The following is a 113245-nucleotide window of genomic DNA, read 5'->3' as shown; positions in this document are numbered from 1 at the left end:
CCCGGGCCGACCGGTCGCTGGCGGTCCGTGGCGCGTGGGGCAGGGTGAATTGTAACGCCGTCTGCGGGGATCATCCTGCGCCGCACGGTGGACCGGCCGTACGGACCGCCGATTAGACGCAGTTGTGGACTTTGTAAGGATGATACCCGCGCACGAACCGGCCGGTCCGGGTCGTGCCGGAAGGGGACGAACATGACCGCCTCGGCACCTACGCCGCAGGAACTGCTCACGATCGCCGTCGAGGTGGCCCGGGACGCCGCGGCCACCGCGCACCGGATGCGGGCCGAGGGGGTCTCCGTCGCCGCGACCAAGAGCACCGTCACCGACGTGGTGACCGCCGCCGACCGGGCGGTGGAGCGGCAGGTGCTGGCAGCGCTGGGGACGCTGCGCCCCGGCGACGCGGTGCTGGGCGAGGAGTACGGCGCGGGGGAGGTCGGCCCGGCCGCCGAGGACGGGGTGCGCTGGATCGTCGACCCCATCGACGGCACGGTCAACTATCTCTACGGGCTGCCGTACTGCGCGGTCTCCCTGGCCGCCGAGGTGGCCGGCGAGGTGGTCGCCGGGGTGGTGCGCAACGTGGCCACCGGGGAGGAGTGGACGGCCACCGCGGGCGGCGGCGCCTGGCGGGACGGGCAGCGGCTGCGCTGCTCCGCCGAGACCGACCTCGGGCAGGCGCTCGTCGCCACCGGGTTCGGCTACGACCCCGGGCGCCGGGCGCACCAGGCCCGGGTGGTCGCCGAACTGATCCCGCAGGTGCGCGACATCCGCCGGATGGGCGCCGCCGCGCTCGACCTCTGCCTGGCCGCCGAGGGCCGGGTGGACGCGTACTACGAGAAGGGGCTGGCCGCCTGGGACCTCGCCGCGGGCGGGCTGGTCGCCCGGGAGGCCGGGCTGCTGGTGACCGGGCTGTCGGGCCGGCCGGCCGGCCCGGACCTGGTGCTCGCCGCGCCGCCCGCGCTGTACGAGCCGCTGCACACCCGACTCGCCGCGCTGGACGCCTCCGGCGGCCCGTGACCGGCCCCGCCCGGCCCCGAACGCGGAAAGAGTGGCCACCCCGTCGGGGAGGCCACTCTTTCCGGAAGTACGACCGCTACCTGACCGGGCCCGCGCAGGTGCCGGCCGGCGCGTCCGGCGAGCCGAGGTCGCCGAGGGACTGGTTGACCTCGGTGGTGGTGGCCAACTGCTGGAAACCGTTGCCGAGGATCACGTCGACGGTGTCGTCCTTGCGCTTCAGGTCGGGTTCCAGCTTGGCCTGGTTGAGGAAGTAGGCCCGCAGCAGGTGCGCGGAGCCGACACCCTTGGGGCCGTAGCGCAGCACCGCCACCGTGTCCACGGGCTTGGCGTTGCCCACCTTCTTCACCTGGAACTTGCGGTTGCGGAAGTCGTCCGCGACGCTGCCGGCCAGGCCGACCTCGTCCGGGTTGCCGTTGTAGACGTTGATCTTTACGTCCTTCTGCTCCCGCAGGCGCAGGTCGGCGACCGGCCAGCCCTCCGGGCAGTCCTCCGCGGAGCTGGCCGTGCCCTGAGTGTCGCGGACCACCGCGATGACGACGAAGACCAGGGCGGTGACCGCCAGCAGTCCGACGACAACGAGTGCCCGCACTCGCGCAAAACTCATTCTGGGCGCTCCCCGGACGGTGTTTGGGTGGCGGCGGCCGCCGGCGGTCGGTCCGCACCGCCGGCCGTCGAGTACGCCGCTGAGGTTAACGCTTGTCCGGCCGTCGCGTGGAAACAGCCCGACATGCCGGCGCGCCACCGGGGGAACGGGTACTACTACCCCTATCTTCGTGTCGCCTGAGTCACATTGGGAACAACTTCGGGCGCAGGGGCGTACATCTCTGCCACGAGGGCGGTATACATGCCTCGCCCAAAGGGGGGGTAAGGTTCCGCGCTCGCTGGGGGAGTTCCCTCCTGGCGGCCCGGCTCCCGACGGCCGGGTCGGGTGACCGACACATTTGGTGGCCGGCCAGCGGAACCGAAACAGCGTCGTCCGGCGTTACAACCGGAAGCGACCATATCGATATGGGAGAGTGAAACCGATGGCCACCGACTACGACGCCCCGCGTCGCGACGAGGTCGACCTCGGCGAGGACAGCCTGGAAGAGCTCAAGGCCCGGCGCGTCGACACACAGTCGGGCGCCGTCGACGTCGACGAGGCCGAGGTGGCCGAGAGCTTCGAGCTGCCCGGCGCCGACCTGGCCGACGAGGAGCTCACGGTCAAGGTGCTACCGATGCAGCAGGACGAGTTCCGATGCGCCCGCTGCTTCCTGGTCCACCACCGCAGCCAGCTGGCGGTCGAGCGCAACGGCGAGCTGATCTGCCGCGAGTGCGTCTGACCTCGACGCGAGACACCGGCGGCGGCCTCCTCGACGGGGCCGCCGCTTATCGAGCCGCCGTGCGCCGGTGGCGGGAAGCTGCTTGACTCGTACCGGCGGCTGTCACGCCGCGCGGAGCAGGAGGGCGGACGGGTGAGCGAGCGCAGCGAGCGGGCCGACGGGCCGTACGCCGACGGGGGCGGCGCCGACCGGTCGACCGGAAGGACACCACCCGCGGAAGCCTCTGCCGAGCCGGCGCCGCCCACAACGGACGCCCATCAGCCCGGCGCGGACGCCGACCAGCTCGGCGCGACCGTCGCCGAGCTGACCGCGGACGACCTGCCCGTGGCCCGCCGCCGGCAGTTGCTCACCCGGCTGGTCGGCCAGGCCCGCGCCCGCGGCATCACCGACCTGTACAAGCCGAAGGCCGCGATCCGCTGGATGGCCGACACCGTCGCCGAGATCGCCCCGCGCGTGCCGATCCGCGACCGGGCCACGCTCCGCAAGCACTTCCCCGACCTGGACGACGACGCCCTCGCCGACCGGCTCATCCGCAACGCGGCCCGGGCCACCGCCGGTGTCGGCGCGGCGGGCGGCGGGGTCGCCGCGGTCGAGTGGGCGGTCACCCCGACCCTGCTCTCCGCCCCGGTGCTGCTGGCCGCCGAGACGGTCGCCGTGGTGGCGATCGAGCTGAAGCTGATCGGCGAGCTGCACGAGGTGCACCGGGTGCCGCTGCCCGCCGGGGGCGCGCAGCGGGCCGTGTCGCTGGTGCAGTCCTGGGCCACGCAGCGCGGGGTCAACCCGATGATGCCGGGCGTGGGGGTCAGCGCGGTGCTGGGCACCGCCGCCCGCCGCGAGCTGCGCGACAGCCTGCTGCGCCGCTTCGGCCGTAACCTGACCACGCTCGGCCCGTTCCTGACCGGCGCCGCCGTGGCCGGCTACCTCAACCGGCGGGCCACCCGCACCCTCGGCGACCAGCTCCGCAAGGACCTCCGCCACCAGGCCCGGGCGCTGCCCGGCAAGCACCCCTGAACCGGGGGACCTTCCGGCGGGTCAGCCGGCGTCGCGGGCGGCGAGCAGGGCGGTCGCCAGCTCGACCGGGTGGCGGGTGCTGACCACCCAGAACGGGGTCGGGTCGTCGGGATCGTTCAGCACCACCTGCACCGCGCCGCCGACCCAGGGGCGCTGCACCACGAAGGCGAGCGGGTCGGAGCCGACGCCGAGCACCTCGCGCCGGCCGGCCGCGTCCAGCGGCACCGCGTCGGCGACGAAGCGCACCGGGAGGCGGGCGTCGTCGACCCGCAGCTCGCCGTCCTGGACGGTGACCCGGATCCGGCCCAGCCACCACAGCGTGGCCGCCGCCGCGGGAAGCAGCAGCACGAACGGCAGCCAGGCCCGGACACCGCTCGCGCCCATCCACAGCTCGGCGGCGAGCAGCCCGGCGACGGCCAGGCCGACCGGCCAGGCCCACCAGGGCAGCCCGAGGCGCTCCGCGTATCCGGCGGTGGCGGCCACGGGGGCGGTCGAGGATGACGACTGACGCACAGTCCGAGGGTACGGCGCGCCGGCGGCCGGCGAACCGGCAGGATGGCAGGGTCACCCCCGCAAGGACCGGACGGAAGAGGATGACCGTGACAGACGTCGTACCCGTGCCCGTACGGCAGCTCGACCCGGAGCTGCCGCTCCCGGCGTACGCCCATCCCGGCGACGCCGGCGCGGACCTGGTGGCCGCCGCGGACGTGGAGCTGCCGCCCGGCGGGCGGGCCCTGGTGCCGACCGGCGTGGCGGTGGCGCTGCCGGAGGGGTACGTCGGCCTGGTGCACCCCCGATCGGGGCTGGCGGCCAGGCTCGGCGTGACGGTGCTCAACGCGCCCGGTACGGTCGACGCCGGCTACCGGGGTGAGATCCTGGTCAACCTGATCAATCATGATCGGGAGACGCCGGCGAAGATCAGCCGCGGCGACCGGATCGCGCAGCTCGTGGTCCAGCGGGTCGCCCGGGCCGAGTTCCAGCCGGCGGTCGAGCTGCCCGCGTCCCGGCGCGGGACCGGCGGGCACGGCTCCACCGGCGGGCACGCCGGGCTGGTCCCCGTTCCGGCGGGCGGGCAGACGGAAGAGATGGCAGGGTGAGTGCGAACAGCGGAGGGTGGGCGCAGTGATCTTCTCCCGTAAGCGGGCCGAGGGCGCGCGGCACGCGCGTGACGAGCGGGACGCCGGGGTCCTCGACACCGAGGAGACCCCGCAGCCGCCGGCCCGCGGCCCGTACGACGTGTCCGAGGCGCCCGACGCGCCCCGGCTCGACCTGGGCAGCCTGCAGATCCCGGCGGTGCCGGAGGTCGAGGTGCGGGTGCAGGCCGACCCGCAGGGCGTGATCCAGCAGGTCGTCCTGGTGCACGGCCAGAACGCCCTCCAGCTCGGCGTCTTCGCCGCGCCCCGCTCCGAGGGCATCTGGGACGAGGTGCGCGAGGAGATCCGGCAGTCGCTGTTCAACGACGGCGCCGCGGCCCAGGAGGTCGAGGGGGAGTACGGCACCGAGCTGCGCGCCCGCGTCCGCACCCCGGACGGCATCACCGACCTGCGTTTCGTCGGCATCGACGGGCCGCGCTGGATGGTGCGCGGGGTCTACCAGGGCGAGGCGGCCACCAACCCGGTCGCCGCCGGCCCCCTCGCGGCCTGCCTCGACGGCCTGGTCGTCGACCGCGGCCACGAGGCCAAGCCGGTCCGCGAGCCGCTGCCGCTGCGGCTGCCCCGCGAGATGGCCGAGCAGCAGGCCGGCCAGGAGGGCGCGCCGCAGCAGCGCGAGGTCTGAGGTCTGAGCACCGCGATCCGGGGCCCGGTCGGAGTCGGCGTGACGTCGACGACGCCGGGCCCGTCGCGTGTCCGGCCCCGGGGGTACGCCCTCCGACGCCGGTCCCGCCGCCGGGCCGGTTCGGCGTACGCTGGCGGGACGGTTCCGGCAATCCGGGGCCTACCCAGAGCCGGCGGGAGCCGGCCGGCGTGGAGAGGGTGACGCGGAGGTCATGACGACCGACGAGAGCCGGGTGTCGCTGCGGCGGTTCCTGCAACGGCTCACCGCGAGCGAGGCCGAGATCGAGGCGCAGGAGCTGCAACGGGAGAGCGCCGAGTGCGGCGGCATGCCGGCCCGCCAGTGCACGCGGGGCCAGGTGGTCTCGGTCACCGGCCGGCTGCGCACGGTGGTCTACACGCCCCGGACCAACCTGCCCACGCTGGAGGCCGACCTCTACGACGGCAGCGACGTGGTCACCCTGGTCTGGCTGGGCCGTCGGCACATCGCGGGCATCGAGCCGGGCCGGCACCTCACCGCCCGCGGCCGGGTGGCCGTACGGGACGACCGCAAGGTGATCTACAACCCGTACTACGAGCTGGAGTCGCCGAAGTGACGACGGGACAGCACACCGAGCCGGAACTCGGGCCGGAGGACGAGCGGCTGCCCAGCATGGCCGAGCAGATGGCCGACCAGCTCGGCGGCTGGCGCGGCCTGGTCGAGTCGAGCATCCCCGTGGTGGTCTTCGTGATCGCCAACGTGGTGGGCGACCTGCGTCCCGCCGTGATCGCCTCGGTGGCGGTGGCGCTGCTGATCGCCGGGCTGCGGCTGGCCCAGCGCCGGCCGGTGCGGCACGCCGTCAACGGCCTGGTCGGCATCGCCATCGGCGCGGCAATCGCCTGGCGCACCGGCGACGAGCGCGACTTCTACCTCCCCGGCATCCTCTACGGCATCGGCTACGGCCTGGCCCTGCTGCTCTCGGCCGCGATCAAGCAGCCGCTGGTCGGCTGGATCTGGTCGGTGCTGGTGGCCAAGGGCCGCTCCGAGTGGCGCGACGACCCGAAGCTGGTGCGCACCTTCACCCAGCTCACCGTGCTCTGGGGTGTGGTGTGGCTGGCGAAGGTCGGCGTGCAGGCCGGGCTCTACCTGGCCCACCAGGACACCGCGCTGGGCGTGGCCCGGCTCGCCCTGGGCTACCCGCCGTACGCCCTCCTGCTGCTGATCACCGTCTGGGTGGTGCGCCGGGTCACCCGGGAGCCCGCGCCGACGCCGCTGCCGGGGGCCTGAGCCCCCGGCGCCATCCCGGTCAGGACCGTTCGCGGTTGCGCCCGACGCTGTCCGGGCCGAGGATCACCGCCCGGACCTCGTCCTCCACGGCAGCGGTGCACACGAAGATCAGCTCGTCGCCGGCCTCGATCGGGTCGTCCGGGCTGGGCACCAGCACGCGCTTGCCGCGCAGGATCGCCACGAGCGCGGCGTCGCGGGGCAGCGGCACGGCGTGGATCGGCTGACCCACGTAGGGCGCGGTGGGCGGCAGGGTGATCTCGACGAGGTTCGCCTCACCCTGCCGGAAGGTCATGAGCCGGACCAGGTCGCCGACCGTGACCGCCTCCTCGACCAGCGCGGCCATGACCCGCGGCTTGCTCACCGCGACGTCCACGCCCCACTGCTCGGTGAAGAGCCACTCGTTCTCGGCCCGGTTGACCCGGGCCACCACCCGGGGCACCGCGAACTCGGTCTTGGCGAGCAGCGACACCACCAGGTTGACCTTGTCGTCACCGGTGGCCGCGACGACCACCTCGCAGCCGGCCACATTGGCCTCCTCGAGGCTGGCCAGCTCGCAGGCGTCGGCGAGCACCCAGTCGGCGGCCGGCACCCGGTCGGGCCGAAGCATCTTGGGCTGCCGCTCGATCAGCATCACCTGGTGGCCGTTGTCGATCAGCTCCTGGGCGATCGACCGGCCCACGTTGCCCGCGCCGGCGATGGCGATGCGCATGCTCACTGACCCCCTTCCGGCGGCGTCGCCGCCACCGAGGTGACCGAACCGGCGATGTCGTCGGTCACCAGCATGAAGACCTGGTCGCCCTCCTGCACCACGGTGGAGGCGGTGGGCAGCGTGCCGATGCCGAACCGGATCAGGTAGGCCACCCGGGCGCCGGTGGACTCCTCCAGCTGCCGCAGCGACCGGCCGATCCAGTCCTTGTGCACCGGCACCTCGATGATCGAGACGGTGCTGGTCGGGTCGCGGAAGATCTCCACGTTGCCCTCGGGGACCAGGTGGCGCAGCATCCGCTCGGCCGTCCACCGCACCGTGGCCACGGTGGGGATGCCGAGGCGCTCGTAGACCTGGGCGCGGCGCTGGTCGTAGATCCGGGCGGCCACCCGGGACACGCCGAAGGTCTCCCGGGCCAGCCGGGCGGAGATGATGTTGGAGTTGTCGCCGCTGGAGACCGCGGCGAAGGCGTCGGCGCGCTCGATGCCGGCCTGGCGCAGCACCTCGCCGTCGAAGCCGGCGCCGGTGACCGTGATGCCGGCGAAGTCCGGCCCGAGACGGCGGAACGCGTCCGCGTCCTGGTCGATCACCGCCACCGAGTGCCCCCGGGACTCCAGGCTTTGCGCCAGGGTCGACCCGACCCGGCCGCAGCCCATGATCACGACATGCACGGTGTCCGCTCCTCCCACGGTGCCGCCCGCTGACCCGTCGCCTGCGAGCCTGCCACGTCCCCGCGCCCGGCGGGGGACCGACCGTACCGCGCGGTCGCGAGCGGGGTGATCAGGCACCCCCACCACCCGCGCGGGGGTGGTCGTACTCTTGGCGGTTGTGGCCAGACCCACCTCGCTGCTGAAGCGACTCCTCGTCGGTCGACCGTTCCGGTCCGACCGCCTCCAGCACACCCTCCTGCCGAAGCGCATCGCGCTGCCGGTCTTCGCCTCCGACGCGCTCTCCAGCGTCGCCTACGCCCCGGACGAGATCCTCCTGACGCTGTCCATCGCGGGCGCGTCGGCCTTCCTGTTCTCCCCGTGGATCGCGCTCGCGGTCGTCGTGGTGATGCTGACCGTGGTGGCCAGCTACCGGCAGAACGTGCACGCCTACCCCTCCGGCGGCGGCGACTACGAGGTGGCCACGGTCAACCTCGGGCCGCGGGCCGGGCTCGCGGTGGCCAGCGCGCTGCTGGTCGACTACGTGCTCACCGTGGCGGTGTCGGTCTCCTCGGGCGTGGCGAACCTCGGCTCGGTGGTGCCGTTCGTGGCCACCCACAAGGTGCTCATCGCGGTGAGCGCGGTGGTGCTGCTCACCGCCATGAACCTGCGCGGCCTGCGCGAGTCGGGCACCGCGTTCGCCATCCCCACCTACGGCTTCGTGATCGTCATCGGCGGCATGCTGCTGACCGGCCTGTTCCGGATCTTCATCCTCGGCGACGACCTGCGGGCGCCGAGCGCCGGCCTCCAGATCGAGGCCGAGCACAGCGTCACCGGTTTCGCGTTGATCTTCCTGCTGCTGCGCACCTTCTCCTCCGGCTGCGCGGCGCTCACCGGCGTCGAGGCGATCTCCAACGGCGTGCCCGCGTTCAAGACCCCGAAGTCGAAGAACGCGGCGACCACGCTGCTGCTGCTCGGCACCATCGCGGTCACCATGCTGGTCGGCATCATCTGGCTGGCCAAGCTGACCGGCCTCCAGTTCGTCGAGGACCCGTCGCAGATCATCTCCGGGCCCGACGGCTACGTGCAGAAGACCGTCACCACCCAGCTCGGCCAGACCGTGTTCGGCGACGGCTCGGTGCTGCTCTACGTGGTGGCCGGCATGACCGCGCTGATCCTGTTCCTGGCCGCGAACACCGCCTTCAACGGCTTCCCGGTGCTCGGCTCGATCCTGGCCCAGGACCGCTACCTGCCCCGCCAGCTGCACACCCGGGGCGACCGGCTGGCCTTCTCCAACGGCATCGTCTTCCTGGCCGTCTTCGCGGTGGTGCTGATCATCGGCTTCCAGGCCGAGGTGACCCGGCTCATCCAGCTCTACATCGTCGGGGTGTTCGTCTCGTTCACGCTCTCCCAGGCCGGCATGATCCGGCACTGGAACCGGCACCTGCGCACCGAGCGGGACCCGGAGGCGCGCGCCCGGATGGTCCGCTCCCGGGCGATCAACGCGTTCGGCATGGCGATGACCGGCGTGGTGCTCGTCATCGTGCTGATCACCAAGTTCCTGCTGGGCGCCTGGATCGCGATCGCCGCCATGGCGGTGATCTACCTGCTCATGCTGGCCATCCGCCGGCACTACGACCGGATCGCCGCCGAGCTGGAGCCGACCGAGCAGCGGGCCGTGCTGCCCGCCCGCAACCACGCCATCGTGCTGGTCAGCAAGCTGCACCAGCCCACCCTCCGGGCCATCGCCTACGCCCGGGCGACCCGGCCGGACACGCTCACCGCCGTCACGGTCAACGTCGACGACAAGGACACCCGGGACCTCCAGGCCGACTGGGAGCGCCGGGAGCTGCCGGTGCCGCTGACCGTGATCGACTCGCCGTACCGGGAGATCACCCGGCCGATCCTCAACTTCGTGGCGTCGACCCGCCGGGAGTCGCCCCGCGACGTGGTCACGGTCTTCATCCCCGAGTACGTCGTGGGCCGCTGGTGGGAGAACCTGCTGCACAACCAGAGCGCCCTGCGGCTCAAGGGGCGGCTGCTGTTCGAGCCGGGCGTGATGGTCACCAGCGTGCCCTGGCAGCTCGCCTCGACCGCCAGCAAGAACCTGGACCGGCTGGACGCCACGCTCACCCGCGGCCCGGCGCGCGGCCCCCGGGTGGCGCCGCGCAGCACCCTGCCGCCCACCGTCCCGCCGGTGGTCTCCGCGCCGCCCGGCGAGAGCGGCGCGGGGGAGCGCGCGTGACCGGCTCCGCCCGCACCGGGCTGGAGGAGGCGCAGCGCGTCGAGCTGACCGTGGACGCGGTCGCCCCGGGCGGGCACTGCGTGGCCCGGGTCGACGGCCAGGTGGTCTTCGTCCGGCACGCGCTGCCCGGCGAGCGGGTGGTGGCCGAGGTGACCGAGCTGCACCGGGGCTTCGCCCGCGCCGACGCCGTGGAGATCCTCACCGCGTCGGCGGACCGGGTCGAGCCGCCCTGCCCGTACGCGAAGCCGGGCCGGTGCGGCGGCTGCGACCTCCAGCACGTCACCCCGGCCGCCCAGCTCGACTGGAAGGCCGCCGTGGTGCGCGAGCAGCTCACCCGGCTGGGCGGGCTCACCGACGACCAGATCGACGCGCTCGGCGTCCGGGTCGAGCCGCTGCCCGGCGGGCCGCTGGGCTGGCGCTCCCGGGTCCGCTACGCGGTCGACGCCGCCGGCCGGGCCGGCCTGCTCAAGCACCGCTCGCACGAGGTCGTGCCGATCGACCGCTGCCTCATCGCCCACCCGGCCATCCAGGACCTGCCGGTGCTCACCCCCAGCGGGGCCCGCTGGCCCGAGGCGGACGCCGTCGAGACGGTCGCCTCCACCGGCGGCGACGTCAGCGTGGTCGCCTTCGCCGAGGGCGCGCCCACCCCGGTGAGCGGCCCGGCCGAGGTCCGCGAGGTGGCCGCCGGCCGCGACTGGACGCTGCCCGCGTCCGGCTTCTGGCAGGTGCACCCGGCCGCCGCGGACACCCTGGTCGGGGCGGTCCTCGACCTGCTCGACCCGCGGCCCGGCGAGACCGCGTGGGACCTCTACGGCGGCGCCGGCCTGTTCGCCGCGGCCCTGGCCGGCCGGGTCGGCGACGCCCGGGTCACGCTCGTCGAGTCGAGCCAGGACGGGGTGGACGCGGCCCGGGCCAACCTGGCCGACCTGCCCCGGGTCGAGGTGGTCGCCGCCCGGGTGGAGACCGCGCTGGCCCGCCGCCGGGTCACCGGCCCCGTCGACGTGGTGGTGCTCGACCCGCCGCGCTCCGGCGCGGGCGCCCCGGTGGTGCGGGACATCGTCGCCGCCGGTCCGCGCGCGGTCGCGTACGTGGCCTGCGACCCGGCCGCCTTCGCCCGGGACGTGCGCACCTTCACGGGGGCCGGCTGGCGGCTCGCCGCGCTGCGCGGCTTCGACCTGTTCCCGATGACCCAGCACGTCGAGCTGGTCGGGCTGTTCCTGCCCACTGCGAGGTGACTAGCCTGGCCCGATGAAGATCGTCGGGCTGATGTCGGGCACCTCGTACGACGGGGTGGACGTGGTGGCTGCCGAGTTCACCCGGGACGGGGAGACGCTGCGGCTGCGGCCGCTCGGGCACCGCAGCCTCGACTACCCCGACGACCTGCGGGCCGAGATCGGCGCGCTGCTGCCCCCGGCGGCCACCACCATCGAGGCGGTCTGCCGGCTGGACAACCGCCTCGGGGAGGTCTTCGCCGAGGCGGCGGCGGCCGGCGTCGAGCTGGCCGGTGGGGCGGCCGATGCCGTGGTCTCGCCCGGGCAGACGGTCTTCCACTGGGTCGAGGCGGGCCGGGTGCAGGGCACCCTCCAGCTCGGCGCGCCGGCGCGGGTGGCCGCCCGGGTGGGCGTACCCGTGTTGCACGACCTTCGGTCGGCGGACGTGGCGGCCGGCGGCCAGGGCGCGCCGCTGGTCCCGGCCTTCGACGCGCTGCTGCTCGACGCGGCCGCCGGGCCGCGGGCGGCGCTCAACCTCGGCGGCATCGCGAACCTCACCGTGGTCGCGCCCGGGGCGCCGGTCCTCGGGTACGACGTGGGCCCCGCCAACGCCCTCCTGGACGCGGCGGCCCGGCGCTTCCTGGACCGCCCGTGCGACCTGGACGGGGCACGGGCGGCGGCCGGCCGGGTGCATTCGCGGCTGCTGGGGTTGCTGCTCGACGAGCCGTACTATGCCGCGGCGGCCCCGAAGTCGACCGGCAAGGAGCTGTTCCACGCCGGCTACCTGGACGCGAAACTGGCCGCCCTGGGGGAGCCGGTGGGCGCCGACGACGTGCTCGCCACGCTGACCGTGCTGACCGCCGCCACCGTGGCCGCCGAGTGCGCCCGACACGGGGTGACCGAGGTCATCGCGGCCGGTGGGGGAGTGCGCAATCCCACACTGATGTTCCGGCTGGTCGAACTCGCCGAGGGGCGCTGGCGGCTGCGGACCACCGACGAGCTGGGGGTGCCGGCCCAGGCCAAGGAGGCGTACGCGTTCGCCCTGCTGGGGTGGCTCTCCTGGCACGGGCTGCCCGGGGCCGTCCCCTCGGTCACCGGGGCGTCCCGGGCCGCCGTGCTCGGCTCCTGGACCCCCTCCGGCCCCTCCTTCGCCGCGACCCCGGCGGAACCGCCCCGACGGCTGGTCGTCGTCCCCTGATCGGGGCCCTGACCTGGGAAGATCCACGGCCGCGCTGCGGGGTGTCGGGTGGCCGATAGACTCTTCGGTCATGAGTGTTGAAGAGGGCACGGCCAACCACGGTCGGCTGCTGGGCACCGTCCGCGGGCCGCAGGACGTGAAGCGGATGACGGCCGAGCAACTGGACATCCTCGCCGCCGAGATCCGGGACTTCCTGATCGCCAAGGTCTCCCGCACCGGCGGGCACGTCGGCCCCAACCTGGGCGTGGTCGAGCTGACCCTGGCCATGCACCGGGTCTTCGACTCGCCGCGCGACCGGCTCCTGTTCGACACCGGCCACCAGGCCTACGTACACAAGATCGTCACCGGCCGGCAGGAGGGCTTCGACAAGCTCCGCCAGCGCGGTGGCCTCTCCGGCTACCCCAGCCAGGCGGAGAGCGAGCACGACCTCATCGAGAACTCGCACGCCTCCACGGCCCTCTCCTACGCCGACGGCCTCGCCAAGGCGTACGCGCTGCGCGGCGAGAAGCGCAGCGTCGTCGCCGTGGTCGGCGACGGCGCCCTGACCGGCGGCATGTGCTGGGAGGCGCTGAACAACATCGCCACCGCCGGCAACCCGCTCGTGATCGTGGTCAACGACAACGGCCGGTCCTACTCGCCGACCATCGGCGGCCTCGCCGACCACCTGTCGTCGCTGCGGCTCAACCCGAGCTACGAGAAGGTGCTCGACACCGTCAAGGACGCCCTCGGCTCGACCCCGCTGGTCGGCCGGCCCATGTACGAGGTGCTGCACGCCGTCAAGAAGGGCATCAAGGACGCGGTCGCCCCGCAGGCCATGTTCGAGGACCTGGGCATCAAGTACGTCGGCCCGGTCGACGGCCACGACGTCCCCGCGATCGAGTCGGCGCTGCGCGCCGCCAAGAACTTCGGCGGCCCGGTGATAGTCCACGCGGTCACCCGCAAGGGCTACGGCTACCGCGCCGCCGAGGAGGACGAGGCGGACCGCCTGCACGGCCCGGGCGGCGCGTTCGACATCGAGACCGGCAAGCTGCTCGCCGCGCCGTCGGTGAAGTGGACCCACGTCTTCGCCGACGAGCTGGTCAGCATCGCCGACGAGCGCCCCGACGTGGTCGGCATCACCGCCGCCATGGCCGAGCCCACCGGCATCGCCACCCTGGCCCGCAAGTACCCCAACCGGGTCTACGACGTGGGCATCGCCGAGCAGCACGCCGCCACCTCGGCGGCGGGCCTCGCCATGGGGGGCCTGCACCCGGTCGTGGCCGTCTACGCCACCTTCCTCAACCGTGCCTTCGACCAGGTCCTGCTCGACGTGGCCATGCACAAGCTGCCGGTCACCTTCGTGCTCGACCGGGCCGGCATCACCGGCCCCGACGGGCCCAGCCACTACGGCATCTGGGACATGTCGGTGTTCGGCACGGTGCCCGGCCTGCGGATCGCCGCGCCGCGCGACTCGGCCACCCTCCGGGAGGAACTGCGCGAGGCGATCGCCGTCGACGACGGCCCGACCATCCTGCGCTTCCCGACCGGCACCGTGGCCGCCGACCTGCCGGCCGTGCGCCGGGTCGGCCCGGTCGACGTACTGGCCGAGTCGGCGCGTACCGACGTGCTGCTCGTCGCGGTCGGCTCCTTCGCCGGCCTCGGCATGGAGGTCGCCACCCGGGTCGCCGAACAGGGCTACGGGGTGACCGTGGTCGACCCGCGGTGGGTCCGGCCGGTGCCGGCCGAGCTCGTCGAGCTGGCGGCTGGACACCGGCTCGTCGTCACCGTCGAGGACGGGGTCCGGGTGGGTGGCGTGGGGTCTGCCCTCGCTCAGGCCATGCGGGACGCGGACGTTCGGGTGCCCGTCAAGGACCTGGGGGTGCCGGCAGACTGGCACCCGCACGGGACTCGGGCGCAGATCCTCGCGGATCTCGGGCTGACGGCGCAGGACGTGGCGCGGGACGTCACCGGGTGGATCTCTGGGCTGGACGCGCAGTCGGTTGACCCGGCCGCCGACGAGGCCACCGCGAAGAACTGATCTCAACTACGCCGATCGGGCGGTCCTGCCTTGCGCGGGGCCGCCCGTTCGACGTCTGCTGCATTACCTATCGTGGATCATCAGGTGACACGGCCCGCCGATGAAGGGGAGGCATTGTGCTTGAGCTGAGGACGGCGTGGTGAGGAACCTGGAGGACGTGGACCATGCACACCGGCTTCTCCTCGGTGCTGTGCTGCCGTTGCTGCTGCCTCCTCTAGGTTCCGCCGCTGTTCCCCGACCCCGGCTCAGAGGAGTCGTCCGAGTTGACGAGAAACGATCGCGAGTCGTTCTCACCGACGACTCGGCGATGGCGTCCGGTGTGGCTTTCGAGGTGTCGCACGAGGCCCTGCACCCCGACGCCGGAAGTTCTTTCGAGGTCGACCAGGTTCTCGCCCATCTGCGATCTATTTCCATCGAGGACATCGACCGGCTGAAGCGAGACGAGGCCCTACCGCGGGACGTGCACGGCAACCGAGTGGTTACGCTTGCGGGCGAAGGACTCGCCGCCCCCGCGAGCCGAATCTCATCCGAGCAGGAGCTGTTGACGGTTTTCCAGCTCATGCAGCGCGGCCCGATCCTCCCCTCGGTCAAAGACGTCTTCTGGTTCACCGGTTTCATGCTCCGAGCCGATGAAAGCTGTCGAATCTACGTCAGCCTGGCCGACAACGGCACCTCGTACGGACTCGACGTTCCACTGCAGCGCGCTGGTGGCCGTTCCATCGCAGGAATGGCCGCGAGCTTCGAGCTTGAGCTGACGATGAAGCTGGGTAACGACGGCGAGCTGTATGAGCCCATCACCGACCGCGACGACGAGTACTGCGCAGTCGCCTACGACCTCGAAAGCTGGCTGAATCCGCCGGAGAGCTGAACAACGTACCAAGATCTCCAGGGGTGGCGAACGGAAGCCGCCACCCACGGGCGAACCCCACCACCGCAACCACCGGCGGATTCAGCGGCCGCCCACGGACCGGTACCAGGTCTTCTCGGTCCCCGCCAGGCTGAACGTCTGCTTCCGGTCCGGCTGCGCCACGACCACGAGTCCAGGCCGGTCCACAAGACGAGTAGTCCCCGGGGGCGCGGCGAACGACGCATCCCGCCCTCGCCAACTCAGCACCGCAAGCGGCTGTCCCGGCACCGGCAGGTAGTACGCCTGCAAGGTCGTGGACCGGTCGGCGGGAGAGGCAACCGGAGCGCCGCCACCCGCAGGCCGGTAGACCACCGCGGTCATCGTCCCGGTAGCGCTCTCCCAGGTCAGCTGCTCCAGCTCACCCGGCTCCCCGCCAGCAAGCGAAATCGACCCCAGCGACCGCACCGCGATCTTCGCCATCGGCCACGACTCCGGCACCGACAGGGGCGCATGCCGGTCCCCGATGCGCCGCGGCACGCTCCCGAACGGTCCCCGCTCCCCGGCCAGCACGCAGGTGTCCAGCCCGGTCAGCGCCCGCTTCCCCGACCCCGTCTCGTCCCGCACGAGCGGATAGCGGGGCGCGGCGGTCGCCGTACCCAGGTCGAGGACGCGGTCCGCGGCCCGGCCGCGCGGCAGCGAGCGGGTGGGCCGCAGCGTCGCGGTCACCGCCACGGCCTGGCAGGCCGGCACGGCGACCGGCTCGGTGATGCCGTCGACCGCGGGGAGCGCCTTGCCGTCGGGGCCGAGCAGCCGTTCCACCCGGGCGGAGGTGAGGTAGCGACGGCCGGTCCAGGTCTGGACCGGCAGCACGTCGGAGTAGATCAGGTAGCCGGGGTCGGTGTACTCGGTGGCGTGCGACACCTGCCAGCGATCCCCGGCGCGGTGAAGTTGTAGCAGCCAGGACGCGCCCTCACCGGGCACGTCGGCGGCGACCAGAGCCAGCGGACTTCCGCCCACCTCACCGGAGTAGAGGATGCCGGAGGAGGGCAGATGCGCCCGGTCGTCGTCCGGCGAGCGCCAGTCCCGGACGGCCCGGCTGATCTCGCCGGTGGCGGCGGCGTCGCGGGTCAGGCTGCCCCGCGCCGGCCAGACCTTCAGGGTGCCGTCCAGGCTGTCGTAGCCGACGGGCAGCGCCGCCGGCTGCCGCCCGGCGACGGGGCCGCAGCCGGTCAGCAGCAGGGCCAGCAGCGCGGTGGCCGTCGTGCCGCGTCGACGGACTGAAACCACCCTGTACGCCCCCTGAATCCCGTCTTCACCGGTCGTGTCCGGAAGCACACATGGTACGAGATGTCCGGCCGGCCGGCCGCGCCCACCTCGACCCGGCCGGGCACCGGCCAGAAAGGACGATGAGCGGCGATTCGGCCGCCGATGACCTGCTCCGGTAGACTCCGCCGACTGTGACGCCTGCCGAGCCCCGTGGTGACTCGACGCCGGACGCCGACGCCCCGGGCGGACCGCTCTCCGTCATGGTGGACGAGCCCCCGGTCACCGCGGGCGACCCGGAGCCGGCCGCGCCGGTCGCGCGGCGGCGGTGGCGGTGGACGCCGCGCCGGCAGGACCTGGCGGTGTACGGGGTCTTCCTGCTCGCCGCGCTCTGGGTGACCAGCGGGATCTGGGCCGATCCGGCCGGCCGGGTGGCGGCGCTCTACAGCAGCGATCCGGCGCAGGTGCAGTTCTTCCTGGCCCACTCGGTGCGGGTGGTGCTGCACGGCGAGTACCCGTTCTACACCGACCAGTTCAACTATCCGGATGGCGTGAACCTGATGGCGAACACCGCCATCCTGGCCCTCGGCATCCCCATGGTGCCGGTGACCCTCCTGTTCGGACCGGCGGTCTCCTTCGTCACCCTGGTGACGCTGGGCCTCGCCGGGACGGCCGCCGCCTGGTACCGGGTGCTCTCCCGGCACCTGGTCCGCCACCGCCTTGCTGCTGCGGTGGGCGCCTGGTTCTGCGGGTTCTCGCCGGCGATGCTGTCGCACGCCAACTGGCATCCGAACATCATCAGCCAGTTCCTGCTGCCGTTCATCGTGTGGCGGGTGCTGGTGCTGACCCGCTCGACCCGGCCGGTCCGCGACGGCGTGCTGCTCGCCCTGCTGGTCACCGCGCAGGCGTTCGTCAATGAGGAGATCCTGCTCTTCACGGCGCTGGCCTGCGGGGCGTTCCTGTTCGCCGTGGTGGTGCAGCAGCGGGAGCGGTGGGCCGCCGCGTGGCGGCCGCTGGGCGTCGGGCTGGGCGTCTGCGCGGTGCTCGCCGGGGCGCTGCTGGCGTACCCGCTGTGGGTGCAGTTCGCGGGGCCCATGGCGTACCACGGGCTCAGCGACACGGTCCGCGACTACGGCAACGACATCGCCGCGTTCTTCACCCCGGGCTCGACCACGCTGGGCGGCAACGAGCGGGCCAACGTCAACCTGGCCCCGAACTACTCGGAGGAGAACGCCTTCTTCGGCTGGAGCCTGTCGCTGCTGGCCGTCGGCATCGTGGTCTGGCTGCGCCGGGAGGTGGTGGTCCGGGCGCTCGGGGCGACCGGGCTGTTCTTCGCCGTGCTCTCCCTCGGCGAGCGGATCTCCTGGTGGGACCGGGACCTGACCACCGGCCCGTGGGAGCTGCTGGTGAGGCTGCCGCTGCTGGACGCCGTGGTGCCGACCCGGTTCGGCCTCATCACCACCGTGGTCATCGGGGTGCTGCTGGCCCTGGCCGTCGAGCGGGCGGCGGCGCTGCGGGTCGTGGAGCGGCGCACCGTGCGTACCCTGACCGCCGCCGGCCTGGTGTTCGCGCTGCTGCCCATCGCGCCCATGCCGTTGCGGGTCACCACCCGCCCGGCCGTGCCGAAGTTCATCACGGCCGACCGGTGGCGGCAGTACGTCGGGCCGGACCAGACGCTGGTGTCCGTGCCGGTGCCGGCCATGGGCAACACCGACCCGATGCGCTGGGCGGCCAGCACCGACCTGGCCTTCAAGATCCCCGGGGGCTACTTCCTGGCCCCGCGCAACGGCGTCACCGGCGACCCGGGCCGCTTCGGTGGCCGGCCCAGCGGCATCGGCGAGCTGCTCGCCGAGGTCGAGGCCACCGGGCGTACGCCGAAGCTCGACGACCGGCAGCGCCGGCGCTTCCTCGACGAGTTGCGGCACTGGCGGGCCGCGATCGTGGTGTTGCCGCTGAACGAGCAGAACGCCGAGCCGCTGCGCCGCACCGTGGAGCAGCTGGTCGGGCCCGCCCGGCAGGAGCTGGACGTGTGGTTGTGGGACGTCCGGACACTGACCAGCCCGTCCGCCTGACCGGCCCGGACCGCCCCGCGCCCGCGCCCCGGCGCCGGTGGTGGCCGCGCCCGGTCGACGCGCTCGTGGCCGCCGGCTACCTGGGCCTGGCCGTGCTGCTCACCGCCGGCCAGTGGGGCCGGCCGGACCGGCTGTTCCACCAGGCCGGCGACCAGATGCTCTTCGAGTGGATGCTGGCCCGGGCCGCCCGGGCGGTGACCGGCGGGGAGAACCCGCTGCACAGCACGGCCCTGAACGTGCCGGACGGGGTCAACCTCATGGCCAACACGTCGGTGCTCGGGCTGGGCGTGCCGCTCACCCCGGTCACCGCGCTGTTCGGCTCCCAGGTGGCGTTCCTCGTGGCGGTGGTGCTCTGCCTCGCCGGCACGGCCACCGCCTGGTACGCGCTGCTCGCCCGCCGGCTGGTCCGGTACCGGGCCGCCGCGGCGGTGGGCGGGCTGTTCTGCGGCTTCGCCCCGGGCCTGGTGTCGCAGGCCGGGGCGCACCTGCACATGGCCGCCCAGTTCCTGGTCCCGGTGATCCTCGGGCTGGTGTTCCGCCCCGCCGCCGACCGGGTCCGCCGGGACGGGGTGCTGCTCGGGCTGGCCGTCGCGTACCAGGTCTTCCTCGGCGAGGAGGTGCTGGTCTTCCTGGCCCTCGCGGCCGGGGTGTTCGCCGGGGCGTACGCCCTCGCGGACCGGGGCGCCGCACGCCGGCTGGCGCCCGTGGTGGCGCGTCGACTCGGGATCGGGGCGCTGGTCGCCGGGGTGCTGCTGGCGTACCCGCTCTGGGTCCAGTTCCACGGCCCCGGCCACTACCGCGGGATGCCGTTCTACGCCCGGGGCTACCGGCTGGACCTGGCCTCCTACGCCACCGCCGCCCGGCAGACCGTCGCCGGGGACGCCCACCACGCCGGGCTGCTCTCCCCGAACGCCACCGAGGAGAACTCGTTCTTCGGCCCGTTCCTGCCGCTGCTGGCCGTGCTGATCGTGGTCCGGCTGTGGCGGCGGCCCATCGTCCGGGCCCTCGCCGCCTGCGGGCTGCTGTTCGCGCTGCTGTCGCTGGGCACCACGATCGTCGTGAACCGGCACGACACCGGGGTGCCCGGGCCGTACCGGCTGCTCGCCGGGGTGCCGCTGCTCGACCTCGTGGTGCCGGCCCGGTTCGCGCTGGTCTGCGTGCCGGTGCTCGGGGTGCTGCTGGCCCTCGCCCTCGACCGGGTCCGGCGCCGCGCGGCCCGGACCTGGGCGCCCTGGGCGGGCGCCGTCGCCGCCGCGCTGCTGCCGCTCACCCCGACCCCGATCCGCACCGTGCCGGCCATGCCGGTGCCGGCGTTCGTGGCCGACGGCGGCTGGCGGGCGTACGTGCCGCCGGGGCGGACGCTCGTGCCGGTGCCGCCGGTCACCGGGTCCGGCGTCAGCCCGGCCAGCTTCTGGTCGGCGCGCAGCGGGCTGGCCTTCGACGCGCCGGGCGGCTACTTCATCGGCCCCCGCTCGGCCGCCGACCCGGCCGCGCACTGGGGGGCGCCGGACCTGCCCACGTCACTGCTGCTGCGCCGGGCCGCCGAGACCGGTCAGGTGCCGCCGATCGGCGACGCGGAACGCCGCCAGGCCGTCGCCGACCTGCGGCACTGGCGGGCGGCGCTGCTGGTGCAGGCCGACTCGACACCGGGCGACCCGGTCCGCGCCACGGTGGACGCGCTGGTCGGCCCCGGCCGCGACGTCCCCGGCGGGCACCTCTGGGACGTCCGCCCCCTCGTCGGCTGACCCGGCCCTCCTGCTGCGTCGGCGGTAGGGCTGGCGGGGCTTGGTCGTCGCGCTGACCAACGGCCTTCGTGGTGACGACCGGCTGCCGGCGTCGGTTGCCCTTCCGCGGCAGGCCGGCCGTCACGGTCGCTCGCGGGCGGTCGGGGCGGTCGGGGTCATCGTGGTCCGCAGGACGCTGGGAACTTGATGTCGTGGGCGATTCACGCCTGGTGCCTCACCCGACTGGGTGTGTCGAGTCGTCGCGCACTGCTCTGCCGTCCGATGGGCCCGGCGGTGAGTCGTCTGCGACATCAAGTTCGTAGGCAGCGCGACGTTATCTCCGACCCCCCGCGGCGGGCCGCCGCCCCGATCGCCCGCGGACCCAACGGAGGACGCCCGGCCGGGTCAGACGCGGTCGCGGACGTCCCAGAGCCAGACGTCGTCGACGCGCCGCGGCTCGCCGAGCAACTGGGTCATCAGCTCCCGGAGGACCGCCTCGCGGGGGTTCGCGCCGAGCACCACCACCGACGCCTTCCAGAAGCGCAGGTCGTCGAGGGCCTGGCGGCGGTTCTCGTCGGTGAGCGGCGGGACCTTGTTCGCGTCCATGGTGGAGTAGATCAGGCTGCTGGTCGGCCGGTTCGGCGCGCCGAAGACCCCCTCGCCCACCTCGTTCGGCCCGATGAAGTAGCCGCCCGGGATCGGGAACTCCTGCCGGGTCAGCGCGCTCCAGCGCAGCGTGGGCAGGCCGTGCACGTTGCTCGGGATCGGCACCGGCACCAGGGTCCGGCCGTCCGGCACGTACGGCCGCCAGCCGCCAGCCGCGATGAAGTGCGGCGGCGGGTCGATCTGCTGCGCCGGCAGCGGGCGGGGGAACAGCGGGAGCAGGGCGGCCACGACGGCGGCGTATCCGACGGGGCGCAGCCAGCGCCGGCGTGACCCGGTGGGGGCCGACCCGGTGCGCTGGGCGGGCACCGGCGGGCGGCCGCGCCCCGACAGGGCGTCCCAGGCCAGCGCGAGCAGCACGCCGACCGCGGCGGCCACCACCAGGCTCAGCCGGGTCGGCATCATCATCTCCACCAGCGGCAGGTCGTCCGGCACGTACGCCCAGGGGCCGTCGACGCCGGTCTCCACCCCGTCGAACCGCACCTTCGGGCCGATCGCGGCGACCGAGAAGACCACCACGAGCACGGCCACGATCCGGGCCGGCAGCGAGCGGCGTACCAGCAGCACCAGGGCGACCAGCGCGACCAGCACCAGCGGCCAGCCGAACCAGGTGTTCTGCTCGGTCAGCCCGATGGTCTTCTCCACCGCCTCGTCGCCGGCCACGGTGTCCCGGGCGAAGGTGACGAAGGCCATGAGGTCCTCGCCCCAGTTGTGGAAGACCCCGCCCTGCAGGCCCCGGTAGGACTGCGGCCCGTTGAACTGGAACCAGATCGGGTAGGCGGCCAGCAGCAGGGCCAACCCGCCGCCCACGCCGACGGCGGCGAGGAACGTGCCGGCCCGCTCGCGCGCCGCGCGCGGCCGCTGCACCGCCCACGCCACCACGACGACCAGGCAGGCCAGCGCCGTGAGCAGCAGCATCTCCTCGTTGATGAAGATCTGGTACGCCACCAGCAGGCCCAGCACGATGCCGTTGCGCCGCCACCGGCCCGGTTCGCCGAGCCGCAGCACCCGCGCCACGATCAGCGGGAGCAGGAAGTTGGAGACGAAGTTCGGCTGCCCGTTGGCGTGGTGCACGATGCCCGGCGCGAAGCCGAGGAACGCGCCACCCACGAAGGCCGCCCCGCGCGAGCGGACCAGGTGCCGGGACAGCACCCGGTAGGCGGTGGCGGCGGTCGCCGAGAGGGCCGCGCCGAGGTAGAGCGCGTACATCACCTGCGGGCCGAGCAGCATGGTGAGCGGCGCCAGCGGCAGGGTGACCCCGAGCAGCGAGGTGTTCGCCATCATGTTCACCCCGTCCGGCGCGTTCTGCCGGGCGGTGAACAGGGGGTTCTCCAGGTGACGCACCGAGTACGCGCCGTGCGCGAAGAGCCACTCGAACCAGCTGTGGTCGGTCGGCAGGTGCGAGGAGACGCGGTGTTGCACGTCGCCCCAATAGTTGAGGCAGACGAGAACGCCGAGCACCACATAGGCTCCGATGGCCAGCACGTCGGCCCGGGCCGGCCGGCGTCGGGGCCGGCGCGGCGGGTCCGCCACGACGGGCTCGGCCTCGACGGGCGAGGAAGTCAGCGAGGGGTCCACCACCGGCACGGCCACGACGCGCCATCGTACAGGCGGCACGTCTCGTGCCGGTTTCGGCGCAGACCGCCGGGGCGCGGCGTGGGGAGGGGGTGGTCGTGACCGTCATCGATCTGGGTGAGCTGCGCGACGAGGCCCCGCCGGACCCGCCGCGGCGTCGTCCGCGGGCCGCCGGCCGTCCGTTCCGGAGCGTCGTGGTGCTGCTGGTGGCGTTGGTCACGCTCGCCGCCGGGGCGCCGCCGGCACGGCCCGCCGGGCGCACCCTGGCCGGCAGCCCCGGGGCCGTCGCGTTCGTCTCCGGCGACCGGGTGTACGTGGTCGAGCCGGCCGACCCGCAGGGCGGTGTGAACCGCCAGCTCGTCGCGTACCGGGCCGGCTCCGGTCCACCCCGGACACTGTGGCGGACCCCGCTGCCGGGGGCGGGCGCGGCCACCGCGGTGTGGGAGCAGGGCGGCAGCGTCCTGCTCGTCGGGCGGACCGACAGCGACTCCGTGTACGAGACGGTCGGCCTCGACGCCCGCACCGGCCGAATGAACTGGGTCCAGCCCGGGGTGGGCTTCCCGGCCGGCGAGGCCCTGCTCATGCAGGTGCCCGAGGTGACGGCCCGGCAGCCGATCCGCCGGGTGGCGGTGAGCGACGGCCGGACCCTCTGGTCGGCGCCCGGCACGCCGGACGACGTCGAACTCAGCTTCGGCCCGTCCGGCGTGGACCGGCTGGTCTATCTGCCGGCCGCCGGTGAGACCGCCGTCTACGACGCGGTCAGCGGCGCCCGGCTGGTCGCCCGCGACCTGCGCCCCGGCGACCTGCCCACCCGGGAGCGCACCCTGCTCGCCGCCGGGATGCTGCTGGTGATCGGGGACGCCGGAGACACCGTGACCGCCTACGACCTGGACACCCTTCAGCGGCGGTGGACGGCCTCGCTCCCGCTGGTCGGCTACGCGGAGCGGTGCGGCAGCCTGCTCTGCGCGAGCAAACAGACCGGCGGGATGTGGGCGCTCGACCCGGCCACCGGCGCGGTGCGGTGGACCGACGACCGGTGGGCGGGGACGTTGGCGGTCGCCGGGGGCCGGCTCCTGGTGGCGGGGGCGCCCAGGGGCACCGGAACCGCCCTGGCCGTGGTCGAGGAGGCCACCGGCTGGCTGGTGGCCGACCTCGGCGTCTGGGAGATGGTGCAGCAGGACGAGTTCGACGGCCGGCTGTTCGGCGTCCGGCGGATCCGGAACAGCCGCCAGCTCCTCGTCGAGCTGGACCCCGCCGCTGGCCGCCCCGAGGTGCGCGAGGTGCTGGTCGGCGCCGTCGGCGACTGCCGGATGGGCGCGAAGCTGGTCGTCTGCCGGCACACCAACGGCGGGTTCGGGCTGTGGCGGCTGCCGTGAGTCCGGTCATCGAGCTGGGGGAGATGCGGCACGACGAGGGCGCCGACGGCCCGGCTCCCGCGCCGGTCCGGCCACCGGGCCGGGTGGCCCGGGTGGTGGCGGCCGGGTGCCTCGCGCTGCTGACCCTGGCCGGCGCGGCCCCGCCGGCCCGGCAGCCGGCGGGAGTCCGGGTGCCCGCCCCGCAGGGTGCCGCCTTCCTGATCGTGGGGACCCGGCTCGTGGTGGCCGACGGGCCGGGCCTGGTCGGCCGGGGCGGCCGCGTGGTGACCGGGCACCGGCTGCCCGGCGGGGAGCCGCTGTGGCGGTTCACCCTCCCGGCCGGCGACCACGTGCTCCACGTGAGCGCCCTGGCCGGTGGGCTGCTGGTGACGAGCAGCCCGGCCGGCGCCGGCGACACCGTCTCGACCCTGCTCGACCCGGACACCGGCGCGGTGCGCTGGCGGCAGTCGGGCTACCCGGTGTCGACCGGGTCCGGCGGGGTGCTGTTCGAGACGCCGCGCGCCGTCGGCACCGGCACCGTGCTGGCCGCCGACCCGGTCTCGGGCGCGGTGCGCTGGTCGCTGCCGCTGCCCGCGAACGGGGTGGCGTACCGGACGGGGGAGCGGGGGGTCACCCAGATCGTGCTGATCACCGCCGACGGCCGGGTGGCGGTGCACGACGCGGAGTCCGGCGCACTGGTGCACGCCGGCCGGGTGCCGCCCGCCGTTGACGGGGTGTCCTACCGGTTCGCCCAGGTCGTGGGCGAGCTGCTGCTGGTCGACGGCGCGCCGGACACCGTCACGGCGTACGGTCTGGACCGGCTGGACCGGCGCTGGACCGTGCCGGTGGAGTCGCGGGCGGGCACCTGGTTCGTCGAGTGCGCCGGCATGGTCTGCATCCGCGACCAGACCGGCGGGGTACGCGCCCTCGACCCGGCCACCGGCGACCCGACCTGGGTGGACGACCGCTGGGTCGGCATGGCGCCCGTCGGCGGCCGGCTGCTGGGCGCCGAGCCCGGCGTCGGGCTGGAACTGGAGCTGTCGGTGCTCGACCCGGCGACCGGCCGGGCCCTCGCCCGGCTGGGCCGCTGGCGGACCACGGGGTTCGAGGGCAACCCGAACGGCCTGCTCGGCCTGCGCCGCCTGCCCGGCGACCGGACGCTGGTCGGCGCGCTGGACGTGGCGGCCGGGGAGGCCCGGATCCGGGCCGTGCTGCCCGGCTCGTGGGACGACTGCGCCGACTCGGGCACCGCGCTGGTCTGCCTGCGCCCGTCCGGCGGGCTGATGATCTGGCCGGTGGGCCCCTGACCTACCCGGTGGCCCGCGGCGGAGTCACCAGTTGGGCTGCGCGGGCGCCGGGGGCAGCGGCACCGACTCCGGCCGCACCACGTAGACGACCCCGCCGCTGCCGCCCTGCCAGGCCGCCTCGAACGCCGCCCGGGGCACGGTCCGGCGGACCCCGTCGTCGTCCGGGGCGTACGGGTCGTTGAGCACCGGATCGCCGTCGGCCGTGAACCCGACCAGCACGATGAGGTGCCCGCGGGTGTCGTAGTCCAGCCCGGGCACCTGTCCCCGGCTGAAGGCCGCCGAGACGATCAGCGGGATGCCGGCGGCCACGAACCGCTCCGCCTCGGCCAGCGAACGCAGCCGGGTGACGAAGGCGTCCACCCCGTGCAGCCCCGCGTACGCGGTGTTGAACGCCCAGTTCCCGGCCCCCGCGTACGCGTGGTCGTAGCAGTGCCGGGCGGCGTGCACCACCACGGGCCGGGGACCGGGCGGGGCGACCCAGGCGTACCGGTCCGGGGTGGGGCCGGCGCCCCAGAAGTCGAGCACCATCGAGACGCAGGTGGGGCTGCACCAGGAGTCACCGCCGCCGCCCCAGCGGGTCTCCCCGCCGGCGTGCAGCCGCTGCGCGTAGCGGGGCACGTCCAGCACCCGGCCCCGCGCGTCACCGGTCGCCCCGGAACGCGGGGCCGGCGGGGTCGCCGGACCGCCGGTCGCGCCCGTCCGGGTGGCCGGCGTGCCGGGGGTGTGGCCGGCCGAGGCGACCACCCCGAGCGTGCGCAGCACCGGGCCGGTCGGGGCGTCGGGGCGGCGCAGCAGGGTGACCCGGACCTGCCAGCCGGTGACCGTCGCGCCGGTCACGAGCAGCGTGTCGGCCGCGACCCGGGCGGCTCCGTCCGCCTGACCGGGCACCGAGGAGCGGTGGATCGTGGTGTCGTCGGCGGCCCACCGGCCCAGCTCGTACCAGCCGGTGGTGGCGGCGTCCCCGGACCAGCCGCGCAGCTCCACCCGCAGCCAGCAGCCGGGTGGGGCGTCGGCGGTCCACGAGGGGACCAGTTCGGCGGCGGCGAAGCCGACCGGCACGACGGGGGAGGTCCAGGTCGCCGCGTCGTACCCGGACGTGTCGCCGGAGTGCGGGTCGGTGTGCTCCACCCGGTCGGCCGGCGCCGCCAGCACCAGCCCGTCCGGGCCGGCGGCCACCCCGTCGGCGCTGCCCAGGTGCAGGTCCGCCGGGAAGCGGAAGCGGTGGTAGGTGACGTCCCGGCCGGGGTCGACAGCGGTCATGCGGGCTCCCGTCGGCTCGGACCCGGGCCGGTGGCCGGGCGGTTGTCGCTCACTGCCGGCGAGCATCGCGTACCCGAAGATTTTTTGCAACGACGGCGGGCGCGGGAGGCTTGGCGGGCCGCACTAGGTTGTGGGAGGTCACGAGGCGGGAGGCCGGGATGCGGGTACTGGTGGTCGAGGACGAGCGCAACCTCGCCGACGCGATCGCGCGCGGGCTGCGCAAGCGCGGGATGGCGGTCGACGTCGCCTACGACGGCGACGCCGGGCACCAGGCCGCCTTCGTCACCCGCTACGACGTGGTGATCCTGGACCGGGACCTGCCCGGCGTGCACGGCGACCGGATCTGCGCCGACCTGGTCGCCTCCGGGGCGCTCACCCGGGTGCTGATGCTGACGGCCAGCGGCACGGTCGCCGACCGGGTGGAGGGGTTGCAGCTCGGCGCCGACGACTACCTGCCCAAGCCGTTCGCCTTCGACGAGCTGGTCGCCCGGGTGCAGGCGCTGGGCCGGCGGGCCACGCCCGCCGCCCCGCCGGTGCTGGCGGTGGCCGACCTGGTGCTCGACCCGGCCCGCCGGGTGGTCAGCCGCCGCGGCGAGCCCGTCGACCTCACCAACAAGGAGTTCGGTGTGCTGGCCGAGCTGATCAAGGCGCGCGGCGCGGTGGTCTCCAGCGAGGAGCTGCTGGAGCGGGTCTGGGACGCCAACACCGACCCGTTCACCACCATCGTCCGGGTCACCGTGATGACGCTGCGCAAGAAGATCGGCGACCCGCCGCTCATCGAGACGGTGGTCGGCGCGGGCTACCGGATCGGCGAGGTTCCCGCATGAGCGGGCGTAGCCGGTTGCGGCCCACCCTGCGGCTGCGGCTCACCCTGCTCAACGGGGTGCTGCTCGTCGGGGCCGGAGCGGTCCTGGTGCTGCTGGCCTGGCTGCTGGTCCGGGACGCGCTGCGCCCCACCGACGAGCGGGAACTGCTGGTCAAGGGCCTCGTGGCGCTCGTGGCGATCAGCATGGTCGGGGTCGCCGGCGCGTACGCGGTGGCCGGCCGGGCGCTGCGCCCGCTGCACCAGGTCACCGCCACCGCCCGCCGGCTCGGCGAGACCACCCTGGACGAGCGGATCGGCTGGTCCGGCGCGAACGACGAGGTGGCCGAGCTGGCCGAGACCTTCGACGCCATGCTGGACCGGATCAGCGCCGCGTTCGAGGCGCAGAAGCGGTTCGTGGCCAACGCCTCGCACGAGCTGCGGACGCCGCTCGCGGTGATGCGCACCGAGATCGACGTGACGCTCAGCGACGACGAGGCGGACCTCGCCGAGTACCGCCGGATGGCCAGCGTGGTCCGGGAGGCCTCGGAGCGGGCCAACGGGCTGGTCGACGCGCTGCTGGTGCTGGCCCGCAGCGAGGCGCAGACGGGCGGCCGGCTGGCCCGCCGCACCGAGTTCGACCTGGCCGTGGGCACCGCCAACGCGCTCTCCGCGATGGCCCGCGAGGTCGAGCGGATCGGCCTCAAGGTGCACACCTCGCTGCGGCCCGCCCCGGTGGTCGGTGACCCGGGGCTGCTCGACCGGCTCGCCGGCAACCTGGTGGAGAACGCGGTCCGCTACAACCACCTGCACGGCCGGCTCTGGGTGCGGACCGGCGCCGACGGGCAGCGGTCCTGGCTGGTGGTCGGCAACACCGGCTTCGAGGTCGCCCCCGCTGACGTGCCGGGGTTGTTCGAGCCGTTCCGGCGCGGCGGGCAGGAACGCACCGGCGCCCGCGGCTCCGGCCTCGGACTGTCCATCGTGCGCGCGGTGTGCGACGCGCACGGCGGCACCGTGAAGGCGGTCGCCCAGCCGGGCGGCGGCCTGGAGGTGACCGTCACCCTGCCGTCGGCCGACGCCCCCACGGCCACCTGACGGCCCGATCGGCGTCCGCGCGGCCGCCCGACGGTACGCGCCGCGCCGCCGAACCACCATGGGCGGCCACCTGTTCGTGCGGCCGGCCCGGCTGTCCCGTCCACGCGCCCCGGGTGGTCGGGCGGGAGCGGCGCGGTGGTCGGGCAGAAAGCGTGGTCGGTGCTGGACGGCGCGTGACCGGTGGCCCAGGGTGAGTGCGGCGACACACCTGTCCGCACCATCCTCCGGAGCTGCCAGTGACAAACCCCTCGGCCCTCAAGCGCCGTGTCCTCGTGGCCCTCGCCACCGTCGCGCTCACCGCCGCCGGGCTGGCCCCGGCCGGTCCCGCCGGCGCCGCGCCCGACCACAGCACGCTGGTCAGAGCGACGCCCTCCACCGCCTCGCCGGACATCATGGACGGCACGGTCGACGCGATCCACGACGCCGGCACGAAGATCATCGTGGCCGGCTCGTTCACCCGGGTGCAGAACCGTGGGTCCGATGTCGACATCACCCGCAACTACCTGCTCGCCTTCGACAAGGCCACCGGCACGGTGGACACCGCCTTCGCGCCGACCGTCGACAACGAGGTGTACGCGGTGGTCGCCGGGCCCACCGCCGGGACGGTCTTCGTGGCCGGCAAGTTCAACACCGTGAACGGGGTCACCCGGCGCAAGGTGGCCCTGCTCAACGTCGCCACCGGCGCGGTGGTCACCAGCTTCGCCGGCCCGGCGTTCAACGGGCTGGTCAACGACCTCGCCCTGGTCGGCGGCCGGCTGCTGGTCGGCGGCATCTTCACCACGGCCGGCAACCCCAACCCGCGCGGCGGCCTCGCCTCGCTGAACGCGAGCACCGGGGCGGTGGACAACTACCTCACCACCGCGCTCACCGAGCACCACAACTACGACGGGGTCAGCGGCGCGAACGCCGGCGTCGGGGCCGGCAAGCTGGCCGTCTCCCCGGACGGCACGAAGCTCGTCGTGATCGGCAACTTCAAGAAGGCCGACGGGGTGCTGCACGACCAGATCGTCAAGCTGGACCTGGGCGCCACCGCCGCCACCGTGGCCGACTGGAACACCAACCGGTACACCCCGCGCTGCGCCTGGTGGGCGTTCGACTCGTACATGCGGGACATCGCCTTCGCCCCGGACGGCAGCTACTTCGTGGTGGTGACCACCGGCGCGCCGAACGGCGGCACGCTCTGCGACGCCGCCGCCCGCTGGGAGGCCGGCGCCACCGGGGCGGACCTCCAGCCGACCTGGGTCGACTACACCGGCGGCGACACCTACCTGTCCGTCGGCATCAGCGAGCAGGCGGTCTACGTGGGCGGCCACTTCCGCTGGCTGAACAACAGCTTCGGCGGCGACTCCGCCCAGGCCGGCGCGGTCGGCCGGGCCAGCATCGCGGCCCTCGACCCGCGCACCGGCCTGCCGCTGTCCTGGAACCCGGGCCGGCACCCGCGCGGCATCGGCGCCTCCGAGATGCTGGTCACCCCGGCCGGCCTCTGGGTCGGCTCGGACACCTCGTGGATCGGCAACTTCCAGTACCGGCGGGAGCGGATCGCGTTCTTCCCGCTGACCGGCGGCGCGGCCCCGCACCCGGCCACCACGGCCACCCTTCCGGGGAACGTCTACCGGGCCGGTGTCCCGGCCCCCACGAACGTGCTGTACCGGGTCAACGCCGGCGGCCCGCTGGTCGCCGCGACGGACAGCGGGCCGGACTGGGCGGCCGACGACGGCGGCAGCCCCAGCCCGTACCACAACGCCGGCAGCAGCACCGCCGGCTTCGCGCCGGTGGGCTCCGTGGACGCCACCGTGCCGGCCGGCACGCCGGCCGCTCTCTACAGCGACGAGCGCTGGGACCCCGCCGGCGACCCGGAGATGAGCTGGCAGTTCCCGGTGCCCGCGGGCACCGAGGTGCAGGTCCGGCTCTACCTGGCCAACCGGTACGACGGCACCGCCGCCGCCGGCTCCCGGATCTTCGACGTGGCCCTGGAGGGCACGACCGTCCTGGACGACCTCGACCTCTCCGCCGGCGTCGGGCACAACGTGGGCACCATGCGGTCGTTCACCGTGGTCAGCGACGGCTCCATCGACCTGGACTTCCGGCACGTGGTGGAGAACCCGCTGGTCGACGGCATCGAGATCGTCAAGACCGGCGCCCCGCCCGCGGGCACCGGGAACGAGGTGCAGGTCCGGTCGTACGACGGGGTCGCCACGGTCGGCGCGGCCAGCCCGGTGGCGGTCCCGGACGGCACCGCGTGGTCCACCGCGCGGGGCGCGTTCTGGGTCGGCGGCACGCTCTTCTACGGGATGAACGGGTCGCTGTGGCGGCGCACCTTCGACGGGTCCACCTTCGGCCCCGCGTCGGCGGTCGACCCGTACCACGACGCCTACTGGGACGCGGTGGAGACGGACTCCGGCCCGGCCGGCCAGACGTACGCCGGCGTGACGAACAACTTCTATCCCGAGATCCCCAACGTCAGCGGCATGTTCTACAGCGGCGGCCGGCTCTACTACACGCTCGCCGGGCAGGGCGGCCTGTTCTGGCGCTGGTTCACCCCCGACAGCGGCGTGGTGGGCGCGGAGAAGTTCACCGTCGCCGGGGCGAGCGGCTTCGCCGACGCCGGGTCGGTCTTCCTGGCGGGAAGCACCCTCTACAAGGTCAACCGCAGCACCGGCGAGCTGTCGGCCACGGACTGGGCGGGCGGTGCGCCCGTCGCGGCGTTCACCGTGCGCAGCGGCCCGGCGGTCGACGGCGTCGACTGGCGGGCGAAGGCGGTCTTCGTCGGCCCGTGACCCGGGTTCCTGCCGGCCCGGTCCCGCCTCGCGGGGCCGGGCCGGCTTGTCCCCGCCCCCGGGGTGGTGACATGATCAGGTCCGTCAGCCCGACGTGTGGAAGGGGGTGTGGTCGATGTTCACCGTGAACCGTCCCGCGCCCCGCGACCCCCGCTGACCTTCTCCACTCCCGCGGGGCGCACTCCGATCCAGGAGGAAAGCACCGTGAGTGCACACATCCACTGCGTCACCGTCGAGACCGACGACCCGTACGCCCTGGCCAGCTGGTGGGCCCGGGTGCTCGACCGGAAGCTGAACGACGACGACCACCCGGGCGACCCCGAGGCCGTCCTCGCCGCCCCCGGCGGCCACGGCCCCGACCTGCTCTTCGTCTCGGTGGGGGAGCGGCACGGCAAGGGCGCGTTCCACCTCGACCTGCACGCGGCCGAGGGGACCCGGGACGAGGAGGTGGCGCGCCTGCGCGACCTCGGAGCCAGCCTCGTCGCCGACCGCCGCCGGCCGGACGGCACCGGCTGGGTGGTGCTCGCCGACCCCGAGGGCAACGAGTTCTGCGTCTGCCGCAGCCCGGCCGAGCGGGCCGCGTCGGCCTGACCGCTGAAACGGGACCGGGCCCCCGCCGCACGGCGGGGGCCCGGTCCTCCGGGTCTGCGGGGGCTCAGCCCTGCTTCTCGATCTCGCCACGCATGGTGACGAACTCCGACTGGATCTCGGCCGCGGACTTGAAGTAGACGACCACCATGCCCAGGCTGCCCTTGTCGGCCCAGATGCAGACGGCCACCGGGATGTCCTCGGTCTTGCCGTCGCCGCACTTGGCGTCGCCGCCGAGCGGGCCGGCGTTGACCGTCTTGAACTCCTTGGCGCCCAGCTCGGGGGTGATCGCCGTGATGGCGTCCGCCATCTCCTTCTTCGGGTCGGCGATGACACCGGAGGCACCGGCGATCATCACCAGGTCCTTCTTCTCCGGCTCGCCGTAGAAGGCGCCGACCGTGCTGGTGGCGTTCGGGACGTCCTTGGCGATCTCCGACTTCATCTGCGTGGCGGCCTGCTGGAGCTGCGGCTCGGTCACCTTCGGCCGGCCGGCCAGCGTGGCGGGCTCGTTGAGGCGGGTCTTGGTGGCCGTGACCACCTCGCCGACCTTGTCCTTGGTGGCGAAGAAGGCGATGGCGCCACCGCCCACGCAGAGCACCAGCACGACGGCCAGCACGATCAGCAGGATCTTGCCGGCGCTTGACTTCTTCTTCGGCGGCAGCGGGGCCGGGGCGCCGTAGCCGGGCTGGCCGGTCTCGACATAACCGCCGCCGTACTGCTGGCCGGGCTGCTGGCCGTACTGCTGGCCGCTCTCCGGGTAGCCCCCGCCGTACTGCTGGCCGGACTGACCGGACTGCGGGTAGCCGCCGCCGTACTGCGGCTGCTGCTGGGGAGCCGGCGGGTAGCCGCCGCCGTACGAGGGCTGCTGCGGCGGCTGGTAGCCGCCGGGCTGCTGGTGCGGCGGGGGGTAGGAACCGGGGTAGGGACTGGACGGCGGCTGGGACATGGTGTCAGCTCCTGTAAGAAATCCGGACGCGTGATCGTAGCGAGCGACACCGACACGGCATCGTCCGACCAGTGCCGACGTGACGAAACCGGAACCGGGTCGTGACCGGGCCGATCGGGCGGTGAGCGCAGGGTGTCCGGTCGGTGACGACCCGGCGGCCCGTCGTGACCGGGCCGGAAACGCCGATCGCGGTGGCCGGACCGTCCGGGAGGGACGACCGGCCACCGCGCTCAGGGTGGAACGGCAGAGGGTCAGCCTGACGGCTCCAGGTCGCGGCGCGGCGTCAGACGCGCCGAGCTGGAGGCGTCACCGCAGGCTGGCGACCCCGCGGGGCAGGAACCGCTTGCCGGTGACCCGCTCGGAGGTGCCGGTCCGGTCCAGGTACGGCGTGACGCCGCCCAGGTGGAACGGCCAGCCGGCGCCGAGGATCATGCACAGGTCGATGTCCTGCGCCTCGGCGACGACGCCCTCGTCGAGCATGAGCCGGATCTCCTCGGCCAGCGCGTCCAGCGCGTTCTGCCGGACCTGCTCGGCCGTGAGCGGCTGGTCGCCGACCACGAGCAGCTTGGCGACGTCCTCGTTGACCTGGTCGTCGACCACGATCGGCTGGCCCGAGTCGGCGATCCGCTTGAGGTTCTCGCTGACGCCGAACCGCTCCGGGAAGGCGGCGTGCAGGGTGCCGCCCACGTGGTACGCCACGGCCGGGCCGACCAGCTGGAGCAGGGCGAGCGGGCGCATCGGCAGGCCCAGCGGGTCCAGCGCGCTGTTCGCCACGTCCAGCGGGGTGCCCTGGTCCACGGCGGCGAAGACGGTGCCGAGGAAGCGGGTCAGCAGCCGGTTGACCACGAACGCCGGGGCGTCCTTGACCAGCACGCTGGACTTCTTGAGCTGCTTGCCGACCGCGAAGGCGGTCGCCAGGGTGGCGTCGTCGGTCCGCTCGCCGCGGACGATCTCCAGCAGCGGCAGCACGGCGACCGGGTTGAAGAAGTGGAAGCCCACCACCCGCTCGGGGTGCTCCAGGTCGGCGGCCATCTCGGTGATCGACAGCGAGCTGGTGTTGGTGGCGAGCACCGCCTCCGGCTTGACGATCTTCTCCAGCTCGGCCCAGACCTGCTTCTTGACGCCGAGGTCCTCGAAGACGGCCTCGATGACGAAGTCGGCGTCGGCGAACACGGACTTGTCGACCGAGCCGCTGACCAGGCCGTACAGCTTGGCCGCGGTGCCCTTGTCCATCCGGCCCTTGCTGACGGCCTTCTCGATCTGGGCGTGCACGTAGCCGACGCCCTTGTCCACCCGGGACTGGTCCAGGTCGGTCATGACGACCGGCACCTGGAGGCGGCGGGCGAAGAGCAGGGCGAGCTGGCTGGCCATCAGGCCGGCGCCCACGATGCCCACCTTGGTGACCGGGCGGGCCAGGCCCTTGTCCGGCGCGCCGGCCGGCCGCTTGGCCCGCCGCTGCACCAGGTCGAAGGCGTACAGGCCGCTGCGCAGCTCCTCGGAGAAGACCAGGTCGGCCAGCGCCTCGTCCTCGGCCGCGGTGCCGGCCGCGAAGTCGGCGTCCTTCGCGGTCTCCAGCAGGTCCAGCGCCTTGTACGCGGCCGGGACCGCCCCGTGCAGCCGCTGGTCGAGGGTCTGCCGGGCGAAGTAGAGCACGCCCGCCCACATGTCCTTGTCGACCTCGGGCCGGGTCACGGTGACCTCGCCCTTGACGACGCCGGCGGCCCACTCCAGGGACCGCTCCAGGAAGTCGGCCGGCTCCAGCAGCACGTCCGCGATGCCCATCTCGGCCGCCTGCTTCGGCTTGAGCATCTTGTTCTGCATGAGCGGGTTCTGCAGGATCACCTGGGTCGCCGCCGGGATGCCGATGAGGTTCGGCAGCAGCTGGGTGCCGCCCCAGCCGGGCACCAGGCCGAGCGAGACCTCGGGCAGCGCCAGGGCCGCCGCGCCCGCCGACAGGGTCCGGTAGTGGCAGTGCAGGGCCAGCTCCAGGCCGCCGCCCATGGCCGCGCCGTTGACGAACGCGAAGGTCGGGACCTCGCTGTCCTTGAGCCGGGCGAAGACCCGGTGGCCGAGCCGGCCGACCTCCAGCGCCTGCTCGCGGTTCTCCAGCTGGGGAAGGCTGGTGATGTCCGCGCCGACGCAGAAGATGTACGGCTTGCCGGTGACCGCGACGAACGCCGGGTTCGCCGCCAGGGCGGCGGTGATCGCCTCGTCCAGGCTGGTCAGGCCGCCCGGGCCGAAGCTGTTCGGCTTGGTGTGGTCGAAACCGTTGTCCAGGGTGATGAGGGCGGCGGGACGGTCCAGCCCCGGTACGTTCACCTGGCGCAGCAGCGCCTTGGTGACGACCTCGTTCGGTGCGGCGAGCGCGCTCACTTGTTGCCACCCTCCCAGTGCGGGTTCTCCCAGATCACGGTGCCGCCCATGCCGATGCCGATGCACATGGCGGTGAGGCCGTAGCGGACCTCGGGGTGCTCGGCGAACTGCCGGGCGAGCTGGGTCATCAGCCGGACGCCGGAGGAGGCGAGCGGGTGACCGATGGCGATCGCGCCACCCCACGGGTTGACCCGCGGGTCGTCGTCGGCGATGCCGAAGTGGTCGAGGAAGGCCAGCACCTGCACGGCGAACGCCTCGTTCAGCTCGAACAGGCCGATGTCGTCGATGCTCAGGCCGGCGATGCGCAGCGCCTTCTCGGTCGACGGGATCGGGCCGACACCCATCACCTCGGGCTCGACGCCCACGAAGCCGTACGACACCAGCCGCATGCCGATCGGCAGGCCCAGCTCGCGGGCGGTCTCCTCGGCGACCACCAGCGCCGCGGTGGCGCCGTCGTTCAGGCCGGCCGCGTTGCCCGCGGTGACCTTGCCGTGCGGGCGGAACGGGGTCTTCAGGGTGGCGAGCTTCTCCAGCGAGGTCTCCCGGGGAGCCTCGTCGGTGGTGGCCAGGCCCCAGCCGGCCTCCGGGTCGCGGATCGCCACCGGCACCAGGTCGCCCTGGAGCTTGCCGTTGGCGTACGCCTTGGCGGTCTTCTGCTGCGAGGCGAGCGCGAACGCGTCGGTGCGCTCCTTGGTGATGTGCGGGACCCGATCGTGCAGGTTCTCCGCGGTCGCGCCCATGACCAGCGCGGACGGGTCGACCAGCTTCTCCGCGATGATCCGCGGGTTGGGGTCCACGCCCTCGCCCATCGGGTGACGGCCCATGTGCTCGACGCCGCCGGCGATGGCCACGTCGTAGGCGCCCATGGCGATGCCGCTGGCGACGGTCGTGACGGCGGTCATCGCGCCGGCGCACATCCGGTCGATGGCGAAGCCGGGCACCGTCTTGGGCAGGCCGGCCAGGAGCGCGGCGGTGCGGCCGATGGTCAGGCCCTGGTCGCCGATCTGGGTGGTGGCCGCGATGGCGACCTCCTCCACCTTCTCCGGCGGGAGCTGCGGGTTGCGCCGCATCAGCTCGCGGATGCAGCGGATCACCAGGTCGTCGGCGCGGGTGTTGGCGTACATGCCACCCGCCTTGCCGAACGGGGTGCGGACGCCGTCAACAAAGACGACATCCCGAACTTCACGGGGCACTGAGAGCCTCCCTAGCCGGCACTGGCGTTTCCCCGGATGCTACTCGTCAGTAACCAACGCCGACACCACCCCCCGTGTGGCCAACCCCACACCGGAGGGCGGGGTCAGGACGCGGGGAGGTGGAGCGCCCGGGTCAGCGCGGGCAGGAGGAGGCCCAGTTGCCACTCCCGCGCGCCGAAGGTGCGCAGGGTCTCCGCGACCGTGTCGTCGGTGATCTCCTCGGGGGGCTGCCAGGCCAGACGGCGGATGTAGTCCGGCGCGATCAGGTTCTCGGCGGGGAGGTTGTGGGCGGCGGCGGTGCCGACGACCACCTCCCGGCAGCGGGCCAGCCGGCCGGCGGCCACCGGGTCCCGCTCCGCCCACCGGTGCGGCGGGGGCGGCCCCTCCACCACCGGCGTCACCGGCAGTGCGTCGTCCGGCAGTTCGCGCGCCTCGTCCAGGGCCGCCAACCAGGTACGCGCCAGCCGGCGCACCGAACGGCCACCGAAACCGGGAAGGGTGAGCAGGGTCTTCTCGTCCTTCGGGTCCAGCTCGGCGGCGGCCACGATGGCCGAGTCCGGCAGCACCCGCCCCGGGGCGGCGTCCCGCCGCGCGGCGATCTGGTCCCGCGCGTACCACAGCGAACGGACCCGGGCCTGCGCCCGCGCGCCGCGGACCCGGTGGATGCCCGAGGTGCGGCGCCACGGCTCGGCGCGCACCCGGGGCGGGCGGGCGCCGTTGCGCACCAGCGCGGCGAACTCCTCCGCGGCCCACGCCGACTTGCCCTGCTTGTCCAGCTCCTCGTCGAGGGCGTCGCGCAGGTCCACCAGCAGCTCCACGTCCAGCGCCGCGTACGTCAGCCAGGACTCCGGCAGCGGCCGGCTCGACCAGTCCGCCGCCGAGTGGTGCTTCTCCAGGCTGTAGCCGAGCAGTTGCTCGGTCAGCGCGGCCAGGCCCACCCGCTCGAAGCCGGCCAGCCGGGCGGCCAGCTCGGTGTCGAACAGCCGGCGCGGGCGCAGACCCAACTCGGCCAGGCAGGCGAGATCCTGGCTGGCGGCGTGCAGCACCCACTCGGCCTCGGCGATCGCCTCGTCGAGAGCCGAGAGGTCGGGCAGCGGCAGCGGGTCGATCAGCGCCGTGCCGGAGCCCTCCCGGCGCAGCTGGACGAGGTAGGCGCGCTGGCTGTAGCGGTAGCCCGAGGCGCGCTCGGCGTCCAGGGCCACCGGGCCGGTGCCGGCCGAGAAGCGCGCCACGACCTCGTCGAGCGCGCTCGGAGCGGCCACCGGCGCGGGCGTGCCCTCGCGCGGCGCGGTCAGCGGGACAGGGCCGCCCACGGTGGGTTCGGTCCCCGCGTCCGCCGGCTCCGGCGCGGCCGACGACGGATGCGGTGAGGCCTCTTCCGTGCGGCTTTCGGCGGCCCGACGGCGCAGGGGTGGTTCGTCGGTCACCTGACAACCCTAGTGCGCCGGGCGATCCGGTGTGCGCAGCCGGTCGGGTGCGTGTCGGCCGGATGTCCGGGAGATGGCGTGACAGGGTCGGGTTGCACCGGGATGGCAGGGTCGGACATCGGGGAAGACAAACCCCGTTCACGCAGGTACGGTCCATCGAGCCGCGGACGGCCTCGATGGCTGTCGGCGCGCGTCGGTGGGGCGGTCACGGGGGAGGACAAGGCGATCATGACGGGCTCTTACGGAGCCGGTGACGGCGTGCCGGGGCAGGGCGGCGACGAGACGGCCGACCAGGCGCGGGCCGGGACCGACCGGCCGGGGCCCCTGCCGCCGCGCATCGTCCCGCCGACCGGCCACCCCGCGGTTCCCGGCCAGCCGGGCGGCTATCCCGCTCCGAACCTCCCGGGCGCCCCCGCCGCCAACCTCCCGCCGACCGGGTCCGGCGCGGGCTACGGCTCCGCGCCCGCCGCGCACGGCGGCGCGCCGAGCGCCGACCCGTCCGCTGCCCCGGCCACCTGGTCGGGTGCGCCGAACAGCGGCCAGTGGGGCGGCCCGGCCGCGCCCGCTCCGCGCGCCCCCGGCGGCTGGCCGCCCGGACAGCCGGGCGCGGCCTACCCGGCGCCGGGGTCCGGCGCGTCCTATGCGGGTCAGCCGACCTCCGGCCCGGCGGTGCCGGGCCAGCCGACCTCGGGCCCGGCCTATCCCGGGCAGCCCATGTCCGGCCCGGCCTACCCCGGCCAGCCGCCCGTCGGTCAGCCCGAGAGGGCCGGGCGGGGGCGTGGGTTGCCGGTGGTGGCGCTCGTCCTGGCCGGGGTCCTGGCCCTGGTGGCGGGCGTGCAGGCGTACCAGATCCACCGGCTGGACGACCGGCTCGCGGCCACCGACCGGCGGCTGGCCGAGGCGCAGGGCGCGGACGCCGGCCGGCTCGACGGCCTGGAGGAGCGGGCGGGGGTCCTGGAGAAGCAGGCCGGCGCCGCGTTCAACCCGGAGGCCGTGGCCAGCGCGGTGCTGCCCAGCGTGTTCCGGGTCCGGGCCGGCCAGTTCACCGGCACGGCCTTCGCCATCGGGAAGGCCCCGTCCGGTGGGGGCACCACGCTGCTCACCAACTTCCACGTGGTGGAGTCGGTCTTCGCCGCCGGCGAGCGCAAGGTCTTCCTGGAGCGCACCGACCAGCGGTTCGAGGCGACCATCGTCCAGGTCGACAAGGACAAGGACCTCGCCCACCTGCGCACCACCGCGAAGTTCACCGGCCTGGTCGCGGCGCGTACGCCGGTCAAGTCCGGTCAGCAGATCGTGGTGGTCGGCGCGCCGCTCGGCCTCCAGGACAGCGTCACCACGGGCGTGGTGAGCGCCTTCCGCAAGGACGAGGGCGGCTCCGGCCCGGTGATCCAGTTCGACGCGCCGATCAACCCCGGCAACTCCGGCGGGCCGGTGATCAACGGCGCCAAGGAGGTCGTCGGGATCGCCACGGCCAAGGCCCGGGACGCCGAGGGCATCGGCCTGGCCGTGCCGATCAAGACCGCGTGCGACCGGTTCAAGCTCTGCTGACCGGCGCGCCCGCCGGTGACCTCATCCCGGCGCCGTCGAGGCGTAGGCCCGGCCACGCCGACCGCAGACCCCGGCCCTGACGGGCCACCCCGCGGGGGACCAGCAAACCTGGAGGAACTGACATGTCCCAGCCACCGACCGGAGCGGGCGGCTACCCGCCCCAGCCGCCGGGGGGCACGGTGTACGGCGGCCCGTACGGGGGCCAGCCCGCGCCCCAGCAGTACGGGCCGGCCCAGCCCGAGCCCCCGCGGTACGGGGCGCCCCAGCCCGACCCCACCCTGCCCCAGCCGACCGCGCCGGTCCCCGGGCAGTACGCGCCGGGCGCCGCCCCGGTCCCGCCCACGGGCGCCCCGGGTTACCCCCGGCCCATGTCGGCCCCGCCGACCTCCGTCCCGCCGGTGTCCGGCGCCGGCTCGGTGCCCGGCTACCCGCAGCCCATGTCGGCCCCGCCGACGTCGGTCCCGCCGGTCTCCGCGCCGGGCTACCCGATGTCGGCCCCGCCGGTCTCCGCGCCGGGCTACCCGATGTCGGCCCCGCCCGCCCCGGTGCCGCCCTACGGCGCGCCCGCGGCGGGCGGCGGCAAGGGGCGGGCCGCCCTCGTCCTGGGCATCGTCGCCGGGCTGCTGCTGGTCCTGGGCGGCGTGATGACCGGCCTCTACGTGACCACCAACGGCAAGCTGCACAAGGCCGAGCAGCAGGTCAGCCAGCGGGACGGCACGATCACCGCGAACCGGCAGGAGATCGACAAGCTCAAGGGCGACCTCCAGACGGTCCGCGACAAGCTCGCCGACACCCAGCAGGACCTGACCGGCACCAAGAACGACCGGGACGAGCAGGCCCGGCAGAAGAAGGTCATCGCGAGCTGCCTGGACAAGCTGACCACGGCCATCGCGGCGGCGTCCCGGGGCGACAAGGCGGCCTTCGACGCGGCCAACAAGGGTCTCGACAAGGTCTGCGACGAGGCCGAGAACTACCTCTGATCCGGCTCCGCACGGGCCGCTCCGGGACACCCCGGGGCGGCCCGCCGCCGTGTCGGCCGGCGACGAGCGGGTGCGGGACGGGTCAGGCGGCGCCGGCGGAGCGGCGGGTGGGCAGCGCGGTCACGCCGGGTGGGGGCAGGCCGGCCGTCGAGGCCAGCAGCGTGCACCAGCCGAGCAGGTGCGGGGCCAGGTCGGTGCTGAGCGGCGTCCAGGAGGCGCGGATCTCGATGTCGCCCGCGGCGGGCGGCCCGGCCAGCTCGCCGAACCGGGTGGAGAGCGTCTGGGTGACCGTGCCGCCGATGGCCCGGTAGCGGGCCTCCTGCGCGTCGAGCGCGTCGGTCAGCCAGGTCCAGCCCACCCCCGGCAGCAGCGGGTCGCTGGCCAGATCGACCTCCAGCTCGGCGGTCACGTAGGTGACCAGCCGCAGGGTGCCCTGCCACGCCTCGTGCCCGGCCGGGTCGTGCAGCAGGATGAGCCGGCCGGTGGCCACCTCGTCGCCGTCGCGGAGCACCCCGGCGGAGAGCGCGAACGCGTAGGGGGCCAGGCGCTGCGGGGCGCCGACCTCCTCCAGCACGATCTCCGGGCGGCATGTCACCGATCGCAACCCCGCGACCGCGCGGGCGAACGTTTCCGGGAGCGCGATCGGGGGGGCCATGACGGCAGCCTATGCCGCCGCCCGCCCCGAGGTGTGACGGCGCGCCGGGCGGACGGTCACGATCATGGGCGCCGCAGCCGCGCCGGACACCGGAGGGTGGCCGGTCACAAAAGGTGACGGTGGCGGCGGGGGCCGCCCGGGCGCGTGGCACGATTGCCGCGATGACCACCGACACCACGGGCACTGCCGCCCGAGACGGAGAACCCCGCCGCGGCGGGCCGGCCGACTCGCCCTTCGTCCGCGCCTGTCGGCGCGAGCCGGGCCCGCACACCCCGGTCTGGTTCATGCGGCAGGCCGGCCGGTCGCTGCCGGAGTACCGCGAGATCCGGGCCAACGTGCCGATGCTGGAGTCGTGCCGCCGCCCCGAACTGGTCACCGAGATCACCCTCCAGCCGGTCCGCCGGCACGGGGTCGACGCGGCCATCCTGTTCAGCGACATCGTGGTGCCGGTGGCCGCCGCCGGGATCGACCTGGACATCGTGCCCGGCACCGGGCCGGTGGTGGCCGAGCCGGTCCGCACCGCCGCCGACGTCGAGCGGATCAACCCGATCGGCCGGGACGACGTGTCCTACGTGGACGAGGCCGTCCGGCTGCTCGTCGCCGAGCTCGGCGACACCCCGCTCATCGGCTTCGCGGGCGCGCCGTTCACCCTGGCCAGCTACCTCGTCGAGGGCGGCCCGTCGCGCACCCACGCGAAGACCAAGGCGCTCATGTACGGCGACCCGGAGCTGTGGCACGCGCTCTGCGCGCGGCTCGCCGAGGTGACGCTGGCGTTCCTGCGGGTGCAGGTCGACGCCGGGGTCTCCGCGGTGCAGCTCTTCGACTCCTGGGCCGGTGCGCTCTCCGAGGCGGACTACCGCCGCTACGTGCTGCCGCACTCGGCCCACGTGCTCGCCGGGCTGGCCGGCGACCGCTCCGGGTCGCGGCGCGGCGACAGACGCGCCGAGCCGGAGTGGTCGCCAGGCGTCCCGCGGATCCACTTCGGGGTGGGCACCGCGGAGCTGCTCGGCGCGATGGGCGAGGCCGGGGCCGACGTGGTCGGCGTCGACTGGCGTACGCCGCTGGACGTGGCGACCCGCCGGATCGGCCCGGACAGGGCCGTGCAGGGCAACCTCGACCCGGCCGTGCTGCTCGCCCCCTGGCCGGTGGTGGAGGCCGCGGTGCGCCGGATCCTCGACGAGGGGCGGGCCGCCCCCGGTCACGTGTTCAACCTCGGTCACGGCGTGCTGCCGGAGACCGACCCCGAGGTGCTGACCCGGGTGGTCGCGCTGGTGCACGAGCTGTCCGCGCGGCCGGCCGCGTAAGGGAGGGACGACCATGGCGCGACCGTGGCGGGTGGCGATCGTCGGTGGCGGGATCACCGGGCTGGCCGCCGCCGTCCGGTTGCGCGACCGCGCCCCCACCGGCACCGAGATCACCGTGTACGAGCAGTCCGGTCGCCTCGGCGGCAAGCTGCGCACCGGTGAGCTGGCCGGGGGCCCGGTCGAGTTCGGCGCCGAGTCGTTCCTCATGCGCGACCCGGCCGGCGGGGAGTCGGCCGCGGTGACCCTGATCCGCCGGCTCGGCCTGGCCGGGTCGATCGTGCACCCGACCGTCGGGCAGGCCGCGCTGGTGGTCGACGGCGGGCTGCGCCCGGTCCCGGGCGGCACTCTGGTGGGCGTACCCGGGGATCTGGACAAGGTGGCGGCGGTGGCGCGGCCGGCCGCGGCGGCCGACCGGGACGGCGGCGGGCCGCTGCTCCCGCCGGACGCCGACGTGTCGGTCGGCGCGCTGGTGCGCGACCGGCTCGGCGACGAGGTGGTGGACCGGCTGGTCGACCCGATGCTCGGCGGCGTCTACGCGGGCCGGGCCGACGACCTGTCGCTGGTCACCACCATGCCGGCGCTGGCCCGGGCGGCCCGGGTCGAGCACACCCTGGTCGGTGCGGTCCGCGCCGCGCAGGCCGCCGCGCCCCGCGCCCCGGGCGCACCGGTCTTCGGCACCCTGGCCGGCGGGCTGAGCACCCTGGTCGAGGCGGCGGCGCGGGAGAGCGGGGCGACGATCCGCCGGGACGCCGCCGTCCGCGAGCTGCACCCCACCCCGACCGGCTGGCGCCTCGCCGTCGGCCCCACCCGGGACCCCCAGTTCGTCGAGGTCGACGCCGTGCTGCTCGCCGTGCCGGCGCGCCCGGCCGCCCGGCTGCTCGCCGGCCCGGCCCCGGAGGTCGCGACGGCCGTCGGCGGGCTGGACTACGCCAGCGTCGCGCTGGTCACCATGGCCCTGCCCGAACCGGAGCTGCCGGAGCTGTCGGGCTTCCTGGTGCCGGCCACCGAGGGGCTGCTGATCAAGGCGTCCACGTTCTTCACCACCAAGTGGGGTCACCTGCGCCGGCCCGACGGGCTCGCCCTGGTCCGCGCCTCGGTCGGCCGGTACGGCGACGAGACCTCGCTCCAGCTCACCGACGACGACCTGGTCGCCACCGTGCACCGGGAGCTGTCGAAGGTGCTCGGCACCCCGCTGCCCACCCCGGTGGCCCGGCACGTGCAGCGGTGGGGCGGGGCCCTGCCGCAGTACACGCCGGGGCACCTCGGCCGGGTGGCGGCGGCCCGGACGGCGCTGCGCGCCGCCCACCCGACGCTGGCCCTGGCCGGGGCCGGCTACGACGGCGTCGGCATCCCGGTCTGCGTCCGCTCCGGCGAGACGGCGGCCGAAGAGATCATCACTGCACTGGGAGGATCGGCAGCATGACGGAGCAGACCAACGCGGCCCGGCTGCGGGAGCTCAACGAGACCATCCGCTACACCATGTGGTCCGTCTACCGGGCCACCAGCCCCCTCCCGTCGCTGCGCGAGAACGTCGTCGCCGAGGTCGAGTCGCTCTTCGAGGAGCTGGCCGGCAAGGACGTCACCATCCGCGGCACGTACGACGTGGCCGGCCTGCGCGCCGACGCGGACCTGATGATCTGGTGGCACTCGTCCTCCAGCGACGCGCTCCAGGACGCGTACCTGCGGTTCCGGCGCACCACTCTGGGCCGGGCGCTGACCCCGGTCTGGTCGCAGATGGCGCTGCACCGGCCGGCCGAGTTCAACAAGAGCCACATCCCGGCGTTCCTGGCCAACGAGGAGCCGCGCGCCTACCTCTGCGTCTACCCGTTCGTCCGGTCCTACGAGTGGTACCTGCTGCCCGACGCCGAGCGGCGCGAGCTGCTGGCCGAGCACGGCAAGATGGCCCGCGGCTACCCGGACGTGCGGGCCAACACGGTGGCCTCGTTCGCGCTGGGCGACTACGAGTGGATGCTCGCCTTCGAGGCCGACGAGCTGCACCGGATCGTCGACCTCATGCGGGACCTGCGGGCCTCCGGGGCCCGCCGGCACGTGCGCGAGGAGATCCCCTTCTACACGGGCCGCCGCCGCTCGATCGCCGACTTCGTCACCTGCCTGGTCTGAGCCGCGTCCGGCCGGGGCCGCGTACCGCGACCCCGGCCGGACGGCGGTCAGGCGACCGTCGTGCAGGAGAGGATCCCGGGCGCCGGGTTGCTCCCGCTCGACGAGCCGACGAAACCGAACGTGGTGCTCGCCCCCGCGGCCAGGGTGCCGTTGTAGGCCACGTTGCGTGCGGTGACCAACGTTCCGCTGGTGCTCACCGTGGCGTTCCACGCCGAGCCGACCTGCTGGCCGTTGGCGTAGTTCCAGCTCACCGACCAGCCGCGGACAGGTGACCCGCCGTTGGTCACCAGCACCTCGGCCTGGAAGCCGCCGCCCCACTGCCCGGTGATCCGGTACGTCGCCGTGCACGCCCCGGCCGGGTTCGGCGTGGTCGGCGGCGGCGTGGTCGGCGGAGTGGTGGTCGGGGGCGGCGTGGTGGTGGTCGGCGGCGGCGTGGTGGGCGGTGTGGTCGAGCCGCCGCCGAAGTCCACGTCGCTGCACAGGTAGTACGACTGGTCCAGGTGGCTGGCCTGCCAGATGGTGTAGACGACGTGCCGGCCGGTCCGGCCCGGCGCGTTCGCCGGCACCTGGATCGACACGCCCTGCGACTCCGGCGTCCACTGGCTGGCCGGGGTGTTGCCGATCTGGCCGACCAGCTCCAGGTCGCTCCAGCGCAGCGGCGTGGTCAGCGCGTTGTAGCCCTGCTTCGACACGTACACCCGGATGTAGTCGGCGCCGTGGCTGGCCTGGTCGTACAGCTTGATCCGGAAGTTGCTGGTGACCGGCGAGGTCTTCCAGGCGCCGACCGTGTCGAGGGCGTTGTAACGCCCGCTGGCGGTGTGCCCGGCGCTGCACAGCTGGCCGTCCGGGATGGCCGCCTGGTGGTTGCCGGCGACGCCCTCACGGAACAGGCCGTTCCAGTTCCACATGGCGTTCGGGTCGGCCTGCCAGGCCTGCCAGCACATCGGGTCCTGGGTGGCCATCGCCGGGTTCTGGAAGTCGCTGCCCCAGCGCTGCCAGCAGCCGTAGTTGCGCGACGCCGGGTCGACCACCGACCCGTGCGCCGAGGCCGGGCCGGACAGCGCGGTGGTGAGCAGCGCGGCGACGACCGCGCAGACGCTCAGGATCGCCGCCACGAGCGGGGCGCGGCGGCGGTGCGGAGTGGACATGTGAGCCTCCGGGGTGGGGATGTCGGTGTACGACGCCCGGACGGTGCGGGAGTTGCCCCCTCCCGCGGCTCGTGTGGCGGCTCCGCCTGGCACGCTGCCACAGGAAAGCGGTATCGGTCAATGTCTGCTCAGGCGGCGGGGCGGCCTTCCCGGCGCATCGGGGTGTGCGGGATGCCGTCCTCGACGTAGCCGGCGCCGCTGACCGCGAAGCCGTGGCCGGCGTAGAAGTCGACCAGGTGGGTCTGCGCCTCCAGCACGCACGGCCGCCCGCCCACCACCGCGAGGGCCTCCGTCATCAGCGCGCCGGCCAGGCCCGCGCCGCGGGCCTCCGGCGCCACCACGACCCGGCCGATCCGCGCCGTGCCGTCCGGGTCGGCCAGGATCCGCAGGTACGCCACCACGTCGCCGTCCCGGGTCAGCCAGAGGTGCCGGGTGCCGGGTTCGACGTCCCGGCCGTCCAGCTCCGGGTACGGGCAGGACTGCTCGACGACGAACACGTCGATGCGCAGCCGGAGCAGGTCGTGGAAGGTGCGCGCGTCCAGCTCGGCGAAGCTGGCCAGGTGGGACTCGACAGGCATCCCGCGATGGTAGGCCCGTCCCTCCGGGCCCTCAGGCGGGGCGGGCGCCGACCGCGTCGCGGACCTCGGCGCCCTGGGAGCCCTCGACCGCGCGGGCGCAGTGGGCGCAGCAGAAGAACCGGCCCGACACCTCGACGCCGTGCCCGACGATCTTCGTCTGGCAGTGCTCGCAGATCGGCGCCATCTTCTGGATGGCGCACTCGAAGGAGTCGAAGGTGTGCGTGGCCCCGTTGACCGTGCGCACCTCGAACGCCATCCAGTAGTCGTTGCCGCAGACCTCACAGGTAGCCATACGAAACCCCCCGAAAACGGACCCGTCATCCCAGGGTCGGCCAGCGGACACACCTCGGCAACCGAAACCGGCGAACCTGATCCGGCTCGACGGCGAGTCGCCCCCGGCGTGTCGCGCGTTAGACCCGGTGACCGCCTCGAACCTCGGAGGAACCCCTTGATCAAGCGCAACAAGCTCTTCGGCAACCAGACCCGGGTCACCTTCTGCCTGCCCCGGGACACCCCGCCCGGCACGGTCAGCGTGGTCGGCTGCTTCAACGACTGGCAGCCCGGCCGGCACGAACTGGTGGCCCGCCGCGACGGCACCCGCACGGTGACGGTTCGGCTCGGCCCGGGGGAGTACCGCTTCCGCTACCTCGCCACCGGCGGCGTCTGGCTGGACGACGAGGCCGCCGACGCGGTGGACGAGCAGGGCAGCCGCCTGCTGCTGTGACCGGCCGGCGGCCGCGCGCCGTCAACCCTGTCGCGGCTCCAGCCGGACCGAGATCGAGTTCACGCAGTGCCGGGTGTCCTTCGGGGTGAAGCCCTCGCCCTCGAAGACATGCCCCAGGTGGCTGTCGCAGCGGGCGCAGCGGATCTCCACCCGCCGCATCCCGAGCGTGTTGTCGGGGATCTCCTTGACCGCGCCCGGGATGGCGTCGTCGAAGCTCGGCCACCCGCAGTGCGAGTCGAACTTGTCCTCGCTGCGGAACAGTTCCGCCCCGCAGGCCCGGCAGTGGTAGACGCCGGGGGTCTTGGTGTCGACGTACTCGCCGGTCCAGGGGCGTTCGGTGCCGGCCTCGCGGAGCACCCGGAACTCCTCCGGGCTCAGCCGGACCCGCCACTCGTCCTCGGTGCGGGGCAGTTCATTGTCGGTAAGACTCACCGGTCAACGGTACGTCGGCCGTCGGTGGCATCGCATAGTGTCGCCCAATGGCTGGCAGCAAGGCCGCAGTCGAGGAGATCGAGGTCGCCGGGCATACCGTCCGGCTGAGCAGCCCCGACCGGGTGATCTTCCCGCAGCGCGGTTTCACCAAGGCGGACGTCTTCCACTACTACCTGTCGGTGGGCGAGGGGATCATGCGGGCCCTGCGCGACCGGCCCACCACCCTCCAGCGCTTCCCCGAGGGCATCGAGGGGGAGGCGTTCTTCCAGAAGCGGGTGCCGGCCCGCGGCGTACCGCCGTGGATCCGGACCGCGGAGATCGCCTTCCCGAGCGGACGCAAGGCGGCCGAGCTCTGCCCGGCCGACCTCGCGCACGTGGCCTGGGCCGCGCAGATGGGCACGGTGGTCTTCCACCCGTGGCCGGTGCGCGCCGCCGACGTCGACCGCCCCGACGAGCTGCGCATCGACCTCGACCCGCAGCCGGGCACCGACTTCACCCACGCGGTCACCGCCGCCGGTGAGCTGCGCGGGCTGCTGGACGAGCTGGGCGTGACCGGCTGGCCGAAGACCTCCGGCGGCCGGGGCGTGCACGTCTACCTGCGCATCCAGCCGCGCTGGACGTTCGTCGAGGTGCGCCGGGCCACCATCGCGCTGGCCCGGGAATTGGAGCGGCGCCGCCCCGAGCTGGTCACCACCGCCTGGTGGAAGGAGGAGCGGGGCAGCCGGGTCTTCGTGGACTTCAACCAGATGGCCCGCGACCGCACCATCGCCTGCGCGTACTCGCTGCGGGCCAACGGGCGGGCCACCGTGTCCACCCCGGTCGACTGGGACGAGCTGACCGAGGTCGACCCGGACGACTTCCACCTGGGCAGCGTGCCGGCCCGCTTCGCCGAGCGGGGCGACCCGCACGCCGGCATCGACGACGCCCCGTGGGACATCACCCCGCTGCTGGAGTGGGCCGAGCGGGACGCCGCCGCCGGTCAGGGCGACATGCCCTACCCGCCGGAATACCCGAAGATGCCCGGCGAGCCGAAGCGGGTGCAGCCCTCCAAGGACCGCGACCGGCCCCGCGCCGGATAACGATCACGTAACGCGCGCGAACCTTTCCCGCTCCCCGACTGGTCTTCCTGGTCGTCGGCCCGCCGGGGCCAGGAGAGGACGTCGGATGAAGCTGGTGTGGAGGCGGGCGGTCGAGGCTCGTGGTCTGCTGCTCGCCGCCGCGGTCGCGGCCCTGGTCGCGGTCGGGTTGGTCACCGCGCTCTCCGACTACAACCGCCGGGCGGTCGAGGCGGGCGCCCGCGCGGTGGTGGACGCCGCCCCGGCCGAGGAGCGCAGCCTGCTGGTCAGCGGCTCGGGCGGGCGGGACGCCGCCCAGTACGCCGACCGGGACCGGGCGGTCCGCGCCCAGTTCGCCAACGGCCTCGGCGGCGTGCCGGTCTCCGTGGCCGTCGCCCGCTACGGCACCGGGCGGGAACTGACCGGGGACCTCGGGCCGGCCCGCACCGACAACGACCCGATGTTCGCCAGCCTCGCCACGCTGCCCGACCTGCCGGCGCGCGCCGAGCTGACCGCCGGGTCGTGGCCGACGCCCGGCGCGACGCCGCTGCAGGTCACCCTCCCCGAGAAGGTCGCCGGCCAGCTCGGCGTGCGGGTCGGGGAGCGGGTGCCGCTCTTCGACCGCAGCGCGGAGCGGGCCGGTGCCGTGGTGCTGGCCGGCACGTGGCGGCCCCGCGATCCGCGCGACACGTACTGGCGGCTCGCGCCGGGCGTCGGGGCGACCCAGGGCGACGCGACGAGCGACTCGTACGGGCCGTTCGCGCTGGACCCCGCCGACTTCGCGCGCACCTTCACCGGCACGACCTCGGGCGCCTGGGTGGTCGCCCCCGACCTGGCCGCGGTCGAGCCGACCCGGCTGACCGGGGTCACCACCGCCCTCGCCGCCGTCGCCGAGGACGTCCCCGACGCCACCGGGCTCGGCTCGTCCGCGCAGACCGTGAGCCACCTGGACCGGCTGGTCGACCGGCTCGGCCGTGCCGACCTGGTGGGCCGGTCCGCCCTGCTCACGCCGCTGCTGCTGATCGTGGTGCTCGGCGGGTACGCGCTGGTGCTGGTCGCCGCGCTGCTCAACGAGGACCGCCGGGGGCAGACCGCGCTGCTGCGCGCCCGAGGGGCCGCCCGCGGTCAGCTCGCCGGACTCGCCGCCCGCGAGGCGACCCTGGTGGTGGCCCCGGCCGTGCTGCTAGCCCCCGTGCTGACCGAACAGGCCGTGCACCGGCTCGGCGGGGACCTGCGGCTGGCCGACGGTGCGGTGGCCCGGATCTGGACGGTCGCCGTCGCCGCCGCGATCGGCTGCCTGCTCGCCATGGTGCTGCCGGCGCTGCGCCGGGCCGGCACCTACGTCGCCGACATGGCGGCCCGGTCCCGCCCCACCCGCGGCGCGGCCGTGCAGCGGGCCAGCGTCGACCTGGCCCTCGTGGCGCTGGCCGTGCTCGCCTGGACCCAGCTGCGGCAGTACTCGTCGCCGCTGGCCGGAGCCGGCGGCCGGCTCGGCATCGACCCGCTGCTCGCCACCGCGCCCATCATCGGCGTGCTGGCCGGCGCGGTGATCGCGCTGCGGCTGCTGCCCCCCGCCACCCGGTTCGCCGAACGCTTCGTCGACCGGCGGCCGTGGACGGCCACCATGTTCGGCATGTGGCAGGCCGGCCGCCGGCCGCACGCCGGCCCGGTGCTGCTGCTCGCCCTCGCCGTCGGCGGCAGCACCCTGGCCTGGTCGCTGGTCGCCTCCTGGGAACGGTCGCAGGACGACCAGGCACGGCACACCATCGGCGCCGACCTGCGGCTGGTCGAGCGCAACGGCGCCGCGCCCGCCGATCGGGCCGGCCGCCTGGCCACCACGGCCGGTCTGGACCGGGTGCTGCCGGCCTGGCGGGACGAGGTCCGGCTCGGCCGCGACGACCTTCCGGCCAGCGTGGTGAGCCTCGACGCGGCCGCCGCGACCGGGATGCTCAGACTGGACGACGCGGCCGGCGACGCGTCCAGCGCCGCGCTGCTCGACCGGCTGGTCAAGGGGCGGGCCGCGGCCGCCGGGCCGGTCCTGCCGGCCGGTGCCCGCACCCTCGCCGGCACCGTCCGCGCCCCGGTCGACACCGAGTTCGCGCCCCCGCGGATGACAGTGTCCGCGCTGCTCACCACCGACGCCGGCGCCGCCTGGCGGGTGCCGTTGGGGGTCGCCGGCGGCGACGGTCGGCCGCTGCGCTTCGCAGTGTCACTGCCGGAGACCGGCGGCGCTCCGCTGCGGCTGGCCGGCTTCGAGGCCGACGGCGGCGAGGCGGTCGGTCACGCGTACCGGATGAAGCTCGACGGGCTCCGGCTCACCGACGCGGCCGGGGCGGCGCTGCCGCTGCCGCTCGACGGGGCCTGGCGGGTCGCCGACACCGCGCAGGGACCGCGCGCCGCGGCGGAGGTCACCCCGACGACCGTGGACGGCACCCACACCATCGCCCTGCCGCGCGGGGCCCTGGAGTTCGCCCGCCAGCCCACCTCCCGGTTCGCCGTGGTGCCCACCATGGACAACCCGCCGGTGCCCGCCCTGGTCACCCCCGGCGTCGCCGCGGCACTGGGCATCCTCACCGGTGACACGGTGCCCCTGCAGCTGTCCGGGGTGTCAGTGCCGGTGCACGTGGTGGGCCAGGTGACCGCCGTGCCGGGCACCACAGCCGACGGCGTGCTGCTCGACCTGCCCGCCGCCACCAACCTGCTGCTCGGCCAGCAGGGCACCATCCGGCCGGTGGCCGAGTGGTGGTTGCGCACCGACGACGGCGGGCACGCCGCCGCGGCGGAGCAACTGGCTGACTTCCCCGGCGCCACACTGCTCGACCGGCGGCAGGTCGCCGCGGAGGCGGCCCACGACCCGTACTGGCGGGGCGCCCGCACCGGCCTGCTCGCCGCCGCGCTCGGCTCCGTGCTGCTCGCCCTGGTCGGCCTGGCCGTGGACGTCTGGGCCACCACCCGGCACCGGCTCACCGAGTTCGCGGTGCTGCACACGCTCGGCGCCAACGCCCGGCTGCTGGCCCGGGCCCTCCTCGCCGAGCAGGCGTTCCTGGCCGGCATCGGCGTCGGCGTGGGGCTGCTGGTCGGGGCCGGTGTCGCGGCCACCATGGTGCCGTTGGTGATCCTCACCCCCGCCGCCGGCCGGCCGGTGCCCGAGGCGGTCTTCACACTGCCGTGGTCGCCCGTCGGGCTGACCGCTGCCGGGCTGCTGTTGGCCGCGCTGGCCTTCGCCGCCCTCATCACCACGGGCATCCGCCGCCGGGTGGCCGCCGCACAGCTCCGGATCGGGGGAGAACGATGAGTCCGTCAGGTGCGCCTCGGCGGGTCCGGGCGTACGGGGGGCACTTCCTGCTGCTCGCCGTCCTGACCCTGGTCACCGCGCTACTGATCACCGCCGTGCCCCGGGTCGTCGACCGGCTCACCGGGCAGGGGCTGCGGCAGCACATGGCCGCCCAGCCGGTGGCCCGACGCGACCTGACGTACACCACCGATGAGATGACGCTGGCGCCGACCGCCTCCCGGGTCGCCGCCACCCGCGCCGCCGAACTGGCCACCGTCGAGGCACGGATGCCTGCGGTCGTCCGGGAGACCATCGGCGAGCGGTGGTACGCGGCGGAGACCGCGTTGACCCGATTCACCGGGCCCACCCTGAGCTCCGACAAGGGGCTGATCGACCTCAGCCTGCGCAGCGTGGCCGGGCTGCCCGAGGCGGCCACCCTGGTTGACGGGCGCTGGCCGGCCGGCGGCGGTGACGTCATCGAGGTGGCCCTCGCCGACACCGTGGCCGGGCCCCTCGGGATCCGCGCCGGCGGCACCTTCGCCCTGTCCATCCTGGACGAGGAGGGCAAGCCGGTGCGGAGGATCAAGGTGGCCCTGGTCGGGGTGTTCCGGCCCAATGACCCGCACGGCGGGATCTGGGACGCCCTGCCGTCGATGCTGCGGCTCGCCCCGCCCACGGGCGACGGGCGACCGTTCCTGTCCGTCGCGTACACCTCCGAGGCCGGCTTCGACGCGGCCGCCACCTCCGGCTGGCCGGTCAGCTTCTCCTGGCGCTACCGGGTGGCCCCGGACCGGTTCGACCCCCGGCAGCTCCCCGCCCTGATCGACGGGCTCGCCGACCTGGAGCGGACCCGCCCTGCGGGGCTCACGCTGACCCAGGGCGTCGACATCCCGCTGCGCCGCTTCGCCGAGTCGCTCGCCGCCGCGCGTACGCTGCTCGCCGTCATCGCGGCCGGACTGCTCGCGACCCTGGCCGGCCTCATCGTGCTGGCCGCCCGACTGGCCGCGCGCCGCCGCCAGACCGAGTACGCGCTGCTGCGCGCCCGGGGCGGGGCGACGACCGCGGTGCTGGGCCGCGGCCTCGCCGAGTCCCTCCTGGTGCTGCCCCTGGCGGCCGGCGTGGGCTGGCTGCTCGGCGGGCTGGTCCCCGGCGCCGGCGCCGGGGACCAGCTGCGCTGGGTGCTGCTCGCCGCGCTGCTGGCCACCCTGGTCCCGCCGCTCACCGCGCTCGTCACCGCGGTCCGGGGCGGCGGTGGCGGCCGGGCCGACCTGGTCGCCGCCCGGTCCCCGGCCGTGCGGCTCACCGTCGAGGTGACCGTGCTGGCGGTCGCCGCGCTCGCCGCGTTCCTGGTGCGCCGGCGGGGCCTCACCCTCGACGGGACGGTGGACCCGCTGCTCGTCTCGGTGCCGGTGCTGCTGGCCGTCGCCGCGGCGCTGGTCGCGCTGCGTGCCTACCCGTGGCCGCTGCGGCTGCTCAGCCGGACCGCCGCCCGGGCCCGGGGCAGCGTCGCGTTCCTCGGCACCGCCCGCGCCGGCCGGGCCGCCACGACCGGCCCGCTGATCGTGGTGGTGCTGTCCGTGGCGACCGCGGCGTTCTGCGGGGTGGTCGCCTCCGGCATCGAGAACGGCCGGGACCGGGCCGCCGCCCGCGCCGTGCCGGGGGACATCCGGGTCGACGGGGAGCGGTTCGCCCCGGACACCACGGACGCGCTGGCCGCGCTGCCCGGCGTCCGTGCCGTCGCCCCGCTGCTGGTGGAGCCCGGCAAACGCCCGTACGTCGACCGGGCCGGCCGGTTCGGCGGCATCGGCGAGACACGCGTGGTGCTGGTCGACCTCCCCCGGTTCGCCGAGGTGGCGCGCCGCGCCGGCGTCCAGGTGACCGTCCCCGACCCGCTGCGCGCCACCACCGACGGGACCGCGCCGCTGCCGGCGCTGGTCTCCCCGGCGCTCGCCGACGAGTTCGCGGACGCCGGCCTGGCCGACGCGGCCGGCCGGCGCCCCGCCTGGCTGGACGTGCAGGGCAACCGGCTGCCGCTGCGCACCGCCGCCACCGTCGACGAGTTCCCGCTGGTCAACGACGACGTGACGCGGTTCGTGGTGCTGCCCTGGCCGGCTCTCCCGGCGGACGCCCTGCAACCGCTCGTTCCCACCGGCTTCCTGCTCGCCGGGGACCGGGTCGACCCGGCCGCGGTGGCCCGGGTGGTGGGCGAGGGGCAGCAGCGCTACCAGCGCGCCGGGACCGTCACCGGCGGGGAGCGACCCCGCCAGCCCATGGTGACCACCCGGTCGGCGGTCCGCGCCGAGCTGGGCGGCAGCGGGGTGAACGGTCTGCTGGTCTTCGGCTTCACCATCGGCGCGGCCGGGGGCGCGGTGCTGGGTTTGCTCGCGCTGGCCTTCGCGGTGCTGGCCGGGGCCCGCGGCCGTGGGCAGGTGCTCTCCCGGCTACGCACCATGGGCCTGTCCCGCCGGCAGTGGCGCGGGCTGCTCCTGGTGGAGCTGACCCCGCTCGTGCTGGTCTCCGTGCTCACCGGAGCGGTGGTCGGCGCGCTGCTGCCGGTGCTGCTCACCCCGGTGCTCGGCCTGCCCGCCTTCACCGGCGGGATGGCCGTGCGGGCACGTTTCGAGCCCGGCCTGGTGGCCGGGGTGCTGGGTCTCGCCGTGCTGGCCCTCGGCTTCGCCGTCACCGTCGAGGCTGTGAACAACCGTCGGATGCGCCTCGGCGAGGTGCTCCGGCTCGGAGAGGAGAGCTGAGATGACCGCGATCGACTATGGCCATCCGGGCTCGTCGCGTCTGACGCCGCGCAGCGACCCCGGACAGCCAGCAGCCGCCGTACCGGACCTGGCCGCCCTTCAGCAGCGCGCTGCGGAGCGCGCCGCCGAACGGGCCGGCGGCCGGGACCGCCTGCGCGGCCACATCGTCTGCGACGGGCTGGTCCGCATCTTCAAGACCGAGGGGGTGGAGGTGGTCGCCCTCCAGGGCCTCGACCTGGTCATCGACCGGGGTGAGCTGGTGGCGATCGTCGGGGCCTCCGGGTCCGGCAAGTCCACCCTGCTGAACATCCTCTCCGGGCTGGACACCCCGACCGCGGGCATCGCCCGGGTCGCCGAGTACGACCTGCTCGCCCTGTCGAACCGGCGCCGGCTCGCCTACCGCCGCCAGGTGGTCGGCTTCGTCTGGCAGCAGACCGGCCGGAACCTGCTGCCGTACCTGACCGCGCTGGAGAACGTCGAGCTGCCCATGAAGCTGGCCGGGGGCCGCTCCCGGCGCGCCCGCCGGGAGCGGGCCCGCCAGCTGCTCGACATGGTCGGGGTCGGGTACTGCGCCGACCGCCGGCCGGGCCAGCTGAGCGGCGGCGAGCAGCAGCGCTGCGCGGTGGCCGTGGCGGTGGCCAACGACCCGGAGGTGCTCTTCGCCGACGAGCCGACCGGCGAGCTGGACGAGGCCACCGGCGCCGAGGTCTTCGCCGCGCTGCGCACCATCAACGCCGAGCTGGGCGTCACCATCGTGGTGGTCACCCACGACCAGGCCGTGGCCGGCCAGGTCCGCCGGACCGTCGCCATCCGCGACGGCCGGACCTCCTCCGAGGTACGCCGCACGGCCCGGGTCACCGCTGACGGCGGCACCGAGCTGGTCAGCGAGGAGTACGCGGTGCTCGACCGGACCGGCCGGATGCAGCTGCCCGCGTCCTTCGTGGACGCCCTGTCCCTGCGCGACCGGGTCCGGCTCAACCTGGAACCCGACCACGTCGAGGTGCGGCCGGGCGACCGCGCGCACGCCGAGGAGAGTGAGTGATGACCGATCAGCTGACCGTGCCGCCCCGGGTCGCCTTGGACGAGGTGGTCCGGGTCGAGGGGGTGAGCCGCACCTTCGGCAGGGGCGAGCACGCCGTGCACGCTGTGCGGGACGTCTCGTTCGTGGCCGGCCGGGGCGAGCTGGTCGCGGTCCGGGGCCGCTCCGGCGCGGGCAAGACCACCCTGCTGAACCTGATCGGCGGGCTGGACCGGCCGGACCGCGGGCGGGTCCGGGTGGCCGGGCACGAGGTGACCGCCGCGAGCGAGCGGGAGCTGCTGGCGCTGCGCCGCGGCACGGTCGGGTTCGTCTTCCAGACCTTCGGCCTCGTGCCGATCCTGTCGGCGGCGGAGAACGTCGGGGTGCCGCTGCGGCTGGCCAAGGTGCCGGCGGCCGAGCGGGAGCAGCGGGTGGCCGTGCTGCTGGAGCTGGTCGGCCTGGGCGGGCACGCCGCGCAGCGCCCGTACGAGCTCTCCGGCGGCCAGCAGCAGCGGGTGGCGGTGGCCCGGGCGTTGGCCAACGAGCCGGACCTGCTCATCGCCGACGAGCCGACCGGCCAGCTCGACTCGGAGACCGGCCGCTCCATCATGGACCTGCTCCGCGCCGTGGTGCACGCCCGCGGCATGACCGCCCTGGTCGCCACCCACGACCCGGCCCTGATCGACATGGCCGACCGCACCCTGACCCTCCGCGACGGCCGCCTGGCAACCGACTGACCCCCGTTCGGTCCCGCCCCGCCCGGCCCCCCGCCGGCTCGGCCCGCCTCGCCCCGCCTCGTCGATCATGAAGTTGGCGTCGCGACACGCCGTGCCGGGGTGGCGCCAACTTCATGATCAACCGTGCCGGGGGCGGGCGGTGCGGGCGGGGCCCAGGCCGGCGCGGGACGGCCGGCGCGAAGGTGGACGGTGTCAGGCAGCCGAGCAGCGCCAGCCACGTCCCCGGGCCGGGGCCGGTCGACACGGGTGCATCCGGTGCGGCCATCGCCGCCGAGCCAACCGTCAGAGCGCCAGCTTCATGCCCTCATGGCTGGCCACGAAGCCGAGGTCCCGGTAGAAGCGGTGGGCGTCGGCGCGGCTCTTGTCGGTGGTGAGCTGCACCAGCGCGCAGCCCCGCTCCCGGGCCTGGTCGATCGCCCAGGTCATCATCTGCCGGCCCAGCCCCCGGCCGCGCAGGTCGGAGCGGACCCGGACCGACTCGATCAGCGACCGCTCGGCACCGTGCCGGCCCAGCCCCGGGATGTACGTGATCTGGAAGCAGCCGACCACCTCGCCGGCGGACTCCGCGACCACCAGGTGGTTGCGCGGGTCGGCGTCGATGGCGGCGAACGCCCGCTCGTACGCCTCGTCGACCTCGGTGAAGTCGCGGGCCTTGCCCAGCACGTCGTCGGCGAGCAGGGCGATGACGGCGGGCAGGTCGGCCCGGACCGCCTCCCGGAAGATCACGTCGGTCACGCCGGGCAGCCTCCCACAGTCACGCCCGGCGATGCCGTCGCGCCGGTTGCCGGCACCGGGCAGCATGTGCGCCATGGACGTCCTGCTGTTGCCGTTCCGCTGGATCTACCGCGGTCTGGTCTGGTTCGCCAACTCGCCGCGCACGTTGATCATCTCGTACCTGCTGATGATCGTGGTGGCCGGCGTGCTGTACAGCCACGCCGAGCACAAGAGCGCCGCGGACTCGGTCTGGTGGGCCGTGGTGACCGCCTCCACGGTCGGTTACGGCGACATCTCCCCGACCTCCTTCGCCGGGCGGTTCCTCGCCGCGCTGCTCATCTCCACCATGGTGCTGCTGGTCATCCCGCTCATCACCGCGCACTTCGCCAGCCGGCTGATCGTGGACGACGACGCCTTCGAGCACGCCGAGCAGGAGGAGCTGAAGGCCGACGTACGGCGGCTGCGGGCGCTGGTGGAGGAGATGGCCGCCCGGCAGGGCATCGTGCTGCCCGAGCTGGACCGCCCCGAGCCGGTCAGCACCGCCCCGCCCTGGGAACGGCGGCGCCGGCGTCGCCGGAGCCGGTGACCACGCCCGTCACCGGGCGGGGCAGCGCAGCCCCTCCCGGGGGACGGTGAGCGAGACGAGGTAGGCGTCGACGGCGGCCGTGACGCAGGGGGTCTGCGGGTAGGCCGTGTGCCCCTCGCCCTCCCAGGTGAGCACCCGGCCCACGCCCAGCATCGAGGCCAGTGCGGCGGTCTGCTCGTAGGGCGTGGCCGGGTCGCCGGTGGTGCCGACCACCAGGATCGGCGGCGCGCCGGCCGCCTTCCCGGTCGGGTACGGGTCCCGCCCGCCCGGCCACTCCACGCAGCCGAGCATCCCGACCGCCAGCGCCGGGCCGAACAGCGGGTACTTCTGCCGCCACTGCGACTGGAGCGACCGGATCTGTTCCCGGGTCGGCTTCTCGGTCTCGTCGGCGCAGTTCACCGCCATGTTCGCGTCGAACAGGTTGGAGTAGTGCCCGTCGTCCTCGCGGCCCGCGTACGCGTCGGCGAGCTTGAACACGCCGGTCGGGTCGCCGCCCTGCAACGCGTCGACCGCCCGGGCCAGTTCCTGCCAGCCCTGCTCGGTGTAGAGGGAGGAGATCACCGCGTAGAACACCCAGCCGGCGGTGGCCTCCCGGCCGTCCCTGCCGCGCACCGGGGAGACCCGGGCCTTGTCGATGGCGGTGGTCACCGCGGCCCGGGCGTCCGGCGCGATCGGGCAGCGGCCCGCGTTCGCCGCGCACCAGCGGGAGAAGTTGTCGAATGCCCGCTCGAAGCCCTTCGCCTGGCTCTCCGAGCCGGCGACGAGCTTCTGCTGCGGGTCCACCGCGCCGTCGAGCACCAGCGCCCGCACCCGCTGCGGGTAGAGCTGGGCGTAGGTGGCGCCCAGCAGGGTGCCGTAGGAGTAGCCGAGGTAGGTCAGCTTGTCGTCGCCGACGGCCGCCCGCACGGCGTCCATGTCCCGCGCGGCCTGCTCGGTGCCGTAGAGCGGGAGCTGGTCGCCGTACTTCCCGCCGCACCGCTGGCCGACCCGGCGGTTGAGGGCCACGAAGCCGTCGAAGGACGCCTGGCTCTCCGGGTCGGGGTCGTAGCCGAAGCTGGCGTCCAGGTCGGCGTCGGGGATGCACTTCACCGGGCTGGACCGGGCCACCCCGCGCGGGTCGAAGCCCACGATGTCGAACCGGTCGGTCACGTCGGCCGGCAGCCCGCCGAACCCCGGGCCGAAGGAGAGGTAGACCGCGGTGTCCACGCCGGACGCGCCGGGACCGCCCGGGTTCACCACGAGCGACCCGATCCGGTCGTGCTGCTTGTTCGACCGGATCCGGATCAGCGCGATCTCGAAGGTCTCCCCGGCGCCCGGCCCGGCGGTCGCGCCGGTCGCCGCCCCGGTGCCCCAGTTCCGGGGTACGGCGATCCGCGCGCAGTCGTAGCGCATGCCCGCCGCGCCCCGCCCGACCAGCTCGTCCGGCACCTCGGGGCAGGCCCGCCAGGTCGGCGCCGTGCCCGGGGCGGCCGCCTCGCCCTCGCTCTCGGCCCGCGGGGCGAACGCCGGCAGCGTGCAGCCGGCGGTGAGCACCAGCGCCGCGACGAACCCGGCCAGGGTGGGCCGGCGGCGGATCCGGTCGGAGAAGCGGGTCACGTGGGAGCCCTCCATGATCGTGTGGACCGCCAGGCTACGCCCGGCCACGCCCGTCGCCGACGGTCGCCGCCGGATCCCCGCGCAGCACCTGGTCGACGTCGTAGCGGATCGGGCGCTCCAACTGGTCGTACGTGCAGGAGCGGGGATCGCGGTCGGGGCGCCAGCGGACGAACTGGGCGGTGTGCCGCAGCCGGTCGCCCTCCATCGCGTCGTAGCCCACCTCGGCCACCAGCTCCGGGCGCAGCGGCTCCCACTCCAGGTTCTTGCCGCCGGTCCACCGGCTCACCCCGCCCGGGATGCGCTGCCCCCGCTCGTGGTCGCCGTGCACCCACGGGTGGTCGCCGCCGACCTCCCGGTAGGGCTCCAGCTCGTCGAGCAGCTCCTTGCGCCGGGCCGCCGTGAACGAGGAGCTGACCCCGATGTGGTGCAGCACCCCGGCGTCGTCGTAGAGGCCGAGCAGCAGCGAGCCGACCACCGGGCCGGACTTGTGCCAGCGGAACCCGGCCACCACGGCGTCGGCGGTGCGCGCGTGCTTGACCTTGAACATGAGCCGCTTGCCCGGCTCGTAGGGCAGGTCGGCCGGCTTGACGATGAGCCCGTCCAGCCCGGCCCCCTCGAACACGTCGAACCAGCGCCGGGCCATCTCCGGGTCGGTGGTCACCTGGGTGACGTGCACCGGCGGCCGGACCTTGGCCAGCGCCTTCTCCAGCCGGCCCCGGCGCTCCGGGTAGGGCCGGTCGGTGAGCAGCTCGTCGTCGATGGCGAGCAGGTCGAAGGCGACGAAGTCGGCCGGGGTGGTCTCGGCGAGCAGCTTCACCCGGGACGCGGCCGGGTGGATCCGCTGGGCCAGCAGCTCGAAGTCGAGCCGCGGCTGGCCGTCGGGGCCGTCCCGGCGGATCACGATCAGCTCGCCGTCGACCGCGCACCGCTCCGGGAGCTGGCGGCGCGCCTGCTCCACCACCTCGGGGAAGTAGCGGGTCATCGTCTTGCCGCCGCGACTGGCCAGCTCGACCTCGTCGCCGTCGCGGAAGATGATGCAGCGGAAGCCGTCCCACTTGGGCTCGTAGGTCAGGCCGGGGTCGGTGGGTAGTTGGGGCACGCTCTTCGCCAGCATCGGCTCGACCGGCGGATTGATCGGCAGGTCCACGGCGACCAGTCAATCAGACCCCACCGACGGTCGTGAGGCAGATCACCGGCCGTGCGGGGCGGCGTGTCCCGTCCCGGGCCCGTTCGTCACCCGCGACCGGATGGTGAAACCGCAGGTCAGCGCTACGGTTCGCGGCGTGCCGGAGTGGAGTTGCGGATGCTGCGGGCGCTGGCGGGTCAGCGTGGAACTGATCCGCGGGCGCTACCGCTACCGGCTGGTGCACCGCTACCCGGCCGAGCACGGCGGCGGCGCCAACGTCGTCGGCGAGGTGGCCTCGGTGGCCGAGCTGGAGCTGCTGCTCCGCCGGTACGCCCCGGTCGGCCTGGCCGACCTGCGCGAGGCGGCCTGACCGGGATCACCCGCCGTCGATCCCGGGCGTAGCCTGTCCCTGATCATGCCGGGGGAGGGGAACGCCATGCGGTTCGTGGAGTCCGTCGAGATCGCCGCCGACATCGACCGGGTCTGGGCCGTGCAGACCGACGTCGAGCGCTGGCCTGAGTGGACGCCCTCGGTCACCTCCGCCCGCTGGCTGGATCCCGGGCCGGTCACCCTCGGCTCGTCGGCCCGGCTGGAGCAGCCCGGGCTGCGCCCGGCGGTCTGGCGGGTCACCGAGATCGACCCGCCGTACGGCTTCGTCTGGGAGTCCGACAGCCCCGGCGTGCACAGCCGGGGCGAACACCGGCTGGACCCGTTGGACGACGGGCGGGTCCGCGCCGAGCTGGTCATGGCGCAGACCGGGCCGCTGGCCGGGCCGGTCGGGCTGCTCCTCGGCCGGACCATCCGCCGCTACCTGCGGCAGGAGGCCGACGGGCTCCGCCGCCGCTGCGAGCGGGGCTGACCACCGGCTCCCCGTGCGCCGCTCAGCCGTCCCCGCGCGCCGGCTCGACCGTCTTCTCCAGCACCGCCAGCCGGTTGCCGTTCTCGTCCGGCCGGTGCGCCACGACCCGGTAACCGCGCCGCGCGTACAGGCCCAGGTTCTCGGCGCTCTCCGCGCCGGTGAACAGGGCGAACCGGGTCACCCGCCCGGCGCAGGCGGCCTCCACCGCGGCCAGCAGCCGGCCGCCGATGCCGCGCCCCTGCTGGTCGGGCGCGACCGCGAGCCGGCCGACGTGGGCCGTGTCGCCGTCGATCCGGGCGCGCACCGAGCCGACGAGGCGGGGCCCGAGCCGGGCGGCCAGCACCACGGTCGGGCCGGCCAGGGCGGCGCGGACCTCGTCCAGCGTCTCGGTCAGCGGGGGCAGGAACACGTCCCGGTAGCGCTGCGCCTCCACCAGGTACGCGGCGCGCTGCACGGTGAGGATCTCACCGGCGTCCGCGACACCGGCCGGGGCCAGGGTCAGCTGGTCGGTCACCCGGCAAGCCCACCACAGCCCCGCCGACCGGCGCCGGGCGGGCCACCCGGCCCGGCCGTACCCTGGCGGTGTCCCGCGAGGAGGAGGCCGACGTGCCCGAGCTGACGTACCCCGAGGTGGGGGCGACCCGCGACGGACGCCTGCCGGCCGACTACCACCACCTGCGCCACCGGCTCCGGTTGCCGGACGGCGGCTTCCCGACCGCCGCGGACGCGGTGCTCGGCTGGCGGCTGCACCGGGCCGCGGGCGTCGTCATGCGCACCGACGCGCCCCGCGCCGCCGCCGGCGTGCGGGTCACCCCGGGGCTCGGCGTCGGCCCGCTGCGGATCTGGGGCCCGACCGAGGTGGTCTGGACGGCGGACGAGCCGGACCGGGCCGGGTTCGGCTACGGCACGCTGCCCGGGCACCCGGAGATCGGCGAGGAGGCGTTCCTGGTCACCCGGACCGCCGACGGGGTGTGGTTCGAGGTGACCGCGTTCAGCCGGCCGGGCCACTGGTACGTGCGCGCCGCCGGGCCGGCCGCCCGGGCCGTCCAGCGGGCGTACGCCTGGTGGCTGGGGCGGACGCTGCGCCGGCTCTGTTCCTCCGCGGCACCGGGTCAGTAGCCGGCGAAGGAGCGGATGGGGGCGCGTGGCCCGTACTTGGGCGCCTGGATGCCGGCGGCCTCCAGCAGCACGCAGACCCGTCCGCGGTGGCCCCGGAACGGCTCAAGGAGGGCCAGCATGCGGGCGTCGTCGCCGCGCCGCTCCCCGGCCAGCGCCCAGGCCACCGTGTTGGGGATGTGGTAGTCGCCGACGCTGACCGCGTCCGGGTCCCCGTATGCGATCCGGACCACCTCGGCGGCGGTCCACGGCCCGATGCCGGCGATCGCGGTGAGCCGGCGGGTGGCCTCGGCGGCGTCGGCGCAGCGTTCCAGCCGGTCGGCGACGGCGGCCGCCCGGCGCAGTGTGTCGGCCCGCCGCTGCTCCACCCCGAACGGGTGGAAGACCCAGTAGGGCGTGGCCGCCACCGCGGCCGCCTCGGGCGGCAGCAGCAGCGGTTGCAGCGGCCCCGGCGCCGGCTCCCGGAAGTGCCGCACGGTCGCCGCGTACGCCCGGTACGCCTCCTTGCCGGTGACCTTCTGCTCGAAGACGGCGCGCAGCAGCCGGGGGAAGACCTGGCCGGTGGCGGGCATCCGCAGCCCCTGGTGCTCGCGGGCCAGCCGGGCCACCAGCGGGTGCGCGCCGGCCAGCGCGGCGAACCCGGTCAGGTCGTCGCGGAGCCCCGCGACCGCGTCGGCCCGCTCCACCACCCAGTCCGCACCGGGGCCGTAGCCCTCGGCGACCAGTTCACCCGCCTCTGGGCGCAGCGCGAGGGTCGCCGGACCGGCCGGCGTGCGGGTGGCCCACCAGAAGCTGCCGGCGGCGATCCGGGCGCACGGGTCGTACGGGCTGAAGGTGAGGGCCCGGACCGAGGCGGCCAGCCGGTAGCCGGCCGGTGGGCGCAGCGTCCGGCGGGCGGCGGGGGAGGTCACCCCGCAACTCTGCCACGTGCCCCCACCGCGACGGCGCCGGCCCGTGCCGGTGTTTGACGTCCGGCGCGGCAGGGGGCGGCGCCGGCCCGTACCCGTGTTTGACGTCCGGCGCGCAGGGGGCGGCGCCGGCCCGGTACGGGCCGGCGCCGCACCGGGACGCGGGGCTGCCGGATCGCCGCTGTCCCGGGTTCACGACGGTGGCCGGCCGCGCCCTCCCCGGCTGCGACCGGCCACCGTGTCCGGGGTTCGGGTCAGTACGAGTAGCCCGAGTCGCCGCCCGAGTCGCCGCCCGACGCCGGCGGGGCGACCGCCTTCGGGGTGCCGGTGGGCAGGCAGGTGAGGTTCTTCTTGCCGTTCGGGTCGACGACGAACCAGGTGCCGCCGACGCCCTGGCCCTTCCACTGGCCCGGCTTCTTGTCCCCGATGTAGCGGTAGACCGGCCAGCCCCCGATGGTGATCTGCCGGGTGCCGTCCTGGCGGGTGACCGTGCCGACCTTGTCGTCGGAGACGCCCTGGAGCTGCGGGTTGCCGTCGGTCAGCGCGGGCGGCCAGACCTGGGCGCACTTGTCCACGCAGTTGGACTGCGGCGGGTCGGCCGAGTCCTTGTCGAACCGGTACAGCACCCAGCCGTCCTGGTCGGTGACGACCTGGCCCATCCGGGGCAGCTTCTTACTGACCAGTTCGTCGGTGAGCTTCACGTCGGACGGGGGCGCCTTGTCGTCGGCGGGGGCGTCCGGGGACGCGGAGGCTTCCGGTTCGGCCGACGCGGTGGGTTCGGCCGCGGCGACGGCGACCGGCTCGGCCGCGCTCGAGTTCGCCCCGTCGTAGCCCGCGGGGGCGCAGGCCGTTAGTGCGACCATCGCGCTCGCGACGATGACGGTCGTCCGCTTCAGGTGTGCCACGTGCCCTCCTCGTTCTTGGCAGTTCGCCGAGTAGTACGGGCGGTGCGCTGTCAAGGTTGAAGAGAAAAGGGTGCTCCATTTCACAGTGGATCCGTTGAACCGATCCGGCCGGCGGCGCGTGGGGGAGCACGTCGGGGTGACGACCCCCGGGCACGACGGAACGGCGCCGGGCGGTGTCGCTGCCCGGCGCCGGCGTCCCGGCGGGATCAGAGGTCGGCCACCGTCACCAGCGGGCTGGCGACCCCGTTGACGTCGACCGACTGCACCTGGATCTTCTCGATGTCCTTGAGCGGCGCCGAGGTCGACGCGCTCAGCTCCAGCGGAAGCTGGTTGGTGTTCGTGCCGTAGCCGCCGCCCGGCACCGACCAGGTGGAGACCACCTCGCTGGTGGCGTTCGTCCGCACCACCACGAGCCGGCAGGTGCGCGGCCCGGGCAGGCGGGTGAGCTGAAGGTCGATCTGGGTGCCGTACTCCTTGGGCGCCAGCCACATGGTGGTCTTCACGCCGGTGCCCGGGTCGGTGGCGTCGTGCTGGTCGCCCTCCTGCTCGTTGCCTCCGATGCCCGGCCCCGACGCCGTCGGTCCGGGGGAGGGCGGGGCGGTGACGGGCGCGGTCAGCGTCGGCTCGGCCTGCGGGATCCGCTTTTCGTCGTCGCCCCCGAACACCCCGGCGATCCCGGCGCCGCTCAGGCCGCCGAACACGACCACGGCCGCCGCCGCGGCGAAGACCTGCCGCATCCGGGTCCGCCGCCGGTCCCGGCGGACCGCCATGAGGGTACGGTCCAGCAGCGCGGGATCGGTGTGCGTCTGCTCCAGCGCGGCCATCGCCTCGCCGTCGATGCCGGAGAGCAGCCCCACCACCGGGACCATCGTCTCCAGCTCGGCCGCGCACGCCCAGCAGGTGGCGAGGTGCTCCTCGAACCGTTCCACGTCCTGCGGGTCCAGCACGCCGAGCGCGTACGCGGCCACGTCCATGTGGTCGGCCCGGCTCATTCCGTCACCCCCCTCTCCTGCAGAGCCGTGCGCAGCGCGCGCAGCGCGTAGTAGACCCGCGACTTCGCGGTGCCGAGCGGAAGGCCCAGCTCCTCGGCCGCCTCGGGCACGGTACGCCCCCGGAAGTACGTCGCCACCAGGATCTCCCGGTGCGACTGGCTCAGCGTACGCAGCGCGTCGGCCACGGTCATCGTGCGCAGCACCCGGTCGGTGCTGTCCGCCTCGGCGAACGCGGTCAGGTCCCGGTCGTACGTCTCCGCCGGGCGGGCCTGCTCGCTGCGGTGCTCGTCGATGGCGATCCGCCGGGCCACCGTGACCAGCCAGGGGCGCAGCGAGCCCTGGCCCTGGACGCCCAGCCGGTGCGCGTTGCGCCAGGCCCGCAGCAGCGTCTCCTGCACGATGTCCTCGGCGCGCTGCCGGTCCCCGCCGGTCAGCCGCATCACGAACATCAGCAGCGGCCCGGCGTGCTCGGCGTAGAGCAGCCGGATCAGCTGGTCGGAGTGGCTCGCCTCGGTGGACGTCGCCTGATGGCGTCCGGGCGCCGGTCGCGGCGTCACGGGGTCATTCTGGCGATCCGAGGGACGGGCGTCGACCCCCCGACCCGACCGCGACTCGCGCGACCGGGGCTGTGCCCGCGCGAACATCCACTCGGGCCTCGCCACCTCGCCGTGCCAGCCGGCCGCCACCGCGTGCATGCAAGACCTCCGGTGTCCAAATGACATCAGCCGACCCCCCACGGGCATGGCCGCCCGGTGATACGGAGCGGCCCGCCGAGCGGATCAACGCCGGACGGAAAAAATTCCGGGCGGAGGCGGGGTGGACTCGGTGGCGTCGGCGTCGTGGACCACCGGGGCGCCCCCGGCGAACCGGTCCAGGTCGGCGCCGGCCAGCACCCGACCCGGGAACCAGTCGCCGGCGGCCCGCCGGGTCAGCTCCGGCACCGGCGGCTCCACACGGGACGCGACCAGCACGAGGTTGCCGTAGCGCCGGCCGCGGAGCACCGCCGCGTCGCCGACCAGGCAGGCCCGGGGCAGCACGGTGCGTACCGTGGCGACCTGCGCGCGGGCGTGCCGCAACGGCGGGCCGTCGGCGACGTTCGCCAGGTAGCAGCCCTCCGGCCGGAGCACCCGGGCCACCTCGGCGGCGTATTCCACCGAGGTCAGGTGGGCGGGGGTGCGAGCGCCGGCGAAGACGTCCGCGACCACCACGTCGTAGCTGCCGTCCCGGCTCGACGTCAGGGTGGCCCGGGCGTCGGCCACCCGGACGCGCAGCCGGGGGTCGGCCGGCCAGGGCAGCTCCCGCCGGACCAGGTCCACCAGGGCGCCGTCCACCTCGGACACCCGCTGCGTGGAGCCGGGGCGGGTGGCCTGCACGTAGCGGGGCAGGGTGAGCGCGCCGCCGCCCAGGTGCAGCACCCGCAGCGGCGCGCCGGCCGGCGCCACCAGGTCGATCGCGGCGGCGAGCCGCCGGACGTACTCGAACTCCAGGTGGGTGGGGTCGGTGAGGTCCACGTGCGACTGCGGCGCGCCGTCGAGCAGCAGCGTCCAGGAGCCCGGCCGGTCCGGGTCCGGCACCAGCTCGGCCTGCCCGGTGTCGACCTGCGCGATCGCCCGGTCCGCGCCGCGTCGCCGGCCCATCAGCGCCGGACCCGGGCCGCCGCGGTGAGCACCCGGTGCAGCAGGCGGGCGTCGCCGAGCATCCCGCGCAGCCGGCGCTCCAGGCCGGCGATCGGAACGAGGTTCTGCGGGGCGCGCGGATCCTTGTACGGGGTGGAGGCGAACCGGGGCAGCGTGACCAGGGACAGGTCGGCCAGCTCGATCGCCTCGGCCTCGGTCAGGTCGGCGGAGCACTCCACCCGCACGACGCCCGCCCAGGGCGCGCCGCCGGCCACCGGCAGCCGCAGGTACCACGAATAGCCGCCCCACGCCGTGCCCAGGCGGAACACCGGGCAGCGCTGCCCCGGAGCCAGCCCCGTGACCACCGCGGTGAGCCGGCCGTCCAGGTACTGGCTGTGCTGCGTCTTGATGTAGCCCAGGGTGCGGGGCAGGTTCCGCCGGCTGCGCAGCGGCCCGTCCACCACCAGCAGGTCGCCGTCGGTGCGCACCGCGTCGGAGACCGCCACCTCCAGCGCGGTCAGCGGGCCCTGCACGGCGGCCGGCAGCTTGCTCAGCTCGCCGGTGCCGCTCACCCGGTGCACCGGGTAGCGGATCGCGCCGGCCACCACGTCCTGTGCCGAGGGGCTGGCGGTGAACAGCCCCCGGCCCACCCGGGTGCCGGCCAGCTCCGCCGCGCCCCGCTCCAGGTCGCAACGGACCACGCCGGCGGCGTACGAGGCCGCGATGCCGGGGAAGGAGCCGCCGTCGTCCTCGGCCGTCCAGACGCTGGCGTCGATCCGGCGTACGCCGTCGACCAGCAGCACCACGTCCGGGGCCGCGACGTCGCGCCGGACGTCGACGGCCCGCCAGTCGGTGGCGGGCAACTCGACGTCGGCGTCGACCTGGGCGCTGCTCGGGGCCGCCGGCCCGCCCCCGCCGGCCGCCTCGAACGACGCCCCGTACGCCGGGTCCCACGCGTCGACGAAGAACCGGGCGCCCGCGCTCACAGGCCGGTCCGTTCCACGCGCGCGGTGCGGGCGTCCTTGCGGACCACGAAGCGGACCGGGATCCGCTCGGCGAGCGCCGGCACATGGGTGACCACGCCGACCATCCGGTCGCCCCGGGCGGCCAGGTTCTCCAGGGTGGCCGCCACCGTGTCGAGGGTGGCCGCGTCCAGCGTGCCGAAGCCCTCGTCGAGGACGATCGACTCCAGGCTGGCCGCGCTCGTGGACATCCCGGCGAGCTGCTCGGAGAGCGCGAGCGCCAGGGCCAGCGACGCCTGGAACGTCTCCCCGCCGGACAGGGTGCGCACCCCGCGCCGCAGCCCGGCGTCGTGGTGGTCGACCACGAAGAACTCGCCCTTGTCGTGCACCAGGTCGTACTGGCCGCCGGACAGCTCGCGCAGGATCCGCGAGGCGCCGTCGACCAGCAGGTCCAGCGCCTCGGCCAGCAGCCAGCGCTCGAAGTTGTTGGCCCGCAGGTGCCCGGCGAGCGCGCGGGCCACCCGGGCCTGCCGCTCGTGGCCGGCCCGCTGCTCGCGCAGCTCCGCGGCCTGCTCGCGGCGCTCCTCCAGGCGGCGCAGCTCCGCCTCGGCCCGCTCCACCGCCACCGCGGCGTCGCGCTTCGGGTCCTCCGGCGCGGCCAGCCCGGCCGCGTCGAAGAGCCCGCCGATCCGCTCCGCCACCTCGCCCGCCGCGGCCTCCGCGGCGTCGACGGCGGCGGCCAGGCCGGCCCGGTCGGCGCGCCGCCGCCCGGCCTGCTCGCCGGCCCAGCCGGCGAGGGCCGTCCAGGCGGTGGCCACGTCGTCGCGGTCGGCGGCCGGCGGGCCGAACCGGGCCAGCCCGTCCCGGACGGTGTCGAAGTCCCGCCAGGCCCGGCGCAGCCGCTCCTGCGCGCCGTCCAGGTTGCCGCGGGCCCGGCGCGCGGCGTCGCGGCCCGCGCGCACCGCCCCCGCCGCCTCCTCCAGCGCCCGGCGCAGGCGGGCGTGCTCGGCCAGCGACTCGCGCAGCGCCTCCGGCGTGGCCGCGCCGGCGAGCTGCCCGTCCAGCTCGGCCAGCCGGGCCCCGAGCTGGTCGTGCTCGGCGCGGGCGCGCAGCAGCACCCGGTCCAGCTCCCGGGCGGCCGTGTCGCGCTCCTGCACCACCCGCTTGGCGGCCTCGCTGGCCGCCCGGGCCGCCTTGCCGGCCGCGAGCGCCCGGGCCACCGCCGAGCCCTTCGGCACGGCCGGCACCTTGGGCACCGGCTGCTCGCAGACCGGGCAGGGGCCGCCGTCGACCAGGTGCGCCCGCAGCGCCACCGCCTGGTCGGTGGCCTTCGCCTCCTCGTGCGCCCGGAACGCCGCCTCCAGCTCCGCCTCGGCCCGCTCGGCCTCGGCCCGGGCCGCGGCGAGCGCACCGGCCGCCGCGTCGTGCTCGGCCTGCGCCGCGTCCACCGCCGCGCGGACCGCCACCGCGTCGCCGGCCAGCCGCTCCCGGTCGGCGTACGCCTTGAGCTGCACGCGCAGCGCGCTCTCGTCGCCGGCGGCGGCCAGCTCGCCGCGCAGCTTCTCCTCGCGCTCCTCGGCGAGGCCCACCGCGGTGGCCGCCTCGTCGGCGGCCGTCCGCGCGGCGGCCACCGCCCGGGCCAGCTCGGCGGTCCCGTCCGGCGGCCGGACCCCGGCCAGCACGGTCAGCTCGGCGTCGAGCGCCGCGAGCGCCGCGGCCTGCTCGCGCGTCGTCGCGCGCGCCCGCTCCAGCTCGGGTACGGCCGCCGCGACGGCAGCGGCCAGCTCGCGCATCCGGTCGACGCGGTCACGGGCGCCGGCCAGGCTCTCCTCGTCGACGTCGGCGAGGCCGCCGAGCATCTTGTCGACCGCCTCCAGCTTCGCCTCGGCCTGCCCGGCGCGCTCGGTGGCCTTCTTCTGCACCTCCTCGTAGACGCCCAGCCCGAGGAGGTTCACCAGGATCTGCTGCCGGGTGGCCGGCTTGGCGTGCAGGAAGTCGGCGAACTGCCCCTGCGGCAGCACCACGCAACTGGTGAACTGCTCGTACGGCAGCCCGACCGCGTCGAGCACCGCCTGCTCCATCTCGGCGGGGGTGCCGGCCACCACCTCGCCCAGGTCCTCCGGGCTGAGCCCGGTGTCGAGCTTCGTCACGTCGAACCCGGGCGGCATGAGCTGGAGGCCCGCGTTGGCGGTCTTCACCGCGCCCCGGCCGTCCCGGCGGACCACCCGGGTGGCCACGTACCGGTCGCCGGCGGACTCGAAGACCAGCCGCACCCGCGCCTCGGTGGCCGACGGGGCGAGGGCGTTGGCCAGCCCCCGGGCGCCGCCCCAGCGGGGGACCGTGCCGTAGAGGGCGAAGCAGATCGCGTCGAGGACCGTCGACTTGCCCGAGCCGGTCGGCCCGACCAGCGCGAAGAAGTCCGCGTCGGTGAAGTCGACGGTGGTCTCCTCGCGGAAGACGGTGAAGCCCGCCATGTCCAGCCGCATCGGCCGCATCAGTGCTCGACCTCCTCGAGCAGCTCGTCGAAGAGCTCCCGGACGTCCTCGTCGGCGTGGCCCCGGCTGTCCAGGTAGTCGGCGAACAGCTCGCGCGGCGAGCGGCCGGCCCGCTGGGCGGTGCGGGTGCCGCTGCCGGGCGCCGGCACCAGCTCCGGGTCGATCCGGATCTCCAGCGCCCGGGGGAGCAGCTCCTGCACCTCCTCGCGTAGCCCGGCACGGGGCTGCTCGCGGACGTAGACCCGCAGCCAGCCGTCGGGCACGTCGATCTCGGCGAGCTGGGCCAGGGTGCCGCGGACCGTGCGCAGCGGGACGGCCCCGGGCACCGGCACCTCCCGGATCTGCGCGGCGGTCGTCGCGGTCACCTCGACGATCGTCACCGACCCGACGTTCTCCTGCTCGCCGAAGTCGACGGCGAGCGGGCTGCCGCTGTAGCGGACCGGGCAGGGGCCGATCACCCGCTGCGAGCGGTGCAGGTGGCCCAGGGCCACGTAGTGCGCGTTGCCCGGGAAGACGGTGGCCGGCACCGCGTAGCCGAGCACGGTGTGCGCGTCGCGCTCGCCGCCGCCGGTGCTCGCCCCGACCACGGTGACGTGCGCGGTGACCAGGTGCACCCGGTCCGGCTCGGTGAACCCCTCGGCCAGCCGGGCCAGCACCCGCCCCAGGTGGTCGGCGTAGGTCTGGTTGGCCTCGGCCGGGGTCAGCTCGTACATCTCCACGGCGCGTACGGCGTAGCGCTGGGAGAGGAACGGCAGCGCGGCGACCTGCCAGCGCTCGCCGTCGCGGGTGACGCCGTCGATGACGTGCTCGGCCGGGTTGTCCCGGACGCTGCCGCGCAGCGTGATGCCGGCGGCCTCGGCCCAGGGGCGCAACGCGTCGAGCGCGGCGCCGTTGTCGTGGTTGCCGCCGATCGCCACCACGTCGGCGCCGGTGCGGCGCAGCGCGGTGAGCGCCCGGGTGACCAGCCGGGTCGCCTCCGGGGTGGGCGCCGCGGTGTCGTAGAGGTCGCCGGCCACGATGACCAGGTCGGGGCGCTCGACCCGGGCGATGTCGATCACCTGGGCGAGCACCTGCTTGTGCTCCTCGGCCCGGGACTGCCCCTTGAGGACCTTGCCGACGTGCCAGTCGGAGGTGTGCAGGATCTTCATGGTCAGCCCTCTAGAACGGGATGTCGTCGTCGGCGGCGCCCGAGCCGACCACCGCGAAGGGGTCGACCGCCTGGGTGATCGAGCGCAGCGTCTCCGAGGGCGCCCGGCCGGCCTCGGAGACCCGGGTGGCCCAGGCCGGGAAGGGGAACTCCAGGCAGAGCGGGACCGGGATGTCGGGCTGGTTGACGAACATGGTGCCCGGCTTGGCCAGCAGGGCGCGCTGGCGCTGGGCGGGCGGGAGGAAGCCGTATTCCGGGCGGGACGCCTCGGCCGGGTCGAGCCGGCCGACCACCCGGATCGCCGAGTTGGTGACGATCCGCCGCTCCACCTCGCTGGCGGTCTGCTGGGCGCCGACCAGGATCACCCCGAGCGAGCGGCCCCGCTCGGCGATGTCGAGCAGCACCTCCTTGATGGGGGAGGAGCCCTCCCGGGGGGCGTACTTGTTCAGCTCGTCGAGGACGACGAAGAGCAGCGGCTTGGCGGTGCCGGCCTTCTCCTTGCGCTCGAACTCGCTCTTGAGCGTCACGCCGACCACGAAACGCTGCGCCCGGTCCGGCAGGTTGTGCAGGTCGACCACCGTGACCTGGGCGGACTCGGCGGTGTTGATCGAGTGCGGGCGGCGGGTGGCCAGGTCGCCCCGGATCAGCCGGCCCAGGTCCTTCTTGCTGCCGATCAGCCGGCGGGCGAACGCGTTGACCGTGCCCAGGCCGACCGCGCTGCCCGCCCAGTCGCCCCGGGTCTCGTCGTCGTTGAGCTGCTCGACGACGTGGTCGACCAGGTCGGCGTAGGACCCCAGGCGGACCCCGTCGATGCTCACCCCGCCGTCGGCGGGCTGGGCGTGTCGGGCCAGGTGGGCGGCGACCGAGTGGACCACCATCGTGTACTGCTGCCGCTCGTCGTCGGCGTCGGCGAAGACGTAGGGCAGCAGGCGGTCGGCGCAGAACTCGCTGAGCGTCCAGTAGAAGCTGTCCACCCCGGTGAGCCGGCTGCTCACGTCGGGCGTGCCGGAGGAGTCGCCGACCCGGGGCGGGGCGTGGACCCGGACGTCGGGGAAGGCGCCCGCGTCGAGCCCGAGCTTCGCGTAGCCGGCCCGGGTGGCGTCGTCGAGCCGGGTGTTGGGGTGGTCGAGGAAGAGCAGGTCCTCGCCCTTGACGTTGAAGATCAGCGCCTTGGCGTTGACCGCGTCGCCGCCGAGCACCCCGGAGCGGAAGACCGAGTAGAGCAGGAAGGTGGCGAAGCTGGTCTTGGTGGCCACGCCGGAGATGCCGGAGATGGAGACGTGCGCGCCCCGGGTGCCGTCGAGGAAGTCGGCGTTGAGGTAGACCGGCACGCCGTCGCGGCCCATGCCCATGGGGATGCGCCGCTCCATCCGGTCGAAGTGCAGCGCCCGGGCCCGGGCGTCGCCCTCGGCGCGGTGCACCACGGCGCCGGGGGTGGGCGGCACGTAGAACTCCGGGTCGACCCGGGTGGTGGTGACCTCGGCGGCCTCCTGCACCTGGGCCGGCAGGGTGCCGTCGGCGATGGCGAACACGTCGGAGTCGAACTGCGCCCCCTCGTGCCGGGCGCGCACCTGGGTGACCACGCCGGCGATGGTGACCGGCTCCCGGTCGGGCAGCTCGCGGCGGGTCACCACCACGTCGTCGAGTTGGAGGTAGCTGCCGGGCGCCACGGCGGTCCAGAAGGTGAGCGGGGTGGCGTCGGCGGTGCCGAGCACCCGGCCGACCCCGTCGCCGGGGCCGTCGAGCAGGTCGTCGGTCATCGGCTGTCTCCGGTCGGCTGGTCGTCCCGTTCGCGGCGCACGTCGTGCATCCTGCCCGAGGGATGCGACAGGTTGCCACGCGACGCGGCGGACGCCACCCCGCCGGTCCGCCGACCCTGCGCAGCGGGACCGCCCGCTGACTCTGCGTACGCCTGGTCGGCCATTCCGGCACCGCCGGGGCGGCTCGCGGGAGATCCTGCAAGGGGCCCGAGGACGCGAGGCGCGAGGAGCGGCGGTGGAGGCAGTCCGCAACCGGACGGCGATGCTGCTGCTGCTCGCCGTGCTGCCGCCCGTGGTGCAGGAGTCGGTCCTGGTGGGCATCGGCCTCCACGGCGCCCGCGGGCTGGCGCCGCAGGTGACCGCGGTCTGGCCGTACGACTCGTTCCACGACCTGCGGTGGCTGCTCGTCTTCCACGACTCCTGGGGGAACTTCCTGCTCGGGCTGGTGGCGCTCACCGTGTTCCGCGGGGTGCTCACCGCCGGGCTGACCGCACTGGCCTGGCCCGCGCGGGCGGCCCGTCCGTCATTCGGCTGGCTGGTGCGGCGGAACCTGGAGGTGGCCGCCCTCGCCCTGGTGATCATCTCGCCGTGGGCCGCGATCTCGGTCGCCTTCTCGGCGGTCGCGCTCTCCCTCTACCTGTTCGCCTCGCTCGCCCCGATGCTGGTGCTCGCCCCGTTCCTCCAGCGCGCCGGGGTGGTCCGGCACTGGTGGCGGGGCCTGCCCACGATCGAGCTGCTCGGCTGGTCGGTGCTCAACTTCGTCGTGCTCACCGTCGCCGGCGCGGTCATCTCCAGCACGTCCGGCTGGTGGGGCGTCCCGGTGGCGGCGCTGGCCGGCCTGGCCAACGGCCTGCTCTGGCAGCGCACCGTGGCGGCGGCCGTGCTGCCGGCCCGCATCCGCCTGGCCCGCACCCCGGTCGCGCCGGTGGCGATCGTCCTCACCATGGCCGCCGCCGTCGCGTCGCAGACGCTCGTCGGCCTGGCGCTGGGTCCGCCGGCGGAGTGGCGACCCCCGGTGATCGCCGAGCGGCTGCCCGACCGGGTGCCGCACGCGGTGATCGCCATCGCCGGGCACGACTCGCAGTGGAACGGTCGCGCACCGGAGGACCCCCGGGTCGAGCGCTTCTCCTACGTGGGCCTCGACGGGCAGGGCCGGCCGCTGCCGTACGGGCCGGAGGCCACCCACCAGGCCCTGGACTCCAGCGCGGTGCTGCTCGCCGCGCAGGTCGACGAGTTGCACAAACGGACCGGCCGGCCGATCGCCCTGCTCGGGTTCAGCGAGGGCGCCATGGTGGCGCGGACCTACCTGGACAAGTGGGCGCAGCCCCTGCCCGTGGAGGCGGTGCTGCTGTTCAGCCCGCTCATCCAGCCCGGCCGGGCCTACTACCCGCCGGCGGGCTACTCCGGGTGGGGCGTGGCCGCCGGCTGGGAACTGCGCGGGATCTTCTGGCTGGCCAACCTGGGTCGCAAGGTGAAGAGCGCACCGGACGAACCCTTCGTCCGCTCGGTGCTGGTCAACGCGCCGTTCTACCGCAACCGCACGCTCTGCCCGGTGGCCGGGGTCCGCATGATCGCCTTCCTGCCCACGGTCAGCGCGGCGGAGGCGCCGCCCGGCGAGTACAGCCGGATCCCGACGTTCCAGATGCCCGCCCTGCACGGCGGGCTGATCGGCCAGCGGCTCGCCCAGGAGCGCGTGGTCGACTTCCTCGCGGGCGGCCGGGTCGACAAGCCGCGCCGGGAGTACCGGCTGCTCCAGCGGCTGGGCGCCGCCTGGCAGGCCCCGCCGCTCCCGCTGGCCCTGAACCCGGTGTGGGCGGCCGACCGGGAGGGCGACCCCGCCTTCAGCGGCCGGATCTGCGAGCCCCGCTGACCGGTCGCCTCACTCCGACCGGCCGGTGGCCCGGCGGCGGCGGAGCAGCAGCCGGATCGCCGCCGCGTCGAGGGCGGTGACCAGGACCACCCGGATCGGCGCGTACGGCAGCATGAGCAGATTGACGGCGATCGCCAGCGCGGCGCAGCCGATCGCCACGGTGGCCGCGCCCCGCCGCCCGGTGACCGCCGCCAGCCCGGCGAGCGCCAGCGCGCCGCCGACTGCCAGGTGCAGCCAGGCCCAGCCGGTGACGTCGACCGGGTAGAGGCCGCCCCCGCTCAGCACCAGGAACGGCCCGGACCGCAGCGTGCCGTACGCGGTCAGCACGTCGGCCAGGCCGGTGGCGACCAGCAGCCCACCGGCGAGCAGCGGACGGTCGGCCTGGTCCGGCGCCGTCCCGGTCGCCTGCGGTGAACGCATGCCCCGAGGTTACGGCGCTGGTCGCGGACGGGTTCGCGAGACGGCGCAGCCCGACCCGGCGGGTGCGGGTCCCGGCGCGGCGACCGCCCCGGAGCCCCGGGTGGTGAACGGGATGCGAAAAGTCGTGGAAAAAATCTTGGCCGAAAGTCGTGACAGACATGGGCCGCCTCCGGCAAGAATGTGCAACAACGCATCGAGGATCTTTCCTCCATCGATCCGTCGTGCGTCGCCGCGCCGTGTGACCTGCACGAACGCGGCTGATCCGGCGTGCCCTCCCACGGCGGGTCACCCGTCGGTCGGTACCCCCCCGACCGGCAGTCCTAGTGAAGGTAGGAACTTCATGCGTCGTACCACTCTCCTCGGCGGGCTGGCCACGGCGGCGCTGCTCGCCGCCGCCGGCACGCTGTCCGCGACGGCCTCCGCGGCCCCCGTCTCCACCGACGCGTTCACCCGGGCGGTCGCCCAGCTCAAGGCCCACTCGGGCAGCGCGCTGGTCGCCGACGGCCAGAGCTTCACGCTCAAGAACGTGCAGACCGACGCCGACGGCACCGAGCACGTCCGGCTCAACCGTTACCTCGACGGCCTGCCGGTGCTCGGCGGCGACACCGTCGTCCACCTGGGCAAGGGCAACACCTGGAAGGGCGCCAGCCAGAGCCTCGCGGCCGCGCCGACCCGGGGCGCCAAGGCCCGGGTCAGCACCGCGACCGCCGGCCGGGTCGCGCTCGCCGCCTCCACCGCCGCCACCCGCCGGGTCGACGGCACCCAGCTCGTCCACGACGCGGACGCCGCCGGCACCACGCTGGCCTACGAGGTCGTCGTGGGCGGCGCGTACGCCGACGGCACCCCCAGCGAGCTGCACGTCCTGGTGGACGCCACCACCGGCAAGGTGCGCGACTCCTGGGAGGGTGTGCAGCGCGACGGCACCGGCAACACCTTCCACTCCGGCACGGTCACCGTGGGCAGCACCCTCTCCGGCAGCACGTACCAGCTCGCCGACGCCACCCGGGGCGGTCACAAGACCTACGACCTCAACGGCGGCACCAGCGGCACGGGCACCCTGGTCACCAGCGCCTCGAACGTGTTCGGCGACGGCACGCTGGCCAACCGGCAGACCGCCGCGGCCGACGCCGCGTACGGCGCGCAGGAGACCTGGGACTTCTACAAGAACACGTTCGGCCGCAACGGCATCCGCAACGACGGGGTCGGCGCGTACAGCCGGGTGCACTACAGCACCAACTACGCCAACGCGTTCTGGAGCGACTCCTGCTTCTGCATGACCTACGGCGACGGCGGCTCCGGCTGGTACCCGCTGACCTCGCTCGACGTGGCCGGTCACGAGATGACCCACGGCGTCACGAGCAACACGGCCGGCCTGCGCTACAGCGGTGAGTCGGGCGGTCTCAACGAGGCCACCAGCGACATCTTCGGCACCCTCGTCGAGTTCTACGCGGCGAACAGCAAGGACGCGGGCGACTACCTGATCGGCGAGAAGCTGCGCACCAGCGGCGCCCCGCTGCGCTACATGGACAAGCCCTCGAAGGACGGCGCCTCCGCCGACTGCTACAGCACCAGGGTGAAGAGCCTGGACGTCCACTACTCCTCCGGCGTGGCGAACCACTTCTTCTACCTGCTCGCCGTGGGCAGCGGCTCGTCGGCGTACGGCAACAGCCCGACCTGCAACGGCAGCACCGTGACCGGCATCGGCAACGCCAAGGCCGGCGCCATCTGGTACCGCGCGCTCACCACCTACATGACGTCGCGGACCGACTACGCCGGCGCCCGTGCCGCGACCCTGTCGGCCGCCGCCGACCTGTACGGCAGCGGCAGCGCCGAGTACACCACGGTGGCCGCCGCCTGGTCGGCCGTCAGCGTCAACTGATCCACCCGGCCCGGCGTCGGCGGACTCCTCCCCGTCGACGCCGGCCGGCCGCGTTCTGCCACGGCGGGCGCGGGCACGCCACCCGGCGTCCCGCGCCCGCCGTCGCCGTGCCGGAGGGGTCAGCCGGCGAGCACCTCGCGCAGCCGGGCGGCGAAGGCCGGCGGGTCCTCGGCGAAGCCGACGTGCCCGCCCGGGAACATCGCCGGCGCGGTGCCCAGCTCGGCGGCGAGCGCCCGCGAGGTGCGGTCGCAGACCTCACCGGTCGACCGCTCCCCGAGGCCGACGACGACCCGGGTCGGGCCGTCGCGCAGGGCGGCCACGTCGGGCCGGAACCCGGTCGTCCCCCGGATCATGTGCAGGTACTGGAAATGCTCGTCGGCCGCCGCCTGCGGGTCGGGCTCGCCGCCGAACATGCCCAGGACCACCTCCTCGGGCAGGTGGATGTTCGCGTTGGCCAGGAACTTGCGCCCGGCGCCGAGCCGGTCCCCGGCGCGGTAGGTGGCGATCATGTCGGCCTCGCGGGCGAACAGTTCCTCCCGGTCCGGCAGCAGGCCGAGCAGCGGCGGTTCGTGCGCGACGACCGTGTGCACCCGCGAGGTAGGGGCCTGGGCCAGGGCGAGGACGGTCACGGCGCCGCCGCTGGACCCGAGCACGGCGGCCGGACCCGCGTCGAGGTGCGCGAGGAGCCGGACGACGTCGTCGGCGCGCAGCTCGGGTGTCGAGTCCTGGTGCGGGTCGTGCAGGACGCTGCGGCGGATCCCGCGCGGGTCGGTGGTCAGCACGGTGTGGTCGGCGGCCAGCAGGTCGGCCAGCGGGGCGAAGGCGTCCGCGTCCATCGGGGCGGCGACCAGGGCCACGAGCGGCCCCTGCCCGCGTACCTCGTAGTACAGCCGCCCGTCGGGCACCGCCAGGGTGCCGGTGGTGACGGGCGCGGTGGACATGCTGCTCATCGGGTCCTCCAGAGTCGTGACGGGCGAGCCGTTCACCTTCCTGACTCCGGCGCTGCGGCAGAATCGTCGGTCGTGAGCGTCAGTTCCCCGACCGCCGCCGGATCTCCGGACCGGGCCCCGGTCGACGAGGCCGCCTTCACGGCGCTCGTCGCGCCGCTGCGCCGGGAGCTGCACGCCCACTGCTACCGGATGCTCGGCTCGGTCCACGACGCCGACGACGCCCTCCAGGACGCGCTGCTGCGGGCGTGGCGCGGGCTGCCGGCCTTCGCGGGACGCGGCTCGCTGCGCTCGTGGCTCTACACCGTGGCGACCCGGGTGTGCCTCGACGCCATCGCCGGCCGCGCCCGGCGGGCCCTGCCGGTCGACCTCGGCCCGGCCAGCGACCACGCCGTGCCGGACAGCCGCCCGGACCACGACGTCGCCTGGCTCGGCCCCTACCCGGACACCGGCCTGGCGGCCGGTCCCGTCGCCCCCGGCGCGCGGTACGAGCAACGCGAGGCGGTCGAGCTGGCCTTCGTGGCAGCCGTGCAGCACCTGCCGGGCAACCAGCGCGCCGCGCTGCTGCTCTTCGACGTCCTCGGTTACTCCGCCGCGGAGATCGCGACCATGCTGGGCACCTCGGCCACGTCGGTGAACTCGGCGCTCGCGCGGGCCCGCCGCTCGCTCGCCGAGCGGGCACCCGCGGCCACCCAGCAGCGCACCCTGCGGATGCTGGACGACGCCCGGCTGCGGGAGGTGGTCACCGGCTACGCCAACGCCCTGGAGAACGGCGACGCCGACGCGCTGGTCGCCCTGCTCACCGAGGACGTCACCTGGTCCATGCCGCCGCTGCCGCACTGGTACCGGGGCCTCGCGGCGGTGCTGGACTTCGCCCGGTCGGCGCCGCTCGGCCCCTGCGGCAGCTGGCGGCACCTGACGACCGGCGCGAACGGCCAGCCGGCGGTCGCCGGCTACCTGCGCCGCGGCGCGACCGGCCCCTACCTGCCGTGGTCGGTCGACGTGCTGACGCTGCGGGGGGACCGGATCGCCGGCATCACCTCGTTCCTGGGCGCGGAACACGCCGTGGCGTTCGGGCTGCCGGACGCGCTGCCGCCGGGGGCCGTTCCGACCCGGTGACCCGTGCGCCCGGCCGCCGGCCACCCGCTCGGCCCCGGCCGGGCGAGACTGTCCGCGTATCCCTTCCGCCCTTGACGGACGGTGCGGTCAGGCGGCCGGGGCGGCGCCGGCGGGCGGCGGCCCGCCCGGGTCGCGGGCGTAGCGCAGCATCAGCACCCCGTCGGCGGCGGCCAGCACGTGGCGCAGCGGCAGGTGCCGGGGCGGGCTGCCGTCCCCGGCGGTGATCCGGCCGGGGCCGGCCCCGGCGAGCAGCGGCGCGACCGTCAGGCAGAGCTCGTCCACCAGGTCGGCCGCGGTGAGCGCGCCGAACAGGTGCGGCCCGCCCTCGCAGAGGAGCTGGCCCAGCCCGCGGCGGCGCAGCTCGGCCAGCCCGGCGGCCAGGTCGACCCGCTCCCCGCCGCAGCGGACGAGGTCGGCCACCTCGGTGAGGCCGGGCGGCGGTTCGGCGGTCGCGCCGGTGAGCACCAGCGGCCGGACCGGCGCGTCGGCGAAGCACGCCTGGGCCGGGTCGAGATCCAGCGAGCCGGAGACGACCACGAGGGTCGGGTATTCGGCCAGGCCCTGCTCGCGGCGCCACGCCCGGCGCGCCTCGCCGAGCCGGACCGCCCGGTAGCCCTCGTGGCGCAGCGTGCCGGCGGCCACCACGAGGCCGTCACAGAGCATCCGCAGCAGCCCGAAGACCCGCTTGTCGGCCGCGCCGGAGAGCCCGGCGGAGTAGCCGTCCAGGGTGACCGCGCCGTCCGCGCTGGCCACGAAGTTGACCCGCAGGTGGGGGTGCGGGGCGCGGCCGTAGAGCGCGGCCAGTTCCGGGTCGGTCAGCGGCCCGGTGACGGGCGCCGGCCAGATCCGTTCGATCGGGGTTCCGACGCTCATTCGCCGGCCGGACCGGTGACCGGAGGGGTCGGTTCGGGGGTACGGTGCTGGCAGTCGCACCACTTCCGGCCTGGACAGTCGTCGTGCCGTCGCTCCCGGCACGCTCGGCAGATCATGTAGGCAGCCTATGCCGAGGAAGGATGGGACAGCATGTCGCGTCAGATCTTCCAGCTGAAGGTCTCCCTCGCCGGGGTCCGGCCGCCGGTGTGGCGGCGGGTACTGGTCCCCGGCGGCTACACCTTGGACCGGCTGCACCGGGTGGTCCAGCACGCGATGGGCTGGCGGGACTGCCACCTGCACTCGTTCGACATCGACGGTCGCCAGTACGGCGAGCCCGACCCGGACGGCGAGCTGGCGCTCCGCGACGAGCTGGACGTCCGGCTGGACGCGGTGGTGGGCAAGGGCGACCGGTTCCGCTACACCTACGACTTCGGGGACTGGTGGGAGCACGACCTGGTGGTCGAGGACGTGTGCGCGGCGGACCCGGACGAGCGCTACCCGGCCTGTGTCGAGGGGGAGCGCGCCTGCCCGCCGGAGGACGTCGGAGGCCCGGCCGGGTACGCCGTCCTGCTGGCCGCGTTGGCCGACCCCGGGCACGCCGAGCACCGGATGATGCGGGAGTGGGCCGGCGCCGGCTTCGAGCCGGACAACTTCGCCGCCGATCGCGCCACGACTCTGCTGCGTCGCTTCTGCTGACCGCGCACCGGGGTCGCTCTCCGGGGCCGCCCCGGTCGACGCGGTAACGATCTGGGAACGCTCCCATCGGTCTATTGACACCCCTGATACGCGCCGGCAATCTCATGGGAGCGCTCCCGCGAGTGGCGTGGGTCTCATCCCTGCCCCGCTCCCGGGTCGCCTCCGGCGGCCGCCTCGGCCGGTGGCGGCGAGACGCGCCACAGCACCCCCCACCACACAGATATCGCCTCACCACCGAAAGAGGGGTCTCGGATGAGCGTCCCAATCCGCCGTCGGCGGTTCGCGGCCATCGCGCTCGCGTCCGTCGCGGTGCTCGCCACCGCCACCGCCTGCGGCGACGACTCGTCGGACGACGGCAGCAGCAGCGGCGGCCCGGTGACCCTGGTCGTCGACGTCTTCGGCGACCAGGGCTTCGGCTACGACGAGCTCTACAAGCAGTACGAAGCGGAGCACCCGAACGTCAAGATCCAGGAGCGGGGCAAGGGTCTCGGCCTCGGTGACTACAACACCCGGCTGACCCAGCAGATCACCGCCGGGTCGGGCGCCGGCGACGTGGTGGCCCTGGAGGAGGGCACGATCGTCCAGTTCTACGCCCAGGCCGACAAGTTCGTGAACCTCGCCGACCACGGCGCGAACGACCTCAAGGGCAACTTCCTGCCGTGGAAGTGGGAGCAGGGCACCACCCCGGACGGGAAGGTGCTCGGCCTCGGCACCGACGTGGGCTCGATGGCGCTGTGCTACCGCAGCGACCTGTTCAAGGCCGCCGGCCTGCCCACCGACCGCGAGCAGGTCGGCGCGCTCTGGCCCACCTGGGACCAGTTCATCGCCGCCGGCCAGCGCTTCGCCGCCGCCGACAAGAAGCACAAGTTCGTCGACTCGGCGACCAACTTCTACAACGTGGTGCTCATGCAGACCGCGGGGGCGGGCACCGGCTACACCTACTACGACAAGAGCAACAAGCTGGTCATCGGCGAGAACCCGGACGTCAAGTCGGCGTACGACCTCACCACCAAGATGATCGCCGCCGGCCTGTCGAACAACCTGCAGTCCTTCTCCAACGAGTGGAACGCCGGTTTCAAGAACGGCACCTTCGCCACCATCGCCTGCCCGGCCTGGATGACCGGTGTCATCAAGGGTCAGGCCGGTGACGCGGCGGCCGGCAAGTGGGACATCGCCAAGGCGCCCGGCAACGGCGGCAACTGGGGCGGCTCGTTCCTGGCCGTGCCGAAGTCGAGCAAGCACGCCAAGGAGGCCGCCGAGCTCGCCAAGTTCCTGACCAGCGCGAAGGGCCAGACCGAGGCGTTCAAGAAGGTCGGCAACCTGCCCTCCTCGCCGCAGGCGCTGACCGACCCGGCCGTGGCCGACTCGACCAACGACTACTTCAGCAAGGCCCCGGTCGGCAAGATCTTCGCCGCCGGCGCGACCGAGCTGAAGCCCGTCTACCTCGGCCCGAAGAACAACGCCGTCCGCACCGCGGTGGAGAACAGCCTCCGCGCCGTGGAGCAGGGCAAGACCGCCGAGGAGCAGTGGCAGGCGGCGCTGAAGAACGGTGCGGCCGCCGGTAAGTGATCCGGCCGACCCGCCCGCGGGTGGCGCCGACAGCCCCGCTGTCGGCGCCACCCGCGGTGCCCGGAGAGCCCCGGCGTCGCCCGTGTGGGCGGGTGACGCCGGCCGAGGAGAAGGACTCCCCATGAGCCTCGACCTGCACGCCGCGGCGCCGCCCGACCCCGGACGGTCCCGCGCCGGCCGTTCCGCGCACCGCCGCGCCACCTCGCTGACCCGGCTGGACCTGAGGTACTCGCCCTACCTCTACGTCCTGCCCTTCTTCGTGATCTTCGCCGTGTTCAGCGCGTACCCCATCGCGTACACGGTGTGGATCGCGCTGACCGACCGGTCCCCGCTGAACCCGACGATCTCCTTCGTCGGGCTGGACAACTTCGTCGAACTCATCACCGACGACCCGCAGTTCTGGAACGCGGTGGTGAACACGTTCGGCATGTTCGTGCTCTCCACCGTGCCCCAGCTGATGCTGGCGCTGGTGCTGGCCAACGCGCTGAACCGGAAGCTGCGCGCGCAGACCTTCTTCCGGATGGCCATCGCCATGCCGATCATCACCTCGACCGCCGTGGTCGCGCTGATCTTCTCGATGATCTACGCGAAGGACTTCGGCCTGGTCAACTGGGTGCTCGACACCGTCGGCCTGGACCCGATCGACTGGCGCGCGAACCGCTTCGCCTCTTGGTTCGCCATCTCCACCATGGTCGACTGGCGCTGGGTCGGCTACAACGCCCTGATCTACCTGGCCGCCATGCAGTCCATCAGCAAGGACATGTACGAGGCCGCGGCGCTGGACGGCGCCTCCAGGCGCCGGCAGTTCTGGTCGATCACGGTGCCGCAGCTGCGCCCGACGATCATCTTCACGCTGATCATCTCGACCATCGGCGGCCTTCAGCTGTTCACCGAGCCCCTGCTGTTCACCAGCGGCTCGGGCGGCCTCTCCGGCGGCTCGGAGGGGCAGTTCCAGACCATCACGATGTACCTGCTCGACGTCATGAACCAGCGCTTCCGGTGGGGCTACGCCGGCGCGGTCGCGCTCGTGCTCTTCGTGCTCATCGCGGTGATGTCGACGGTCAACTACCTGCTGGCCCGCCGCATCAGCTCCGACAAGTGAGGTGACGAGATGACGACCACCACGCTCCGCCCACCCGCCCGGCCGGGTGCCCCGGTCCGGGCCGCCCACCAGGCCGAGCGGCTCTGGAAGGCCAGCCCGCTCACCTGGTTCGGGCTGGTCCTCGGGGTGATCCTGTCGCTCTTCCCGTTCTACTGGATGATCGTGATCGCCTCGCGGACCAACGACGCGGCCAACTCCTGGCCGCCGCCGTTCCTGCCCGGCGGCAAGCTCGGCGACAACATCCAACGGGTGCTCGACAACGGCGACGCCAACATCGTCAAGGGCCTGCTGAACTCGTTCCTGGTCTCCGGGACGATCACCGTGGCCACGGTGTTCTTCGGCTCCCTGGCGGGCTTCGCCTTCGCCAAGCTCCGCTTCCGGGGCAAGAACGCGCTGCTGCTGATCATCCTGGCCTCGATGATGGTGCCCATCCAGCTCGGCGTTCTTCCGCTCTACATCCTGATGGCGAAACTCGAGTGGCTGAACACCATGCCCTCGGTGACCGTGCCGTTCCTCATCGGCGGCTTCGGGATCTTCATGATGCGCCAGTACGCCGAACAGGCCGTGCCGAACGAGCTGATCGAGGCGGCCAGGGTGGACGGCTGCTCCACCTGGAAGGTGTACTGGCACGTGGTGGCGCCCGCGCTGCGTCCCGCCGCCGCCGTGCTCGGCCTGCTCACCTTCATGGAGCAGTGGAACCAGTTCTTCTGGCCGTTCGTGGTGCTGGCCGACCCGGCCAACCCGACCGTCCAGATCTCCCTCCGTAGCCTCAACACCGCCTACTTCGCCGACAACTCGCAGATCTTCGCCGGTACGTTGATCGCGACCCTGCCCCTGTTCATCGTGTTCATCCTGTTCGGCCGCCAGATCATCGGCGGCATCATGGAAGGCGCCGTCAAGTCGTGAGCAACCCAGCCAGCCCGCCCGCCGTCGGCGTCCTCGACCAGGGCGCGGCACTGACCTTCCCGCCCGGCTTCCTCTGGGGCGCGGCGACCGCCGCGTACCAGATCGAGGGCGCGGCGACCGAGGGCGGCCGCACCCCGTCGATCTGGGACACCTTCAGTCACACCGAGGGGCGGACGGTGGCCGGGCACACCGGTGACGTGGCCTGCGACCACTACCACCGGATGCCCGACGACGTGCGGCTCATGGCCGACCTGGGGCTGAAGTCGTACCGCTTCTCCGTCTCCTGGCCCCGCGTGCAGCCCGGCGGCGCCGGGGCGGTCAACTCCGAGGGGATGGACTTCTACCGGCGCCTCGTGGACGAGATGCTGGGCCACGGCATCGAGCCGTGGCTCACCCTCTACCACTGGGACCTGCCCCAGCCGCTGGAGGACGCGGGCGGGTGGCCGGCCCGGGACACCGCCGGCCGGTTCGCCGACTACGCCCAGCTGGTCGCCGACGCCCTCGGCGACCGGGTGAAGTACTTCACCACCTTCAACGAGCCGTGGTGCTCGGCCTTCCTCGGCTACGGCTCCGGCGTGCACGCGCCGGGCCGCTCCGACGGGGCGGACGCGGTCCGGGCCGGGCACCACCTCATGCTCGGGCACGGGCTGGCCGTGCAGGCGCTGCGGGCCGCCCGGCCGGAGGCGCAGCTCGGCATCACGGTCAACCTCTACCCGGTCACCCCGGCCACCGACTCGCCCGAGGACGCCGACGCCGCCCGCCGCATCGACGGTCTGGCCAACCGGTTCTTCCTCGACCCGGTGCTGCGCGGGGCGTACCCGGCGGACCTGACCGCCGACCTGCGCAAGGTCACCGACTTCGGGCACGTCCGGGACGGCGACCTGGCCGTCATCTCGACCCCGCTGGACATGGTGGGCGTCAACTACTACAGCCGGCACGTGGTCGCCGCGCCGGTCGACGGGGTCGAGGCGGAGGCCTACTGGCGGGCCCCGTCGTGCTGGCCGGGCAGCGAGGACGTCCGGTTCGTCACCCGGGGTGTCCCGGTGACCGACATGGACTGGGAGATCGACGCCCCGGGCCTGGTGGAGACGCTGGAGCGGGTGCACCGGGACTACACCGACCTGCCGCTCTACGTCACCGAGAACGGCTCCGCGTTCGTCGACGCGGTGGTCGACGGCCGGGTCGACGACCCGGACCGGCTGGCGTACTTCGACGCGCACCTGCGCGCGGCGCACGCCGCGATCAGCGCCGGGGTGCCGCTGAAGGGGTACTTCGCCTGGTCGCTCATGGACAACTTCGAGTGGGCATGGGGCTACACGAAGCGCTTCGGCATGGTCTACGTCGACTACGACAGCCAGGTCCGGATCCCGAAGTCCAGCGCCAGGTGGTACGCCGATGTGATCCGACGCAACGGCCTGGCCGCACAATAGGCTGGGCCAGCCAGTAACGGGCGGCCCGGCGCCGACGCCTCAACAGGTGCCGGGTCCGCCCGACGTCGGAGGAGCACAGACGATGACAACGCAGCGCACGCGGTCGCTCGGGCGCCCGACCCTCGACGCGGTCGCGGCCCGCGCCGGCGTGGGCCGCGGCACGGTCTCCCGCGTGGTCAACGGCTCGCCCCAGGTGAGCCCGGAGGCCCGGGCCGCCGTCCAGGCGGCCATCGCCGAGCTGGGGTACGTGCCCAACCGGGCCGCGCGGGCGCTGGTCACCCAGCGGACGGACTCGGTGGCGCTGGTGGTGTCCGAGTCGGGGGAGCGGGTCTTCACCGAGCCGTTCTTCGCCGGCATCGTCCGGGGCGTCAGCTCCGCGCTGCTGGAGACCCCCATGCAGCTCTGGCTGGCCATGGCGCAGTCCCAGATCGAGCGGGAACGGGTCGAGCACCACCTGACCAACCAGCACGTGGACGGCGTCCTGCTGCTCTCGCTGCACGACGCGGACCCGCTGCCCACCCTGCTGGAGGAGCGCGGCCTGCCCACCGTGCTCGGCGGCCGGCCGGCCCGGATGCTGCATCCCGAGGCCCAGCCGGCCTGGTTCGTCGACGTGGACAACGTCGGGGGCGCCCGGCAGGCCGTGGAGCACCTGTTCGCCCGCGGCCGGCGGCGGGTCGCCACCATCGCCGGCACCCAGGACATGGGCGCCGGCCTGGCCCGGCTGTCCGGCTACAAGGAGGCCGTCCGGGCCGCGGGCGCCGACCTCAACCCGGACCTCATCGCGTACGGCGACTTCAGCGAGGGCAGCGGCACGGCCTGCATGCGCCGGCTGCTGGAGGTCTGCCCGGACCTGGACGCGGTCTTCGTCGCCTCCGACCTGATGGCCTTCGGCGCCCTGCGCGCGCTGCGCGAGGCCGGCCGCCGGGTGCCCGAGGACGTGGCGGTGATCGGCTTCGACGACGCCCCCATCGCCCGGCAGGCCGAGCCGCCGCTGACCACGGTCTTCCAGCCGGTGGAGGAGATGGGTCGGCAGATGGCCCGGCTGCTCGTCTCGCGGATCCGCGGCGAGGAGCTGCCCAGCCCGCACGTGCTGCTGGACACCAAGCTCATCCACCGCGCCTCGGCCTGACCCCGCTACTTCTCCCGGACGGCGCGCAGGCCGTGCTCGACCAGCGGCGCCACCATCTCGCCGATCCGGTCGAAGCCCCCGCCGAGCGTCTGCCCGAGCGTGTGCCGGTAGTGGATGCCCTCGCAGATCACCGCGAGCTTGAAGCAGCCGAGCGCCACGTGCCAGTGCAGTGGCCCGACGTCCACGTCGCTGCGGCCGGCGTACCGGTCGATCAGTTCGGCGCCGGTGGGGAAGCCGGCCCGCGGGCCGATGCCGTCGGCGACCGGGTTGCCCTCGGCGCTGTCGCTGTCGCCGAGCACGTCCCAGTAGGTCAGCAGCAGCCCCAGGTCGGCGAGCGGGTCGCCGAGGGTGGCCATCTCCCAGTCGAGGACCGCCCGCACCGCCACCGGCTCGACCGTGGCGAGCAGGTTGTCCAGCCGGTAGTCGCCGTGCACGATCCGGCCGGCGTTCGCGCCCTCGGGCACGCTGCCGGCGAGCGCGTCGCGCAGCTCGTCGATGCCGGGCAGCGGGCGGCTGCGGGAGCGGTCCAGCTGGCCGGACCAGCGGCGGACCTGGCGGGCCAGGTAGCCCTCGGGGCGGCCGAAGTCGGCCAGCCCGACCGCGGCCGGCTCGACCATGTGCAGCTCGGCGAGGGTGTCCATCATCGCCATGGCGAGGTCGCGCCGCTGGCCGGCGGTGAGCGCGTCGGTCTGCTCCCGGCGCCGGTAGACCTCGCCGCCGACCTTCTCCATGAGGTAGAACGGCGCGCCGGTCACGTCGGGGTCGGTGCACAGCAGCAGCGCCTCGGGCACCGGCACGGCGGTGGGGGCGAGCGCGGAGATCACCCGGTACTCCCGGGCCATGTCGTGCGCGGTGGCCAGCACGTGCCCGAGCGGCGGCCGGCGCAGCACCACCGCACGGTCGCCGGCGCGCAGCCGGTAGGTCAGGTTCGACTTCCCCCCGGCGATCAGCTCGGCCGACAGCGGCCCGGCCAGCTCCGGCCGGTGCGCGGCCAGGTACGCGGCCAGCCGGTCGAGGTCGAGCCCGCGCGGGGCCGAACCGGTCGGGGTCTGGGGTGCGTGGACGGCCGGATCGGTCATCCGGTTAGTTGATGGCAGCTCAGCTTTGTTGTCAAGGCGGGATGTTCCCGGCGGGACATGCCGCTGCAACGGGGGCGAAATGGTCAACCGGCAGGCTGGGGCCCAGCCTGCCGGCCGCCACGGCCGGCCCGCCGAGCGGAGGGACCAGACATGCTGCTGAGAGTTCGGGTGACCCTGCCGGACCGACCGGGCACGCTCGGCCAGGTGGCCCGGACGCTCGGCGTCTCCGGCGCCGACATCGTGCAGGTGGTGGTGCTGGAGCGGCTCGGCGGGCGGGCGGTCGACGACTTCACCGTGGTCTGGCCGGGCGCGGCCCGGGTGGAGCGGCTGCTCGCCGGCCTGGCCGCGATCCCCGGCGTCCGGGTGGACGGGGTGTGGCGGGCGATCGGCGCGCCGACCACCACGGGCCAGGACGCCGAACTGCTCGCCCAGGTCGCCGCGAACCCGAACGACGGGGTGGCCACCCTGGTGGACGCGGTGCCCGGGCTGCTCGCCGCCGACTGGGCGGTGGCCGCCGTGGTGCCGCTGGACTGGGCCGCGCGCAGCGGCGACGGCGGCGAGCCGACGGTCGGACACGCGAGCTGGCGCGCCCCGGTCCCGCCGCGGCTGCCGGAGGTCACCCCACTGCGGGCCCGGGCGATCACCACCCCGGACGGACACCACTACGCGGTCGCGCCGTTCGGCCGGGCCGGCCTCGTGCTGGTGGTGGCGCGCGACCACACCGAGCCGCTCGCCGCTGCCGCGTTCCACTCCACCGAGGTGGACCGGCTCGCCCAGCTGGTCCGGGCCGGCGCGGTGATCCTCGGCGACCGGCTGGACCTCGTCGGCGCCCCGCCCGTGACCACCATCACCTGACCGGTCCCGCCGTTTCACCCGTGGGCAACGGGGGCGCAACAGGCGGCCGGCAGGGTCGAGGGTGAGGAAGGGAGCGAACCATGGCGCTGTGGCGGATCCGTGCCACCGTGGACGACCGGCCGGGCTACCTGTCGGTGCTCACGGCGAGCCTCGCGTTGCGCGGGGTCAACATCCTCACCGTTCAGGTGCACACCACCGAGGTGGGGGCGGTCGACGACTTCCTGGTCGACGCGCCCGACCGGCTCACCGAGGCCGACCTGCGCGCCGCCGTCGAGCGGGGGCGCGGCCGGAACTGCTGGGTGGCGCGCAGCGAGGCGCGCGGGCTGGCCGACCAGCCCACCCGGGTGCTCGGCCTGGCCGGCCGGTTGGTCCGGGACCCGGACGCCGCCGGCGAGACACTGCGCGTGCTGCTCGGCGCGGACGCGGTGACCTGGCGGCCGACGTCGGCCACCCCGCCGGGCGGGGTGGACCAGACCACGATGCTGCTGGCCGACCCGGCCGGCGGCTCGTACGAGCTGCGCCGCCGGGAGCCGAGCTTCACCCCGGCCGAGTACGCCCGGGCGCAGGCCCTGGTCGAGCTGGCCGCCACGGTGGCCCGCCGGGACGCCCACCGGGTCACCCTGGTGCTGCCCGACACGGCCGAGGTGACGGTCCGGCCGGCCTCCGCCGACGACCTCCCGGGCGTGCTGGAGCTGCACGAGGGGTGCTCGGACCGCAGCCGCCAGCGGCGCTACCTGAGCGGGGCGGGGCACCCGGCGCCGGCCCGGCTGCGCCGGCTGCTCGAACCGGCCCGGGGGCTGACCCTGGTCGCCACGGGCGGCTCCGGCGGTGCGGCCGCGCCGGTCGTGGCGATGGCCAACCTGCTCGGCGAGGGGGACGAGGCGGAGGCGGCGCTGCTGGTGCGGGACGACTGGCAGCGCCGGGGCCTCGGCTCGGCCCTGCTGCGCCGCCTGCTCGGGCACGCCGACCGGGCCGGCTACGCCGCCGTGCTGCTGCACGTGCAGGCCGAGAACACCCCGATGCTGCGCACCGTACGCACCCTGAACCGGCCCACGTCGGTGGAACGGGACGGCAGCGTGCTGACCGTCACGGTGCCGCTGGCTCCCCGCCGGGCCGTGCTGCCCCGGCAGGCCGACGCGACGGCGCGGTCGCGGCGGTCGTACTGACGCCACGGTGGCGTGTCGCGCCGCGTCCCGGGCCGCAACGGCGCGGCACGGGACGGCGGCCGGCGGGCGACCGCGCACCGGCGCCGGGTTCTCCGGCGCCACCTGGGCCGACCTCCGGTGCGGGGGACGGTGACACGGCAGGGCCCCCGGTGCGGGGGCCCTGTCCGTGTCCGGGCCCGGTCGGCGTGGTCAGGTCGCGGGGTAGCTGCTGTAGTCCGGGAAGTTGCCGTAGAGCCGGCCGTCGCCGCCCACGGTGACCGCCTGCACCAGCAGGTCGCCGCCCACGAAGGCGCCCTTCCACGACGCGCCCCGGCCGCCGAACGGCTCCTCCCGGTCGCCGCGGGAGCGCGGCTTGTTGATGCCCACCTTGAACGCCTGGAGGTCGACGGCGAGCTTGCCGGCCAGCTCCTCGTCGTCGCAGGCCAGGGAGGCGACCAGCGCGCCGTTGGAGGCGTTCATCTGGGCCAGCAGCTCGTCGGTGGTGTCCACCACGACGATGGTGTCCACCGGGCCGAACGGCTCGGCGTGCATGAGCCGGGACCGCCCGGGCGGGGCGAGCAGCACCGCCGGCGCCACGTACGCGGACGTGTCCTGCCCGTCGAGGAAGGGCGCGCCGTCGAGCTTGCCCCGGTGCAGCGGCACCGCGCCGCCGCGGACCGCCTCGTCGACCTTGCGGCGCAGCTCCTCGGCCTTGGCCGCGCTGATCAGCGGGCCGAAGTCCAGCTCGGGCAGCGGGTCACCGGCCGACCAGTCGTCGCCCACGGCGAGCGGGTGTCCGAACCGGACCGAGCGCACCACGGGCAGGTAGACGTCGAGGAACTCGTCGACCAGGTCGCGCTGGACCACGAACCGCGGGTACGCGGTGCAGCGCTGCTTGCCGTACTCGAAGCCCTTCTTCAGGTGCGCGGCGAGCAGGTCCCACTGGGAGAAGTTCCAGATGCCCCAGGCGTTGAGGCCCTCCTGCTCGATGAAGTGCCGCTTGTCGGAGTCGAGCAGCGCCGCCGCCACCTTGCCGCCGTTGGAGCGGCCGCCCACGAACGCCACCGCGCCGATCTCCGGGGCGCGGACCAGGACCTCGGAGAGCTCCTCGCCGCCGCCGGAGAGCAGGGTGGCGGGCAGCCCGGCGCGGCGCATCAGCGCGTGCGCCACGGTGAGGCAGACGGCCCCACCCTGCGACGGGGTCTTGGCGATCACCGCGTTGCCGGCGAGCAGCTGCACCAGCTCGGCGTGCACGAGCACGCTCATGGGGTAGTTCCAGGACGCGATGTTGCTGACCGGGCCGGGCAGCGGCTCGCGGCCGTCGGCGAGCATCCGGTCGATCTCCTGCACGTACCACCGCACGCCGTCCAGCGCCCGGTCGACGTCGGCGCAGGCCAGCCGCCACGGCTTGCCGATCTCCCAGACCAGCAGCATGGCGAGCAGGTCGCGGTGGGCGGTGAGGGCGTCCAGGGCGTCGTCGACCCGGGCCTTGCGCTCGGCGAGCGGGGTCCGCGCCCACTCCCGGTGCGCGGCGGCGGCGTGCGCGACCGCGCCGCGCGCGGCCTCGGCGTCGAGGCGGGCCAGGTTGACCAGCACGGTGTTGTCGACGGGGGTGCGTACCGGGCTTGGCGTGCCCACCGCCCGCCACCCGCCCTCGATGAGGTTGTGCAGCGTGGCGGCGCCGTCGGGCGTGGTGCCGAAGGCTTCCGGCGCGGCGGCCACCGCGCGGGCGAGGGTGTCGGACCAGGAGGTGCCGTCGGCGAGTCTGAGAGCCATCGCGATCTCCTCAGGGTTGTCCGGGGGAGCGGCGGCGTCGATGGCACCGCTGGTGTCGCGTACTGTCCCGCGTGGTCGAGCGCGCGGGCAACCGTACGCTCGTATGCCAGGACGCCCGTCCCGCCGCCGCGACACGTCGCGGCCCGACCACCACGGCGTTGACCTGGAGGTACGCGGGAATGGTATCGAAGGCTGTCGATTATGTGATCCAGCTCCGGGCGGCGTCGACCGGGTTACCCGTCAGTACGGATCAACCCGCCGGCCGGTTCAACCGCCCAGCGCCGCGATCGCCTCGGCGGTCGTGCAGACCGTGCCGAGCCGGCGGAAGACGTAGTCGACCGCGAACTCGTGGGCGTACGCGTCCAACCCGGACATCGCGTCGTGCGGCAGCACCACCCGGTAGCCGATCTCCTCGCCGATCCGGGCGGTCTGCTCGACGCCGAAGTTGGTGGCCAGCCCGCCGATCACCAGCGTGTCCACCCCGCGCTCCCGCAGCGCGGCGTCGAGCCCGGTCTCGTGGAAGGCGCCCCAGGTGTGCTTGACGATCGCCAGGTCGCCCTCGCGGGGCGCCACCTCGGGCAGCAGTTCGCTCCCCGCTGGCTGCGGATCGGGGCCGGGCCGGTCGGCGCGGACCACCACCACGGTCGCCCCGGTGGCGCGGGCGGCCTCGGCGAGCGCGAGGCAGCGCTCGACCACCTGGGGGCCGGTGTGTGGGGCGGTCGGCTGGTCCACGATGCGACGCTGGAGGTCGATCAGGACGACGGCGGTGCGGGTCGGGTCGAGAGCGTCCACCTCAAGATCATATCCAGGCTGGACCGCCGGAGTGGCCCCGGAAAGGCGGAACCGGCCGCCGGACCGAGGTCCGACGGCCGGTTCCGTGCCGGAGTCCGGCTCAGCTGGTGAAGGTGATCTTGTCCCGGCGGCGACGCAGCGCCATCAGGAGGACACCGCCGCCGATCAGGGCCAGGCCGGTGAGCGAGATGCTGGTGGCCGCCACGCCGGTGAGCGGCAGGCCGCCCTCGGTGCCGCTGCCGCCGCCCGCGCCGCCGCCGACCGAGGTGCCCGGCGTCGGGGTGCCCGACGGGTTCTCGGACGGGTTCTCGGAGCCGCCCGGCGTCGGGGTCGGGGTCTCCTCGCCCGGAGTGGTCGGGGTCGGCGTCGGGCTGCCGGTCGGCGACCCGGACGGGGACGGCGACTCCGACGGCGCCGGGGTACCGGCGCAGGTGTGGCTCAGGTTGAACTTGGTGGCCGTGCCGCTGATGACGGCGCTGCCGTCGACCAGGGTCCAACCCGCCGGCGTGAAGACGTAGGCGTGGATGGTCCGCGGCTCCTTGCCGCCGGTCGAGTACAGGTAGTCGGGGTAGGCGTCGGAACCGTCCGGCACCTTGATCTCGACCTGGTTGGTGCCGTCGCTGTAGGTCAGCGTCAGGCTCTCGAAGTTGCCCGACTCCTTGCCGCCCGGCAGGACGAAGTGCCAGCCGTCCTGGTTGTCGGCGAGGTTGTCGAACCGCTCGTCGTCGCACTCCTGCTGGAAGCCGGCGGCGGTCTGGTCGTGGTGCGCCGGGTTGAGCGGGACGGTGCTCGACGCCCACGCCGGGACGGCGAGGGAGAGGAGGGCCGTGGCGGCGGCTGCGGTGAAGGCCGCGCGCGCCACGTGCCGACGCTGTGGCATGAGGAATCCTCCGAGATCGAGAGAGGGGACGGCACATGATCGCATGAGGGGACCCGACGGGCGACATCGGACGAACGGTCTGAGCTGCGACGATGTCGCCCGGGAAGATCGAAATTCGGGCCAGATCGAGCCACTTCCGTGGCGTGTCGGCGTAACGCGGAAGGGGTCTTTGGCGCTGCGGCCCCGCCGGGTCCGGCGACCGGTCCGTCTTCCCAAACCCGCGACGGCGAGATTACATTGTCGATTATCCATGGGAGCGCTCCCGCGCCTCTGTGGGCCCACCCCACCACCACTGCCGCCGGCAGCCCGGACCACCGACGCCGTCCCGTCCGGTCCGGCTGCCGCGCGGCGCCACCCACAGGAGCTCGCCATGCCCCTTCCGACCCCGTCACCCCGTGGTGGCCGGTCCCGGCTCCGCCGGCTGCTCGCCACCGGCGTCGCGCTGGCCGCCGGCCTGGCCGCGACCGTCACCGTCCCGCCGCCCGCACCGGCCGCCGCCGCGCCCGCCTTCAACTACGGCGCGGTCCCTGCCGCCGCCAGCGTGCGGACCGGACGTGGCTTGGCCGCGCCCGCTTTCAACTACGCGGAGGCGTTGCAGAAGTCGCTGTTCTTCTACGAGGCGCAGCAGTCCGGGAAGAAGCCGGCCTGGAACCGGGTCTCCTGGCGCGGCGACTCGGCCCTCACCGACGGGGCGGACGTCGGCCTCGACCTCACCGGCGGCTGGTACGACGCCGGCGACCACGTGAAGTTCGGGTTCCCCATGGCGTTCAGCACCACCATGCTGGCCTGGGGCGCGGTCGAGTACCGCGCCGGCTACACCGCCTCCGGCCAACTGCCGCACCTGCTCAACAACCTCCGCTGGGTGAACGACTGGTTCGTGACGGCGCACCCCGCCCCCAACGTGCTCTACGGCCAGGTCGGCAAGGGCGACGACGACCACAAGTGGTGGGGGCCGGCCGAGGTGCTGCCGATGGCGCGGCCCGCATACAAGATCGATGCGAGCTGTGGCGGCGCGGACCTGGCGGGGGAGACGGCGGCCGCCATGGCCGCCTCCTCGATGGTGTTCCGGCCCACCGACGCCGCCTACGCCGACAAGCTGCTCGGCCACGCGAAGCAGCTCTACACGTTCGCCGACACGGTGCGGAAGAGCTACCACGAGTGCATCACCGACGCGACGAGCTTCTACCGGTCGTGGAGCGGGTGGCAGGACGAGCTGGTCTGGGGCGCAATCTGGCTCTACCGGGCCACCGGCGACGCCGCCTACCTGACCAAGGCGGAGAGCGAGTACGACAAGCTCGGCACCGAGCCGCAGTCCACCACCCGCTCCTACAAGTGGACGATCGCCTGGGACAACAAGCAGTTCGGGACGTACGTGCTGCTGGCCAACCTGACCGGCAAGCAGAAGTACGTCGACGACGCCAACCGCTGGCTCGACTGGTGGACCGTCGGCGTCAACGGCTCCCGGGTCAACTACTCGCCCGGCGGCGAGGCCGTCCTCGACTCCTGGGGCTCCCTGCGCTACGCCGCCAACACCGCCTTCGCCGCACTCGTCTACAGCGACCGGACGAGCGACGCCACCCGCAAGGCGCGCTACCACGACTTCGCCGTCCGGCAGATCAACTACGCGCTCGGCGACAACCCGCGCAACTCCAGCTACCTGATCGGCTTCGGGGCCAACTCCCCGCGCAACCCGCACCACCGCACCGCGCACGGCTCCTGGTGGGACAGCCAGACCGTGCCCACCGAGACCCGCCACGTGCTCTACGGCGCGCTGGTCGGCGGCCCGTCCTCGGCCAACGACGCGTACACCGACAGCCGCTCCGACTACGTCATGAACGAGGTCGCCACCGACTACAACGCCGGCTTCACCTCCGCCCTGGCCCGGCTGACCTCCGAGTACGGCGGCAGCCCGCTCGCCGGCTTCCCGACCGCCGAGACGCCCGACCTGGACGAGCTGACCGTCGAGACCACGGTCATGCAGGCCGAGACCCGGGCCACCGGACTCAAGGCGATCGTCTACAACAAGTCCGCCTTCCCGGCCCGGGCGCTGACCACCGCGAAGTTCCGCTACTACTTCCGCCCCGACGGCACCGGCCCGGTGCAGGTCACCCCCGGCTACACGCAGGGCTGCCCGTCACCCACCACGGCCCGGCAGTTCTCCGGCGACATCTGGTACGTCGAGGTCGACTGCACCGGGTACACCATCGCGCCCGCCGGGCAGTCCCAGCACCGGATGGAGGTGCAGTTCAAGGTCGGCGTGCCCGAGGGCGGCACCTGGGATCCCACCAACGACCCGTCGTACCAGGCCACCGCCGGCCCCAACCGGAAGGTGCCGCTCTACGCCGACGGGACGCGGGTCTGGGGCGAGGAGCCCGGGCCGGCCACCCCCGACACCACCGCGCCGACCGTGCCCGGCACCGCCACCGCCTCGGCCGTCGGCCCGACCGGGCTCACTCTCACCTGGGGTCCGGCCACCGACAACGTGGGCGTCACCGGCTACCGGGTCTACCGGTCCTGGAACGTCCTCGTCGGGTCGGCCACCGGCACCACCCTCGCGGTCACCGGGCTGACCGCCGCCACGGCGTACACCTTCACCGTGGTCGCGGTGGACGCGGCCGGCAACGTCTCGACGGCCTCGCCGCCGCTCACCGTCACCACCGCGGACCCGCCGGCCGGCGGCGGCTGCGCGGTGACCTGGACGACGAGCAGCTGGGACACCGGGTTCACCGCGAACATCACCATCACCAACACCGGGACCAGCGGCATCAACGGCTGGACGCTCGCCTTCACCTTCCCCAGCAGCGGACAGAAGGTGGGCCAGGGCTGGTCGGCCAACTTCACCCAGACCGGCACCGCGGTCACCGCGACGAACGTCTCCTACAACGGCACGCTGGCGCCGGGCGCGTCGACCAGCTTCGGCTTCAACGGCACCCACAGCGGCACCAACCCGAGACCCACCACCTTCACCCTCAACGGCTCCCCCTGCACCGTCTCCTGAGCCATCGAGATCTTGGCGGCTTACCGTTCGCGGTAGGTCGCCGAGATTCGGGGAACCTCGGAGGCGTGTTGGTGACGGTGGGGCACGGGGCCGCGGATCGGGAGCGGCTGGGGGAGTTGCTGGCCGGTGCCGGGGTGGCGCTCGTCGTGGACGTGCGGCGGTATCCGGCCAGCCGGACCAACCCGGACGTCCGGCGCGAAGCGCTGGGACGGCTGACCGCCCGGAACTCGGTGGTCGAGCCACCGATCACGCCGCTAACCTGCCCGCATGCCGGAGCTGATCACCCCGACCGCCCGCCTGCACCGGTCCTGGCTGGCCGCCCGGGACGACTGGGGGCGGGGCGTCCACCAGGACGGCAGCGGGCTGAAGCCGAGCGACGACGTCGACTCGCCGGAGGGCTTCGCGACCTGGGTACGCCAGCTCCGGGACGCCACGGACGAGTCCCGGCTGCCGGCGGGGCTGGTCCCGGCGCTCTACTGGTGGATCGTCGAGGGCGACGAGGTGCTCGGCGCCGTCAGCCTGCGGCTGCGCCTCAACGACTTCCTGATGCGGGCCGGCGGCCACATCGGCTACGGGATGCGGCCCGCGGCCCGCCGGCGCGGGCTGGCGACCTTCGCGCTCGGCGAGGCGCTCGCCGAGGCGGCCCGGCGGGGCATCGACCCCGTCCTGGTCACCTGCGACGTCGACAACACCGCGTCGGCGCGGACCATCGAGCGGCACGGCGGCGTGCTGGAAGACGTGCGGGACACCGAGTTGGGCCGTCTCCGTCGTTACTGGATCCGGACCCGCTGAGCGGGGCCCTCAGCCGGGGAGTTCGTCGGCGAGCAGGTCCATGAGCAGGGCGTCGTGCCAGCGGCCGTCCGCGCCCCGCTCGTAGCGGCGCATGATGCCCACCGGCCGGAACCCGACCTTCGCGTACGCCCGGATGGCCGCGGTGTTCGCCGCCGCCGGGTCGATCGTGAAGCGGTGATGGCCGTACTCGTCGGCCAGGTGCCGGACCAGGGTGCGGATGGCGTCCCCGCCGAGGCCGGCGCCGCGGGCCTGCGGGTCCAGGAAGATGTCCAGGCTGGCGTGGCGGTAGTCGGGGTCGGTCTCGGCGTACCACTGGATCGCGCCGACCAGCTTGCCGTCGTGCTCGATCGCGTAGACGGTCAGGTCGTCGTCGGCCAGGTCGGCGCGGACCGCCTCGGCGAGGTCGTCGTCGCCGCGCCACCAGCGGCGTACCTCCGGCGTGGCCCGGATGGCCGCGAGCGCCGGCACGTCGGCGTCGGTCGCCGGCCGCAACGTCACCGCCCGCCCCCGCAGCACGTCAGCCCCGGATCTCGCCGTGCTCGACGCAGACCGCCGACCAGCCGGTCGGCACGACCTGCACCCTCATCCGCCGCCGGCAATGCGCGCACCAGCGTGGCGGCTCCAGCGCCCGGGCCGCCGCACACGCCCCGTGCGGGCCCGCCGCGACGGACTCACCACAGCGGTCGCACCAGCGCGGGCCGGCGGCGGGGTCGGCCGGCGCCGGGGGCTCGACAAGCTCGGTCACGTCGTCCTCACAGGGTGGCGGAGAGCGCCTTCACCGGCATCTTCAGGTCGTCCAGCAGCTTCAGGTCGTCGGTCGCCGGCCGGCCCAGCGTGGTCAGGTAGTTGCCGACGATGACCGCGTTGATGCCGCCGAGCAGGCCGTCCCGGGTGCCCAGGTCGCCGAGGGTGAGTTCCCGGCCGCCCGCGTACCGGAGGATGGTGCGCGGCATGGCCAGCCGGAACGCGGCGATCGCGCGCAGCGCGTCCTTGCCTTCGACCACCTGGCGGTCGGCGAGCGGGGTGCCCGGGCGCGGGTTGAGGAAGTTCAGCGGCACCTCGTGCGGGTCCAGCTCGGCGAGCTGCGCGGCGAACTCGGCGCGCTGTTCCACCGTCTCGCCCAGGCCGAGGATGCCGCCGCAGCAGACCTCCATGCCGGACTCGCGGACCATCTTGAGGGTCTCCCAGCGCTCCTCCCACGAGTGCGTGGTGACCACGTTCGGGAAGTAGGAGCGGCAGGTCTCCAGGTTGTGGTTGTAGCGGTGCACGCCCATCTCGACCAGCTCGTCGACCTGCTCCTGGGTGAGCATGCCCAGGGAGGCGGCGACCTGGATGTCCACCTCCGCCTTGATGGCGGCCACGCCCTCGCGCATCTGCTTCATGAGCCGCGCGTCGGGGCCGCGCACGGCGGCCACGATGCAGAACTCGGTGGCCCCGGTCGCCGCGGTCTGCTTCGCCGCCTCGACCAGCGCCGGGATGTCCAGCCAGACCGAGCGGACCGGCGAGGTGAACAGGCCGGACTGCGAGCAGAAGTGGCAGTCCTCCGGGCAGCCGCCGGTCTTCAGCGAGACGATGCCCTCGACCTCGACCTCCGGGCCGCACCAGCGCATCCGCACCTCGTGGGCGAGCTGGAGGGCGGCGGGCAGGTGCTCGTCGGGCAGGTTCAGCACGGCGAGGACGCCGGCCTCGTCGAGGCCGACGCCGTTCTCCAGCACCTGGGTCCGGGCCTGGTCGAGGATCTCTGGCATGGCTCGTACCCTACAAGGCCCCTCGGGGGCCGGGAAACGGCCGCGTCCGGCCCCCGGGAGCAGGCGCGGCGAGCCGGACCGCGCCACGCCGGGGCCGTCCGGCCGGGTGGTAACTTCGCCCCGCGGAAGCGCCCGGCGGGGCGACGGGTCGGGGAAAGGGACGTGACGGTGGCGGACTGGCTGGCGGCCCTGGACCGCCGCGCCCAGCTGCGCGCGAAGGCGGGGCTCACCCGCACGCTGCGCCCGCGCGCCGCCGGCGACGCCGTCGTCGACCTGGCCGGCAACGACTACCTCGGCCTGGCCACCCACCCGGAGGTCACCGCCGCGGCCGGTCGGGCGCTGTCGGCGTACGGGCTGGGCGCCACCGGGTCGCGGCTGGTGCGCGGCTCCACCGACCCGCACCACGCCCTCGAGGACGACCTGGCCGAATGGCTCGGCACCGACCGGGCGCTGGTCTTCTCCTCCGGCTACCTGGCCAACCTCGCCGCCGTCCGGGGCCTGGTGCAGCCGCGTACGCTGCTCGTCTCCGACGCCCACAACCACGCCTCGCTGATCGACGGCTGTCGGATCTCCGGCACCGAGACGATCGTCACTCCGCACGCCGACGTCGATGCGGTGGCCGCCGCGCTGGCCGCCGCCCCGGGCCGCCCGGCGGTGGTGGTGACCGAGTCGGTCTTCTCCGTCGACGGCGACCTCGCCCCCCTCGCGGCGCTGCACGCCGTGGCCCGCCGGCACGGCGCGCTGCTGCTGGTCGACGACGCGCACGCGCTCGGCGTCACCGGCCCGGCCGGAGCCGGCGGGGTGGCCGCGGCCGGGCTGGCCGGCGAGCCCGACGTGGTGGTGACCGCGACCCTGTCCAAGGCGCTCGGCGGGGCCGGCGGTGTGGTGGCCGGGCCGGCGGAGTTCGTCCGGCACCTCGTGGAGACCGGCCGCACCTTCATCTTCGACACCGCGCCGCCGCCGGCCGTGGTGGCCGGGGTACGCGCCGCCGTCGGGCTGGCCCGGGCCGGCGACGGGCTGCGCGCCGAGCTGGCCGAGCGGGCCGCCCTCGCGGTGCGCCGGTTGAGCGCGGCCGGGCTGGAGGTCTCCGCCCCGGACGGGGCGGTGGTCTCGGTGACCGCCCCCGGCCCGGAGGCCGCGACCGCCTGGGCGGCCGACTGCCGGGACCGGGGCGTCGCGGTGGGCTGCTTCCGGCCGCCGTCCACCCCGGACAGCCGGTCCCGGCTCCGGCTGACCATCAGCGCCGGGGTCGACCGGGCCGACTTCGAACGGGCCCTGAACGTGATCGTGGAGTGTGCGCCATGACGAACGGCTGGACCGGACCGGTGCTGGTGACCGGCACGGACACCGAGGTGGGCAAGACCGTGGTGACCGCGGCGATCGCGGCCGCCGCGCAGGCCGCCGGGCTGCGGGTCGCGGTGGTCAAGCCCGGCCAGACGGGTACGGCCACCGGCGACCCCGGCGACGTCGACTCGGTGACCCGGCTGGCCGCCCCGCTCACCGGCCGGACCCTGGCCAGCTACCCGGATCCGCTCGCCCCGCTCGCCGCGGCCCGGGTCGCCGAGCTGGAGCCGCTGGAGCTCTACACCGCGGTCGACGCCGTCCGCGAGGAGGCCGACAAGCACGACCTGGTGCTCGTCGAGGGGGCCGGCGGGCTGCTCGTACCCATGGGTCTGCGCCCGTCGGGCGAGCCCTGGACGGTGGCCGACCTGGCGGTGTCGCTGGGCGCGCCGGCCGTGGTGGTGGCCCGTGCCGGGCTGGGCACGCTCAACCACACGGCGCTGACCCTGGAGGCCCTGGAACGCCGGGCCATCCCGGCCGGCGTGGTGATCGGCGCCTGGCCGGCCGAGCCGGAGCTGGTGCACTGGCTCAACCTGTCCGACCTGGTGCCGAACCTGCTGGGCGCGGTGCCGATGGGCGCCGGCGGGATGGACCCGGGCGTGTTCCGCCGGTCCGCCCCGGGCTGGCTCACCCCGGCCCTCTACGGCGTCCTCGACGACTGGCGCGCCTGGGCCGAGGAGATCAGCTGAGCACCTGACTTTCGTCGGTGTCCGGCCCATCCGGCCGTGGGTAGCCTGGCCGCCGTGGAACCGCAGCCAACGCCGCCGGCCGTCCGGCGCCGGGCCGGTGACCTGCTGCTCTGGGCCGTGGTCGCCGCCCCGGTGGCGTACGCCGGGCTCTCCCCGCCCTGGCCGCGCCACGCCGTGCCGCTGCTGGCCGGCTCGCTGGCGCTGCTCGGCCTCGCGGTGGTGTTCGGCCGCCGGTGGCCCCTCGCGGCCCTGCTCGCGGTGGTGCTGGGCTCGCTTGTCGACGGCAACTTCGTGTTCGCCATCCCGGTGTTCAGCTACCTGGCTGGGCGGCGCAGCGCCGGCGCCGGCCGGGTGGCCGCCGGCTTCGCGGCCGTCGCGGTCGCCGGCACCGCGGTCAACCTCGGGCTGCTCGGCACCAACCCGGCCACCTGGTTCCTACTCGCCTCCGTGCTGCTCTTCGCCGGGGTGTTCCCCTGGCTGCTCGGCCGGTTGCGCCGGCAGCAGCGGGCGCTCGCCGACGCCGGGGCGCGGCACGCCGAGGCCGAGGAGCGGGAGCGGCGGGCCGCGGTGGAGCGGGTACGGCTGCGCGAACGCGCCCGTATCGCCCAGGACATGCACGACTCGCTCGGGCACGACCTGAGCCTCATCGCGCTGCGCGCCGCCGCGCTGGAACTCGCGGCCGACCTGCCACCCGCGCACCGTGCGGCGGCCGGGGAGTTGCGGGCCAGCGTGGCCACGGCCACCGAGCGGCTGCACGACATCATCGGCGTGCTCCGCGAGGAGCGGTCCGGTTCGCTGCGGCCGGCCGGCGAGAGTGTGGCGGAACTGGTCGACGGCGCGCGGGACGCCGGGATGGCGGTGGAGCTGCGGTCCGACCCGGATGGCGCGGACCTGCCGCCACTGGTCGCGCACGCGGTGCACCGGCTGGTCCGCGAGGCGCTGACCAACGCCGCCCGCTACGCCCCCGGCGCCCCGGTCACGGTCACCGTGGGCCGGGCGGGCGGGGACGTGGCCGTGTCGATCGTCAACGGGCGGCCGCCGGCCGGTCCGCTGCCAGGCCCGTCCTCGCACGGCTCTGGCCTGCTGGCCCTGCGCGAGCGGGTCCGCCTCGCCGGGGGCGTGCTCGACGCAGGCCCCCGGGGCCCCGGGTTCGCCGTCACGGCACGCCTGCCCCTCACCACCGGCCCGGTATCCCTCGCGGGCGACGCCAGCACCGTGCCGGCCCCGATGTCCGCGGACGGCCGGACCGGCGAGGCGGCGCGCGGATTGCGGGAGGCGCGGCGGAGGGCCCGGCGGAGTCTGCTGGTGGCGTTCGGCGCGCCGGCCGGCCTCGCCCTGGTGCTCGCGCTGGTCTACTACCCGCTCGCCACGGCGGGCGCGGTCCTCGACCGGTCCGGCTACGAGCGGCTGCGCGTCGGCGAGGAGCGGGACGCGCTCGGGCTGCCCCGCCGGCAGGCCGACCCGCCGCCCGGGGGCGCCCCGGCGGGCTGCGAGTACTACACCGACGGGAACTTCCCGTTCGCCGAGCCGACCTGGCGGCTCTGCTTCGCCGACGGCCGGCTGGTCAGCAAGGAGAAGATCGCGCGGTGACCGACGACCACGGGCGCCCCCTGCGGGTGGTGCTCGCCGACGACGAGGCGATGGTGCGCGCCGGGGTGCGGGCCATCCTGGCCGCCGACCCGGGCATCGAGGTGGTGGGCGAGGCGGGCGACGGCCACGCGGCCGTGGAGCTGGTGCGGGCGCACCGGCCCCGGGTGGCGCTGCTGGACATCCGGATGCCCCGGCAGGACGGGCTGGCCGCGGCCGCGGAGATCCGGCGGCTGGTGCCGGAGACCGCCAGCGTCATGCTCACCACGTTCGGCGACGACGACCTGATCTCCCGGGCGCTCGGTCACGGGGCGAGCGGGTTCCTGCTCAAGTCCGGCGACCCGCGCGAGCTGCTGGCCGGCCTGCGGGCGGTGGCCGACGGCGGGGCGTACCTGTCGCCGCGGGTGGCGCGCCGGGTCATCGAGCTCAGCGGCGGCCGGCTGGCCCGCGGCCCGTACGCGCGGGATCGGCTGGCCGGACTGACCGACCGGGAGCGGGAGGTGCTCGCCCTGGTCGGGGCGGGGCTGTCCAACGCCGAGATCGCCCGCCGGCTGCACCTCGTCGAGGGCACCGTGAAGAGCTACCTGACCAGCATCTTCACCCGGCTGGACGTGCGCAACCGGGTGCAGGCGGCGATCCTCGCGTACGAGGCGGGGCTGGTTCCGCCGACCGGCTGACCAGCCCCGCCCCGTTCACGCGTCCCGGCGGCGCAGCGCCCAGCGGCCCAGCGCCAGCGCGGCCCCGGCCCAGCCGGCGAGCACCAGCAGCCCGACCGCCGCCGGGTAGGGCTCGGTGTCCCCGGCGAGGAAGTGGGTGCCGGCCACCCCGGGGAACGCGTCGGCGATCCGGGTGAGCACGGTGATCCCCGGCTCCTGGAGCGACAGCGGCACGATCATGAGCAGCGCGAACAGCACGGTCAGGGTGAGCACCGCGCCGCGCAGCGCCGCCGCCAGCCCCAGCGCCAGCACGCCCACGAGCGCGAGGTACGCGGCCGAGGCGACCACGTCACCCACGGTGCCGCCCAGCGGGGCGCGACCCCACTCGCCGAGCACCGGCCGGGCGACCGCCGCGCCGACCGCGCCGAGGGGCAGCCCGGCCAGGAACGTCACCACGCCGACCACGACGGCCTTGGCCGCCAGCACCCGGCCCCGGGACGGGGTGCAGCGCAGCGTGGTGCGGATCGTGCCGGTGGCGAACTCGCTGGTGATCGCGAAGAGGCCGAGGGCGAGCACCACGTACTGGGTGAGGTCCAGCGCGCCGGCGACCACCTCGCCGACCGGCAGGATGCCGGGGTTCACGCTCGGGTCGTCGTCGGTGTTGGCGTTGACCGCGTAGATGGCGAGCTGGCCGGCGGTGGCCGCCATGGTCAGCGTCGCGGCCAGCAGGGTCCACCAGGTGGACCGGACCGACCAGAGCTTGGTCCACTCGGCGGCCACGGCCCCGGTGAACGGGCCGCCGACCGGGGCGGGCCGGGACGCCGGCCGGGTCGGGGTGCGGGTGGGCAGCGCGGTCATCGGGTCTCGCCTCCGGTCGGGCCGGCCGCGTACTCCACGCTGCCGGCGGTCAGCTCCAGGAACGCCTCCTCCAGGGAGGCCGCCACCGGGGTCAGCTCGTGCAACCGCACCCCCAGCTCGTACGCGAGGTCGCCGACCCGGCCGGCCGTGGCGCCGGTGACGGTCAGCCCGTCCTCGTCGGCGTCGACCGTCGCCCCCTCGGCGGCCAGCCGCGCCTCCAGCACCGCGAGGCCGGCCGGCTCGGGCCCGCGTACCCGGACCGAGCTGGCCGGGCGGGCGGCGATCAGCTCGGCGAGCGGCGCGTCGGCGACCAGCCGGCCCCGGCCGAGCACCACCACCCGGTCGGCGGTCTGCTGCATCTCGCTCATGAGGTGGCTGGAGATCAGCACGGTGCGTCCCTCGTCGGCGAGGCCCCGGGTGAACCGGCGGATCCACCGCACCCCGTCGGGGTCGAGCCCGTTGACCGGCTCGTCGAGCAGCAGCACGGGCGGATCGCCGAGCAGTGCCCCGGCGATGCCGAGTCGCTGGCCCATGCCCAGCGACAGCGCGCGTCCCGGCTTGCCGGCGGCCCGCCCGTCCAGCCCGACCAGGTCGAGCACCTCGTCCACCCGCCGCCCCGGGATCCCGTTGCTGCGGGCCATGGCCCGCAGGTGCGCCCGCCCGGAGCGGGCCGGGTGCACGCCGGTGGCGTCGAGCAGCGCGCCGACCTCGTGCAGCGGGTACCGCAGCTCCCGGTACGGCCGGCCGTTGACCAGGGCCCGGCCGGCGGTCGGCCGGTCCAGCCCGAGCACCATCCGCATGGTGGTGGACTTGCCCGCGCCGTTCGGGCCGAGGAAGCCGGTCACCTGCCCCGGTCGGATCTCGACGGTCAGGTCGTCGACCGCGATGGCCGCGCCGAACCGTTTCGTCAACCCACGAAGTGTGATCATGCGCCGACGGTAGGGAGCGGCGGGGGTGGCGCACCGCCACCGATGGGCACCGGTCGGCCCTGACTTTCGTCAGGTGCGGCGGACCACGAAGGCGTCGGGCATCCGGAAGGTGAGATTGTCCGGGCACCACGGCGGGCGGACCACGGTCACCCCGTCGAGCAGCGGCGCGGCCTCGGCCACCACGACGGCCGCCTCCATCCGGGCCAGCTGCGCCCCGACGCACCGGTGCGGGCCGGCCCCGAAGGCCAGGTGCCGGCGGGAGCCGCGCTGCCCGGGCCGGAACTCGCCGGGCGCGGCCACCACGGCCGGGTCCCGGCCGGCCCGGGCCAGCCAGGCGACGATGCTGGTGCCGGCCGGCACCACGACCTCGCCGAGGCGGGTGTCCACGGCGGCCACCCGCCGCCAGGTGACGATCGGCGGCTCCAGCCGCAGCCCCTCCTCGACCACGTCGGCGACCGGGAAGTCGCCCGCGCGCAGGCCGGCCCGCACCGCCGGCTCACCGGCCAGCCGGTGCAGCAGCAGGGTGAGGAACTGGGAGGTGGTCTCCTGGCCGGCGACCAGCAGGAAGAACAGCGCGCCGACCACCACGTCGGGGGAGTGCCGGGCGGCGCGCAGCCGGGCCGCCAGCCCGCCCCCGGTGGCGGCGAACGCGCGGAGCACGGTGTGGAACCGGCCCACCTCGGCGGCGAGGGCGAGCTGCCGGTCGGGGTCGAGCGGCGCCCAGAACAGCTCCAGGGCGGCCCGGGCGAAGTCCTTGACCGCGCCGACCGGGGCGTCCGGCAGCTCCACCAGCCGAGCCAGCACCAGCAGCGGCAGGTCGGCGGCGAGCTCCGCGTACAGGTCGACCGGCTCGCCCGCGGCGAGGGCGGCGGCGAGCCGGGTCACCCGCTCCCGGACCAGGTCGGTGAGCCACGGCTGCTGGGCGGCCACCCGGTCGGGGTGCAGGGCGTCGGCGACGATCGCGCGGATCTCCGGGTGGCTGGCCGACGCGTTGTTCGCGAGCGTCGGGGGCAGCCGGAACCGGTGCCCGGCGAGCACCCGCAGCGCGGCCACCGGGATCGGGGTCACCGCGTCGAGGGCGTTGTCCGGCCGGAACGTCTCCGGGTCGGTGAGCAGCCGCCGGACCAGCGCGTGCCGGGTCACCACGAGGTGCGGCACGCCGACGTGGTCGACCACGGTGGCCGCGTCGGGCCACGGACCGTCGACGGACTCCCCCCAGCCCCGGAACAGCACGGCGGTCACGCTAGCGGGCGGCTCCGGGCGGAGCCGGGTCCAGCTCCCAGACGGTGGTGTGCTTCACCCGTACGCTCTCCAGCGCCTCCGGCACCGGCACCTCGTACGCGGCCAGCTCGTGGAAGCGCTCGCGGGGCAGGAACGCCCGGCCGGGGTCGCCGACCAGCACCCGGGCCCCGGACCGGGCGGCCCGGAGCAGGAAACGCAGCATCCGGCGGGCCATCGCCTCGCTGTAGAAGACGTCCCCGGCCAGCACCACCTCGGCGCCTCCGGCGTCGCCGTCCAGGATGTCGCCGAGTTCGGCGTCGACGCGTACCCCGTTGGCCTCGGCGTTGAGCGCGACGGCCGCGACGGCCCGCTCGTCCACCTCGACGGCCCGGACGCCTGCCGCGCCGCCCCGGGCGGCGGCGATGGCGACCAGGCCGGAGCCGGAGGCGAGGTCGAGCACCCGGCGGCCGGCGACCAGCTCGGGGTGGTCGGTGACATAGCGGGCGAGGGCCTGACCACCCGCCCAGGCGAACGCCCAGAACGGCGGCGGTTGGGCGCTGTGGAACTCGCCCTCGGTCAGCTCCCAGAGGCCGATCGGCTCGTCGGCCTGGTGCAGCCGCACCTCGGGGACGAAGGCGACCGGGGTGAGCCGGGCGTGCAGCCGGACGAAGGCCGCGGACAGGTCGGACACCGGGTGATTCTGTCGTACCCCGGAAGCGGGCCGGCGGGCGATCCCGGGCGTGTCGCGGTGCGGCCGTGACCGGTTCACCACCCTGGGTGAGAACGGGGCCCGATGTTGGCGGTTCGTGCGAACACGCCCGTCTACCGGGGCTCCGGTGGCGCTCCTAGCGTTTCGGAGTGGACGCGGCCGACGGGAGGAGACGGTGGTGAGCGGGTGGCGGTACGCGCTGCGGATCGGGATGGTGCTGACCTGTCTGGCGGGGGCCGGGCTGGGCGCGGCCGTGCCGGCCGGGGCGGCGGCCGCCTTCTCGACCGAGCTGAGCGGCCTGCCGGACGAGTTCACCGCCGGGGACCGGGTGGAGACGCTCTCCGCCGTGGTGTCCCGCTCCGACGGGGGCGGCTGCGTCAAGGTGCGCTGGTCGATGCTGCTGCGGGTGCAGGGCCTGCGGCTGGACCAGGTCAAGGTGGACCGGGTGGAGGACAGCGGCTCCTTCCCGCTGGAGATCCGCACCGAGGGGGACACCGCCCGGCTCACCGACCGCGACCTGGACCCGGGCCTGCTCTGCCCGGGCCGCACCGTCACGGCCCGCTACCGGGTGGCCTTCGCCGAGGACGTGGGCCGCGGGCGGGTGAGCTTCGCCGCCGAGGCGTACGACCCGGGGTTGCGCCTGCTGGCCCGGCAGACCGCCGACCGCGGGGTGGTGGGGCGGGAGGCGACGACCGAGCCGACCGAGGCGACGCAGGAGCCCACCCCGACCAGCGCCGAGCCGACCGACCCGGCCACCGAGGAGCCGGTGACCGACGAGCCGTCGAGCGAGGCGGCGGTGGTCGAGCCGCCGCCCGGCGCGGCGGGCCGGCCGGTGTCCACCTCAGGCGGTTTCGGCGTGGTCCAGGGCGCCTTCCTCCTCGGCGGGCTGCTGGTCTTCCTCGGTGCGGGGCTGCTGCTGCGGATGCGGCGCCTGCTGCGCCCGGCCCCCGAGGCGCCGGAGGACCCGGGGTGGGCGTACGAGCGGCCGCCGGCCCGCGGGCGCCGGCGGTAGACTGGTTTACAAAAGTTGGCCTCTTGTAAAACAGCGTGACGGCTGCCACAGTCTGGGCAGGAGTTCACGGATCGGAGGCTGACGATGGGCACCGACACCGTCCCCTGGCGGGACACCCGCAAGCCGCTCTGGCCGCTCGCCCTGCTCGTTCCCGCGCTGCCCTTCGTCGCCTGGTCGCTCTGGCACGCGACCGGCGCCGGCTGGGCCTGGTGGCTCACCCCGGCGGTGGTCTTCGGCGTCATCCCCGTGATCGACCTGCTCATCGGGGACGACCGGGAAAACCCGCCGGAGGAGGCGGTCCCGGCGCTCCAGGCCGACGGCTACTACCGCTGGCTCACCTACCTCTACCTGCCCGCCCAGTACGCGGCCCTGGTGCTCTGCTGTGCCGTGTGGACGTACGGCGGGCTGTCCTGGCCGGCCGCCGCCGGCCTGGTCGCGACCGTCGGGGTGGTCGACGGCATCGCCATCAACACCGCCCACGAGCTGGGCCACAAGCGGGAGACGGCGGAACGGTGGCTCTCCCGGATCGCCCTCGCGCCGACCGGCTACGGGCACTTCCACGTCGAGCACAACCGGGGTCACCACACCCGGGTCGCCACCCCGGAGGACCCAACCAGCTCCCGGCTGGGCGAGACGTTCTGGGCGTTCTGGCCGCGTACGGTCTGGGGCAGCCTGCGCTCGGCGTGGCGGCTGGAGAGCGGCCGGTTGCGCCTGCGGGGCCGTTCCCCGTGGACCTGGCGCAACGACGTGCTCAACGCCTGGGCCATGACCGTGCTGCTCTACGCCGTGCTGGCGGTCGCCTTCGGCCCCGGGGTGCTGGTCTTCCTCGCGCTCCAGGCGGTGGTCGGCTTCTCCCTGCTGGAGGTGGTCAACTACCTGGAGCACTACGGGCTGGCCCGGCAGCGCACCGCCGCCGGCCGCTACGAGAAGGTCGATCCCCGGCACAGCTGGAACAGCGACCGGACCGTCACCAACGTCTTCCTCTTCCAGCTCCAGCGGCACAGCGACCACCACGCCAACCCGTTGCGCCGCTACCAGGCGCTGCGCAGCTTCGACGCCTCCCCGCAGCTGCCCACCGGCTACGCCACCATGGTGGTCGCCGCGCTGCTGCCGCCGGTCTGGCGGCGGGTGATGGACCACCGGGTGCTCGCCCACTACGGCGGCGACCTGGAGCTGGCCAACGTCCACCCGCCGGCCGGGGACCGGCTGCGGGAGCGTCGCGCCGCCGCCGGACCGGGCGCGCTCAGTCCAGCTGGGCCGGTTCCAGGCCCAGCTCGCGGGCCGCGACGAGGCGGACCCACTCGGCGATCTGCCGGCGGGTGATCACCCGTTCGTGCACCGCGAGCTGCACCGCGAGGCCGTCCATCACGGCGCTGATCCGCCAGGCCGCGCCGGCCGGGTCGGGGCAGTCGAAGGTGCCGTCGGCCACCCCGTCGGTGATCACCGTGGCCAGGTCGCGTCGCCACCGCAGGTCCAGCCGGCGGGAGAGCTTCTCCAGCTCCGGGGTGCGCAGCGACTCCGCCCAGCCGTCGATCCACATCGACCAGGAGGTCGACCGGCCGGTCGGGGCGTAGAGGCGGAGCATCCGGCGGAGCTTGGTCAGCGGCGCGGCGCTGGAGCGGACCACCGTGTCGAGCCGGTTCAGGTCCTGCTCGACGGCGTAGGCGAACGCCTGCGCGAGCAGCCGGTCCTTGGTGGCGAAGTGGTAGAAGACCAGGGCCTGGCTGACCCCGGCGGCCTCGGCCACGTCGGCCGTGCGGGTGTTGGCGAGTCCCCGTTCCGCGATCACCTCACAGGCCGTGCGCAGCAGCGCGTCCAGACGGATCTCGGCGGCACGTCTCGTCACGTTGGTTACCGTAGCCCATCCGATTGACCACGAGGAGTTACCGAAGCGGCCGGTCTGTCGTACGACAGTCGGATGCCGGACAGTGCTCCGACAGCGGGTCGGGTGGACGTATCCGCAGGTCGGAGGGCCGGTCGACCCTCCTCCCCCTGCCACCCAGGCTCCTAGGAAGCTCCGGCCACGGGAGGGTCCGTCACCCGGACGCGCCCGAAAGGGGACCCGATTTGGCAACCCTTCCCGGCCTCGGCTAAAGTTCTCATCCGTCACCGGATAACTCCGGGGGCACGCGGACGTAGCGCAGCTGGTAGCGCATCACCTTGCCAAGGTGAGGGTCGCGGGTTCGAATCCCGTCGTCCGCTCGGAGCTGCCGCCACGCATGTCGGGGGCAACCTCGGTGGAGTGGCCGAGAGGCGAGGCAACGGCCTGCAAAGCCGTGTACACGGGTTCAAATCCCGTCTCCACCTCGGCAGTTGAGCGAGGGCGATTGGCGCAGTGGGAGCGCGCTTCCTTGACACGGAAGAGGTCACTGGTTCAAACCCAGTATCGCCCACCAGCGCAGAGGCCGTGTCGATCAGTCGACACGGCCTCTCGCATTTCCCGGCCGGTCACGCCGACGCGCCCAGCAGCGCCTCCGCCACGGCCGTCCGGCTGCTCAGCAGCGACCGGCCCTGCCGGTGCGTCACCACCAGCCCGGCCGCCCGCAGCGCCGTGAGGTGCTGCGACACCCCGGCCGGCGACAGTCCGGTACGCCGGGCCGGCTCGGTGGTCGACCGCGGCGCGTGGCGGCGCTGGCGAAGCTCGGGGTGGCCCGGGTGAGCCTCGGTTCCTCGGTCGTCAGAGGCCGCGTACGCGGTGGCCGGGCGGGCCGCCGAGGAGGCGTTCACCGCCGGGACGTACGGCGCGCTCGACTACGGCACGCTGAACGACCTGATGCGCTGACCCGGGTACGCGAAACGGGGGCGCCCGGCGGCGCCCCCGTTTCGCACGCGACTGGGGACCGATCAGCTCCGTCGGCCGGTCGGGCCGGGATCAGAGCGGCGGGGCCACGTCCCGGCGCTCCTCGACGCGCCGGTACTCGACCGGCTCGGCGGTGGTGACCACCGCGCGGCGGCGGCCCCAGACCAGCGTCGTCATGATCAGGCCCAGGACGCCGGCCGCCATCAGGATCCAGCCGACGACGTCCAGGTTGACCCCGCCGATGCTGGCGTCCAGCGCGAAGGTGAGGATCGCGCCCACCGCGATCAGGAAAATACTCGTTCCGATACCCACGACAGCCTCCTTCGGGGGGACGGTTGTGCTGTCGCAGCAGTCAGTACCCCCATGGCGAGCAGCGCAATCACCTGTCTGTGGCGGCCGTCACCCCGGCGGTCGCGGCCGCGCCGGGGCCCCGCCGCGCGGCGATCTTGTCATCGGGTACAGTTGCACCCGTCGCCGACGCGAGCCGGCGACAACGCGGACGTAGCGCAGCTGGTAGCGCATCACCTTGCCAAGGTGAGGGTCGCGGGTTCGAATCCCGTCGTCCGCTCGCGATCCGCCCCTCGCGGGCCGACCGTCGCCGGTGCTTCGATCCGGCGAGCGCCCGGGCGATTGGCGCAGTGGGAGCGCGCTTCCTTGACACGGAAGAGGTCACTGGTTCAAACCCAGTATCGCCCACCAGCTTTCCGAGCGAACGAAGGCTCGTCACCGCAGGCGGTGGCGGGCCTTCTCCCTTTTCGTGCCCGCACCGGCCGATCGGTGGGCAGCGCTGACCCGGCCTCTCGCCGCCGGCGGTCCACCGGGTCGCCGGCCACTGACCACATCGGTCGCCCGGCCGCACGGAGGACCTGGTACGGATCCGCTTAACGGGTTATGGAACCGCTGGCCGGCAGCGTGACAGGGTGGGGGCCCGTGGAGCTGGGAGGCGATCGTATGCGGTCAGTCAGGCAGGGACGGTGGCGGCGCACAACCGCCCGGCTGGGCGTGGCCGCCCTGTTCGTGGCCACGGGGGTGGCGCTCGGCGCCGCGCCCGCGCAGGCCACCGCCACCCGCACCGTCGCGTTCTGGAGCATGGACGAGCCGGCCGGGGCGACAGTGCTGACGGACAGCAGCGGCAACGGCCGCAACGGCGCGGTCGGCGCGGAGGTGGTGACGGGCGCCCGCTACGCCGGCGCCACCGGGCACCGGTTCGCCACCCACCTGCCCACCGACCAGGAGTACGTCCCGGGACACGTGAACCTGGTGCCGCACAGCACCGAGTTCAACCCGGACGCCGGGGACTTCTCGATCACCATCCGCTACCGGACCACGTACTCCTTCGGGAACATCCTCCAGAAGGGACAGGGCGGGACCGTCGGCGGCTACTGGAAGTTGGAGGCCCCGAACGGCAAGCCGAAGTGCCTGTTCCGCGGCGGCGACGGCGCCTCCCGGACCGGCTACACCGATGTGCCCATCAACGACGGCCAGTGGCACACCGTCACCTGCAACCGCACCTCCACCTACGTCGAGATGTACGTCGACGGGGTACGGATGAGCCGGCTGACCGGGTCGACGGGCACCATCGCGAACACCAAGCAGCTCTCCATCGGCGGCAAGAGCCAGTGCGACGGCGTGCAGGTCACCTGCGACTACTTCGCCGGCGACATCGACTACGTGAAGATCCTCAAGGGTTCCGGCGGCCCCGCGAACCAGCCGCCGGTTGCCCAGGTCGTCCCCACCTGCTCCGGGCTGGTCTGCACCTTCACCGGCGCCGGCTCCACCGACGCCGATGGCGCGATCCAGGACCACCGCTGGGACTTCGGCGACGGGTCCACCGACGACACCGTCTCCGTGCCGACCACCTCGCACACGTACGCGGCCGCCGGCACCTACCCGGTCACCCTCACGGTCACCGACGACCGGGGCGCCACGGGCACCGCGACCGTCGACGTCACCGTCGCGCCGGTGCCTGAGCGGATCTCCTTCGTCGGGCAGGCCACCGCCAACGCCAACTGGACGAGCCACACGGTGACCGTGCCGTCGACCGTCCAACCGGGTGACACGCTGCTGCTCCTGCTCAGCCAGAACACCCACACGGGCACCGGCGAGCCGACCGGGGTCACCGGCTGGACCCGCCTCGACCGGCTCGACGGTGGCTTCGCCACCACCACCGCCTGGTGGAAGGTCGCCGCCGCCGGAGACGCCGGATCGGCGGTACGCGTCACCCTCGACGCCCAGTCCAAGGGCAACCTGATCGTGGCCGCGTACCGGGGGGTCGCGCCGAGCGCACCGGCCTTCGCCAGGGCCACCGACCCGGCCAGCACCGCCACCCGGATCACCCCGAACGCGCCGGTGACCGCCGGCCAGAGCTGGGCCGTGTCGTACTGGATGCACGGGGACGGCCTGTCCACGGCGCTCACCCCGCCGGCCGGCGTCGAGGCGCGCAGCAACAGCTCCCAGACCGGCGGCGGCCGGGTGACCGCGCTCCTCGCCGACTCGGGCAGCAGCGTGCCGACGGGCACGTACGGCGGCCTGGCGGCGGTGGGCGCGGCGGCCAGCACGACCACCACGACCTGGACGCTCGTCCTGCCTCCGGCCTGACCCGGAGACGCCGAAGGCCGGCACCCGTTCGGGGTGCCGGCCTTCGTATGCGTGGTG

101 protein-coding genes, 5 tRNA genes and 1 pseudogene are annotated in these 113245 nt (G+C 74.6%); 61 read left to right on the top strand and 46 right to left on the bottom strand.

The features are described from left to right. Window positions 1-192: 192 nt before the first annotated feature. Window positions 193-1014, top strand: a complete 822-nt coding sequence (locus tag FXF50_RS14205) for an inositol monophosphatase family protein (RefSeq protein WP_148427987.1) — start codon at window positions 193-195, stop codon at window positions 1012-1014. A gap of 76 nt (window positions 1015-1090) precedes the next feature. On the opposite strand, the gene FXF50_RS14200 is transcribed toward FXF50_RS14205, so the two are convergent. Further along, the gene (locus FXF50_RS14200; protein ID WP_187399679.1) at window positions 1091-1603 is read right to left on the bottom strand and encodes a LytR C-terminal domain-containing protein; all 513 of its coding nucleotides are present in this window, start codon (window positions 1601-1603) and stop codon (window positions 1091-1093) included. Between the two features lie 436 nt (window positions 1604-2039). Here FXF50_RS14200 and FXF50_RS14195 point away from each other — a divergent pair, with 436 nt between their 5' ends. Then, window positions 2040-2336: a DUF4193 domain-containing protein gene (locus FXF50_RS14195; RefSeq protein WP_091269374.1), complete on the top strand. Its 297-nt coding sequence runs from the start codon at window positions 2040-2042 to the stop codon at window positions 2334-2336. 132 nt (window positions 2337-2468) lie between these two features. Beyond that, on the top strand, window positions 2469-3347 hold the full coding sequence (locus tag FXF50_RS14190; RefSeq protein ID WP_148427984.1) for a hypothetical protein: 879 nt from the start codon (window positions 2469-2471) through the stop codon (window positions 3345-3347). 21 nt (window positions 3348-3368) lie between these two features. On the opposite strand, the gene FXF50_RS14185 is transcribed toward FXF50_RS14190, so the two are convergent. Continuing rightward, window positions 3369-3860 (bottom strand): DUF3093 domain-containing protein, encoded by a 492-nt coding sequence (locus tag FXF50_RS14185; RefSeq protein ID WP_148427982.1) that lies wholly within the window; start codon window positions 3858-3860, stop codon window positions 3369-3371. A gap of 86 nt (window positions 3861-3946) precedes the next feature. Between FXF50_RS14185 and dut the strand changes: the two genes are divergently transcribed. From dut to FXF50_RS14165, 4 genes are all read left to right on the top strand, one after another. Further along, complete coding sequence (gene dut, locus FXF50_RS14180) at window positions 3947-4444, top strand: dUTP diphosphatase (protein ID WP_187399668.1); 498 nt, start codon at window positions 3947-3949, stop codon at window positions 4442-4444. 25 nt (window positions 4445-4469) lie between these two features. After that, complete coding sequence (locus FXF50_RS14175) at window positions 4470-5123, top strand: DUF3710 domain-containing protein (RefSeq protein ID WP_148427978.1); 654 nt, start codon at window positions 4470-4472, stop codon at window positions 5121-5123. Window positions 5124-5334: 211 nt separating this feature from the next. Then, window positions 5335-5715 carry an OB-fold nucleic acid binding domain-containing protein gene (locus tag FXF50_RS14170; RefSeq protein ID WP_148427976.1) on the top strand — a complete coding sequence of 127 codons (381 nt, stop codon included), beginning with the start codon at window positions 5335-5337 and terminating at the stop codon, window positions 5713-5715. Further along, the gene (locus tag FXF50_RS14165) at window positions 5712-6386 is read left to right on the top strand and encodes a DUF3159 domain-containing protein (protein WP_091311797.1); all 675 of its coding nucleotides are present in this window, start codon (window positions 5712-5714) and stop codon (window positions 6384-6386) included. The genes FXF50_RS14170 and FXF50_RS14165 overlap by 4 nt, the downstream gene beginning before the upstream one ends. Window positions 6387-6405: 19 nt before the next feature. Here FXF50_RS14165 and FXF50_RS14160 read toward each other — a convergent pair whose 3' ends face one another. Together FXF50_RS14160 and FXF50_RS14155 are read right to left on the bottom strand one after the other, a co-directional pair. Next, the gene (locus tag FXF50_RS14160) at window positions 6406-7095 is read right to left on the bottom strand and encodes a TrkA family potassium uptake protein (protein WP_148428321.1); all 690 of its coding nucleotides are present in this window, start codon (window positions 7093-7095) and stop codon (window positions 6406-6408) included. A 2-nt stretch (window positions 7096-7097) separates the two neighbouring features. Beyond that, entirely contained in the window at window positions 7098-7763 is a 666-nt protein-coding gene (locus tag FXF50_RS14155; RefSeq protein WP_148427974.1) for a TrkA family potassium uptake protein, read from the bottom strand. 157 nt (window positions 7764-7920) lie between these two features. Here FXF50_RS14155 and FXF50_RS14150 point away from each other — a divergent pair, with 157 nt between their 5' ends. The 5 genes from FXF50_RS14150 to FXF50_RS14130 all read left to right on the top strand — a co-directional run bounded on the left by FXF50_RS14150 (window position 7921) and on the right by FXF50_RS14130 (window position 15278). Further along, window positions 7921-9984, top strand: a complete 2064-nt coding sequence (locus FXF50_RS14150) for an APC family permease (RefSeq protein ID WP_148427972.1) — start codon at window positions 7921-7923, stop codon at window positions 9982-9984. Then, the gene (locus FXF50_RS14145; protein WP_148427970.1) at window positions 9981-11219 is read left to right on the top strand and encodes a class I SAM-dependent RNA methyltransferase; all 1239 of its coding nucleotides are present in this window, start codon (window positions 9981-9983) and stop codon (window positions 11217-11219) included. Before FXF50_RS14150 ends, FXF50_RS14145 begins: the two co-directional genes overlap by 4 nt. Window positions 11220-11232: 13 nt before the next feature. Further along, window positions 11233-12393: an anhydro-N-acetylmuramic acid kinase gene (locus tag FXF50_RS14140; protein ID WP_148427968.1), complete on the top strand. Its 1161-nt coding sequence runs from the start codon at window positions 11233-11235 to the stop codon at window positions 12391-12393. A 70-nt stretch (window positions 12394-12463) separates the two neighbouring features. Further along, a complete protein-coding gene (dxs, locus tag FXF50_RS14135; RefSeq protein WP_091311778.1) occupies window positions 12464-14410 on the top strand; it encodes a 1-deoxy-D-xylulose-5-phosphate synthase in 1947 nt (648 codons plus the stop codon). Between the two features lie 139 nt (window positions 14411-14549). Next, complete coding sequence (locus FXF50_RS14130; RefSeq protein ID WP_148427966.1) at window positions 14550-15278, top strand: hypothetical protein; 729 nt, start codon at window positions 14550-14552, stop codon at window positions 15276-15278. 81 nt (window positions 15279-15359) lie between these two features. Here FXF50_RS14130 and FXF50_RS14125 read toward each other — a convergent pair whose 3' ends face one another. Next, window positions 15360-16544, bottom strand: a complete 1185-nt coding sequence (locus tag FXF50_RS14125; protein ID WP_148427964.1) for a hypothetical protein — start codon at window positions 16542-16544, stop codon at window positions 15360-15362. A 239-nt stretch (window positions 16545-16783) separates the two neighbouring features. On the opposite strand from FXF50_RS14125, the gene FXF50_RS14120 reads away from it, so the two are divergent. Further along, window positions 16784-18592 carry a hypothetical protein gene (locus FXF50_RS14120; protein ID WP_255510039.1) on the top strand — a complete coding sequence of 603 codons (1809 nt, stop codon included), beginning with the start codon at window positions 16784-16786 and terminating at the stop codon, window positions 18590-18592. Then, the gene (locus FXF50_RS14115; protein WP_148427960.1) at window positions 18550-20337 is read left to right on the top strand and encodes a hypothetical protein; all 1788 of its coding nucleotides are present in this window, start codon (window positions 18550-18552) and stop codon (window positions 20335-20337) included. The genes FXF50_RS14120 and FXF50_RS14115 overlap by 43 nt, the downstream gene beginning before the upstream one ends. Window positions 20338-20721: 384 nt before the next feature. On the opposite strand, the gene FXF50_RS14110 is transcribed toward FXF50_RS14115, so the two are convergent. Next, the gene (locus FXF50_RS14110; RefSeq protein WP_187399678.1) at window positions 20722-22557 is read right to left on the bottom strand and encodes a hypothetical protein; all 1836 of its coding nucleotides are present in this window, start codon (window positions 22555-22557) and stop codon (window positions 20722-20724) included. Window positions 22558-22652: 95 nt separating this feature from the next. Here FXF50_RS14110 and FXF50_RS14105 point away from each other — a divergent pair, with 95 nt between their 5' ends. Together FXF50_RS14105 and FXF50_RS14100 are read left to right on the top strand one after the other, a co-directional pair. Beyond that, entirely contained in the window at window positions 22653-23930 is a 1278-nt protein-coding gene (locus tag FXF50_RS14105) for a PQQ-binding-like beta-propeller repeat protein (RefSeq protein ID WP_187399667.1), read from the top strand. Then, entirely contained in the window at window positions 23927-25216 is a 1290-nt protein-coding gene (locus FXF50_RS14100) for a PQQ-binding-like beta-propeller repeat protein (protein ID WP_148427954.1), read from the top strand. Before FXF50_RS14105 ends, FXF50_RS14100 begins: the two co-directional genes overlap by 4 nt. A gap of 24 nt (window positions 25217-25240) precedes the next feature. On the opposite strand, the gene FXF50_RS14095 is transcribed toward FXF50_RS14100, so the two are convergent. Next, a complete protein-coding gene (locus FXF50_RS14095) occupies window positions 25241-26476 on the bottom strand; it encodes a peptidase C39 family protein (protein ID WP_255510026.1) in 1236 nt (411 codons plus the stop codon). A 158-nt stretch (window positions 26477-26634) separates the two neighbouring features. Between FXF50_RS14095 and FXF50_RS14090 the strand changes: the two genes are divergently transcribed. From FXF50_RS14090 to FXF50_RS14075, 4 genes are all read left to right on the top strand, one after another. Further along, window positions 26635-27303: a response regulator transcription factor gene (locus FXF50_RS14090; protein ID WP_148427950.1), complete on the top strand. Its 669-nt coding sequence runs from the start codon at window positions 26635-26637 to the stop codon at window positions 27301-27303. Beyond that, a complete protein-coding gene (locus tag FXF50_RS14085) occupies window positions 27300-28373 on the top strand; it encodes a cell wall metabolism sensor histidine kinase WalK (RefSeq protein WP_187399666.1) in 1074 nt (357 codons plus the stop codon). The genes FXF50_RS14090 and FXF50_RS14085 overlap by 4 nt, the downstream gene beginning before the upstream one ends. A 236-nt stretch (window positions 28374-28609) precedes the next feature. Next, window positions 28610-31150 (top strand): malectin domain-containing carbohydrate-binding protein, encoded by a 2541-nt coding sequence (locus FXF50_RS14080; protein ID WP_148427948.1) that lies wholly within the window; start codon window positions 28610-28612, stop codon window positions 31148-31150. Window positions 31151-31354: 204 nt separating this feature from the next. Beyond that, complete coding sequence (locus tag FXF50_RS14075) at window positions 31355-31741, top strand: VOC family protein (RefSeq protein WP_148427946.1); 387 nt, start codon at window positions 31355-31357, stop codon at window positions 31739-31741. Window positions 31742-31805: 64 nt separating this feature from the next. Here the strand turns inward: FXF50_RS14075 and FXF50_RS14070 are convergent, their stop codons facing one another. The 4 genes from FXF50_RS14070 to FXF50_RS14055 all read right to left on the bottom strand — a co-directional run bounded on the left by FXF50_RS14070 (window position 31806) and on the right by FXF50_RS14055 (window position 37677). Further along, window positions 31806-32684, bottom strand: a complete 879-nt coding sequence (locus FXF50_RS14070) for a hypothetical protein (RefSeq protein WP_148427944.1) — start codon at window positions 32682-32684, stop codon at window positions 31806-31808. Between the two features lie 306 nt (window positions 32685-32990). Beyond that, window positions 32991-35057: a 3-hydroxyacyl-CoA dehydrogenase NAD-binding domain-containing protein gene (locus FXF50_RS14065; RefSeq protein WP_148427938.1), complete on the bottom strand. Its 2067-nt coding sequence runs from the start codon at window positions 35055-35057 to the stop codon at window positions 32991-32993. Next, complete coding sequence (locus tag FXF50_RS14060; RefSeq protein ID WP_091311743.1) at window positions 35054-36250, bottom strand: thiolase family protein; 1197 nt, start codon at window positions 36248-36250, stop codon at window positions 35054-35056. The genes FXF50_RS14065 and FXF50_RS14060 overlap by 4 nt, the downstream gene beginning before the upstream one ends. A 104-nt stretch (window positions 36251-36354) precedes the next feature. Then, the gene (locus FXF50_RS14055) at window positions 36355-37677 is read right to left on the bottom strand and encodes a ribonuclease D (protein WP_148427936.1); all 1323 of its coding nucleotides are present in this window, start codon (window positions 37675-37677) and stop codon (window positions 36355-36357) included. A gap of 228 nt (window positions 37678-37905) precedes the next feature. On the opposite strand from FXF50_RS14055, the gene FXF50_RS14050 reads away from it, so the two are divergent. Both FXF50_RS14050 and FXF50_RS14045 read left to right on the top strand, forming a co-directional pair. Next, window positions 37906-39225 (top strand): S1C family serine protease, encoded by a 1320-nt coding sequence (locus FXF50_RS14050; RefSeq protein WP_148427934.1) that lies wholly within the window; start codon window positions 37906-37908, stop codon window positions 39223-39225. Between the two features lie 122 nt (window positions 39226-39347). Then, window positions 39348-40205, top strand: coding sequence for a hypothetical protein (locus tag FXF50_RS14045; RefSeq protein WP_148427932.1), 858 nt, complete (start codon window positions 39348-39350; stop codon window positions 40203-40205). Between the two features lie 82 nt (window positions 40206-40287). Here the strand turns inward: FXF50_RS14045 and FXF50_RS14040 are convergent, their stop codons facing one another. Continuing rightward, window positions 40288-40860, bottom strand: a complete 573-nt coding sequence (locus FXF50_RS14040; protein ID WP_148427930.1) for a DUF3000 domain-containing protein — start codon at window positions 40858-40860, stop codon at window positions 40288-40290. 161 nt (window positions 40861-41021) lie between these two features. Here FXF50_RS14040 and hemE point away from each other — a divergent pair, with 161 nt between their 5' ends. Genes hemE through hemQ form a run of 3 tightly spaced genes read left to right on the top strand, consistent with a single transcriptional unit; the run spans window position 41022 to window position 44285 of the window. Next, complete coding sequence (gene hemE / locus FXF50_RS14035; protein ID WP_148427928.1) at window positions 41022-42164, top strand: uroporphyrinogen decarboxylase; 1143 nt, start codon at window positions 41022-41024, stop codon at window positions 42162-42164. A 13-nt stretch (window positions 42165-42177) separates the two neighbouring features. After that, the gene (gene hemG, locus FXF50_RS14030) at window positions 42178-43587 is read left to right on the top strand and encodes a protoporphyrinogen oxidase (protein WP_148427926.1); all 1410 of its coding nucleotides are present in this window, start codon (window positions 42178-42180) and stop codon (window positions 43585-43587) included. Next, on the top strand, window positions 43584-44285 hold the full coding sequence (gene hemQ / locus FXF50_RS14025) for a hydrogen peroxide-dependent heme synthase (protein ID WP_148427924.1): 702 nt from the start codon (window positions 43584-43586) through the stop codon (window positions 44283-44285). The genes hemG and hemQ overlap by 4 nt, the downstream gene beginning before the upstream one ends. Window positions 44286-44332: 47 nt before the next feature. Here the strand turns inward: hemQ and FXF50_RS14020 are convergent, their stop codons facing one another. From FXF50_RS14020 to FXF50_RS14010, 3 genes are all read right to left on the bottom strand, one after another. Further along, entirely contained in the window at window positions 44333-45433 is a 1101-nt protein-coding gene (locus tag FXF50_RS14020; RefSeq protein ID WP_148427922.1) for a lytic polysaccharide monooxygenase, read from the bottom strand. A gap of 128 nt (window positions 45434-45561) precedes the next feature. Beyond that, the gene (locus tag FXF50_RS14015) at window positions 45562-46011 is read right to left on the bottom strand and encodes a GNAT family N-acetyltransferase (RefSeq protein ID WP_148427921.1); all 450 of its coding nucleotides are present in this window, start codon (window positions 46009-46011) and stop codon (window positions 45562-45564) included. Window positions 46012-46042: 31 nt separating this feature from the next. Further along, window positions 46043-46303 carry a Prokaryotic metallothionein gene (locus tag FXF50_RS14010; protein WP_091269340.1) on the bottom strand — a complete coding sequence of 87 codons (261 nt, stop codon included), beginning with the start codon at window positions 46301-46303 and terminating at the stop codon, window positions 46043-46045. Window positions 46304-46459: 156 nt separating this feature from the next. Between FXF50_RS14010 and FXF50_RS14005 the strand changes: the two genes are divergently transcribed. After that, window positions 46460-46735 (top strand): isoamylase early set domain-containing protein, encoded by a 276-nt coding sequence (locus FXF50_RS14005; RefSeq protein WP_148427919.1) that lies wholly within the window; start codon window positions 46460-46462, stop codon window positions 46733-46735. A gap of 21 nt (window positions 46736-46756) precedes the next feature. Here FXF50_RS14005 and msrB read toward each other — a convergent pair whose 3' ends face one another. After that, window positions 46757-47167 carry a peptide-methionine (R)-S-oxide reductase MsrB gene (gene msrB / locus FXF50_RS14000; RefSeq protein ID WP_091311700.1) on the bottom strand — a complete coding sequence of 137 codons (411 nt, stop codon included), beginning with the start codon at window positions 47165-47167 and terminating at the stop codon, window positions 46757-46759. A gap of 47 nt (window positions 47168-47214) precedes the next feature. Here msrB and ligD point away from each other — a divergent pair, with 47 nt between their 5' ends. From ligD to FXF50_RS13975, 5 genes are all read left to right on the top strand, one after another. Beyond that, complete coding sequence (gene ligD / locus FXF50_RS13995) at window positions 47215-48246, top strand: non-homologous end-joining DNA ligase (protein WP_148427917.1); 1032 nt, start codon at window positions 47215-47217, stop codon at window positions 48244-48246. An 85-nt stretch (window positions 48247-48331) separates the two neighbouring features. Continuing rightward, a complete protein-coding gene (locus tag FXF50_RS13990) occupies window positions 48332-51517 on the top strand; it encodes an FtsX-like permease family protein (protein WP_148427915.1) in 3186 nt (1061 codons plus the stop codon). Further along, the gene (locus FXF50_RS13985; RefSeq protein WP_148427913.1) at window positions 51514-54246 is read left to right on the top strand and encodes an FtsX-like permease family protein; all 2733 of its coding nucleotides are present in this window, start codon (window positions 51514-51516) and stop codon (window positions 54244-54246) included. The genes FXF50_RS13990 and FXF50_RS13985 overlap by 4 nt, the downstream gene beginning before the upstream one ends. Window position 54247: 1 nt before the next feature. Then, the gene (locus FXF50_RS13980; protein WP_148427911.1) at window positions 54248-55288 is read left to right on the top strand and encodes an ABC transporter ATP-binding protein; all 1041 of its coding nucleotides are present in this window, start codon (window positions 54248-54250) and stop codon (window positions 55286-55288) included. Beyond that, window positions 55288-56001, top strand: coding sequence for an ABC transporter ATP-binding protein (locus FXF50_RS13975; RefSeq protein ID WP_148427909.1), 714 nt, complete (start codon window positions 55288-55290; stop codon window positions 55999-56001). The genes FXF50_RS13980 and FXF50_RS13975 overlap by 1 nt, the downstream gene beginning before the upstream one ends. Before the next feature lie 282 nt (window positions 56002-56283). Here the strand turns inward: FXF50_RS13975 and FXF50_RS13970 are convergent, their stop codons facing one another. Next, window positions 56284-56736, bottom strand: coding sequence for a GNAT family N-acetyltransferase (locus FXF50_RS13970; RefSeq protein ID WP_148427907.1), 453 nt, complete (start codon window positions 56734-56736; stop codon window positions 56284-56286). 73 nt (window positions 56737-56809) lie between these two features. Here FXF50_RS13970 and FXF50_RS13965 point away from each other — a divergent pair, with 73 nt between their 5' ends. Next, window positions 56810-57301, top strand: a complete 492-nt coding sequence (locus FXF50_RS13965) for a potassium channel family protein (protein ID WP_148427905.1) — start codon at window positions 56810-56812, stop codon at window positions 57299-57301. Between the two features lie 9 nt (window positions 57302-57310). Here the strand turns inward: FXF50_RS13965 and FXF50_RS13960 are convergent, their stop codons facing one another. Both FXF50_RS13960 and FXF50_RS13955 read right to left on the bottom strand, forming a co-directional pair. Further along, window positions 57311-58897 carry an alpha/beta hydrolase gene (locus FXF50_RS13960; protein WP_148428317.1) on the bottom strand — a complete coding sequence of 529 codons (1587 nt, stop codon included), beginning with the start codon at window positions 58895-58897 and terminating at the stop codon, window positions 57311-57313. 34 nt (window positions 58898-58931) lie between these two features. Beyond that, window positions 58932-60044, bottom strand: a complete 1113-nt coding sequence (locus FXF50_RS13955; protein ID WP_148427903.1) for an ATP-dependent DNA ligase — start codon at window positions 60042-60044, stop codon at window positions 58932-58934. A gap of 136 nt (window positions 60045-60180) precedes the next feature. Here FXF50_RS13955 and FXF50_RS13950 point away from each other — a divergent pair, with 136 nt between their 5' ends. Both FXF50_RS13950 and FXF50_RS13945 read left to right on the top strand, forming a co-directional pair. Further along, the gene (locus FXF50_RS13950; protein ID WP_091311643.1) at window positions 60181-60393 is read left to right on the top strand and encodes a hypothetical protein; all 213 of its coding nucleotides are present in this window, start codon (window positions 60181-60183) and stop codon (window positions 60391-60393) included. A 45-nt stretch (window positions 60394-60438) separates the two neighbouring features. After that, window positions 60439-60882 (top strand): SRPBCC family protein, encoded by a 444-nt coding sequence (locus tag FXF50_RS13945; RefSeq protein ID WP_255510025.1) that lies wholly within the window; start codon window positions 60439-60441, stop codon window positions 60880-60882. A 22-nt stretch (window positions 60883-60904) separates the two neighbouring features. Here the strand turns inward: FXF50_RS13945 and FXF50_RS13940 are convergent, their stop codons facing one another. Then, the gene (locus tag FXF50_RS13940) at window positions 60905-61396 is read right to left on the bottom strand and encodes a GNAT family N-acetyltransferase (RefSeq protein WP_148427901.1); all 492 of its coding nucleotides are present in this window, start codon (window positions 61394-61396) and stop codon (window positions 60905-60907) included. A 68-nt stretch (window positions 61397-61464) separates the two neighbouring features. Between FXF50_RS13940 and FXF50_RS13935 the strand changes: the two genes are divergently transcribed. Next, on the top strand, window positions 61465-62001 hold the full coding sequence (locus FXF50_RS13935; RefSeq protein ID WP_255510024.1) for a DUF1990 family protein: 537 nt from the start codon (window positions 61465-61467) through the stop codon (window positions 61999-62001). On the opposite strand, the gene FXF50_RS13930 is transcribed toward FXF50_RS13935, so the two are convergent. The 9 genes from FXF50_RS13930 to FXF50_RS13890 form a co-directional block, all read right to left on the bottom strand. Next, window positions 61995-62909 (bottom strand): DNA-3-methyladenine glycosylase, encoded by a 915-nt coding sequence (locus tag FXF50_RS13930; protein WP_148427899.1) that lies wholly within the window; start codon window positions 62907-62909, stop codon window positions 61995-61997. The genes FXF50_RS13935 and FXF50_RS13930 overlap by 7 nt on opposite strands. 251 nt (window positions 62910-63160) lie before the next feature. After that, window positions 63161-63811 (bottom strand): hypothetical protein, encoded by a 651-nt coding sequence (locus tag FXF50_RS13925; protein ID WP_148427897.1) that lies wholly within the window; start codon window positions 63809-63811, stop codon window positions 63161-63163. Window positions 63812-64017: 206 nt separating this feature from the next. Continuing rightward, window positions 64018-64803: an anti-sigma factor gene (locus FXF50_RS13920; RefSeq protein WP_148427895.1), complete on the bottom strand. Its 786-nt coding sequence runs from the start codon at window positions 64801-64803 to the stop codon at window positions 64018-64020. Further along, window positions 64800-65498 carry a sigma-70 family RNA polymerase sigma factor gene (locus FXF50_RS13915; protein ID WP_091311627.1) on the bottom strand — a complete coding sequence of 233 codons (699 nt, stop codon included), beginning with the start codon at window positions 65496-65498 and terminating at the stop codon, window positions 64800-64802. The genes FXF50_RS13920 and FXF50_RS13915 overlap by 4 nt, the downstream gene beginning before the upstream one ends. 84 nt (window positions 65499-65582) lie before the next feature. Continuing rightward, complete coding sequence (locus tag FXF50_RS13910; protein WP_148427893.1) at window positions 65583-66440, bottom strand: spermidine synthase; 858 nt, start codon at window positions 66438-66440, stop codon at window positions 65583-65585. Beyond that, on the bottom strand, window positions 66440-67405 hold the full coding sequence (locus FXF50_RS13905) for a hypothetical protein (protein WP_148427892.1): 966 nt from the start codon (window positions 67403-67405) through the stop codon (window positions 66440-66442). The genes FXF50_RS13910 and FXF50_RS13905 overlap by 1 nt, the downstream gene beginning before the upstream one ends. After that, on the bottom strand, window positions 67402-69876 hold the full coding sequence (locus FXF50_RS13900) for an AAA family ATPase (RefSeq protein WP_148427890.1): 2475 nt from the start codon (window positions 69874-69876) through the stop codon (window positions 67402-67404). The genes FXF50_RS13905 and FXF50_RS13900 overlap by 4 nt, the downstream gene beginning before the upstream one ends. Further along, on the bottom strand, window positions 69876-71024 hold the full coding sequence (locus FXF50_RS13895; RefSeq protein WP_091311614.1) for an exonuclease SbcCD subunit D: 1149 nt from the start codon (window positions 71022-71024) through the stop codon (window positions 69876-69878). The genes FXF50_RS13900 and FXF50_RS13895 overlap by 1 nt, the downstream gene beginning before the upstream one ends. Window positions 71025-71034: 10 nt before the next feature. Continuing rightward, window positions 71035-72783 carry an ATP-binding protein gene (locus FXF50_RS13890; protein WP_148427888.1) on the bottom strand — a complete coding sequence of 583 codons (1749 nt, stop codon included), beginning with the start codon at window positions 72781-72783 and terminating at the stop codon, window positions 71035-71037. Between the two features lie 262 nt (window positions 72784-73045). Between FXF50_RS13890 and FXF50_RS13885 the strand changes: the two genes are divergently transcribed. After that, a complete protein-coding gene (locus tag FXF50_RS13885) occupies window positions 73046-74653 on the top strand; it encodes a hypothetical protein (protein WP_187399677.1) in 1608 nt (535 codons plus the stop codon). A gap of 9 nt (window positions 74654-74662) precedes the next feature. Here FXF50_RS13885 and FXF50_RS13880 read toward each other — a convergent pair whose 3' ends face one another. Further along, window positions 74663-75073, bottom strand: coding sequence for a hypothetical protein (locus tag FXF50_RS13880; protein ID WP_148427884.1), 411 nt, complete (start codon window positions 75071-75073; stop codon window positions 74663-74665). A 340-nt stretch (window positions 75074-75413) separates the two neighbouring features. Here FXF50_RS13880 and FXF50_RS13875 point away from each other — a divergent pair, with 340 nt between their 5' ends. Next, entirely contained in the window at window positions 75414-76952 is a 1539-nt protein-coding gene (locus FXF50_RS13875) for a M4 family metallopeptidase (protein ID WP_148427882.1), read from the top strand. Window positions 76953-77071: 119 nt separating this feature from the next. Here FXF50_RS13875 and FXF50_RS13870 read toward each other — a convergent pair whose 3' ends face one another. Continuing rightward, window positions 77072-77902, bottom strand: coding sequence for an alpha/beta fold hydrolase (locus FXF50_RS13870; protein WP_148427880.1), 831 nt, complete (start codon window positions 77900-77902; stop codon window positions 77072-77074). Between the two features lie 72 nt (window positions 77903-77974). Here FXF50_RS13870 and FXF50_RS13865 point away from each other — a divergent pair, with 72 nt between their 5' ends. Next, complete coding sequence (locus tag FXF50_RS13865) at window positions 77975-79018, top strand: sigma-70 family RNA polymerase sigma factor (protein WP_148427878.1); 1044 nt, start codon at window positions 77975-77977, stop codon at window positions 79016-79018. A gap of 87 nt (window positions 79019-79105) precedes the next feature. Here FXF50_RS13865 and FXF50_RS13860 read toward each other — a convergent pair whose 3' ends face one another. Further along, the gene (locus FXF50_RS13860; RefSeq protein ID WP_148427876.1) at window positions 79106-79891 is read right to left on the bottom strand and encodes a pyrimidine reductase family protein; all 786 of its coding nucleotides are present in this window, start codon (window positions 79889-79891) and stop codon (window positions 79106-79108) included. Window positions 79892-80041: 150 nt separating this feature from the next. Here FXF50_RS13860 and FXF50_RS13855 point away from each other — a divergent pair, with 150 nt between their 5' ends. From FXF50_RS13855 to FXF50_RS13830, 6 genes are all read left to right on the top strand, one after another. Continuing rightward, complete coding sequence (locus FXF50_RS13855) at window positions 80042-80587, top strand: plasmid pRiA4b ORF-3 family protein (protein ID WP_148427874.1); 546 nt, start codon at window positions 80042-80044, stop codon at window positions 80585-80587. A 252-nt stretch (window positions 80588-80839) separates the two neighbouring features. Next, on the top strand, window positions 80840-82156 hold the full coding sequence (locus tag FXF50_RS13850) for an ABC transporter substrate-binding protein (protein WP_148427872.1): 1317 nt from the start codon (window positions 80840-80842) through the stop codon (window positions 82154-82156). Between the two features lie 121 nt (window positions 82157-82277). Continuing rightward, window positions 82278-83258, top strand: coding sequence for a carbohydrate ABC transporter permease (locus tag FXF50_RS13845; RefSeq protein ID WP_148427870.1), 981 nt, complete (start codon window positions 82278-82280; stop codon window positions 83256-83258). 9 nt (window positions 83259-83267) lie between these two features. Then, complete coding sequence (locus tag FXF50_RS13840; RefSeq protein ID WP_148427868.1) at window positions 83268-84164, top strand: carbohydrate ABC transporter permease; 897 nt, start codon at window positions 83268-83270, stop codon at window positions 84162-84164. After that, entirely contained in the window at window positions 84161-85594 is a 1434-nt protein-coding gene (locus FXF50_RS13835) for a GH1 family beta-glucosidase (RefSeq protein ID WP_148427867.1), read from the top strand. The genes FXF50_RS13840 and FXF50_RS13835 overlap by 4 nt, the downstream gene beginning before the upstream one ends. Window positions 85595-85676: 82 nt before the next feature. Next, entirely contained in the window at window positions 85677-86723 is a 1047-nt protein-coding gene (locus FXF50_RS13830; RefSeq protein WP_148427865.1) for a LacI family DNA-binding transcriptional regulator, read from the top strand. Between the two features lie 5 nt (window positions 86724-86728). Here the strand turns inward: FXF50_RS13830 and FXF50_RS13825 are convergent, their stop codons facing one another. Beyond that, a complete protein-coding gene (locus FXF50_RS13825; RefSeq protein ID WP_148427863.1) occupies window positions 86729-87802 on the bottom strand; it encodes a phosphotransferase family protein in 1074 nt (357 codons plus the stop codon). Window positions 87803-87952: 150 nt separating this feature from the next. Here FXF50_RS13825 and FXF50_RS13820 point away from each other — a divergent pair, with 150 nt between their 5' ends. Together FXF50_RS13820 and FXF50_RS13815 are read left to right on the top strand one after the other, a co-directional pair. Further along, window positions 87953-88657 (top strand): amino acid-binding protein, encoded by a 705-nt coding sequence (locus FXF50_RS13820; RefSeq protein WP_148427861.1) that lies wholly within the window; start codon window positions 87953-87955, stop codon window positions 88655-88657. A gap of 80 nt (window positions 88658-88737) precedes the next feature. Then, on the top strand, window positions 88738-89823 hold the full coding sequence (locus FXF50_RS13815; RefSeq protein ID WP_148427859.1) for a GNAT family N-acetyltransferase: 1086 nt from the start codon (window positions 88738-88740) through the stop codon (window positions 89821-89823). A 189-nt stretch (window positions 89824-90012) separates the two neighbouring features. Here the strand turns inward: FXF50_RS13815 and FXF50_RS13810 are convergent, their stop codons facing one another. The 3 genes from FXF50_RS13810 to FXF50_RS13800 form a co-directional block, all read right to left on the bottom strand. After that, the gene (locus FXF50_RS13810) at window positions 90013-91578 is read right to left on the bottom strand and encodes an aldehyde dehydrogenase family protein (RefSeq protein WP_148427857.1); all 1566 of its coding nucleotides are present in this window, start codon (window positions 91576-91578) and stop codon (window positions 90013-90015) included. Window positions 91579-91845: 267 nt separating this feature from the next. Continuing rightward, on the bottom strand, window positions 91846-92370 hold the full coding sequence (locus tag FXF50_RS13805) for an isochorismatase family protein (RefSeq protein WP_148427855.1): 525 nt from the start codon (window positions 92368-92370) through the stop codon (window positions 91846-91848). Between the two features lie 100 nt (window positions 92371-92470). Continuing rightward, a complete protein-coding gene (locus tag FXF50_RS13800) occupies window positions 92471-93250 on the bottom strand; it encodes an LPXTG cell wall anchor domain-containing protein (RefSeq protein ID WP_148427853.1) in 780 nt (259 codons plus the stop codon). Between the two features lie 370 nt (window positions 93251-93620). On the opposite strand from FXF50_RS13800, the gene FXF50_RS13795 reads away from it, so the two are divergent. The 3 genes and pseudogenes from FXF50_RS13795 (at window position 93621) to FXF50_RS13785 (ending at window position 97040) form a co-directional block, all read left to right on the top strand. Continuing rightward, the gene (locus FXF50_RS13795; RefSeq protein WP_148427851.1) at window positions 93621-96248 is read left to right on the top strand and encodes a glycoside hydrolase family 9 protein; all 2628 of its coding nucleotides are present in this window, start codon (window positions 93621-93623) and stop codon (window positions 96246-96248) included. A gap of 65 nt (window positions 96249-96313) precedes the next feature. Next, window positions 96314-96412: pseudogene (locus FXF50_RS29855) on the top strand (DUF488 domain-containing protein); the annotation flags it as partial. A 103-nt stretch (window positions 96413-96515) separates the two neighbouring features. Next, window positions 96516-97040, top strand: a complete 525-nt coding sequence (locus tag FXF50_RS13785; protein ID WP_148427850.1) for a GNAT family N-acetyltransferase — start codon at window positions 96516-96518, stop codon at window positions 97038-97040. 9 nt (window positions 97041-97049) lie between these two features. Here the strand turns inward: FXF50_RS13785 and FXF50_RS13780 are convergent, their stop codons facing one another. The 3 genes from FXF50_RS13780 to bioB are packed head-to-tail and all read right to left on the bottom strand — an operon-like array spanning window position 97050 to window position 98788. Then, a complete protein-coding gene (locus FXF50_RS13780) occupies window positions 97050-97556 on the bottom strand; it encodes a GNAT family N-acetyltransferase (RefSeq protein WP_148427848.1) in 507 nt (168 codons plus the stop codon). 1 nt (window position 97557) lies between these two features. Then, complete coding sequence (locus tag FXF50_RS13775) at window positions 97558-97785, bottom strand: hypothetical protein (RefSeq protein ID WP_148427846.1); 228 nt, start codon at window positions 97783-97785, stop codon at window positions 97558-97560. A gap of 7 nt (window positions 97786-97792) precedes the next feature. After that, window positions 97793-98788, bottom strand: a complete 996-nt coding sequence (gene bioB / locus FXF50_RS13770; protein WP_148427844.1) for a biotin synthase BioB — start codon at window positions 98786-98788, stop codon at window positions 97793-97795. A gap of 168 nt (window positions 98789-98956) precedes the next feature. On the opposite strand from bioB, the gene FXF50_RS13765 reads away from it, so the two are divergent. Genes FXF50_RS13765 through FXF50_RS13750 form a run of 4 tightly spaced genes read left to right on the top strand, consistent with a single transcriptional unit; the run spans window position 98957 to window position 103082 of the window. After that, on the top strand, window positions 98957-100093 hold the full coding sequence (locus tag FXF50_RS13765; protein ID WP_148428311.1) for an 8-amino-7-oxononanoate synthase: 1137 nt from the start codon (window positions 98957-98959) through the stop codon (window positions 100091-100093). Continuing rightward, complete coding sequence (gene bioD, locus FXF50_RS13760; protein ID WP_148427842.1) at window positions 100090-100818, top strand: dethiobiotin synthase; 729 nt, start codon at window positions 100090-100092, stop codon at window positions 100816-100818. Before FXF50_RS13765 ends, bioD begins: the two co-directional genes overlap by 4 nt. A 54-nt stretch (window positions 100819-100872) precedes the next feature. Continuing rightward, a complete protein-coding gene (locus tag FXF50_RS13755) occupies window positions 100873-102408 on the top strand; it encodes a sensor histidine kinase (protein ID WP_148427840.1) in 1536 nt (511 codons plus the stop codon). A 50-nt stretch (window positions 102409-102458) separates the two neighbouring features. Next, window positions 102459-103082, top strand: a complete 624-nt coding sequence (locus FXF50_RS13750; RefSeq protein ID WP_212838765.1) for a response regulator transcription factor — start codon at window positions 102459-102461, stop codon at window positions 103080-103082. Between the two features lie 15 nt (window positions 103083-103097). Here FXF50_RS13750 and FXF50_RS13745 read toward each other — a convergent pair whose 3' ends face one another. From FXF50_RS13745 to FXF50_RS13730, 4 genes are all read right to left on the bottom strand, one after another. Continuing rightward, a complete protein-coding gene (locus tag FXF50_RS13745) occupies window positions 103098-103919 on the bottom strand; it encodes an ABC transporter permease (protein WP_148427836.1) in 822 nt (273 codons plus the stop codon). After that, window positions 103916-104848, bottom strand: a complete 933-nt coding sequence (locus tag FXF50_RS13740) for an ABC transporter ATP-binding protein (RefSeq protein ID WP_148427834.1) — start codon at window positions 104846-104848, stop codon at window positions 103916-103918. The genes FXF50_RS13745 and FXF50_RS13740 overlap by 4 nt, the downstream gene beginning before the upstream one ends. Window positions 104849-104917: 69 nt before the next feature. Then, window positions 104918-106090 (bottom strand): cytochrome P450, encoded by a 1173-nt coding sequence (locus FXF50_RS13735; protein ID WP_148427833.1) that lies wholly within the window; start codon window positions 106088-106090, stop codon window positions 104918-104920. 1 nt (window position 106091) lies between these two features. Further along, complete coding sequence (locus FXF50_RS13730) at window positions 106092-106760, bottom strand: methyltransferase (protein ID WP_148427831.1); 669 nt, start codon at window positions 106758-106760, stop codon at window positions 106092-106094. A 196-nt stretch (window positions 106761-106956) separates the two neighbouring features. Here FXF50_RS13730 and FXF50_RS13725 point away from each other — a divergent pair, with 196 nt between their 5' ends. Continuing rightward, window positions 106957-107790 (top strand): hypothetical protein, encoded by an 834-nt coding sequence (locus FXF50_RS13725; RefSeq protein ID WP_148427829.1) that lies wholly within the window; start codon window positions 106957-106959, stop codon window positions 107788-107790. Between the two features lie 84 nt (window positions 107791-107874). After that, complete coding sequence (locus FXF50_RS13720; protein WP_148427827.1) at window positions 107875-109113, top strand: alkane 1-monooxygenase; 1239 nt, start codon at window positions 107875-107877, stop codon at window positions 109111-109113. Here the strand turns inward: FXF50_RS13720 and FXF50_RS13715 are convergent. Next, the gene (locus FXF50_RS13715) at window positions 109034-109636 is read right to left on the bottom strand and encodes a TetR/AcrR family transcriptional regulator (protein ID WP_148427825.1); all 603 of its coding nucleotides are present in this window, start codon (window positions 109634-109636) and stop codon (window positions 109034-109036) included. The two genes, FXF50_RS13720 and FXF50_RS13715, sit on opposite strands and share 80 nt — an antisense overlap. Window positions 109637-109919: 283 nt before the next feature. Between FXF50_RS13715 and FXF50_RS13710 the strand changes: the two genes are divergently transcribed. The 3 genes from FXF50_RS13710 (at window position 109920) to FXF50_RS13700 (ending at window position 110186) form a co-directional block, all read left to right on the top strand. Next, a tRNA-Gly gene (locus tag FXF50_RS13710) sits at window positions 109920-109992 on the top strand. A 34-nt stretch (window positions 109993-110026) separates the two neighbouring features. Continuing rightward, a tRNA-Cys gene (locus tag FXF50_RS13705) sits at window positions 110027-110097 on the top strand. A 14-nt stretch (window positions 110098-110111) separates the two neighbouring features. Further along, window positions 110112-110186, top strand: a tRNA-Val gene (locus FXF50_RS13700). Between the two features lie 52 nt (window positions 110187-110238). On the opposite strand, the gene FXF50_RS13695 is transcribed toward FXF50_RS13700, so the two are convergent. Together FXF50_RS13695 and FXF50_RS13690 are read right to left on the bottom strand one after the other, a co-directional pair. Beyond that, complete coding sequence (locus FXF50_RS13695) at window positions 110239-110517, bottom strand: helix-turn-helix domain-containing protein (protein WP_148427823.1); 279 nt, start codon at window positions 110515-110517, stop codon at window positions 110239-110241. A gap of 145 nt (window positions 110518-110662) precedes the next feature. Next, window positions 110663-110902, bottom strand: a complete 240-nt coding sequence (locus tag FXF50_RS13690; protein WP_148427821.1) for a DUF6458 family protein — start codon at window positions 110900-110902, stop codon at window positions 110663-110665. Between the two features lie 183 nt (window positions 110903-111085). On the opposite strand from FXF50_RS13690, the gene FXF50_RS13685 reads away from it, so the two are divergent. The 3 genes from FXF50_RS13685 (at window position 111086) to FXF50_RS13675 (ending at window position 113188) form a co-directional block, all read left to right on the top strand. Continuing rightward, window positions 111086-111158: transfer RNA gene (locus FXF50_RS13685), tRNA-Gly, on the top strand. Between the two features lie 56 nt (window positions 111159-111214). Beyond that, window positions 111215-111289, top strand: a tRNA-Val gene (locus tag FXF50_RS13680). Between the two features lie 252 nt (window positions 111290-111541). Then, the gene (locus FXF50_RS13675) at window positions 111542-113188 is read left to right on the top strand and encodes a PKD domain-containing protein (RefSeq protein ID WP_148427819.1); all 1647 of its coding nucleotides are present in this window, start codon (window positions 111542-111544) and stop codon (window positions 113186-113188) included. Window positions 113189-113245 lie beyond the last annotated feature (57 nt).

Origin of the sequence: Micromonospora sp. AP08 (genome assembly GCF_008085935.1) — a bacterium.
Taxonomy (GTDB): Bacteria; Actinomycetota; Actinomycetes; order Mycobacteriales; family Micromonosporaceae; genus Micromonospora; species Micromonospora chersina.
This window is presented reverse-complemented; position numbering and strand designations above follow the sequence as displayed.

Excerpts from the sequence above, each read along its gene's own strand:
- bioB (WP_148427844.1), bottom strand. The coding sequence starts at position 98,788 with ATGCCAGAGATCCTCGACCAGGCCCGGACCCAGGTGCTGGAGAACGGC.
- FXF50_RS13885 (WP_187399677.1), top strand. The coding sequence starts at position 73,046 with ATGCTGCTGCTGCTCGCCGTGCTGCCGCCCGTGGTGCAGGAGTCGGTC.
- FXF50_RS13855 (WP_148427874.1), top strand. The coding sequence starts at position 80,042 with ATGTCGCGTCAGATCTTCCAGCTGAAGGTCTCCCTCGCCGGGGTCCGG.
- FXF50_RS13985 (WP_148427913.1), top strand. The coding sequence starts at position 51,514 with ATGAGTCCGTCAGGTGCGCCTCGGCGGGTCCGGGCGTACGGGGGGCAC.
- FXF50_RS13890 (WP_148427888.1), bottom strand. The coding sequence starts at position 72,783 with ATGACCGACGACCTGCTCGACGGCCCCGGCGACGGGGTCGGCCGGGTG.
- FXF50_RS13800 (WP_148427853.1), bottom strand. The coding sequence starts at position 93,250 with ATGCCACAGCGTCGGCACGTGGCGCGCGCGGCCTTCACCGCAGCCGCC.
- FXF50_RS13990 (WP_148427915.1), top strand. The coding sequence starts at position 48,332 with ATGAAGCTGGTGTGGAGGCGGGCGGTCGAGGCTCGTGGTCTGCTGCTC.
- FXF50_RS14195 (WP_091269374.1), top strand. The coding sequence starts at position 2,040 with ATGGCCACCGACTACGACGCCCCGCGTCGCGACGAGGTCGACCTCGGC.
- hemQ (WP_148427924.1), top strand. The coding sequence starts at position 43,584 with ATGACGGAGCAGACCAACGCGGCCCGGCTGCGGGAGCTCAACGAGACC.
- FXF50_RS13815 (WP_148427859.1), top strand. The coding sequence starts at position 88,738 with ATGGCGCTGTGGCGGATCCGTGCCACCGTGGACGACCGGCCGGGCTAC.
- FXF50_RS13920 (WP_148427895.1), bottom strand. The coding sequence starts at position 64,803 with ATGAGCCGGGCCGACCACATGGACGTGGCCGCGTACGCGCTCGGCGTG.
- FXF50_RS13740 (WP_148427834.1), bottom strand. The coding sequence starts at position 104,848 with ATGATCACACTTCGTGGGTTGACGAAACGGTTCGGCGCGGCCATCGCG.
- FXF50_RS14085 (WP_187399666.1), top strand. The coding sequence starts at position 27,300 with ATGAGCGGGCGTAGCCGGTTGCGGCCCACCCTGCGGCTGCGGCTCACC.
- FXF50_RS14140 (WP_148427968.1), top strand. The coding sequence starts at position 11,233 with ATGAAGATCGTCGGGCTGATGTCGGGCACCTCGTACGACGGGGTGGAC.
- FXF50_RS13980 (WP_148427911.1), top strand. The coding sequence starts at position 54,248 with ATGACCGCGATCGACTATGGCCATCCGGGCTCGTCGCGTCTGACGCCG.
- FXF50_RS14015 (WP_148427921.1), bottom strand. The coding sequence starts at position 46,011 with ATGCCTGTCGAGTCCCACCTGGCCAGCTTCGCCGAGCTGGACGCGCGC.
- ligD (WP_148427917.1), top strand. The coding sequence starts at position 47,215 with ATGGCTGGCAGCAAGGCCGCAGTCGAGGAGATCGAGGTCGCCGGGCAT.
- FXF50_RS13945 (WP_255510025.1), top strand. The coding sequence starts at position 60,439 with ATGCCGGGGGAGGGGAACGCCATGCGGTTCGTGGAGTCCGTCGAGATC.
- FXF50_RS13875 (WP_148427882.1), top strand. The coding sequence starts at position 75,414 with ATGCGTCGTACCACTCTCCTCGGCGGGCTGGCCACGGCGGCGCTGCTC.
- FXF50_RS13675 (WP_148427819.1), top strand. The coding sequence starts at position 111,542 with ATGCGGTCAGTCAGGCAGGGACGGTGGCGGCGCACAACCGCCCGGCTG.
- FXF50_RS13880 (WP_148427884.1), bottom strand. The coding sequence starts at position 75,073 with ATGCGTTCACCGCAGGCGACCGGGACGGCGCCGGACCAGGCCGACCGT.
- FXF50_RS13975 (WP_148427909.1), top strand. The coding sequence starts at position 55,288 with ATGACCGATCAGCTGACCGTGCCGCCCCGGGTCGCCTTGGACGAGGTG.
- FXF50_RS14170 (WP_148427976.1), top strand. The coding sequence starts at position 5,335 with ATGACGACCGACGAGAGCCGGGTGTCGCTGCGGCGGTTCCTGCAACGG.
- hemG (WP_148427926.1), top strand. The coding sequence starts at position 42,178 with ATGGCGCGACCGTGGCGGGTGGCGATCGTCGGTGGCGGGATCACCGGG.
- FXF50_RS13785 (WP_148427850.1), top strand. The coding sequence starts at position 96,516 with ATGCCGGAGCTGATCACCCCGACCGCCCGCCTGCACCGGTCCTGGCTG.
- FXF50_RS13830 (WP_148427865.1), top strand. The coding sequence starts at position 85,677 with ATGACAACGCAGCGCACGCGGTCGCTCGGGCGCCCGACCCTCGACGCG.
- dxs (WP_091311778.1), top strand. The coding sequence starts at position 12,464 with ATGAGTGTTGAAGAGGGCACGGCCAACCACGGTCGGCTGCTGGGCACC.
- FXF50_RS13820 (WP_148427861.1), top strand. The coding sequence starts at position 87,953 with ATGCTGCTGAGAGTTCGGGTGACCCTGCCGGACCGACCGGGCACGCTC.
- FXF50_RS13910 (WP_148427893.1), bottom strand. The coding sequence starts at position 66,440 with ATGGGCCGGCGACGCGGCGCGGACCGGGCGATCGCGCAGGTCGACACC.
- FXF50_RS14010 (WP_091269340.1), bottom strand. The coding sequence starts at position 46,303 with ATGGCTACCTGTGAGGTCTGCGGCAACGACTACTGGATGGCGTTCGAG.
- bioD (WP_148427842.1), top strand. The coding sequence starts at position 100,090 with ATGACGAACGGCTGGACCGGACCGGTGCTGGTGACCGGCACGGACACC.
- FXF50_RS13915 (WP_091311627.1), bottom strand. The coding sequence starts at position 65,498 with ATGCACGCGGTGGCGGCCGGCTGGCACGGCGAGGTGGCGAGGCCCGAG.
- FXF50_RS13745 (WP_148427836.1), bottom strand. The coding sequence starts at position 103,919 with ATGACCGCGCTGCCCACCCGCACCCCGACCCGGCCGGCGTCCCGGCCC.
- FXF50_RS14070 (WP_148427944.1), bottom strand. The coding sequence starts at position 32,684 with ATGTCCCAGCCGCCGTCCAGTCCCTACCCCGGTTCCTACCCCCCGCCG.
- FXF50_RS13750 (WP_212838765.1), top strand. The coding sequence starts at position 102,459 with ATGGTGCGCGCCGGGGTGCGGGCCATCCTGGCCGCCGACCCGGGCATC.
- hemE (WP_148427928.1), top strand. The coding sequence starts at position 41,022 with ATGACCACCGACACCACGGGCACTGCCGCCCGAGACGGAGAACCCCGC.
- FXF50_RS13810 (WP_148427857.1), bottom strand. The coding sequence starts at position 91,578 with ATGGCTCTCAGACTCGCCGACGGCACCTCCTGGTCCGACACCCTCGCC.
- FXF50_RS14020 (WP_148427922.1), bottom strand. The coding sequence starts at position 45,433 with ATGTCCACTCCGCACCGCCGCCGCGCCCCGCTCGTGGCGGCGATCCTG.
- FXF50_RS13825 (WP_148427863.1), bottom strand. The coding sequence starts at position 87,802 with ATGACCGATCCGGCCGTCCACGCACCCCAGACCCCGACCGGTTCGGCC.
- FXF50_RS14120 (WP_255510039.1), top strand. The coding sequence starts at position 16,784 with ATGGTGGACGAGCCCCCGGTCACCGCGGGCGACCCGGAGCCGGCCGCG.
- FXF50_RS14095 (WP_255510026.1), bottom strand. The coding sequence starts at position 26,476 with ATGACCGCTGTCGACCCCGGCCGGGACGTCACCTACCACCGCTTCCGC.
- FXF50_RS14045 (WP_148427932.1), top strand. The coding sequence starts at position 39,348 with ATGTCCCAGCCACCGACCGGAGCGGGCGGCTACCCGCCCCAGCCGCCG.
- FXF50_RS13845 (WP_148427870.1), top strand. The coding sequence starts at position 82,278 with ATGAGCCTCGACCTGCACGCCGCGGCGCCGCCCGACCCCGGACGGTCC.
- FXF50_RS13795 (WP_148427851.1), top strand. The coding sequence starts at position 93,621 with ATGCCCCTTCCGACCCCGTCACCCCGTGGTGGCCGGTCCCGGCTCCGC.
- FXF50_RS13900 (WP_148427890.1), bottom strand. The coding sequence starts at position 69,876 with ATGCGGCCGATGCGGCTGGACATGGCGGGCTTCACCGTCTTCCGCGAG.
- FXF50_RS14205 (WP_148427987.1), top strand. The coding sequence starts at position 193 with ATGACCGCCTCGGCACCTACGCCGCAGGAACTGCTCACGATCGCCGTC.
- FXF50_RS14040 (WP_148427930.1), bottom strand. The coding sequence starts at position 40,860 with ATGGCCCCCCCGATCGCGCTCCCGGAAACGTTCGCCCGCGCGGTCGCG.
- FXF50_RS13870 (WP_148427880.1), bottom strand. The coding sequence starts at position 77,902 with ATGAGCAGCATGTCCACCGCGCCCGTCACCACCGGCACCCTGGCGGTG.
- FXF50_RS13965 (WP_148427905.1), top strand. The coding sequence starts at position 56,810 with ATGGACGTCCTGCTGTTGCCGTTCCGCTGGATCTACCGCGGTCTGGTC.
- FXF50_RS13840 (WP_148427868.1), top strand. The coding sequence starts at position 83,268 with ATGACGACCACCACGCTCCGCCCACCCGCCCGGCCGGGTGCCCCGGTC.
- FXF50_RS14050 (WP_148427934.1), top strand. The coding sequence starts at position 37,906 with ATGACGGGCTCTTACGGAGCCGGTGACGGCGTGCCGGGGCAGGGCGGC.
- FXF50_RS13860 (WP_148427876.1), bottom strand. The coding sequence starts at position 79,891 with ATGAGCGTCGGAACCCCGATCGAACGGATCTGGCCGGCGCCCGTCACC.
- FXF50_RS13895 (WP_091311614.1), bottom strand. The coding sequence starts at position 71,024 with ATGAAGATCCTGCACACCTCCGACTGGCACGTCGGCAAGGTCCTCAAG.
- FXF50_RS13720 (WP_148427827.1), top strand. The coding sequence starts at position 107,875 with ATGGGCACCGACACCGTCCCCTGGCGGGACACCCGCAAGCCGCTCTGG.
- FXF50_RS13850 (WP_148427872.1), top strand. The coding sequence starts at position 80,840 with ATGAGCGTCCCAATCCGCCGTCGGCGGTTCGCGGCCATCGCGCTCGCG.
- FXF50_RS14160 (WP_148428321.1), bottom strand. The coding sequence starts at position 7,095 with ATGCGCATCGCCATCGCCGGCGCGGGCAACGTGGGCCGGTCGATCGCC.
- FXF50_RS14090 (WP_148427950.1), top strand. The coding sequence starts at position 26,635 with ATGCGGGTACTGGTGGTCGAGGACGAGCGCAACCTCGCCGACGCGATC.